This is a genomic window from Cellulomonas sp. ATA003, from assembly GCF_031582905.1.
In the GTDB taxonomy this organism is placed as follows: domain Bacteria; phylum Actinomycetota; class Actinomycetes; order Actinomycetales; family Cellulomonadaceae; genus Pengzhenrongella.
On record NZ_CP133990.1, the window covers coordinates 1,488,944 to 1,603,922 of the forward strand.

At 71.8% G+C, this 114,979-nt stretch carries 96 protein-coding genes, 1 tRNA gene, 13 pseudogenes and 1 riboswitch (2 of these 111 cut by a window edge); of the genes and pseudogenes, 57 read left to right on the plus strand and 53 right to left on the minus strand.

All coding sequences use genetic code 11. The features are described 5' to 3' along the window. The 3 genes and pseudogenes from REH70_RS07285 to REH70_RS07295 form a co-directional block, all read right to left on the minus strand. Positions 1 to 147 (minus strand): annotated as a pseudogene (locus REH70_RS07285) (ATP-binding cassette domain-containing protein) (it extends 734 nt beyond the left edge of the window). 14 nt (positions 148 to 161) lie between these two features. Continuing rightward, positions 162 to 1,202, minus strand: coding sequence for an ABC transporter permease (locus REH70_RS07290; RefSeq protein WP_310753458.1), 1,041 nt, complete (start codon positions 1,200 to 1,202; stop codon positions 162 to 164). A gap of 101 nt (positions 1,203 to 1,303) precedes the next feature. Continuing rightward, complete coding sequence (locus REH70_RS07295; RefSeq protein WP_310753459.1) at positions 1,304 to 2,374, minus strand: substrate-binding domain-containing protein; 1,071 nt, start codon at positions 2,372 to 2,374, stop codon at positions 1,304 to 1,306. 186 nt (positions 2,375 to 2,560) lie between these two features. Between REH70_RS07295 and REH70_RS07300 the strand changes: the two genes are divergently transcribed. Further along, positions 2,561 to 3,562: a LacI family DNA-binding transcriptional regulator gene (locus tag REH70_RS07300; protein ID WP_310753460.1), complete on the plus strand. Its 1,002-nt coding sequence runs from the start codon at positions 2,561 to 2,563 to the stop codon at positions 3,560 to 3,562. Between the two features lie 166 nt (positions 3,563 to 3,728). Then, positions 3,729 to 4,719 (plus strand): annotated as a pseudogene (glpX, locus tag REH70_RS07305) (class II fructose-bisphosphatase). Positions 4,720 to 4,735: 16 nt separating this feature from the next. Here glpX and REH70_RS07310 read toward each other — a convergent pair. The 3 genes and pseudogenes from REH70_RS07310 to REH70_RS07320 all read right to left on the minus strand — a co-directional run bounded on the left by REH70_RS07310 (position 4,736) and on the right by REH70_RS07320 (position 6,046). Beyond that, a complete protein-coding gene (locus REH70_RS07310; RefSeq protein ID WP_310753461.1) occupies positions 4,736 to 5,095 on the minus strand; it encodes a prolyl oligopeptidase family serine peptidase in 360 nt (119 codons plus the stop codon). Positions 5,096 to 5,189: 94 nt separating this feature from the next. After that, positions 5,190 to 5,510 (minus strand): annotated as a pseudogene (locus tag REH70_RS07315) (alpha/beta hydrolase); the annotation flags it as partial. A gap of 89 nt (positions 5,511 to 5,599) precedes the next feature. Continuing rightward, positions 5,600 to 6,046 carry a DUF3267 domain-containing protein gene (locus REH70_RS07320; RefSeq protein WP_310753462.1) on the minus strand — a complete coding sequence of 149 codons (447 nt, stop codon included), beginning with the start codon at positions 6,044 to 6,046 and terminating at the stop codon, positions 5,600 to 5,602. Between the two features lie 465 nt (positions 6,047 to 6,511). Here REH70_RS07320 and REH70_RS07325 point away from each other — a divergent pair, with 465 nt between their 5' ends. Continuing rightward, on the plus strand, positions 6,512 to 6,730 hold the full coding sequence (locus REH70_RS07325) for a hypothetical protein (protein ID WP_310753464.1): 219 nt from the start codon (positions 6,512 to 6,514) through the stop codon (positions 6,728 to 6,730). A 344-nt stretch (positions 6,731 to 7,074) separates the two neighbouring features. Here the strand turns inward: REH70_RS07325 and REH70_RS07330 are convergent, their stop codons facing one another. From REH70_RS07330 to REH70_RS07340, 3 genes and pseudogenes are all read right to left on the minus strand, one after another. Continuing rightward, entirely contained in the window at positions 7,075 to 8,013 is a 939-nt protein-coding gene (locus REH70_RS07330) for a universal stress protein (RefSeq protein WP_310753465.1), read from the minus strand. After that, entirely contained in the window at positions 7,997 to 9,208 is a 1,212-nt protein-coding gene (locus REH70_RS07335) for a DUF4389 domain-containing protein (RefSeq protein WP_310753467.1), read from the minus strand. The genes REH70_RS07330 and REH70_RS07335 overlap by 17 nt, the downstream gene beginning before the upstream one ends. A 34-nt stretch (positions 9,209 to 9,242) precedes the next feature. Continuing rightward, positions 9,243 to 9,488, minus strand: a pseudogene (locus REH70_RS07340) (DUF4389 domain-containing protein); the annotation flags it as partial. Positions 9,489 to 9,724: 236 nt separating this feature from the next. Here REH70_RS07340 and REH70_RS07345 point away from each other — a divergent pair. Further along, positions 9,725 to 10,228, plus strand: a complete 504-nt coding sequence (locus REH70_RS07345) for a GyrI-like domain-containing protein (protein WP_310753469.1) — start codon at positions 9,725 to 9,727, stop codon at positions 10,226 to 10,228. Positions 10,229 to 10,744: 516 nt separating this feature from the next. Here the strand turns inward: REH70_RS07345 and REH70_RS07350 are convergent. From REH70_RS07350 to REH70_RS07360, 3 genes are all read right to left on the minus strand, one after another. Next, positions 10,745 to 10,972: a universal stress protein gene (locus tag REH70_RS07350; protein WP_310753470.1), complete on the minus strand. Its 228-nt coding sequence runs from the start codon at positions 10,970 to 10,972 to the stop codon at positions 10,745 to 10,747. Positions 10,973 to 10,992: 20 nt separating this feature from the next. Continuing rightward, positions 10,993 to 11,619, minus strand: a complete 627-nt coding sequence (locus REH70_RS07355; protein WP_310753471.1) for a universal stress protein — start codon at positions 11,617 to 11,619, stop codon at positions 10,993 to 10,995. A gap of 103 nt (positions 11,620 to 11,722) precedes the next feature. Continuing rightward, entirely contained in the window at positions 11,723 to 12,694 is a 972-nt protein-coding gene (locus REH70_RS07360; protein ID WP_310753472.1) for a magnesium transporter CorA family protein, read from the minus strand. Between the two features lie 254 nt (positions 12,695 to 12,948). Here REH70_RS07360 and REH70_RS07365 point away from each other — a divergent pair, with 254 nt between their 5' ends. Next, positions 12,949 to 13,722, plus strand: coding sequence for an SDR family oxidoreductase (locus REH70_RS07365; protein WP_310753473.1), 774 nt, complete (start codon positions 12,949 to 12,951; stop codon positions 13,720 to 13,722). 189 nt (positions 13,723 to 13,911) lie between these two features. On the opposite strand, the gene REH70_RS07370 is transcribed toward REH70_RS07365, so the two are convergent. Further along, on the minus strand, positions 13,912 to 14,559 hold the full coding sequence (locus REH70_RS07370) for a response regulator transcription factor (protein ID WP_310753474.1): 648 nt from the start codon (positions 14,557 to 14,559) through the stop codon (positions 13,912 to 13,914). A 258-nt stretch (positions 14,560 to 14,817) separates the two neighbouring features. Here REH70_RS07370 and REH70_RS07375 point away from each other — a divergent pair, with 258 nt between their 5' ends. Together REH70_RS07375 and REH70_RS07380 are read left to right on the plus strand one after the other, a co-directional pair. Further along, the gene (locus REH70_RS07375; protein WP_310753475.1) at positions 14,818 to 15,009 is read left to right on the plus strand and encodes a hypothetical protein; all 192 of its coding nucleotides are present in this window, start codon (positions 14,818 to 14,820) and stop codon (positions 15,007 to 15,009) included. Positions 15,010 to 15,175: 166 nt separating this feature from the next. After that, the gene (locus tag REH70_RS07380) at positions 15,176 to 15,562 is read left to right on the plus strand and encodes a hypothetical protein (RefSeq protein WP_310753476.1); all 387 of its coding nucleotides are present in this window, start codon (positions 15,176 to 15,178) and stop codon (positions 15,560 to 15,562) included. Here the strand turns inward: REH70_RS07380 and REH70_RS07385 are convergent. The 6 genes from REH70_RS07385 to REH70_RS07410 all read right to left on the minus strand — a co-directional run bounded on the left by REH70_RS07385 (position 15,465) and on the right by REH70_RS07410 (position 21,240). After that, positions 15,465 to 17,744, minus strand: a complete 2,280-nt coding sequence (locus REH70_RS07385; protein WP_310753477.1) for an ABC transporter permease — start codon at positions 17,742 to 17,744, stop codon at positions 15,465 to 15,467. The genes REH70_RS07380 and REH70_RS07385 overlap by 98 nt on opposite strands. A gap of 9 nt (positions 17,745 to 17,753) precedes the next feature. Next, on the minus strand, positions 17,754 to 17,966 hold the full coding sequence (locus REH70_RS07390; protein ID WP_310753479.1) for a hypothetical protein: 213 nt from the start codon (positions 17,964 to 17,966) through the stop codon (positions 17,754 to 17,756). Then, complete coding sequence (locus tag REH70_RS07395) at positions 17,936 to 18,184, minus strand: hypothetical protein (RefSeq protein WP_310753480.1); 249 nt, start codon at positions 18,182 to 18,184, stop codon at positions 17,936 to 17,938. The genes REH70_RS07390 and REH70_RS07395 overlap by 31 nt, the downstream gene beginning before the upstream one ends. Continuing rightward, complete coding sequence (locus tag REH70_RS07400) at positions 18,181 to 18,696, minus strand: ABC transporter ATP-binding protein (RefSeq protein ID WP_310753481.1); 516 nt, start codon at positions 18,694 to 18,696, stop codon at positions 18,181 to 18,183. Before REH70_RS07400 ends, REH70_RS07395 begins: the two co-directional genes overlap by 4 nt. Before the next feature lie 92 nt (positions 18,697 to 18,788). Continuing rightward, on the minus strand, positions 18,789 to 19,730 hold the full coding sequence (locus REH70_RS07405) for a universal stress protein (RefSeq protein WP_310753482.1): 942 nt from the start codon (positions 19,728 to 19,730) through the stop codon (positions 18,789 to 18,791). A gap of 967 nt (positions 19,731 to 20,697) precedes the next feature. Further along, positions 20,698 to 21,240, minus strand: a complete 543-nt coding sequence (locus REH70_RS07410; RefSeq protein WP_310753483.1) for a hypothetical protein — start codon at positions 21,238 to 21,240, stop codon at positions 20,698 to 20,700. Between the two features lie 286 nt (positions 21,241 to 21,526). On the opposite strand from REH70_RS07410, the gene REH70_RS20545 reads away from it, so the two are divergent. Together REH70_RS20545 and REH70_RS20550 are read left to right on the plus strand one after the other, a co-directional pair. Continuing rightward, positions 21,527 to 22,078, plus strand: coding sequence for an alcohol dehydrogenase catalytic domain-containing protein (locus tag REH70_RS20545; RefSeq protein ID WP_396134693.1), 552 nt, complete (start codon positions 21,527 to 21,529; stop codon positions 22,076 to 22,078). Between the two features lie 11 nt (positions 22,079 to 22,089). Next, positions 22,090 to 22,581 (plus strand): zinc-binding dehydrogenase, encoded by a 492-nt coding sequence (locus REH70_RS20550; RefSeq protein WP_396134736.1) that lies wholly within the window; start codon positions 22,090 to 22,092, stop codon positions 22,579 to 22,581. Positions 22,582 to 22,899: 318 nt separating this feature from the next. Here REH70_RS20550 and REH70_RS07425 read toward each other — a convergent pair whose 3' ends face one another. After that, complete coding sequence (locus tag REH70_RS07425; RefSeq protein ID WP_310754504.1) at positions 22,900 to 23,397, minus strand: hypothetical protein; 498 nt, start codon at positions 23,395 to 23,397, stop codon at positions 22,900 to 22,902. Between the two features lie 211 nt (positions 23,398 to 23,608). Continuing rightward, a pseudogene (locus REH70_RS07430) lies at positions 23,609 to 23,889 on the minus strand (dsRBD fold-containing protein). A gap of 1,111 nt (positions 23,890 to 25,000) precedes the next feature. Here REH70_RS07430 and REH70_RS07440 point away from each other — a divergent pair. Next, on the plus strand, positions 25,001 to 25,555 hold the full coding sequence (locus REH70_RS07440) for a DoxX family protein (protein ID WP_310753486.1): 555 nt from the start codon (positions 25,001 to 25,003) through the stop codon (positions 25,553 to 25,555). Positions 25,556 to 26,525: 970 nt separating this feature from the next. Further along, positions 26,526 to 27,854, plus strand: coding sequence for an alpha/beta fold hydrolase (locus tag REH70_RS07445; RefSeq protein WP_310753487.1), 1,329 nt, complete (start codon positions 26,526 to 26,528; stop codon positions 27,852 to 27,854). A gap of 159 nt (positions 27,855 to 28,013) precedes the next feature. Here the strand turns inward: REH70_RS07445 and REH70_RS07450 are convergent, their stop codons facing one another. Both REH70_RS07450 and REH70_RS07455 read right to left on the minus strand, forming a co-directional pair. Continuing rightward, entirely contained in the window at positions 28,014 to 29,951 is a 1,938-nt protein-coding gene (locus REH70_RS07450; RefSeq protein WP_310753489.1) for a vWA domain-containing protein, read from the minus strand. After that, positions 29,867 to 31,042, minus strand: a complete 1,176-nt coding sequence (locus REH70_RS07455; RefSeq protein WP_310753490.1) for a tyrosinase family protein — start codon at positions 31,040 to 31,042, stop codon at positions 29,867 to 29,869. The genes REH70_RS07450 and REH70_RS07455 overlap by 85 nt, the downstream gene beginning before the upstream one ends. Positions 31,043 to 31,297: 255 nt before the next feature. Between REH70_RS07455 and REH70_RS07460 the strand changes: the two genes are divergently transcribed. Further along, the gene (locus tag REH70_RS07460; protein ID WP_310747126.1) at positions 31,298 to 32,368 is read left to right on the plus strand and encodes an IS110 family transposase; all 1,071 of its coding nucleotides are present in this window, start codon (positions 31,298 to 31,300) and stop codon (positions 32,366 to 32,368) included. A 79-nt stretch (positions 32,369 to 32,447) separates the two neighbouring features. Beyond that, the gene (locus REH70_RS07465) at positions 32,448 to 33,764 is read left to right on the plus strand and encodes an ISL3 family transposase (RefSeq protein WP_310753491.1); all 1,317 of its coding nucleotides are present in this window, start codon (positions 32,448 to 32,450) and stop codon (positions 33,762 to 33,764) included. Between the two features lie 148 nt (positions 33,765 to 33,912). On the opposite strand, the gene REH70_RS07470 is transcribed toward REH70_RS07465, so the two are convergent. From REH70_RS07470 to ccsB, 7 genes are all read right to left on the minus strand, one after another. Continuing rightward, entirely contained in the window at positions 33,913 to 34,155 is a 243-nt protein-coding gene (locus tag REH70_RS07470) for a hypothetical protein (protein ID WP_310753492.1), read from the minus strand. A 23-nt stretch (positions 34,156 to 34,178) separates the two neighbouring features. Further along, on the minus strand, positions 34,179 to 35,030 hold the full coding sequence (locus REH70_RS07475) for a hypothetical protein (protein ID WP_310753494.1): 852 nt from the start codon (positions 35,028 to 35,030) through the stop codon (positions 34,179 to 34,181). A gap of 400 nt (positions 35,031 to 35,430) precedes the next feature. Then, positions 35,431 to 37,239, minus strand: a complete 1,809-nt coding sequence (locus REH70_RS07480) for a cytochrome c biogenesis protein ResB (RefSeq protein WP_310753495.1) — start codon at positions 37,237 to 37,239, stop codon at positions 35,431 to 35,433. Continuing rightward, positions 37,239 to 38,021, minus strand: coding sequence for a cytochrome c biogenesis CcdA family protein (locus REH70_RS07485; RefSeq protein ID WP_396134737.1), 783 nt, complete (start codon positions 38,019 to 38,021; stop codon positions 37,239 to 37,241). The genes REH70_RS07480 and REH70_RS07485 overlap by 1 nt, the downstream gene beginning before the upstream one ends. A gap of 77 nt (positions 38,022 to 38,098) precedes the next feature. Then, the gene (locus tag REH70_RS07490) at positions 38,099 to 38,695 is read right to left on the minus strand and encodes a TlpA disulfide reductase family protein (RefSeq protein ID WP_310753497.1); all 597 of its coding nucleotides are present in this window, start codon (positions 38,693 to 38,695) and stop codon (positions 38,099 to 38,101) included. A 133-nt stretch (positions 38,696 to 38,828) separates the two neighbouring features. Further along, complete coding sequence (locus tag REH70_RS07495) at positions 38,829 to 39,782, minus strand: M23 family metallopeptidase (protein WP_310753499.1); 954 nt, start codon at positions 39,780 to 39,782, stop codon at positions 38,829 to 38,831. Between the two features lie 759 nt (positions 39,783 to 40,541). Further along, positions 40,542 to 41,519, minus strand: coding sequence for a c-type cytochrome biogenesis protein CcsB (ccsB, locus tag REH70_RS07500; protein WP_310753501.1), 978 nt, complete (start codon positions 41,517 to 41,519; stop codon positions 40,542 to 40,544). A 205-nt stretch (positions 41,520 to 41,724) separates the two neighbouring features. Between ccsB and REH70_RS07505 the strand changes: the two genes are divergently transcribed. Together REH70_RS07505 and REH70_RS07510 are read left to right on the plus strand one after the other, a co-directional pair. Further along, positions 41,725 to 42,444, plus strand: coding sequence for a response regulator transcription factor (locus tag REH70_RS07505; protein WP_310754186.1), 720 nt, complete (start codon positions 41,725 to 41,727; stop codon positions 42,442 to 42,444). A gap of 68 nt (positions 42,445 to 42,512) precedes the next feature. Further along, on the plus strand, positions 42,513 to 43,568 hold the full coding sequence (locus REH70_RS07510) for a HAMP domain-containing sensor histidine kinase (RefSeq protein ID WP_310753503.1): 1,056 nt from the start codon (positions 42,513 to 42,515) through the stop codon (positions 43,566 to 43,568). Here REH70_RS07510 and REH70_RS07515 read toward each other — a convergent pair. Then, on the minus strand, positions 43,565 to 43,801 hold the full coding sequence (locus REH70_RS07515; RefSeq protein WP_310753505.1) for a hypothetical protein: 237 nt from the start codon (positions 43,799 to 43,801) through the stop codon (positions 43,565 to 43,567). The genes REH70_RS07510 and REH70_RS07515 overlap by 4 nt on opposite strands. Continuing rightward, complete coding sequence (locus tag REH70_RS07520; protein WP_396134694.1) at positions 43,798 to 43,995, minus strand: hypothetical protein; 198 nt, start codon at positions 43,993 to 43,995, stop codon at positions 43,798 to 43,800. The genes REH70_RS07515 and REH70_RS07520 overlap by 4 nt, the downstream gene beginning before the upstream one ends. A 245-nt stretch (positions 43,996 to 44,240) precedes the next feature. After that, a riboswitch (cyclic di-AMP (ydaO/yuaA leader) is annotated at positions 44,241 to 44,427 on the plus strand. Position 44,428: 1 nt separating this feature from the next. On the opposite strand from REH70_RS07520, the gene REH70_RS07525 reads away from it, so the two are divergent. Beyond that, entirely contained in the window at positions 44,429 to 45,232 is an 804-nt protein-coding gene (locus tag REH70_RS07525; RefSeq protein WP_310753507.1) for a C40 family peptidase, read from the plus strand. Positions 45,233 to 45,431: 199 nt separating this feature from the next. Here the strand turns inward: REH70_RS07525 and REH70_RS07530 are convergent, their stop codons facing one another. Beyond that, positions 45,432 to 46,223 carry a prolipoprotein diacylglyceryl transferase family protein gene (locus REH70_RS07530; RefSeq protein ID WP_310753509.1) on the minus strand — a complete coding sequence of 264 codons (792 nt, stop codon included), beginning with the start codon at positions 46,221 to 46,223 and terminating at the stop codon, positions 45,432 to 45,434. A gap of 369 nt (positions 46,224 to 46,592) precedes the next feature. Between REH70_RS07530 and REH70_RS07535 the strand changes: the two genes are divergently transcribed. From REH70_RS07535 to REH70_RS07610, 15 genes and pseudogenes are all read left to right on the plus strand, one after another. Beyond that, entirely contained in the window at positions 46,593 to 46,928 is a 336-nt protein-coding gene (locus tag REH70_RS07535) for a heavy metal-associated domain-containing protein (RefSeq protein ID WP_310753511.1), read from the plus strand. Then, the gene (locus tag REH70_RS07540) at positions 46,925 to 49,705 is read left to right on the plus strand and encodes a heavy metal translocating P-type ATPase (protein ID WP_310753514.1); all 2,781 of its coding nucleotides are present in this window, start codon (positions 46,925 to 46,927) and stop codon (positions 49,703 to 49,705) included. The genes REH70_RS07535 and REH70_RS07540 overlap by 4 nt, the downstream gene beginning before the upstream one ends. Before the next feature lie 60 nt (positions 49,706 to 49,765). Next, positions 49,766 to 50,065, plus strand: a complete 300-nt coding sequence (locus REH70_RS07545; RefSeq protein WP_310753515.1) for a metal-sensitive transcriptional regulator — start codon at positions 49,766 to 49,768, stop codon at positions 50,063 to 50,065. A 25-nt stretch (positions 50,066 to 50,090) separates the two neighbouring features. Beyond that, the gene (locus REH70_RS07550) at positions 50,091 to 51,149 is read left to right on the plus strand and encodes a type II glyceraldehyde-3-phosphate dehydrogenase (protein WP_310753517.1); all 1,059 of its coding nucleotides are present in this window, start codon (positions 50,091 to 50,093) and stop codon (positions 51,147 to 51,149) included. 81 nt (positions 51,150 to 51,230) lie between these two features. Beyond that, positions 51,231 to 53,699, plus strand: coding sequence for a heavy metal translocating P-type ATPase (locus tag REH70_RS07555; protein ID WP_310753518.1), 2,469 nt, complete (start codon positions 51,231 to 51,233; stop codon positions 53,697 to 53,699). Positions 53,700 to 53,785: 86 nt separating this feature from the next. After that, positions 53,786 to 54,673, plus strand: coding sequence for a DMT family transporter (locus REH70_RS07560; protein WP_310753520.1), 888 nt, complete (start codon positions 53,786 to 53,788; stop codon positions 54,671 to 54,673). Positions 54,674 to 55,000: 327 nt separating this feature from the next. Further along, positions 55,001 to 57,532 (plus strand): annotated as a pseudogene (locus REH70_RS07565) (HAD-IA family hydrolase); the annotation flags it as partial. Continuing rightward, a pseudogene (gene nhaA, locus REH70_RS07570) lies at positions 57,516 to 59,810 on the plus strand (Na+/H+ antiporter NhaA); the annotation flags it as partial. The pseudogenes REH70_RS07565 and nhaA, both read left to right, overlap by 17 nt. A 191-nt stretch (positions 59,811 to 60,001) precedes the next feature. Further along, a complete protein-coding gene (locus tag REH70_RS07580; RefSeq protein ID WP_310753522.1) occupies positions 60,002 to 61,051 on the plus strand; it encodes a hypothetical protein in 1,050 nt (349 codons plus the stop codon). A gap of 213 nt (positions 61,052 to 61,264) precedes the next feature. Next, positions 61,265 to 62,659 carry an apolipoprotein N-acyltransferase gene (gene lnt, locus REH70_RS07585; protein WP_310753523.1) on the plus strand — a complete coding sequence of 465 codons (1,395 nt, stop codon included), beginning with the start codon at positions 61,265 to 61,267 and terminating at the stop codon, positions 62,657 to 62,659. Positions 62,660 to 62,832: 173 nt separating this feature from the next. After that, entirely contained in the window at positions 62,833 to 63,105 is a 273-nt protein-coding gene (locus REH70_RS07590) for a hypothetical protein (RefSeq protein WP_310753524.1), read from the plus strand. Between the two features lie 177 nt (positions 63,106 to 63,282). Beyond that, entirely contained in the window at positions 63,283 to 63,507 is a 225-nt protein-coding gene (locus REH70_RS07595) for a cation transporter (protein ID WP_310753525.1), read from the plus strand. Positions 63,508 to 63,729: 222 nt separating this feature from the next. Beyond that, on the plus strand, positions 63,730 to 66,009 hold the full coding sequence (locus REH70_RS07600; protein ID WP_310754190.1) for a heavy metal translocating P-type ATPase: 2,280 nt from the start codon (positions 63,730 to 63,732) through the stop codon (positions 66,007 to 66,009). Between the two features lie 216 nt (positions 66,010 to 66,225). Continuing rightward, positions 66,226 to 66,627, plus strand: a complete 402-nt coding sequence (locus REH70_RS07605) for a four-helix bundle copper-binding protein (protein WP_310753526.1) — start codon at positions 66,226 to 66,228, stop codon at positions 66,625 to 66,627. Between the two features lie 265 nt (positions 66,628 to 66,892). Further along, entirely contained in the window at positions 66,893 to 67,369 is a 477-nt protein-coding gene (locus REH70_RS07610) for a DUF305 domain-containing protein (protein ID WP_310753528.1), read from the plus strand. 78 nt (positions 67,370 to 67,447) lie between these two features. On the opposite strand, the gene REH70_RS07615 is transcribed toward REH70_RS07610, so the two are convergent. Further along, positions 67,448 to 67,861, minus strand: coding sequence for a hypothetical protein (locus REH70_RS07615; RefSeq protein WP_310753529.1), 414 nt, complete (start codon positions 67,859 to 67,861; stop codon positions 67,448 to 67,450). Between the two features lie 720 nt (positions 67,862 to 68,581). Here REH70_RS07615 and REH70_RS07620 point away from each other — a divergent pair. From REH70_RS07620 to fliF, 4 genes are all read left to right on the plus strand, one after another. Beyond that, entirely contained in the window at positions 68,582 to 69,208 is a 627-nt protein-coding gene (locus tag REH70_RS07620; RefSeq protein WP_310753531.1) for a DUF305 domain-containing protein, read from the plus strand. A 424-nt stretch (positions 69,209 to 69,632) separates the two neighbouring features. Then, on the plus strand, positions 69,633 to 70,196 hold the full coding sequence (locus REH70_RS07625) for a hypothetical protein (RefSeq protein WP_310753533.1): 564 nt from the start codon (positions 69,633 to 69,635) through the stop codon (positions 70,194 to 70,196). An 87-nt stretch (positions 70,197 to 70,283) separates the two neighbouring features. Next, positions 70,284 to 70,565, plus strand: coding sequence for a metal-sensitive transcriptional regulator (locus REH70_RS07630; RefSeq protein ID WP_310753534.1), 282 nt, complete (start codon positions 70,284 to 70,286; stop codon positions 70,563 to 70,565). Between the two features lie 237 nt (positions 70,566 to 70,802). Next, positions 70,803 to 72,326: a flagellar basal-body MS-ring/collar protein FliF gene (gene fliF, locus REH70_RS07635; RefSeq protein ID WP_310753536.1), complete on the plus strand. Its 1,524-nt coding sequence runs from the start codon at positions 70,803 to 70,805 to the stop codon at positions 72,324 to 72,326. A 48-nt stretch (positions 72,327 to 72,374) separates the two neighbouring features. Here the strand turns inward: fliF and REH70_RS07640 are convergent, their stop codons facing one another. Continuing rightward, positions 72,375 to 72,980 carry a TetR/AcrR family transcriptional regulator gene (locus tag REH70_RS07640; protein WP_310753537.1) on the minus strand — a complete coding sequence of 202 codons (606 nt, stop codon included), beginning with the start codon at positions 72,978 to 72,980 and terminating at the stop codon, positions 72,375 to 72,377. A 459-nt stretch (positions 72,981 to 73,439) separates the two neighbouring features. Continuing rightward, a protein-coding gene (locus REH70_RS07645) for an IS3 family transposase (protein ID WP_310753538.1) occupies positions 73,440 to 74,601 on the minus strand; the annotation gives its coding sequence in 2 pieces (ribosomal slippage) (positions 73,440 to 74,322 and positions 74,321 to 74,601; 1,164 coding nt in all). Between the two features lie 39 nt (positions 74,602 to 74,640). Here REH70_RS07645 and REH70_RS07650 point away from each other — a divergent pair. Continuing rightward, positions 74,641 to 75,120 (plus strand): DUF2269 domain-containing protein, encoded by a 480-nt coding sequence (locus REH70_RS07650; protein ID WP_310753540.1) that lies wholly within the window; start codon positions 74,641 to 74,643, stop codon positions 75,118 to 75,120. Positions 75,121 to 75,507: 387 nt separating this feature from the next. On the opposite strand, the gene REH70_RS07655 is transcribed toward REH70_RS07650, so the two are convergent. Then, positions 75,508 to 76,203 carry a hypothetical protein gene (locus REH70_RS07655; protein WP_310753541.1) on the minus strand — a complete coding sequence of 232 codons (696 nt, stop codon included), beginning with the start codon at positions 76,201 to 76,203 and terminating at the stop codon, positions 75,508 to 75,510. An 88-nt stretch (positions 76,204 to 76,291) separates the two neighbouring features. Next, positions 76,292 to 76,365: transfer RNA gene (locus tag REH70_RS07660), tRNA-Leu, on the minus strand. A gap of 230 nt (positions 76,366 to 76,595) precedes the next feature. On the opposite strand from REH70_RS07660, the gene REH70_RS07665 reads away from it, so the two are divergent. Continuing rightward, on the plus strand, positions 76,596 to 77,219 hold the full coding sequence (locus tag REH70_RS07665; protein ID WP_310754192.1) for a response regulator: 624 nt from the start codon (positions 76,596 to 76,598) through the stop codon (positions 77,217 to 77,219). A gap of 224 nt (positions 77,220 to 77,443) precedes the next feature. After that, positions 77,444 to 78,721 carry an ABC transporter substrate-binding protein gene (locus REH70_RS07670; protein WP_310753543.1) on the plus strand — a complete coding sequence of 426 codons (1,278 nt, stop codon included), beginning with the start codon at positions 77,444 to 77,446 and terminating at the stop codon, positions 78,719 to 78,721. Positions 78,722 to 78,855: 134 nt separating this feature from the next. On the opposite strand, the gene REH70_RS07675 is transcribed toward REH70_RS07670, so the two are convergent. Genes REH70_RS07675 through REH70_RS07690 form a run of 4 tightly spaced genes read right to left on the minus strand, consistent with a single transcriptional unit; the run spans position 78,856 to position 83,053 of the window. After that, positions 78,856 to 79,650 (minus strand): ABC transporter ATP-binding protein, encoded by a 795-nt coding sequence (locus tag REH70_RS07675; RefSeq protein ID WP_310753544.1) that lies wholly within the window; start codon positions 79,648 to 79,650, stop codon positions 78,856 to 78,858. Further along, entirely contained in the window at positions 79,647 to 80,636 is a 990-nt protein-coding gene (locus REH70_RS07680) for an ABC transporter ATP-binding protein (RefSeq protein WP_310753545.1), read from the minus strand. The genes REH70_RS07675 and REH70_RS07680 overlap by 4 nt, the downstream gene beginning before the upstream one ends. Continuing rightward, positions 80,626 to 81,612, minus strand: coding sequence for a branched-chain amino acid ABC transporter permease (locus REH70_RS07685; RefSeq protein ID WP_310753547.1), 987 nt, complete (start codon positions 81,610 to 81,612; stop codon positions 80,626 to 80,628). Before REH70_RS07685 ends, REH70_RS07680 begins: the two co-directional genes overlap by 11 nt. A 13-nt stretch (positions 81,613 to 81,625) precedes the next feature. Continuing rightward, positions 81,626 to 83,053, minus strand: coding sequence for an ABC transporter permease subunit (locus REH70_RS07690; protein ID WP_310753548.1), 1,428 nt, complete (start codon positions 83,051 to 83,053; stop codon positions 81,626 to 81,628). A gap of 503 nt (positions 83,054 to 83,556) precedes the next feature. Here REH70_RS07690 and REH70_RS07695 point away from each other — a divergent pair. Then, a pseudogene (locus tag REH70_RS07695) lies at positions 83,557 to 83,751 on the plus strand (GNAT family N-acetyltransferase); the annotation flags it as partial. A gap of 319 nt (positions 83,752 to 84,070) precedes the next feature. On the opposite strand, the gene REH70_RS07700 reads toward REH70_RS07695, so the two are convergent. Further along, positions 84,071 to 84,490, minus strand: a complete 420-nt coding sequence (locus REH70_RS07700) for a hotdog fold thioesterase (RefSeq protein WP_310753549.1) — start codon at positions 84,488 to 84,490, stop codon at positions 84,071 to 84,073. Between REH70_RS07700 and polA the strand changes: the two genes are divergently transcribed. The 3 genes from polA to REH70_RS07715 all read left to right on the plus strand — a co-directional run bounded on the left by polA (position 84,489) and on the right by REH70_RS07715 (position 89,478). After that, positions 84,489 to 87,281, plus strand: coding sequence for a DNA polymerase I (gene polA / locus REH70_RS07705; RefSeq protein ID WP_396134695.1), 2,793 nt, complete (start codon positions 84,489 to 84,491; stop codon positions 87,279 to 87,281). The genes REH70_RS07700 and polA overlap by 2 nt on opposite strands. Before the next feature lie 151 nt (positions 87,282 to 87,432). Continuing rightward, complete coding sequence (locus tag REH70_RS07710) at positions 87,433 to 87,771, plus strand: DUF485 domain-containing protein (RefSeq protein WP_310753552.1); 339 nt, start codon at positions 87,433 to 87,435, stop codon at positions 87,769 to 87,771. A 57-nt stretch (positions 87,772 to 87,828) separates the two neighbouring features. Continuing rightward, complete coding sequence (locus tag REH70_RS07715; RefSeq protein ID WP_310753554.1) at positions 87,829 to 89,478, plus strand: cation acetate symporter; 1,650 nt, start codon at positions 87,829 to 87,831, stop codon at positions 89,476 to 89,478. Positions 89,479 to 89,559: 81 nt separating this feature from the next. Here the strand turns inward: REH70_RS07715 and REH70_RS07720 are convergent, their stop codons facing one another. Then, positions 89,560 to 90,381, minus strand: a complete 822-nt coding sequence (locus REH70_RS07720; RefSeq protein ID WP_310753555.1) for a class I SAM-dependent methyltransferase — start codon at positions 90,379 to 90,381, stop codon at positions 89,560 to 89,562. Positions 90,382 to 90,523: 142 nt separating this feature from the next. Between REH70_RS07720 and REH70_RS07725 the strand changes: the two genes are divergently transcribed. The 8 genes and pseudogenes from REH70_RS07725 to uvrB all read left to right on the plus strand — a co-directional run bounded on the left by REH70_RS07725 (position 90,524) and on the right by uvrB (position 101,718). Then, positions 90,524 to 92,143, plus strand: a complete 1,620-nt coding sequence (locus tag REH70_RS07725) for an ABC transporter substrate-binding protein (protein ID WP_310754193.1) — start codon at positions 90,524 to 90,526, stop codon at positions 92,141 to 92,143. A gap of 12 nt (positions 92,144 to 92,155) precedes the next feature. Beyond that, positions 92,156 to 93,159, plus strand: a pseudogene (locus tag REH70_RS07730) (ABC transporter permease). Next, positions 93,156 to 94,100 carry an ABC transporter permease gene (locus REH70_RS07735; RefSeq protein ID WP_310753556.1) on the plus strand — a complete coding sequence of 315 codons (945 nt, stop codon included), beginning with the start codon at positions 93,156 to 93,158 and terminating at the stop codon, positions 94,098 to 94,100. Before REH70_RS07730 ends, REH70_RS07735 begins: the two are co-directional and overlap by 4 nt. After that, the gene (locus REH70_RS07740; RefSeq protein ID WP_310753558.1) at positions 94,097 to 95,890 is read left to right on the plus strand and encodes an ABC transporter ATP-binding protein; all 1,794 of its coding nucleotides are present in this window, start codon (positions 94,097 to 94,099) and stop codon (positions 95,888 to 95,890) included. The genes REH70_RS07735 and REH70_RS07740 overlap by 4 nt, the downstream gene beginning before the upstream one ends. 179 nt (positions 95,891 to 96,069) lie before the next feature. After that, positions 96,070 to 97,031: pseudogene (locus REH70_RS07745) on the plus strand (6-phosphofructokinase). A 192-nt stretch (positions 97,032 to 97,223) separates the two neighbouring features. Further along, positions 97,224 to 98,711: a 30S ribosomal protein S1 gene (gene rpsA, locus REH70_RS07750; protein WP_310753559.1), complete on the plus strand. Its 1,488-nt coding sequence runs from the start codon at positions 97,224 to 97,226 to the stop codon at positions 98,709 to 98,711. 206 nt (positions 98,712 to 98,917) lie between these two features. Further along, positions 98,918 to 99,544 carry a dephospho-CoA kinase gene (coaE, locus tag REH70_RS07755; RefSeq protein ID WP_310753560.1) on the plus strand — a complete coding sequence of 209 codons (627 nt, stop codon included), beginning with the start codon at positions 98,918 to 98,920 and terminating at the stop codon, positions 99,542 to 99,544. 78 nt (positions 99,545 to 99,622) lie between these two features. Then, positions 99,623 to 101,718: pseudogene (uvrB, locus tag REH70_RS07760) on the plus strand (excinuclease ABC subunit UvrB). Positions 101,719 to 101,797: 79 nt separating this feature from the next. Here the strand turns inward: uvrB and REH70_RS07765 are convergent. Next, positions 101,798 to 102,082: a YciI family protein gene (locus tag REH70_RS07765; RefSeq protein ID WP_310753561.1), complete on the minus strand. Its 285-nt coding sequence runs from the start codon at positions 102,080 to 102,082 to the stop codon at positions 101,798 to 101,800. Positions 102,083 to 102,143: 61 nt separating this feature from the next. Between REH70_RS07765 and REH70_RS07770 the strand changes: the two genes are divergently transcribed. The 3 genes and pseudogenes from REH70_RS07770 to REH70_RS07780 all read left to right on the plus strand — a co-directional run bounded on the left by REH70_RS07770 (position 102,144) and on the right by REH70_RS07780 (position 105,128). After that, positions 102,144 to 102,989: an aldo/keto reductase gene (locus tag REH70_RS07770; RefSeq protein ID WP_310753562.1), complete on the plus strand. Its 846-nt coding sequence runs from the start codon at positions 102,144 to 102,146 to the stop codon at positions 102,987 to 102,989. Positions 102,990 to 103,053: 64 nt separating this feature from the next. Then, positions 103,054 to 104,198, plus strand: a pseudogene (locus REH70_RS07775) (acyl-CoA dehydrogenase family protein). 411 nt (positions 104,199 to 104,609) lie between these two features. Beyond that, the gene (locus REH70_RS07780; RefSeq protein ID WP_396134696.1) at positions 104,610 to 105,128 is read left to right on the plus strand and encodes a GNAT family N-acetyltransferase; all 519 of its coding nucleotides are present in this window, start codon (positions 104,610 to 104,612) and stop codon (positions 105,126 to 105,128) included. On the opposite strand, the gene REH70_RS07785 is transcribed toward REH70_RS07780, so the two are convergent. After that, on the minus strand, positions 105,107 to 105,358 hold the full coding sequence (locus tag REH70_RS07785) for a hypothetical protein (RefSeq protein ID WP_310753564.1): 252 nt from the start codon (positions 105,356 to 105,358) through the stop codon (positions 105,107 to 105,109). The genes REH70_RS07780 and REH70_RS07785 overlap by 22 nt on opposite strands. A gap of 242 nt (positions 105,359 to 105,600) precedes the next feature. Between REH70_RS07785 and REH70_RS07790 the strand changes: the two genes are divergently transcribed. Next, the gene (locus tag REH70_RS07790; RefSeq protein WP_310753566.1) at positions 105,601 to 105,792 is read left to right on the plus strand and encodes a ferredoxin; all 192 of its coding nucleotides are present in this window, start codon (positions 105,601 to 105,603) and stop codon (positions 105,790 to 105,792) included. Next, the gene (locus REH70_RS07795) at positions 105,789 to 107,000 is read left to right on the plus strand and encodes an FAD-dependent oxidoreductase (protein ID WP_310753567.1); all 1,212 of its coding nucleotides are present in this window, start codon (positions 105,789 to 105,791) and stop codon (positions 106,998 to 107,000) included. The genes REH70_RS07790 and REH70_RS07795 overlap by 4 nt, the downstream gene beginning before the upstream one ends. Positions 107,001 to 107,103: 103 nt before the next feature. Here the strand turns inward: REH70_RS07795 and REH70_RS07800 are convergent, their stop codons facing one another. Continuing rightward, a complete protein-coding gene (locus tag REH70_RS07800; RefSeq protein ID WP_310753569.1) occupies positions 107,104 to 107,391 on the minus strand; it encodes a hypothetical protein in 288 nt (95 codons plus the stop codon). 274 nt (positions 107,392 to 107,665) lie between these two features. Between REH70_RS07800 and REH70_RS07805 the strand changes: the two genes are divergently transcribed. Then, positions 107,666 to 108,073, plus strand: coding sequence for a hypothetical protein (locus REH70_RS07805; RefSeq protein ID WP_310753571.1), 408 nt, complete (start codon positions 107,666 to 107,668; stop codon positions 108,071 to 108,073). 202 nt (positions 108,074 to 108,275) lie between these two features. Here REH70_RS07805 and REH70_RS07810 read toward each other — a convergent pair whose 3' ends face one another. The 6 genes from REH70_RS07810 to REH70_RS07835 form a co-directional block, all read right to left on the minus strand. Further along, positions 108,276 to 108,635, minus strand: coding sequence for an HNH endonuclease signature motif containing protein (locus tag REH70_RS07810; RefSeq protein WP_310753572.1), 360 nt, complete (start codon positions 108,633 to 108,635; stop codon positions 108,276 to 108,278). Between the two features lie 221 nt (positions 108,636 to 108,856). Next, positions 108,857 to 109,147: a DUF1905 domain-containing protein gene (locus REH70_RS07815; RefSeq protein ID WP_310753573.1), complete on the minus strand. Its 291-nt coding sequence runs from the start codon at positions 109,145 to 109,147 to the stop codon at positions 108,857 to 108,859. Positions 109,148 to 109,263: 116 nt separating this feature from the next. Continuing rightward, positions 109,264 to 109,548: a hypothetical protein gene (locus REH70_RS07820; RefSeq protein ID WP_310753574.1), complete on the minus strand. Its 285-nt coding sequence runs from the start codon at positions 109,546 to 109,548 to the stop codon at positions 109,264 to 109,266. Between the two features lie 36 nt (positions 109,549 to 109,584). Next, the gene (locus REH70_RS07825; RefSeq protein ID WP_310753575.1) at positions 109,585 to 110,082 is read right to left on the minus strand and encodes a hypothetical protein; all 498 of its coding nucleotides are present in this window, start codon (positions 110,080 to 110,082) and stop codon (positions 109,585 to 109,587) included. 213 nt (positions 110,083 to 110,295) lie between these two features. After that, entirely contained in the window at positions 110,296 to 111,015 is a 720-nt protein-coding gene (locus REH70_RS07830) for an MBL fold metallo-hydrolase (RefSeq protein ID WP_310753576.1), read from the minus strand. Continuing rightward, positions 110,999 to 113,032: a glycoside hydrolase family 15 protein gene (locus tag REH70_RS07835; RefSeq protein ID WP_310753577.1), complete on the minus strand. Its 2,034-nt coding sequence runs from the start codon at positions 113,030 to 113,032 to the stop codon at positions 110,999 to 111,001. Before REH70_RS07835 ends, REH70_RS07830 begins: the two co-directional genes overlap by 17 nt. A gap of 117 nt (positions 113,033 to 113,149) precedes the next feature. Here REH70_RS07835 and uvrA point away from each other — a divergent pair. Then, a pseudogene (uvrA, locus tag REH70_RS07840) lies at positions 113,150 to 114,979 on the plus strand (excinuclease ABC subunit UvrA); it runs 1,151 nt beyond the window's last position.

The window sequence follows — 114,979 nt, forward strand, 5'->3', positions numbered from 1 at the left end:
GTTGTCCCCGACGACGGCGAGGACCTCGCCGGGGAGCAGGTCGAAGTCGGCGTCGACCATCGCCTGGACGTGCCCGTAGGACTTGGTCAGGCCGCGGGCCTGCAGGACGGGGACGGGTCCGGCGTCGGCCGCGCTTCCGGGGGACATCGGGCTCACGGTGCTCATCGGGCCGCCCTCCGGCGTGAGGCCTGGTCCAGGGACACCGCGACGATCACGAGGATGCCGGTGGCGAGGTCCTGGTAGAGGTTGTCGATGCCGGCCTGGGTGAGCCCCGAGCGCAGCACCCCGACGATGAGGGCGCCGATGAGCGTGCCCACGACGCTGCCCCGGCCGCCGAAGAGGCTCGTGCCGCCGATGACGACGGCGGTGATGCTGTCCAGGTTCGCCGTCTGGTACGCGTTCGGGTCGGCGTTGGGGATGCGCCCCAGGGCCTGCCAGGCGGCGAGCCCGTACAGCGCCCCGGCGACGACGTAGACGGACAGGATGGTGCGGTTCGTCTTGATGCCGGTCAGCCGGGCCGCCTCCGGCGCGTTGCCGACGGCGTAGACGTGCCGGCCCCAGGACGTCCGGGTCAGGGCGAACCACAGGGCCGCGAAGACCGCGAGGAGCAGGAACGTCCCCCACGTCACCCGGACGTCGCCAATCGTCGTCCCCTCACCCCAGAACCGCAGCAGCCGGTCGCTGACCGGGTAGCTGCGCGACTCGGCGTACAGGCGGGCGAGGGCGAAGACGACCGTGAGCATGCCCAGGGTGACGATGAACGGCGGCAGCCCCATCCGGGTCACCAGCAGGCCGCTCACCGTGCCGAGGGCGACGGTGACGACGATCCCGAGGAGCAGGGCGGTCAGCGGGCTGCCACCACCGACGACGTGCTTGGCCATGACGAGCGTGCCGAGCACGGCGATCGCGCCGTTCGCGAGGTCGATGCCGGCGGTCAGGATGATGAGGGTCTGACCGAGCGCCAGCGTCCCGATGACGATGGACTGCTGCAGCACGAGCGAGGCGTTCCCCGCCGTCGCGAACGTGTCCGTGGTGACGGTGAAGATCACGACCGCGAGGACGAGTGCGCCCAGCGGGCCGAGCACCGGGGTCCTCAGCGCGCGGCCGAGAGCCTCGCGCCGGGCGACGCCGCGCGGGACGTCGGCATCGGTCTGAGGGTTCGCCGGCGGGGGTGGGTCGGCGGCGGTGGTGCTCGTGGACATCGGTTCCTCCGGGTCGGGGCGGCGGACTGGGGTGCCGGCGAGCCGACGCCTCGGTGGCCGACCCGGGGTCGGCCACCGAGGGAGCAGGCTCGTTGGGTGACTCAGCCCCAGCAGTTCTCCAGGCCCCAGGCCGTGTCCTGGGACTCGATGCCGTCGACGGGCTCGTCGGTGATGACGATGCTGCCGGTGTCCACGAACCCGGACGGCGCCTCACCGCCCTCGGCGGCCTGGATGATCGCGTCCATCCCCTGCCGGACCATCTCCGCGGGGAACTGCATGACGGTGGCGGCGTAGCGGCCGTCGGCGACGTCCTGGACCCCCTGGCAGCCGCCGTCGATGGACCCGATCGTCACCCCGTCGGTCAGTCCGGCAGCCTCGATGGCGGCGTAGGCGCCACGCGCCGCGGGCTCGTTGATCGTGTAGACGGCGTTGACGTCGGGGTTGCGCTGGAGGAGGTTCTCCATCGCGGTCTGGGCGGTGTTCTGGTCGCCCTGGGTGTTCTCCATGCCGACGATCGCGGGGTCGCCCTCCTCGATCCCGAAGCCGTCGAGGAACCCGTCGTGGCGGAAGGTGTCGACCGTCCCGCCGGCCGTGCCGTCGAGCATGATGAGCCGCGGCTCGGTGTCGCCCAGGACGGCGCGGACGTACGCACCCTGCAGGCGCCCCGCCTCGAGGTTGTCGGTGGCGAACGTCGCGTCGACGGCGTCCTCCGGGTCGGTCGCCGTGTCGAGCGCGATCACGACGATGCCCTGAGCACGTGCCTGCTCGATCGCGCCGAGCACGCCGGTGGAGTTGTTGGGCGTGACCATGATCCCGTCCACGCCCTGCGCGATGAGGTTCTCCATCGCCTGGACCTGACCCTCGTTGTCGCCGTCGAACTCCCCGGCCAGCGCGGTCAGCTCGACGCCCTGCTCCTCGGCGTACTCGCTCGCGACCTCGCGCATGGTCACGAAGAAGGGGTTGGTCTCGGTCTTGGTGATCAGGCCGATGCTGACGTCCTCGGCCGTCGACGTCCCCCCGGTGTCGCCGGTCGCGTCGCCGGCGGGCTCCTCGTCGCCCCCGCCGCTGCAGGCGCTGACGCCCAGGGTGAGGGCCGCGAGCGCTGCGGCCGCTGCCGTCCGGCGGCGGACGGTGCGGCGGGTCGGGTTGCTGCTGCGCCAGTTCGAGCTCATGGGTACGCCCCTTTGCGTCCACTGTGTGCTGCGTCACACCGGTTGGTGGTGCACCCGAGTCAAGCAGCGTAGATTCACCGCGCGCAAGCGTTTGCGCATGCGTTTGCGCAATCGTTGTCCTGGGTCGCGCGGACGCCGCGTGCGCCTCGGGGTGTGCGCGCCGGCACACCGAGCGGAAGGCCGGGCATGGTCACGATCACCGACGTCGCGCGCACCGCGGGCGTCTCCGCGTCGACCGTCTCCCACGTGCTCAACAACACCCGGGTCGTCGCGGACGACACCCGGCGGCGCGTCCTGGAGGCGGTCGACGCGCTGGACTACGTGCCCAACCACCAGGCCCGTGCGCTGGTGCGGTCGCGCACCCAGCAGATCGGGGTGGCGATCTCGGCGTTGACGAACCTCTACTTCGGCGAGGTCGTGCACGCCATGGAGGACGCGGCGAGCGAGGCGGGCTTCACGCTCCTGCTCGCCGACACGCACGAGGACCCGGAGACCGAGCGCCGGGTGATCGCCGCGCTGCGCGGTCGTCAGCTCGACGGGCTGCTCCTGGCGCCGTCGGCCGGTGCGTCCCCGGCGCTGGACCGGCTGGCCCGCAGCGGGCTGCCGACGGTCCTGGTGGACCGCTCCCCGGATCCGCGGTTCGACGCGGTCTGCACCGAGAACGCCGCGCCGATGGCCGAGCTCGTCCAGCACCTCGCGGACCGTGGTCACCGGCGGATCGCGATGGTCTGCGGCATGCACGGCCTGACGACGACCGCCGAGCGCCTGGACGGCTACCGGCTGGGCCTGGAGCGTGCCGGCCTCGCCGTGCAGCCCGAGCTCGTGGTCGCGGGAGGCTCGGACGCCGCGACCACCTACGCGGCGGTGGGCTCGCTGCTGGGCCTCCCGGACCCGCCGACCGCCGTGGTGGCGGCGCAGAACACGATGGTCATCGCCACGATGCGGCTGCTGCGGGACCGCGGGGCACGGGTGCCCGACGACGTCGCCCTCGTCGGCTTCGACGACTTCGAGTGGGCGGACGTGTTCTCGCCCCGGCTGACGACCGTCGCGCAGGACGCGGCCGGGATCGGTCGGCTGGCCGTCGAGCTGCTGCTGCGGCGCATCGCGGGCACCGCGGGCGAGCCGAGGTCGTTCCGGGTCCCGGCGCGGGTCATGCACCGCGACTCCTGCGGGTGCCGACCGGCCTGAGCCCGCGGCGGTGCGACGGCCGGTCTCGCGGCCGGCGAATCGGCGGTCGGACGGCCGTCATCGCGGCCGGCGAACCGGCGCAGGGCGCCGACGCGCTGAGCCACGCGCGCCGATGCGGCATGCTCGCTGCACCGGACGACCGAGCATCGCCGACGAGGAGGACTCCATGACCGGAACGACGTCGCCCACCTACCAGCTCCCCGAGCGCAACCTCGGCCTGGACCTCATGCGCGTGACCGAGGCCGCCGCCATGGCGGCGGGGCGCTGGGTGGGCCGGGGAGAAGGAGCAGGGCGACGGCGCCGCCGTCGACCAGATGCGGCTGCTGCTGGGCACCGTCCCGTTCCGCGGGGTCGTCGTCATCGGCGAGGGTGAGAAGGACGAGGCACCCATGCTGCACAACGGCGAGGAGGTGGGCAGCGGCGTCGGCGCGGAGTACGACGTCGCGGTCGACCCGGTCGACGGGACCACGCTCCTGGCCAAGGGCATGCCCAACGCGCTGGCGATGATCGCCATCGCCGAGCGGGGGTCGATGTTCGACCCCAAGGACGTGTTCTACATGGACAAGATCGTCGTGGGCGCCGAGGCGGCCGACGTCATCGACATCACCGCGCCGGTCGAGACGAATCTCCGGGCGGTGGCGACCGCGCTGCGCAAGGACCCCGAGGACGTGACCGCGTGCATCCTCGACCGGCCGCGGCACGCCGAGCTGGTGGAGCGGGTGCGGTCGACCGGTGCCCGGATCAAGTTCATCAGCGACGGCGACGTCGCCGGCGGCATCATGGCCGCGACCGCGGACACCGGGGTGGACATCGCCCTGGGCGTCGGCGGCACCCCCGAGGGCGTGCTCACCGCCTGCGCACTGCGGGCGCTCGGCGGCGCGATCCAGGCGAAGCTGTGGTTCGCCGACGACGTCCAGCGGCAGCGCGCGCTCGACGCCGGCCACGACCTCGACCGCATCCTCACCACGACCGACCTCGTGCGCTCCGACAACGCCTTCTTCGTGTGCACCGGCATCACCGACGGCGAGCTCCTCCACGGCGTCCGGTACACCCCCGACGGGGCGACCACCGAGTCGCTCGTCATGCGGGCCAGGAGCGGCACCATCCGCTCGGTCCACAGCCGGCACGCCCTGTCCAAGCTCCGCAGCCGCGGCTGACCGAGCGGCGCGGGGCTCAGGTCCCCGGGATGACCGCGTCGTCGGCCAGCCACCCGAGCGACCGCAGCCACGCCTCGCACAGCGAGGTCCACTGCGCGACGCGGGGCACCTCGGTGCCCAAGCCGACACCGTGGCGCCCGCTCGGGAAGACGTGCAGCTCGAACGGGACCGCCTGCGCCGCGAGGGCGGCGCAGTACCGCAGGGAGTGACCGACCGGCACCGCGGCGTCGTCGGCGGTGTGCCACACGAACGCCGGGGGAGTGCGCGGGGTGACGTGACGGTCGACGGAGTGCTCGGCCCGTCCCCGGGCGTCGGCGTCCGGCCCGAGGAGCGCCTCGACCGAGCCCTCGTGGGGTTCGTCGAGGAACGAGATCACCGGGTACGCCAGGACCGACAGGTCCGGGGTCGGGCTGCTGCGCGAGGGAGGCGGCGAGGTGGCCCCCGGCGCTGAACCCGAGGACCCCGACGCGGCCGGGGTCCACGTCGAGCCCGTCCGTGCCGGCGCGGATCCGGTCCAGCGCGCGGCGGGCGGCCCTCAGCGGCGCGGGGTGGCGCGAGGGTGCGACGGGATACCGCAGCACGACGGCGTGGATCCCGAGGCCGGCCAGCCAGTGGCCGACCGGCTCGGACTCGTGGTCGGCGTGGTGGTGGTAGCCCCCGCCGGGCAGGACCAGCACCGCCGGTCGCGCCCCGGGGTGCCGGGAGGGGATGACGCTCAGGCCCAGGCGGTCGGGCGGATCGGTGGTCGCGTGGGGGGCAGTGTGGGGGTCACGCCGGTGACGGTGGCACATCCCACGCACCGGTGCCGCGCGGCACGAGGGCGGCGGTGCACCCGGCTGCGGACGGCCCGCGTGCGCCCGGCCGGGGCACGCACGACCGGTCACGCCACGGGGAGGTACACGGACGTCCTCTCGCCGTCGTCGCGGACGAGGGCCGCGCGCGGGAGGGTCACGAACGCCTGCGCCTGGAGCGCGTCCCCGGCCGAGCCCGCGACGTTGAGCGCGAGCACCACGTACACCGTGAGGAAGAAGTCGGGCGGGAGGGCGCGGAGCAGCCCCAGCAGGACCGGTGTGAGCACGACGAGGGGAGCGAGGGCGACGACGACAGCCTGGCCCCGGGTCAGGAACGCCTCGCTCCCGGTGGTGAGGTAGGGGAGCCGGACCGCGACCGTGGGGCGATCTCCCGTCAGCCACCGCAGCAGGACGGCATGGGTGAGCTCGTGCACCACCATGGTCGCCACGCAGGCGGCCACCGTGATCGCGACGCCGGTGCCGGTGCTCCAGCTGCTCACCACGGGCAGGTCCAGGACGAGCGCCGCCACGACCATGGCGGCAACGGTCGATCCGAACAACAGGGCGATGGCCGTGGCCGCCCGCTGGTTCGCCCTGAGGTCGGTCGTGGAGTCGAGCCGGTAGCCGTCGGGAACGCGAGTCCCGCGCGGCCTGACGCTGTGGTGAGCCATGGTTCGCCCGATCGGCCGTCCCCGCCCTCGCTGGTCAGACCGGCATGCCACGGGTCCGGGGGACCGCTGGGTGACGGCACGGGCCAGCTGAGCACCCCACGCGCGGGCCCGGGCCACCTCCTCCGGCAGCAACGGTCCGCGGGTGCCGTCCACCCAGAACGACTCCGGCGGCGCGACGAGGTTGAACCCCAGGCGGCGCATCCGGCGGTGGACCGCCCTGGCCGCCGACCCGGGGACCCGGGGCTCGAGACGCGCGTGTCGAAGGCAGCGGCGGCGAGCCCGGCGGCCGTGGGCTCGAGTCGCTCGAGCCACTCCCGTACGCCGTCGCCGGTGGACACGATCTCGTGCGGGGCCTGCCGCGCGGCGTCGTCGCGCGTGGTCGGCCGGCTCAACCCGAACGCGTGGGTCGGGGCGCCCACCACGAGCAGCTCGGTGTCGGCACGAGAGGTGGCGGTGCCGACCTCGACCAGGTCGACGTCCATGAACGGAACCATCCCGTCGCCGACGGCGCGCGCGACGTCGCGCGTGCTGCCGAACATCGACTCGTAGACCACCAGTGCCTGCATGGCGTCCACCCCACCTCTCGTCCGTGCGTCTATCCGTCACCTCCAGGTTGACGAGCGGCCATGCCGACGGCCAGGGACCAAGTGCCCTGCCGAATCGGCCCGCATCGTCCGGGGGCCGAAGGTCCCTGGCCCTCCGGAGGGGGCTCCGGACCACGGTGGTGGGAGGTCACGACGGCGCGGCTGCCGCCGACGTGGACCACAGCACCCACCCCAGTGCAGCCCCCGTGGGAGGGCGTCGTGACCAGGTACATCGACGACGCTCCGGGAGCGACACCCGCTGAGCGCGGTCCCGTGGCCGACGGAGCCCGAGGTGGTCACCACGCCGCGTCAGTCCCGGACGCTCGACGTGGGATCGGGCGACGCGACGTGCGTCGGCAGGGGTGGCGGGACGACGACCACCGGGCACGCGGCGTGACGCAGGACCGCCTGGCTGACCGAGCCCAGCAGCATCCCGGTGAAGCCCCCACGGCCGCGCGAGCCGACCACGAGCAGACCGGCGTGCTGGCTGGCGTCGATGAGGGCTTGCCGCGGGTCACCCACGACCACGACGGGCTCGACCGGGACGTCCGGGTGCGACGCGCGCCGGTGCGACACCCACGCCGCCACGCGACGTCCGACCGCAGCCGTGTCGTCCGCGGTCCCGGTGTCTGCGCCACCGACCTCGGGGTCCGCGGCCGCCGTCGAAGCGCGGCGCGCGTACAGCACGTGCAACGGCACCTCACGGGCGGCCGCGGCGGCGAGCGCGTGGTCGACGGCCGGGAGGTTCGCCGGTGAGCCGTCGACGCCGACGACGACGGGGCCCTGCGCCTGCGCGTCGCCGCGGACGACCAGCACCGGGCACCGGCCGTGCGCGGCCAGCCCGACCGCGACCGAGCCGACCACCAGACCCGACACGGGGCCGAGCCCTCGATCGGCGATGACCACCAGGCCGGCGTGGGAGGACCGGTTGACCAGGACGTCGAGGGTGCGCCCCGGGATGACGTGCCCGGTGACGAGCACGTCCGGGGCGACCTGGTGGGCCCGGTCGACGGCGTGCTGCACGACGCCGTCGGCCGCGTTCCGCAGGCCCGCGTCGGGGGGCGCGCCCGGCGGCGGCTCCAGGTCGACGCGGTACAGCGGCCACACGAACGCGTGCACGACCTCGAGGGCGCAGTTCCGGCGGCGCGCCTCGTCGGCTGCCACCTCCACGGCCACGAGGCTCGGCTCCGAGTCGTCCACCCCGACGACGACCGGTCGGTCGCGGCGCGTCTCATGCTCGGTCGACATGATCCCTCCCCACCAGCCACGCGCCGGCGCCGATCAGGGCGAGGCCCAGGACGAGCCCGGTGACCGCAGCCCCGGGGAGCCACGGGACGGTGGCGCCGACGTCGACCTCGGCGCGCTGACCGGTTCCCACGTCGGCGGGCATGACGACGGCGACCCACGTCCCGTTGCGGGGCGTGATCTCGACCTCCTGCGTTCCACGGCCCACCGATCGGGCGATCCAGATGTCCGTCTCCTCCGGCGCCATCGACGGGGCTCCGCCGGGGAGTTCGACCGACCGACCGCGTTCACCGACGACGCGGGTGTGGGCGACCCCGTCGAGGTACGCGGCGACGTCGTCGGCGGTGCCGACACCGAGGAAGAGCGGGCCGTCGTCGTCCGCGGTGGCGCGGACCCGGACGTCCCCGAGGACGCCCTCGAGGAAGCGCAGCCCGGCGTCGGGGGCGTGGATCTCCACGTCACCGAGCTCGATGGCGTAGCCCGGTGTCGACACGGGCCACGACCGGCTGGTCAGGTACTCGCCGTCGCGGATGCCGAGCTCGGCCACCGCGGCGGACGCACCGCCCATGAAGGCCCCCGAACCCACGACGAGCAGGACCATCCCACCGATCAGTCGAGCAGTCGTCGACGGCTTGTTGCCGGACGGGCCCGCCCGGGTGGCCCCAGGCCCCGTGCCCTCCGGCTGCACCAGCGCCGGCTGCACCGCCGCCGGCTGCACGGTCACGGGAGTCGTCGCCGGCGGGTTCCCGGTCACCGTTGCCGCGGTGGTCCCACGGTCGGTCGTCCGGCGGTCCGAGGTCTCGTGCTCGCCGAGATCGAGGCGGAACGGCGGGTACACGTCGGTCATCAGGGCCGCGTAGGCCGTCACGCGCAGCACCCACCGGTGCAGCCCGAGCAGGAGGTCGAACAGCGGGCGCGGGTAGGCGCCCCGGACGGCGAGCACGACGGCGGCGACGAGCGCCAGGAGGCCGATCAGCCCGCCCTCCCAGCGCCAGCCGACGCTGGACGTGACCCGGGCGGTCTGCCAGCCCGCGCCTACAAGGATGCCCACCACGAGGTAGTGCGGCAGGGCGAGCAGCCACCACTTGACCAGCACCAGACCGCGCGAGAGGTGCTCGGGGTAGTCGACGTGCAGGTGCGCGGGGTACTCCTCGACCTCCCGGAGCGTGAAGGGGGTACTGGTCCGTCGCGAGCGCACCGTAGGAGTACAGGGCGACCCGCCAGGACCACCGCAGGATGCCGACGTTGACGTCGAAGATGCCGCGCGGGTAGCGGCCGGTGGCGAGGATCGCGACGAACGCGACGACGCTGAGCGCGACGAAGGCGACCCACAGGAACGCCAGCACGACGACGTGCGGCAGGACGAGGAGCCACTTGACCAGCCACAGCCACCGCGACAGCGCGAAGGGCGCCTGGGCGTCCACCCGGACGGGATGACGCCAAGCACCCGGTGACAGGACCGGAGCTGCAGTCGCCATCGCCGATCACCTTCCTCCGCTGAGGTCTCACTCCAGGTGTGCCACTCCACGGCGGCGCGCACCAGGGACGAACGGCCCTGGCCGGGCGTGACGTTCGGCCCTTCACCACAGCGCTCCTGCGTCCTACGGTCGGACCGCGGGTGGTCGCCGTCAGCCGCGGCCGGTACCGCCCGCCCGGGCCCGCCACCCGCGGGCACGCCGGCAGATCGCGTCCGCGGGCACGGAGGCACGGAGGCATGGACGAGATCAGGCTCATCGAACGGCTCGAGCAGCCGACCCTGGGTGTTCGCCAGGTGGTGCGGTGGGACGAGATCGGCGACGTGTTCGGGCGGGTGATCCCTGCCGTGGCGCAGGCCCTGCAGCACCTCGGCGCCGTACCGGCCGGGGCTCCCTACGCGCGGTACCGCGGCCACTTCGACGACAGCGTCGACCTCGAGGTCGGGTTCCCCGTGGTGGAGCCGGTCGACGTCGGCGCCGTGGTCGTCGACCTGTCGCCTGGTGAGGTGGTGGCCGACCCGCTGCCCGCGGTGCGCGCCGCCGAGAGCGTGCACACCGGGGCGTACGACGGGCTGCGCGAGACCTACACGCGCATGGAGGCATGGGTGGCCGAGCACCACCTGGACACGCTGGACCAGTCCTGGGAGATCTACGAGTCGGGTCCGGAGTCGGACCCCGACCCGGCGACGTGGCGTACCCGGGTCCTCCTGCCCGTCACGGGGCCGGCGGTCGGGGCCCGTTGAGGCGTGCACCCTTCCCGCGGCGGGATCCCCGGCGGAACAGCGGCGGGACGGGGCCGGGCGCGAGCTCCGCGGGGAGGGTCCCGGTACCGGACGGCCCCGGCACGACTGCGGTCACGGCACGGGGTGGACGTGCGAAGTGCAGCGCCCACGGCTGTGGTCCGCGGCCGCACGGTTCCCATCCGTCGCGCTGGATGTCCCGACGCAGGAGGTGCAGGCACCGGTTCTTCCCCGGTGCCACCTGCTCGGACGGGTCCGGGTCCGCCGCCAGGTGGGGACCGAGGAAGGGCGGGCTCCGGTAGAGGACGGCGCCCCCTGGCGAGCGACGAAGGTGAGGACCGCCGTGGTGGCGGCGTCCACCCCCGGTGCGCCGTGCGGTGCCGATCCGGGGAGTCGAGCTCCGCCAGGTCGATCACCAACGAGTCGAGGATGCCGTCCATGGTTCGACGATGGCGCAGGCACGCACGCCAGGGCAGGGCATGAGGTCCCGTCCTCCCGCGCCGTCCGGCTCGGCTGCGGTCAGCCCGTCACGTCGTGCACGACGAGGACGGTGCCGGGGGCGCTGCGCACCACCTCGTTGCTCACCGAGCCCAGCAGCATCCCCCGGAAGGCACCCAGCCCGCGCGACCCCACCACGAGCAGCACGGCGCCGTGCGACATCTGGGTCAGGGCGTGCGCCGGGTCGTCGTCCACGAGCTCGAGGCGCACATCGAGTCGTGGATGCTCCGCGCGCAGCGCGCTCGCCACCTGCTCGGCGGCGCGGTGCGTCAGGTCGTTCTCGTCCGACGTGGCCAGGGGGTGAGCAGCCCGATCCCCTCGGTCCCGTAGGGGGCGGGCAGCGGCGGCCGGGCGTGCACCACGACCAGCGGGACCTCACGCAGCGTCGCCTCCTGCGCGGCCACGTCCGCGGCGGCGAGGGACGACGGCGAGCCGTCGACCCCGACGACCACGGGGCCGGCCTCGTCGGTCACGTCTCGGACGACAGCCACGGGGCAGCGGGCGTGAGCCGCGAGGTGCGCAGCGACCCGGCCGATGCGGCTGCGTCCCGCGTGGCCGCGGGCACCGACGACGAGCAGCTGCGCGTCGTCGGTCAGGTCGCGCAGCAGGGGCACCTCCGGGCCGTGCAGCAGGCGCGTGGTGATCCGCAGCCGGGGGTGGCGGGACGTCGCGTGGTCCACGGTGTCGGCGAGGTACTGCTTGGCCTCGGTGTCGAAGCGCAGGTCGTCGAGGATCGGGTACCAGCTCCACTGCGTCATCTCTCGGGGTTCCTGGTACGCACGTGCGAGCACGACGTCCGCCTCCCGGAGCTCCGCCGCTGTCAGGCCCCACTCGAGGGTCTGCGCGCTGTGCGGTGATCCGTCCATCGCGATGACCACGGGACCGTCGGCACGCATGGCACCCTCCTCAGGTTCGCAGGTCGTCGCACGACCCGGTGGGCCCAGCGTGCCCGGCCGCCGGCCAGCCGCGTCAGGGACTTCGGTCCCGACGTTCCCTGCCCTACAACCAGCGTCGCGCGCGGAACGCGACGATCAGGGCGAGGGACGTCACGACGAGCAGCACGCTCGCCGTGACGGCCCCCGCCCGGCTCTCGATCTGGGGGTAGAGCACGTTCATCCCGTAGAAGCCCGTGATGGCGGTGGACGCGGCGAAGATCGCCGCCCAGGCGCTCAGCCTGCGCATCACCTCGTTGATCCGGTTGTTCTGGATCTGCAGCGTCGAGTCCTGGATGGTGGTGACCAGGTCGCGCAGGGTCTCGGTCCACTCCGTGACCCTCAGCACCTGCTCGTAGACGTCGGCGAAGTACGGCACCATCGCCTCGTCGGGGACGTGCACGTCACGCCGGGTGGACGCCAGCAGGACCTCCCGCATCGGCAGCGCGACCCGGCGCAGGCCGACCAGCGCCTTGCGCACGGCGTACGAGCGCAGGTGCACGTCGTCGTCCCGCGCGGCGCCCCCGAACAGGTCCGCCTCGACGAGGTCGATCGCGTCGTCCAGGCGCTGCACCGCGTCGAAGTGAGTGTCCACGATCTGCTCGAGCAGACCGTGGACCAGGAACGCGACACCGTGGACGGCGAGGTCGGAGCTCCCGTCCCACTCCCGCCGCAGATCGTCCACGTCGAGGTCGCCGGTCTTGCGCAGCGTGACCATCCAGCGCTCGGAGGCGATGACACCGATCTCGCTGGTCGTCAGCTCGGCGGTCGCGGGATCGATGCGGGTCCCGTACACCGTCATCAGCAGGTCGTGGTCGTGCCGGGTCACCTTGGCGCGCTGCCTGGTCCGCAGGAACTCCTCGGCGCGCGGGCGCGAGACCCCGAGCTCCTCGGTGAGCATCGTCAGGTCGGCGTCGTCGGGTGCGTCGAGGTGGAGCCAGACGACGGTGCCGGGCTCCGCCAGCAGCTCGTCGATCCGGGCGCAGTCGAAGTCCTCGAGCTCCAGCTCGCCGTCGCGGTACAGCCGGTTGCGGCGCATGGACATCCCCTCGGCACGGGTCCGGTCGGCCGCGCGGCGGTCGCCCGGCGGTGCGCGTCGCGCCGGGCGACCACACCCAGCGTCGCGCCCTTCGTCCCGCGGCGGAAGGGTCGTTGGTCTCATGCCGAGGAGGTCGACCGGAGACCCTCGTCCGCCGGAGCACGGGACGAAGGTCCGACGACACCAGGGCGTGCACCCGTAGCGTCGGGTGAGCCAGGCGAGCGGTCGGGCCTGCGGACGGAGCAGGAGGGGCCATGCGCACCACGGTGGTCACGGGCTCGGCGTCGGGGATCGGCCGGGCGACCCGTACGGTGCTGGAGTCCCGCGGTGAGCGGGTGATCGGCGTCGACCTCCACGACGCCGAGGTGCTCGCGCACCTGGCGACCGCCGCCGGGCGTGCGCTCGTGGTGGAGCGGGTGGCCGCGCTGTCGGCGGGGCGCGTCGACGCCGTGGTCGCCAACGCCGGCTCGGCCGGCCGGACACCGTCCGACGTCGCCGTCAACTACTTCGGCTCGGTCGCGACGCTCGAGGGGCTGCGGCCGCTGCTCGACGCCTCGACCGCACCGCGGGCCGCCGCGACCGCGTCGGTCGCCGCCCTCATGCCGTGCGACGCCGAGCTGGTCGACCTGTGCCTGGCCGGTGACGAGGCCGGTGCGCTCGGCCGGGCCGAGAAGCTCGTGGAGGCGGGGGACGCGGACCTCATCTACGCCAGCAGCAAGGCGGCGTTGTGCCGGTGGGTGCGCCGCATGGCGCCCTGGCGGCACTGGGCCGGTCACGGGATCCCCCTGAACGCCATCGCGCCGGGCGTCGTCGAGACCCCGATGGTGGCCGACCTCATCGGCACGGATGTGCAGCGTGCTGCGGTCGCCGCCGCCCTGCCGATGCCCCTCGGCGGTTTCATGGCGCCCGACGTGCCGGCGCACCTGCTGGCCTGGCTGGTGAGCGAGGCCAACACCCACCTATGCGGACAGGTCGTGTTCCTCGACGGTGGTGCCGACGCGGTGATCCGTGGCGACTCCACCTGGTGAGGACATGCCGATACCCGAACCCGACCAGCACGCCCGTCGAGTCGGCCCGGGGCACGGCCGGAGACCGGTCTCCGACGGGCGTCCAGGGGACCAAGGCCCCTGCCGGCTCGCCCGGTTCAGCGACACCGTGGTGCCAGGGTCGGCCCAGGCCCGCGGGCCGCGCGCGTGACGGCGCCCGTCGCGCGGGGTTCACGCCCGCTGGTCGTGGCGCGCGTGCTGGTCGGCGATGAACAGCGCCGCCTGGGTGCGGCTGTGCACCTCGATCTTCGCCAGCAGGCTGGACACGTAGTTCTTGACCGTCTTCTCCGCCAGGTACATCCGGGTGGCGATCTGCCGGTTGGTCAGGCCCTGACCGATGAGCTCGAGGATCGCCCTCTCCTGGGCGCTGAGGAGCTCCAGCCGGGTGTCGTGGTGCCGCACCCGGTTCATGCGCTGGACGACCCGACGTGAGGCCTCCGGGCTCACCAGCGAGGCGCCAGTGGCCACCGTGCGGATCGCCTGCAGGAGCTCCAGACCACGAACGTCCTTGATGACGTACCCGGCCGCGCCGGCGGTCACCGCGGCGAGCAGCGCTTCGTCGTCGGCGAAGGAGGTGAGCATGAGGCACGCGAGTTCGGGGCGTTGCGAGCGCAGGTGTCGGCACACCTCGACCCCGCTGCCGTCGGGCAGCCGGACGTCCAGGACCGCGACGTCGAGGTCGAGCCGGGACGCTCGGGTGACGGCCTCCGCGGCGGTCCTCGCCTCGCCGACGACGCGCATGTCGTCCTGGGAGTCGATGAGATGGATGAGGCCTTGCCGGACGATCTCGTGGTCGTCGAGCACGAACACGTCGATCATGGGGCCCTCCCGGGACGCTGGTGACGGGATGCCGGCGTGGCCCGCCGGCCGGGCACCCGGTCGCGCGGGTGGCATGGACGACTGGTCGGTGCCCACGACCATCGTGGACCCGTCCAGGGGCCGCACGACACCCCCTGAGGCGGCCTCTCCGGCGCTCGGGGCGTCACGGTCGACGACGCGGCGCGGGTGGCGCGCGGAGAGACCTGGTGAGACCTCGAGCTCACGCCTCGACGGCCGTCCACCCACCCGGCGGGCCGCGTGTCCATCAGCCTCGTCACACTCCTCATCCCGCTGCTCACCGACGACGTCGGGTCGACGAGGTCAGCATCACCCGGGGGCTGGCACGACGTCGGCTTCCTCCTCGGGCACTCGGTCGTCTTCTGCGGATCGGCGCGTGCGGGCTCCGTCGGGGGCGAACCGCTCCGAAGCGCGAGGAGCCCGCAGGTCTGACCGCCCGGCGTGGCTCCGGCGGCTCGCCCGTGCCCAGCCGCCACACCGGGTCCGCTCGGCTCGAGTCGAGCGGGCTCCCTGAACAGCCGGGGCGGGACGTAGTGCTCTCGTGCGTCCCGCATGCGGTGGCGGACGCTGGACGCGGAGCGGGGAGGAGGTGAGAGAGATGAGGCTGAAGACGAAGGACTTCGTCGCGATCCTGCTCACGGCGGCCATCGCCGTCCCCTACGTCGGCTGGTTGATCGACGGCGACATGCCGTTCGTCAAGGACCCACGGGGGATGTCCGCGGTCGGCCTGATCCTCGGCGTCGCGGCGTTCCTGGTGCTCAGGCGCGGTGACCCGGTCGACCGGGTCGGCAAGGCGGAGATCGCCCTGGCGGTCGCGGCGCTCGTGGTGGGTGTCACGGCGCTGGTGCTGGCCGAGACGGCCGCCGCCGCGGTGTGGCTGGCGGTCTTCATGGGGCTGATCGCCGTGGTCGTCGTGGTCGAGCTGGTCGACCACGCCGGTGCCGTCCCCGGTCACGACCGGCAGGTGGCCACGCTGCACGCGTGACGGTGGGGTGGAGGTACGGAGCCCGGTGAGCTCCCGCAACGGGACGCTCGCCGGGTGACCGCGCGCTCGGCGGGGATCGCCACCCCGCAGGTCGATGAGCCCGTACCCCTGCCGGCGCACCTCGTCGGCGAGGCGCAGCGCCCGCAGCAGCGCGGTGAGCAAGAACCCACGGAACAACAGCTCCTCGGTGACCGGCACGGCGACCCACACGCCTCCCACCCGGTCCACGGGACGGCGCGGGAGCCGGCCGGTCCTCGCGGGCACGCAACGTCCCCGTGACCCGGACGCGGACCGGCACCCCGTCCACCACGGCGGGCACCGCGTCGCGCGCGGCCGTACGGGTGACGGCGACGTGCAGCTCGTAGCCCTGCGCTCCCCGGGCGAGGCCGACGCCGCAGATGCCGTGCCGCCCGTCGAGTCGCTCCCTCAGGTGCGCCTTGGCCGCTCGGGCCGTCGTCAGATCGGCCATGGTCCTCACCTCCCCGGTCGTGGCCGCCGCGGTGGGTCGAGCCGCGCCATCGGTCCCGGCCTCCCACCGGAACCGGCGCAGGGCGACCAGACCGGCGCCGACCGTCCACAGGACCAGCACCCCGACGTGGTCCCACCCGATCGAGGCGCCGGACGCACCCCAGGCATCCGCGAGGGCGTTCTGGAGGTGCTTCAACGGGAAGACTGCCCCGACGCGTCCCATCCACGTCGGGACGTCGTTGACGAAGACGTCGGAGAAGAACGCCAGCGGGAGCAGCACGACCAGAGCGACCGAGCCGACGGCACGCGCGTCCGGGATGATCGCCGCGACGGCGAAACCGCACGCGGCCAGGCTGACCACGCCCAGGGCGAGCACCCCGAGCCCGATCACGAGCCCCGTCCCGGTGGGCCGGACGCCGTACGCGAGCCGACCCAGGAGCAGGACGGTCGCCGTGACCAGCAGAACCAGTGCGAGACCGCCCGTCGTGCGTCCGACGAGGTAGTGCCAGGGCCGCAACGGGGTGCCCCGCAACCGCTTGAGCACCCGCCGGTCGCGCGCTACGGCGACGGACTCGGGGAGGTTCATGAACGCTGTGACGGCGGTGCCCCAGGTCACCATGCTCGCCGCGAAGAAGTCGGCGAAGCGCACCCCAGGTCGCGGCTCGGCCCCGGGGCCCTGCATGGTGACCATCAGCGCGTACAGCCCGACCGGCATGACGACGACGAAGAACACCGTCCCTGCGTCCCGCCGCAGCGACCGCACGGCCGCCGACACCTGACCCGTCACCAGGACGACCGTGCCGTGCCGCGGTGCGACCACCGGCGTGAGGGCGCCGGCGTCCGTGGGGTCCCAGCGCGCCGGTCCCGCCGGACCAGCGGCCGTCGGACGCGGCGCACCACCCCGGGCAGCGGGCGTCCGCCCGAACCACCGGACCGCCACCAGGCCGGCGAGCGCCGTCCACACGGCGATGACGGCGAGCGCGCCCGGATCCCACCCGGCGCCCGGGTGGACGGGGTCGAACTGCTGCTGCAACGCGCGGGTGAACGGCTTGAGCGGGAGCACCTCACCGACCCTGTCGAGCCACGTCGGCATCGTGCCGCCGATGGTGAACATGCCGGAGACGAACGTCAGCACGACGGCGGCAGCGATCGAGCCGGCCTGCGCGACGGCGGCCGACGGCGACAGCACGGAGAACGCGACTCCGATCGCGGCGAAGCAGACGGTCCCCACGACGAGCGTCGCGGCGGTCGCGGGAACGGTGCGCCACACCACCTCGACGTCGTACGCGAGGACGGCGAGCGCGAGGACGACCGCGACCGCCGCGAGCGCGAAGACCGCTGCACCACCGACCCTTCCCGCGACGTACACCCACACCGGCATCGGGGTGCCGCGGACCCGCTTCAGCGTGCCCAGCTCCCGCGCCTGGGCCAGCGAGGTCGCCACCGTCGGGAACGCGGCGTAGAGCACGCCCATGGCGACGGCGACCGGCGTGACGAACTGCATGAGACGCACGCCGCTGCCGCCGTCCACCGTGGCGTTGCCGGCGAGGATCCCGATCACGACGAGCCAGACGACCGGCAGCACGAGGGTGAAGATCATGACGACCCGCGCGCGCCACAGCTCGACGCCCGTGTGCACGAGCTGTCGGCGCAGGAGTCGACCGGTGCCCGGTCGCCCCGTGGCGGGTGGTGTGCTGAGCGCGGCGCCGGGCATCCGTCGGCCCTACCTCACCGGCGCGGCCGGCGCAGCGGCACCGGCGGGCTCGCGTGGGGCCGCCCGCTCGACCAGCTCGAGGTAGACGTCCTCGAGCGAGGGCCGGTGGACGGCGAGGTCCGACAGCTCGACGCCGTGGTCCAGCGCCCAGCCGGTCAGCACGTGCAACGCGCGGGTGGGGTCGGCCGTGGTCAGCTGCCGGACCGGACCGTCGACGACCACTGTCCCGTCGAGTCGGGGAGCGGCCCGGCGCCCGTGTCGGCCGGCAGCCGGAACGTCACCACGGCGGCACGCTGACCGCTGGTCAGCTCGCCGGGCGCCCCCAGGGCGACCAGCCGGCCCCCGACCACGACCGCGACCCGGTCGGCGAGGTGCTCGGCCTCGTCCATGTAGTGCGTGGTGAGCAGCACCGTGGTCCCCAGGTCGCGCAGTCCCCTCACCAGCTCCCAGGCGCGGTGGCGGGCCGAGGGGTCGAAACCGGTCGTGGGCTCGTCAAGGAAGAGCAGCTCGGGGTCGCCGACGAGGCCGAGCGCGAGGTCGAGGCGGCGCCGCTGTCCCCGGACAAGGTCGTGACCCGCGCGTCCTGCTTGTCGGCCAGCCCGACGCGCGCGATGACGCCGTCCACGGGGAGGTGGCGCGGATACATGCCGGCGTAGAGCCGGACCAGCTCGCGGACCGTGAAGTCCTCCTCGAACCCGGCTTCCTGCAGCACGATCCCGATGCGTGCGAGCAGCTCGGGATCCCGGCTCTGCGGGTCCCGCCCCAGCACCCTGACCGTGCCGCCGCTGCGGGTCCGGTGCCCCTCGAGGATCTCCACGGTGGTCGTCTTCCCGGCACCGTTCGGCCCCAGGAGCGCGAACACCTCGCCGTCATCGATCGTGAAGGACAGGTCGTCGACGGCGACCAGGTCGCCGTAGACCTTCCGCAGCCCGGCCACCTCCACCGCAGCCATGGGACACCACCTCACGTCGGACCGCCGCCGTCGACCACCACGGGTCACGACCACGCTAGGGACCACGGGCGTCGGTCCGACAGGGACCTCGGTCACGTCCGCGGCGGACGGGCGTGGCCCGGGCCGACGACGTCGGCGCCGTGCTCCGTGCCCGTCGCGCAGCGCTGGTGGACGACGAGCACCGTGCAGTCCGCCTCCCGCAGCACCTCGCTGCTCACCGAGCCGACCAGAGCCCCCCGCAGGCCACCCAGACCTCGCGACCCGACGACCACGAGCTGGGCGCGCCGCCCCGCCCCGACCACGGCCCGGGCCGGGTCGTCGTCGACGAGCTCCAGGGAGACCGGCAGAGCCGGGTGATCCCGTCGCAGCAGCGCGACGGCGCGTTGCGCGGGCTCCGGCGTCGCGTCCAGCTCGCGGGCCGGCGGCAGCACGGGCGGGGCCGCTCGTCCCGGCGCGTACGGGCTCGAGGCGACCGCGCGGGCGTGCACGACGACGAGCGGCGCCCGCCTCAGAGCGGCCTCGCGCGCCGCCACGCGCGCGGCCACCAGCGCGCAGTCCGACCCGTCCACCCCCACGACCACCGGTGCCCGCGAGCTCGCGCCGGGGTGCGGGTCGTGGACCACCGCGACGGGGCACGGCGCGCGGGCCACCAGGCGCATGCCGACGGTCCCCGGACGCGAGAGGTCGCTGGACCCACCTGCGCCGACCACGACGAGCTGGGCGCCCTGCGCGAGCGCCACCAGCGCCGCGACGGTCGGACCGCGCAGGAGCCGGGACTCGATCGCCAGCCCGGGTGCCCGGTCGCGCGCCGTCCGCAGGACGTCGCTCCGGTACCGCTGACCCTCGAGGTCGGCGTCGACGTCCTCGCCCAGCGGGTACCACCCGATCCGGATGGCGTCCGCGGGATCGGGGACGACGTGCGCGAGCACGACGTCAGCGCCCCGGAGCCGCGCCTCCGAGAGCCCCCACGCCAGGGTGCGGGTGCTGTGCACGGATCCGTCCAACCCGATGACGACCGGCTGTCCGGCAGACATGGCACGCCTCCTCGTCGCGGGCACTCCTTGCGGTGCCGACGACCCCACTGTCGTCCCGCCGGGTCACCCCGGGACGGGCCGTACGTCCCGACATCGCCGCCCGCACACGACGTCGCGGATCGGTCGAACCGGTCGGCAGGAGGCGGCGCCCGAGGGAACCCGGCGCCGTGTCCCGTCCCCTTGCCCGCGTCATCGACGATGCGGGGGAGCCGTCGACGGACCGGTGCTCTCGGCCACCAGTCCGCGGAGGCGACGCCAGACCAGGACGGAGAAGACCGACCACGGCACGAGGGACGCGAGCGCGAACGCGAGTCCCACCACACCGGCGTTCGAGGGCACGGCCATGAGCACGGCGGCGGCCACCCCCACCAGGCGGTGACCCGGGTGAAGACGGTCGACCGCAGCATGAGGACCGTGAGCAGCACGAGCGTCACCAGGTTGAGCAGGTAGTAGAGGTCGAAGGCCGTCCCCATCCACGTCGCCAGCATCCCCTCACCGGTCGCCAGCAGGGCGACCTGCTCGGCCGGCGCCGCCTCGTCGTACGCCCTCGCCAGGATGAGCATCTCGACCGGCCGCGGGGAGGCCAGGTAGGCGGCCATGCCGAGCACGCCGAAGGCGAGCGCCACCGCGGCCCCGGACCGGCTGACGCGCCACAGCACGACGGCGAGGGCTCCGTAGAGCAGGTACGCGAGGAGGTTGCTCACCACGTACAGCGCGTCCAGCGCGACCGCACCGCGCACGGGATCCGCGAGCAGCAGGTCGAAGTACTCCTCGACCGTGGCCGGCGGGGGCCAGACGACGTAGAGGCCCATCTGGACCACGATCATGGCGACGCCGGCGAGCGCGGCCCATGCACCGCACCGGACCAGGCCCTGCCAGCGGGCGACGTCGCACCGGACGTCTTCCGGCGTCGCGGTGCCAGACGGGCCGCGCTGCCTCGTCACGTCGCCAGCCACGCCGCTCGCCATCAGACGTCACCGCCCGTGGGGTTGGGCGCGTCCGGTTCCCTTCCCCTGCAACTGGCGGCGGACGCACGGCGTGTGGCCGCGGCGGTGACGGCGGTCGCCGGCACCACGACCGCGAGCACGGGCAGCGCCCAGGCCCACAGGCCCATCCCGAGCAGGCCGAGGTGGAACGCGGACACGCCGGCCAGGCCCGCCGCACGACGACGCGGGTCCCCCGACAGCGCGAGCGCCCCGACGGCGGCCTCGAGACCGACCCCGACGACGACGCCCCACACCCTGGGGTGCGCGGCGAAGGTCGCCGACCAGAGCCGCATCTGGGGCGCCAGGCTCCAGGGCGAGACCTCCACGAACCAGGCACCGAGGGCGCGGTAGACGTCGGGACGGACGGTCACGAGCACCGTGTTGACCCCTGCTCCGGCCGCCATCATGACCCCGGCGCCCGCGCCCACCCGGTGCGCCCACCGCGCCACCGCAGCGCGGTCGGCGGGCCCCGGGTCGCCCCTCACCCCGGGCTGGCACCCGACGACCTCGTGCAGCGCAGTCATGGTCGTCCTCCTTCGTCGTCCTGCGGTCGACGCCCCGGGGCGATCCCGGTCCGCCTCGTCCCCAGGCTGCGCGCCGACCCGGCGGCCGGGAAGGGACGTACGTCACGGCTGCTCGCGGGCGCAGGTGGGCGCAGGCGAGCGCAGGCGAGCGCAGGGAGCACGGCGGCCTCCGGGATCTCCCGGATCGAGGGACCTCGTGCCCTGGCCGGCGGGACGGGACCGGGTCGAGTCTGGTGGTCCGGGGCGCCGCCGTCCGGCCGCTCCGCAACCGGAACGGGAGGACGTCATGAAGGCGCTGGTGTACCACGGACCTGGCCGGACCGGCTGGGAGGAGGTGCCGGATCCCGTCGTCATCGAGCCCACGGACGCGGTCGTCCGCATCGACACGACGACGATCTGCGGCACCGATCTGCACATCCTCAAAGGTGACGTCCCCGCGGTGACCGCGGGCCGGATCCTCGGGCACGAGGGCGTCGGGACCGTGCTCGAGGTGGGTGACTCGGTGCACAACGTCGCCGCAGGAGATCGCGTCATCATCAGCTGTATCAGTGCGTGCGGCCGCTGCACGTACTGCCGGGCGGGCATCCCGTCGCACTGCCTGGCCGGCGAGGGGCAGCGGGGATCGGGTGGATCCTCGGCCACCTCATCGACGGCACCCAGGCCGAGATGGTCCGCGTGCCGTTCGCGGACACCTCCCTGTACCGGCTGCCCGACGGCGTGCCGGACGCGTCGGCCGTGCTGCTGTCGGACATCTTCCCGACCGGCTTCGAGATCGGTGTCCAGTACGGCCGGGTCAAGCCGGGCGACACGGTCGCGGTCGTGGGAGCCGGACCGGTAGGGCTCGCCGTCATGGCCACCGCAGGGCTGCACGGCGCGGCGCAGGTCGTCGCGATCGACCTCGACGAGAACCGCCTGGAGCTCGCCCGGCAGGTGGGGGCGACCGCGGCGGTCAACTCCGGTCACGAGGGGTGGGCGGACCGGGTCCGCGACCTCACCGACGGGCACGGGGTCGACGTGGCGGTCGAGGCGGTCGGGATCCCGGTCACGTTCGGCATGTGCACGGCCATGGTGCGTCCCGGCGGCTCGGTGGCGAACGTCGGCGTCCACGGCGCTCCGGTGCAGCTGGATCTGCAGGACCTGTGGATCCAGAACATCTCCATCAGCATGGGGCTGGTGAACACCACGTCCCTGGGGATGCTGCTCAAGCTCGTCGCTGCCGGACGACTGCCCGCCGAGGCGTTCGTCACCCACCGGTTCGCCCTGGACGACATCGGTTCGGCGTACGAGACGTTCGGTGACGCCGCGCGGACGCACGCCGTCAAGGTGCTCCTCAGCCGCTGAGCTCTCTTCCCGGGGCCGGCCCTGCACTGTCGAGGGTTGGCCCCGTCGAGGGCGGGCGTCGTCGTCGTGCGACGCACTGCCCCCGCCCGACCGCGGTCAGCGTGCGCCGTCGGTCCTCCCGATGGAGCCGCGCAATGGTGGTGCTGGACCACGTGAGTGGGTCCAGGCGGAGTCGCATGCGGCTCACCACCATGGTCCCTGCCGGCTCGGCGCCCGGCGCCGCCAGGCGCTCGGTCGTCGCGAGCTCCTCACCGGGTGTGCGGACTGGGGCTGCGCACGCCAGGGAGGCCCACGCCAGGGGAGGCCGCGCGGGACCGGTCAGAGCCCAAGGTCCAGGCGTGCTGCGGTCCGTTGCGAGGCGTCGACGGGCGCCGGGCACGAGGGTCGGCCGGCACCCGGCTCGACACCCGTGCGGCGGAGGCCTTCGACGTGAGCGAGACTCGCCCGGGAGCGAGGGCGCGTCACCGGAGCGGCCGGAGGGCGCGGACGACGGGTCAGCCGCAGCGTCACGAAGACGCTGGACCCGGCACGGCGCATGATCACCGCATCCACCTCGCCACCGATCAGGTCCCGCAACGATTCCAGCACGATGCCGCACGTCGGCGACGTCCCGTCCAGGACGGTGTCGACCTCACGGGCGCCCCAGGTGGCGGCAGCCACGACCGCGTCGCGGGCGAGACGGGCACCCACCCGGGCGGCGCCCTCCCAGGTTGCCGTCCGCACGCTCATCAACACCCGGTCGGAGCCGGGGTCACGAAGCTGGATCTGCGCGCCCGGTTGCTGGAGCACCCACCGGTCGCCGTGCATGACTGGCATGGCTGCCCTCCTCACGACACGTGTCCATCCGAACACGTACCCGGGGCGGCAGGGAGGAGCAAAGGTCCCGACCGGTGTGCGTCCCGGTGGGCCCGCCTGGTGACCGGGGTGGTCGTGCTGACGGGCGTCACCCGGGGCGGGGGCGTCGTCAGGCACCCGGCCGCAGCGGTCTGGCCACGGGGCGCGCCGCGACGACGCTGCCCACCAGCGATCAGGCACGCAGGCGGACCTCGCGGTGCTCGATGTCAGTGATGTCGTCCGACGTCGCACGCAGCAGCCGGTCCGCCAGGTCGCGCAGGGCCCGCGCGGCGGCCAGCTCCTCACCGATCTCCCTGATGTCCGGGTCTCGGGGTTGCGTCGCGCACGGCCGTAGCCGTCCAGGGTCGTCCCGCTCGACGTGGTCAGCCGAGCATGGGCCGATGTCACGCTGCCGTGCGGGTCGATGTCGTCGGCGTCGAAGAGATGGACGGCGACGTGCCAGGTGTGGCTCATGGCACTGCTCCCTCGATGTGCGGTCGGAGCGTCCGTACGCGCGGCGTGCGCACGGCGGCGGGCAGGACCATGGTGCGCCGCAGGTGCGGTCGCGCAGGAGGGCACAACGTCCCGCGGCCCTTGGTCCCTGGTGGGGACGACGGCCGGGTGATCCTCTGCTGCCTGTCACGACGTGCCGGCCGGGAGGAGAGCGCACCATGGGCGCACCTGACGGGCAACGAGCCACCGGTGCGTGGCTCCGCGCATGGTTCCCCATCGCGGGGGTGGCCATCCTCAACGGCGGCCTCCGCGACCGGGTCGTGGCCCCGCGGCTCGGTGAGCAGCGTGCGCACCAGGTGGCCACGGCCGTGCTCGTGACGAGCATCTGGGGCGGCGCCGCCGCCCTGAGCCGCGTGCGGCCGCTGGCGGACCGGGTGAGGGCGCGGCGCGTGGGACTGGCCTGGGTCGGCGCCACGCTGGCGTTCGAGACGGCCCTGGGGCTCGCGCGGGGCTTCCCTCTCCGAGGTCCTCACCGACTACGACCTTCGCGCCGGTCGGGTGTGGTCACTCGTGCCGGCGAGCATGGCGCTCTCGCCGGTCGTGCTGCGTCGTCTGGTGCCGCCTCGCCGCCGCGCGTGAGTCCTCGGTCCCCGCGGATTCCCGGTCCGCAGTTCGGCGGTTCCCGGCGCCCGGACCAGCGGTCCTCGCTCGAGCGCGGTCACGCGTCGGGGTGGGCGTGCGCCCGCCCGCGCGACCGGGCGAGCGCACGCCGGAGCGCCCGAACCGTTCGGTCCGGCTCCGCCTGGGATCGCACCCGGTCCCCGGTGGGCGCCCGCACGCATCCCTGCGTGCCTCGGTGCGGTCCGGCGCCCTCGCCGCCGACGAGGTCACCGCCGAGGAGCGCGGCCGCATCACCATCCTCCCCGCCACCGAAGGGCGCGTGCATGGGCCCTTGGTCCACGGCGCAGGCGCTGGCGCCCCGGAACGGGGAGCGTCGGCCGGCCGTGAGTTGGGGACCTTGGGCCCCTGTGAGGCGGCACCGCACGGATGGACCCTGGTGTCAGAGCCCGGAGGTCGGGTTCGGCGGGACGATCACGCCACACGTCCCGGTGCACCCTGGGAGGTACGCGTCATGTCCAGCACCACGAAGTCCGTCGCCCCGACCAGGGGTTCGGGCGCCGTTCGTCACCAGGAGCAGGTCGTCACCAGCGGCGGAGCACGCAGGGTGCTCGCGGTCGCTCGCATCACGATCGGCTTCACGTTCTTGTGGGCTTTCGTCGACAAGACGTTCGGGCTCGGGTTCGCCACCCCGGCCGAGCGGGCCTGGGTCAACGGCGGCACACCCGCGCAGGGCTTCATCGGCGGGATCGAGGGCCCGTTCGCCGGGTTCTTCCAGATGTTCGCCAACCCGTTCGGGGACGTCCTGTTCATGGTCGGCCTGCTCGGCATCGGGGTCGCGCTGATCGCCGGCGCGGGCCTGAAGATCGCCGCGGTCACCGGCACGCTGCTCCTGGCGTTCATGTACCTGGCGGAGATCCCCTGGATCCTCGGCGGCAACAACCCGGTCGTCGACTCGCACTGGCACGAGGCGCTGCTGCTCATCATCGCCGCCGTCACGCTCTCCGGTGACACCTGGGGGGTCGGCAAGATCTGGGCTCGCATCGTCGGCAACAGCTGGCTCCGCTGACGGTCGGCCGTCGCTCGCGCGGCGGCTGCGGAGGAGGGGCAGGACCCGCACGGGGACTGCCCCTCCTCCATGGCCGCGGTCGGGTACGTGCGCCGGTCGGTCCCTCGCGCGCCGCCGCGCCGGCCGCCCGCCGCGGCACCGGCGGGCGCGGGTGCGGTCAGCCGCTCGACGTGGCTCTCCTGGCGGTGGCGAGCTCGTCGGCCTTCTGGATGCGTGTGTCGGGTCCAGGGAACAGCCGGGACTCCGGTCTGCTCGCATTCCGCCGGCGCGACCTGGCCCGGTGACGACCTCCGGTGCACCGCTGCGTCGCGTCCGCCGATCTTCTCCTCTGCCCTTCGGCCAGGTGTGCGCCGACGTCTGCCGGGTCTTCCCGTAGCGCCTGGTCCCAGCTCGGTGCGCTCGCCCCGGCGGCAGAACGCGAGGGGCTTGCGGTGCGCGCCCGTCGGTGACGAAGATCACAAGCGACCGGACGTCGGTGAGCAGCGTCGCTCCGGGCGCGGGCCCTTCGGCTGGCGACCCAACCTCTCGCTGTGGGAGTCGTGTCCGGGAGCACCGGGCGCAACCTCGGCGGCAGCGCCGTCGGGACGGACTCTGCGCATCGACGCGGGACCAAGGGACCTGCTCTTCGCGCTCGAGGCAGGGCAGGCTGAAACGGATCGGGCACCGGTGCCGACGTCGGGTGCCGCTGTCGTCGTCGCCGGCTTCGACCCAGGAGTGGTCATGAACAGCAGCACCGTCCACTGGAGCACGTCGGCCCAGCCCGCCGGGGCGCCCTCGTCGATCCCCCGGCGGCGCGGGTCGCCTGGAGCGACGTCCACGGCGGCGCGTGCTGCGGCTGACCGGTGTCGGACTGATCGCGGCAGCGGCCGGCGTGGTGGCAGGCCTGGCGTGGCCGTCAGGCCCGGTGACGACCCCGTCAGCGCTCGCAACCATGGCCGCGGGAGGGCTGCTCGGTGTCCTTGCCGGGCGCGTGGTCCGTTCGGCATGGGTGGTCGTCCCGGTCGCCGTCGTCTACCTCGGCGCGGTCGAGATCGCACGGACTCCGAGCGTCTTGCCGTCCGTCCACGACGTTCGACTCGACTCGACCTACGGAGTGCTCGCGCTGGTGCTCGGCCGAGGCGTGCCTGCCCTGCTGCTCCTGCTGCCCATGGTGCTCGCTGCGCGCACCGCGACCGCGTCCATGCGAAGTGGAGGCCTGAGGTCGCGGCGCTCCCGCACCGCTCAGCTGACCACGGTCGGCGTCGGTGTGCTGACCGCGGCGCTCACCGTCGTTCTCGTCCTGCCCGCCTCCACGCCGCCCGTCCTCGGTGCCGACGGCGACGTCGTCCCGGGCAGCATCGCGACGCTCGACAGCGTCCAGCTCGGCGGTGACGACCACGCGGTGATGATCCGGGCGGCCGATCCCGCCAACCCCGTCCTGCTGTACCTGTCCGGCGGCCCCGGGCAGTCCGACCTCGCGTTCGCCCGGGTGCTGTCCGAGCCGTGGATCGACGACGTCGTCTTCGCGACCCTGGACCAACGCGGCAACGGCAAGTCCTACGAAGCGCTCCTGCCGACGGACGAGGCGACACTCGCGCGGGCCGTGGCGGACGTGGCCGAGCTGACCGAGTACCTCAGGACCCGATTCGACGAGCAGAAGGTCATCCTCATGGGGGAGTCCTGGGGGACGTTGCTCGGTGTGCTGGCAGTCCAGCAGCGCCCGGATCTGTTCCACGCCTGGATCGGCAGCGGCCAGATGGTCGACGTCCTCGAGACCGACCGCCGGATCTACCGAGACCTGCAGGCGTACGCAGAGCGGACCGGCGACGCGGCTGTCGCACAGCTGACGCGCGAGATCGGGGAGCCACCGTACGCCGACCTCCCGTGGGCGAACGCCCGGGTCCTGGCCGCTTACGACCACCTGTACGACCCGTACCGGCCGTCCGACGGCTACCTCGATCGCGGGACCGCCGCCCGGGTCGGACCGTGGGGTGTGCTGGGGGTCGAGTACACCCTCATGGAGAAGCTCGCCGTGCTGCGCGGCGTGCTGGACACCTTCACGGTGATGTACCCGCAGATCCAGGGCATTGACCTGCGCCGCGACGCGAGCCGCCTCGACGTCCCCGTGTTCGTGCTCGACGGCGCCGCCGAGCTCGACGGCCGTCGGGAGCTGGCGTTGGAGTGGTACGCAGGCCTGCAGGCACCGAGCAAGCGACTCATCACGTTCGACGGCGCGGCCCACGCCGTGGCCTTCGAGCAGGCGGACGCGGTCGACCGCCTCCTGACCGAGGAGGTCATTCCGCTGGTCATCGGTCGATAGGTGCGAGGAGAGGTGCCCCGAGTGGGATTCGAACCCGCCTGAACGGACATTTCCGGCGTGGACGGGCGGCTGTTCGGGGCTGTGACCTGCGAATTCATCGCGTCCGCCCGGGACCACTCGGTTCGTGTGGGGTTCCGGTGTCCCCGCGGGGGACAGTCGTTACTCGCGACTGGTCCTCGCGGCCGGCCTGCCCGGCTTCCGGCGGCTGTGCCCGGTCAATACGCTACGGCGGTTGGTCGGGCCGGTGAGCTCTCCGCGGCGCACGCGGTCCAGGAAGTCACTGCAGCTCCATAGAACGGTCCAGGAAGTCACTGCGGCTCCATAGAACGATCCTGTCAGCCCGCGATGCCGCTCGGCGCGCGCACTCCTGAACGAAACACGGACCGCAGCCACCAACCCCCGCACCGCACGACGAATCGTCGTCCGCTCCGCCGGTGCCGACCGGGTGGTTGCCCGACGGGACGGCGACCCCGGACGTGCACAGGCTCGAGAAGCCCTACCTCTCGCTGGAGTACGGACCATCGACACCCGACTGTCTCTTGCGTGAATGTCGTACCGACAGGACCTCTTGATGCAGGCGGCGACGACGTCGACATCGACTTTGTTCCTCTCCAGGAACTCGCGTACGCCCTGATCCCGCAGGAGGCACAGCAGCAGCGAGCAGGTGTCGACGCCGGTCGTGCCGGGGTGTACGGGGTCGATGACCAGGGGCGGGGCGTCGTCTCCACGCGCCCATACCGTGATGGTGCGCAGCTCCTCGCGTGTGAATGGTGTACCGCGAAGATCCCCGCCGACCGCGCGGATGAGCACGCGGTAGACGCCGGCCACCGAGGTCACCACCGAGACGGTGTACGCCGCGCCGGCCGACGCGGGCGCCAGAGGCACGATGGTGACGACCCCCGTCGGGTCTGTCACCTGCGCCTCGAGGCGAGCGGAACCGGACAGCGGCACGCCGCTGTCTGTGAGGACGGCGCGGATCTGAGCGGTCGTGCCCGGCAGGCGGCTCGTTTGTGTGATCGCGACGCTCATGTGCAGGGCGCTCCGTGCTTGGACGCTGAGCGTGAAGGGCACGCCGTGGGTCTTGAGTGCGCTCACGGCTCGTTCGAACAGCTGACCTCCACGGTTGTCAGCGATCCCGGCGAGCCGTTCGCGCAGGTTGGCGAGCCACTTCTCGACCCCGCCGTCGTCGACGGTGAGCACCGCGTGCCAGCGTCCCGCGCCCACGCCCGGTGGCAGAGCGGCAGAAGGGACCACCCGCAGGACGCGGTAGCTGTCATGGACGACCTCCTCCGCCCCTGCCCCGGGGGTGATGGACGTGCCGTCGGGGCCGATGAGCTCGACTCGCAGGGCGCCGACGGCGTCGCTGAGCACCAGGACGTCGGCGCGGATGTCCGCCGCGGTCAGGTCGAACGGCACGACCGCCTTGCCGCCGACGGGAACGAAGCCGTCCGGGTCGACGACGATCGCTGCGTTGGTCGCGCCGGCCAGCACCTGGGCGAAGTACTTCTGCAGGAGGAGCTGGTCGTCCACGCCGGGGTTCCCGGTCAGGAGCAGGTACCCCCCGGTGCCATTGGCGATGTCGGACAGGGCACCCGGGTTCAGCTGGTCCGGCGTGCCGAGCCCGATGGCGAAGACGCGCGAACCGACGGACGAGGATGCGGCCGCGATGGTCTTGTCGGCGGTCTCGTGCCCGTCGGTGAAGACGATCGTCGCGGTGCCTTCGTACAGACCAGTCGTCGGGGTGAGCTGGGCGGCGGCGGCCTCGAGTCCGTCGCCGATGGCGGTCAGGCCGAGCGGGTTGGTTACGGTTCCGGAGATCGCTCCGAGCGCGGCGCCGCGCCCGAGCCCCCCGATCATCGGGCCGGCGTCCACGACCGGGGTGACGGGCGCGGCGTCAGTGTCGAAACGGACGACGCCCACACCATCGGTGGTGTCGAGTAGGTGGACGAAGAGTGGGGCGGAGCTGAGGAGCACGGCCATCCGGTCCTTGCCCGGAACACCGGACGGGGCGCTCATCGAACCGGACGTGTCGAGGACCAGGGAGGTTCCGACGGTGGGGTTGGGCACGACCGTCGCGGCGATCGGCACCGTGAACACGTCCCCGGTCTCGTTGACCGTGACAGTGAGCGTCCCGTTCGCGGAGGTCCCGGCAGCGCCGGGGAGAGCAGGACCCACACCAGGAGGTCGCGCTGGGCGAAGCCGTCGGGGTGCGGTGAGGTCACCGACGTCGAGAGGACGGTGAAGGGTGCGGTGACGGACGCGGTCGCGGTCACCTCGTGGCATCCGCGAACCCGCAGTCGAATGGCGCGTGCGGTCGGGAGGTTCTCCACGACGTCGAGGAACGAGATCGGGTCGCCGGGCAGCGGCGCCACCTGCTCCACCGTCAGCGGCAGCGTGTCGTAGCACGGTGGTCGCACGACCGACGGGTGCCGACAGTTCTTGTGCTCGATGAGCGGCGACGTGCCGACCCACGGCTCGATGGGAGCGCCGAACTCGACGGTGCCGTCCCACGGCTGGAGGGTCGCGAGAATGCTCTCGGGGCCGGTCGTGTTCGACTGATCGCCGTAGACCTGACCGGGGTCCAGGCGCCAATCCTGTCCCGGTTGGGTCTGCCACATGGCGAAGAGCCGGTCGACGTTGCTGTGCAGCAAGAAGACGAACGGGTCTTCGAAGGCGCTGTGCGCGTCGCGAATCGTGCTACCGGGCCCGAAGTAGCCGTGGGCGGAACCGTGCCAGCTCTCGAGCGCCTGCCGGAACTGCTGCCACTGCTGCGCCTGCGGGAAACCGTCCGAGCTGGTCAAGATCGAGGCGTCCGACGCGATGCCTGGCGCGCCTGCCCCGAGCGCCCGCGTGATGTCCTGCGGCGGGTCCGACGGGTCGCTGGTCTGGTCCCGGCTGCCCGCCAGCACTCCGCCGTTGTGCAGCGCCGCCCACGGACCGTCGACCAGGCCGGAGGCCGTGCCCAGCAGCGCGGAGGTGAGGATGTTCACCGTGCCGCCCCGACCGTCCGACGCCTGTCGCGGGTCCTCGGTCCAGTCCCAGTAGTGCGCCGCTACGTCAGGATTCGACTGCCGCAGGAGCGCCTCGTACCGGTTGACCAGCTCACGGTGCGGGTGAGTCCCCTGGAGTGGTGTAGTTCGGGCTCCTGGCGTCGGTGACCGTGTCGGTCCCGGACGTTGAGGGGCCACCGCGTGAGGCTCCGTGAGAAGCGACAGTGAGTATGGACCCAGCGCTCCCGGCGGGGTCTGACTCGGGTTAGCGACTGGCGCCCTCGTTGGACGGGGACTGCCTGGGCTTGGATATGTCGACCCCGCTGGTGGCGCGCCACCGGACCGAGAGCGTGACCTTATAGGAGCTTGTCTTTCGCCTCTTCACTGTCCTGTCCGCTCCCGATCTCGGTGGCTGTTGCTTGTCATCGATGTGTCGAAGAACGGGAGTGCAGCGTGACCGAAGTGGTTCAGAGCGCCAGCGTGTACGTCGGGGTGGACACGCACGCCGACATCCACCACCTTGCCGTCGTCGATCCGCTCGGGCGCAGCCTGGCCGACCGCACGTTCCCCACGACGACGGCCGGGTATGAGCAGATGGTCCGCTGGTGTGCTCAGTTCGGCGACGTCGTCGCCGTCGGTGTCGAGGGAACGTCGTCCTACGGGGCCGCGCTGACGCGTCGTCTTCGCGACGCCGGGATGAGCGTCGTCGAGGTCGATCGTCCGGACCGCAAGAGTCGCCGACTGCACGGCAAGACCGACGCCTTGGACGCGTACTCCGCCGCCCGAGCGGTCGCGGCTGGACGCGCCACCGCGGTGCCCAAGGGCAAGGACGGGCTGGTGGAGTCGATCCGGTGTCTGCATGTCGCGCGCCGCTCCGCCGTGAAGGCACGCACGCAGGCCATCAACCAGATCCGCGGCATGCTCACCACCGGACCGGTGGAACTGCGCGAGCAACTGCGTGGCCTGGGTACCAAGGCACTGATCAAGACCGTGGCACGGCTGCGGCCGGCGGCCGATGCCAGCGACCCGGCGGTCGCGGTGAAGATCGCAATCAGGGGCCTGGCTCGTCGCTGTCAGGAGCTCAACGAGGAGATCGAGGTGCTCGACGGGCACCTGACCCGGCTGACCGCGCGGGCCGCTCCGGCCCTGCTCGAGCGACCCGGGGTCGGCGTTGACACCGTCGCGCAGCTGCTCATCACCGCTGGCGACAACCCCGAGCGAGTGCGCTCTGAAGCGGCGTTCGCGCGGTTGACCGGCGTCGCGCCGATCCCGGCGTCCTCCGGCCGCACCGACCGGCACAGGCTCAGCCGCGGCGGGGACCGCCAAGCCAACAGAGCGCTGCACACGATCGTCCTGGTCCGAATGTATCGCGACGAGAAAACCCAAGAATACGTCCAGCGGCGAACCCAGCAAGGCTTGGGGAAGAAAGACATCATCCGGTGCCTCAAGCGGGCCGTGGCCCGCGAGATCTACCACCACCTGCGGGCGGCGACGCCGGAAAGAGAACGCTCACGGCCGCTCTGAGGTCGCAGATCGGGTGCTCCGACGCCCTTGACGCGTCATAGGAGCATCCAAGCAAGCCGTTCCACCGGAAGACCCCGACGTGTCCGACTGTAGATCCGGACCGAGTGCACTGTGGTGTGCCCGTGCCGACGCCCTGTTCAACGTTCCCGGGCTGCACGTGCTCGAGGTCGACCACGACGACGGCCGTGTCGTGGTGACCGTCGAGTCCGACCAGACCCTGACCGGGTGCCCCTCCTGCGGGGTCGTCGCGGTCGCCCACGGCCGGCGGCTCCATCGCGTCCATGACGCACCGGTCTTCGCGACCTCGGTGCTGCTGGTGTGGCGCAAGCGGATCTGGCGGTGCCCGGACGACGGCTGCCCGGTGAGGACCTTCTCCGAACGCCACGACCTGATCGCGCCGCGGGCCAAGCTCACGACCCGGGCGATCACCTGGGCTACCGACGCCCTGACCCACGACGACACCACCGTGTCCGCCCTCGCCCGGCACCTGGGAGTGGACTGGCACACCTGCTGGGACGCGATCGAAGCCGAGGCCGCCCGCCGGGTAGCCGACCCGAGCCGGCTGGCCGGTGTGGTGACCCTTGGGGTCGACGAGCACATCTGGAAGCCGTCCCACCACGGCGCCGCCCGAGCGGTCACCGCGATGGTCGACCTCACCCGTGACCAGCACGGACACGTCCACGCCCGGTTGCTCGACGTGGTCCCGGGCCGTTCAGGAACGGCGTACGCGACCTGGCTGAAGGCGGCACCAGACGGGTTCACCGCGACGGTCGAGCACGCCGCGCTGGACCCGTTCCGCGGGTACGCCAACGCGATCCGCGACGAGTTGCCCGACGCGGTCGCGGTCCTGGACGCCTTCCACGTGGTCAAGCTCGGCACCCAGGTCGTCGACGAGGTCCGCCGCCGCACCCAGCAAGCCACCCTCGGCCACCGCGGCCACAAGGACGACCCGCTCTACCGGATCCGCGGGCTGCTGCGCCACGGCATCGAGCACCTCACCCCTCGGCAGGCCGCGCGCTTGGACGCCGGCCTCGAGGCGGGCGACCCGGACTGGGCGGTCACCGTTGCGTGGGGCTGCTACCAGCAGCTGCGCGCCGCGTACCACGCACCCACCGCGGCGGTCGGGCGCCGGCGCGCCGAGCGGGTGATCGACACTTTCCACACCTGCCCGATCCCTGAGGTCGCCCGCCTAGGACGGACCCTGAGGGCGTGGCGGGCGCAGGTGCTGGCGTACTTCGACACCGACGGAGTCAGCAACGGCGGCACTGAAGCGATCAACCTCCTCATCGAGAAGACCCGCCGCCTGGCACACGGCTTCCGCACCTTCAGTCACTACCGCCTACGCATCCTCCTCGCAGCATCCGGCACCCGCCGACGAAGGCCCCACCACGCCTAAATCCGAAGAGCCGGTTAACCGGGGGCGTGGAGCGTAGAGGTCGAGTCGCGTTGACGTGGGCCAGGCTGCCCGCATGGGGGACCGCAGGAGGGAGCCCGACCGGTCGCCTGGTCAGCCTCAGCGGCTTGTCAGGTGACCAGCTTGCGAATCAGGGGGTCTTGCCGAGCGGTGTTCGCGGGATTCGGTCCACACGTTCCATGCGGAGTGGAGGTAGGTAGGCACCTGCTTCGTCCAGCGCGTGGCCGAGCCGTTGCTGCACGCGTGCCATGGGGGAGTCGCCGCCTCGTGTGATGAGGAGGACGCGCACCCCGTCGGCCTCTTGGATGATCTGCCACTGCACGACGTCGGCGTCGTCGAGGGCCGCGCTGAAGACGTTGGGATGAACGGTCACGGGCCCGTGGGAGCCCGGGAGTGTCAGGACGTCCTCCTCACGGCCTTCGACTCGTTCCAGGACGCCGAATGGACGACCGCAGGGGCAGGGGAGGTGCTCAGGGTGACGCGGTCGGACAGCTCGTAGCGGATGAGCGGGAGGGTCCTGGAGAAGAGAACTGTCACCAGGACCCTGGCTCCGGGGCTGCCGGCCGGAACCGGGTCACCGGCGTGGTCGACCGGTTCCACGATGACCAGGTCGTCGTACAGGTGCCGGGTGCCAAAGCTGCAGGTGGACGCTATGCCTGCGGTTTCAGTGGCTGCGTATACGTCGAAGGGACGGGTTCGCCACGCGTGGGCCATCTCGTGTGCGGCGCGGTCGGTGAGGATCTCGGATGCGGACATGACGGCACGCGGTGCGATCCTCAGACGCCCTTCTTGCTGGGCGGTGGCCAGTGGTCGGAGTATTGACGCGTACCCGACGAGTACGTCGGGGCGGAAGGTGTTGAGCGACGCGATCGTTTCGGTGAGGTCGCCTCGGGCGTCGAGCCGCAGGGTGGGGATCATGCGCGAGGTGATCGAGGCGCCCACGACAGCGCTCTGGTGGGTCGGGACTGTGGAGCTGACGACTGCGGTGCGCACATGGTGCCGAGGGCCGGCGTGTACACCGGCCCAGACGAGGGCCCGCGAGTAGGACGCGAGCACGGTGGCCCACTCGGAGCGGTTCCAGGCGAACACGCCTCGACGTCCCGTGGTGCCGGCGGTGGCGGCCGCCCACCAGCGTTCTCGGAACGGTTGCCCTGGGTCACCGTCGGTGTCGGTGAGGTGCCGCAGGTGACGCTCGAGGTCCGCCAGGCTCAGGCTTCGGGTGGTCAGGACGGTGTCGAAGTGCGACATGAGCTGCTCTTTGGTTACCGCCGGCAGCTCAGACAACGGCGCCGCACGGAGGGCAGCGTGCTCTCGCCGATAGAAGGGCGACCGTGCGGAGGCGAAGCGCCGTAGCTGCTCGAGCGCGGCTGCTTGCTGAGTGACCAGGTGGGCACGGGTCCAGTGGTCGTGTCGCGTCAGCTCGGCACGCTGGGCCAGAACTCGCGTCAGGAGCTGCATGTCCATGGTGACCTCCCCGTACGCGAGGATGGCGGTGGCAGATGTATAACAGCCGTGGGGCGGGTCATCGTTCGGTGAAGCCGCGCGATCCGCTCCCCGGGCCTGTCACTAGCGGCAGGACCGCGTCGGAGCAGCCTCGGGCCTGCACCCAATGGACCTCAAGCCCATCGGGGGTCGCGGCTCGGCGGGGTCAGTGCTCGGCGACGGGCGCGCCTCGCGGGACGTCCTCCTCAGCGGGCGCAGGTTCCTCCGCTGCTTGAGGCGCGTTGCCCGTGTCGCTGAGCGCCGACAGCAACCGGTCGAGCTCTCCCTGGAGGCCCAGATCGTCGCCGCGCGCCAGTGCCGCGACCTCCACGGTGGTGTGGCCGGGCCGGTCCGGGGCTGGTGACGCTCGCACCCAGACGCGCCGGCGCGGCGTGAACAGCGAGGTCGCGAGGCCCGCGAGGGCGGTGAGGGCGAACACCAGGACGAAGACCAGCGTGGGGTCGTGCCGTAGGTCGAGGGCGACGAACCGTGTCATGCCGTCGATCGAGATGGTGCCCAGCTCATTCGGCAGGTCGACGGTTTCACCGGGTCGGACATAGAGCGTGACGGGCGCCCCTGTGTCGTCGACGACCTGGGTCATGCGGCTCTCGTCGAGCTGGTAGACGTTCTGCGGCACGCCCTCGTCGAGGCCCAGGTCACCCGTCCACACGGACAGCACGAGGAGCGGATCGTTGGGCTGGGGGTTGACGGACCGCCACAGCCCCGGTCCGGACTCGACCGCGGACGGGAGCAGGAAGCCGACGAGCCCAATCTGCTCGCCGGTCGAGACGTCCGGCACCTTGATGACGCCGCGGGAGGTGTAGACCGTGTCCTCGGGCAGGAAGGGCACCGGGCCGGCGAAGGCAAGTTCGCCGGCTGAGTCGCGGATCGTGACCTCGGGCGCGTAGCCGTTGCCCATGAGATAGATCTTGGCGCCGCCCGCGGTCAGGGGGTGGTTGACCTGGATGGATTCGGTGCGGGTGGTCCCGTCGGGCTCGCGGACGGTGACGTCGGCGCGGAAGTAGCGCGACAGGAGCGTCTCGGGGTCGAAGCGCGCGGTGAACTTGTCAAGGGTGAGGGCGAAGGGGACGAGGCTCTCGGGGTCGAAACCGGCGCCGCTCTCAAAGGTGTCGTAGCCGACCTCCGCGTTGGCGAAGCCTTGCCCTTCGAGCACGATCGCCTGTCCGCGGTAGTGCAGGAACTGCCCGGCCCCCATGGCGACGAGCAGCCCCACGAGGGACAGGTGGAACACGAGGTTCCCCGTCTCACGCAGGTAGCCGCGCTCGGCGGACAGCACCCACGTCGCCGGTCGCCTGTCACCGGCCGGCACTTCCTGGCGCACGTCGACCCTGAAGCGCGGCAGCCACCGGTGCGGCCCGCGCAAGGCTCCCGCCGCCGCGTGCACGACCGCCTGCGGGTCCACGCTCGTCGTGAGCGAGCCCTGGGCGGGGAACCGGGCGAACCGCCGCGGAGTACGCGGCGGGCGGGCACGCATCGCGGCCAGGTGCGCTCGGGTGCGCGGCAGGATGCACCCGATCAGCGAGGTGAACAGCAGCAGGTAGATCGCCGAGAACCAGACCGAGGCGTAGACGTCGAAGGCACCCAGGCGGTCGAGCCACTCGCCCGTGCCGGCGTTGTCCTTGAGGTACTGCGCGACGCCGGCCGGGTCCTGCGGGCGCTGCGGGAGCACCGACCCCGGCACGGCAGCGACCGCGAGCAGCATGAGCAGCAACAGCGCGACGCGCATGCTGGTGATCTGCCGCCAGGTCCAGCGCAGCCAACCGACGACGCCGAGCTGCGGCAGCACCGGACCGTCACCGGAGCCGGAGCCGGGCGTCCCGCCGGCCGCTCCCCGCGCACCCGGCGCCGAGCCGATGCGCGCGTCGGTCGCCGTCCCGGTGCCGCGCTTGGCGGCTTCGCCACGATCGGGTGCGCTGAACGTGTCGTCGATGCCCTCGGGGCGGTAGCCGCTCATCACACCACCGGCTGGAAGCCGGCGATCAGGCCCTGGAGCGACTGCGTCCAGGTGCCCCACAGGCCGGTGACGAGCGCGAGGCCGACGAGGACCAGGAGCCCGCCGCCGCTCCGCATGATCACCAGCCGGTGCCGGCGTAGGAACCCGAGTGCGGCCGTGCTGCGTCCGAGCCCGAGCGCGATGAGCAGGAACGGCACACCCAGTCCCAGCGCGTACGCGCTGGACAGCGCGGCACCCCGGCCGGCCGACCCTCCGTCGAGTGACAGCGCGATGACCGCCGCCAGCGTGGGGCCGATGCACGGGGCCCAGCCGAGTCCGAAGGTGAACCCGAGCATCGGCGCGCCCCACAGGCCCGCTCGGGCCCGCACCTGCAGGCGCCGTTCGCGCTGCAGGGCGGGGATCAAGCCCAGGAAGGAGAGACCCATCGCGATGACGACCACGCCGAGAACCCGGGTGATGGGCTCCTGCCAGCGCATGAGTTCGGCGCCGAGGGTGCCTGCCAGCGTCCCCAGCGCGACGAAGACCACGGCGAAGCCGGAGACGAACAAGGCCACACCCAGCAGCAGCCGTCCGCGGCCGGCCCCCGATCGGCGCCGGCCACCGAGAGCCGACCGGTCCTCAGCTGCTGACAGTTGGCGCGTTCCCGGCGCGCCCTCGTCGGGAGCTCCGGTTCCGGTCATGCCGCCGAGGTAGCCGAGGTAGCCGGGCACCAGTGGCAGCACGCACGGCGAGGCGAACGACACCAGGCCCGCGATGAGCGCCACGGGCACGGCGAGGAGCAGGGACCCGGAGAACGCCGTCGTGGCAAAGGTGGAGCCCAGGTCGCTCCAGACGCTGGCCCCCAGTCCGCCGGCGGCCGTCACGCGGCCGCCCCGGTGCCGGGCTCCGCGAGCGCGTCGTCGACGAGCGCGCGCAGGGTCGACCCCTCGGCGAGCCCCAGGATCCGCGCCGCCACCCGACCCTCGCGGTCGAGCACGATCGTTGTCGGCACCGCCTGGACCGGGACGGCTCCCTGCAGGTCGGCGATGGCGCTGCCGTCGGTGTCCGCGATCGAGGGGTACGGCACGGAGAACGTGCGCTCGTACGCCTGGGCGGCGCCGGCGTCGTCGGTGCCGTTGATGCCCAGGAGGTGCACGCCGTCGTCGGCGTAGTCGTTCGCGAGGTCGACGAGGTCGGGGGCCTCGGCGCGGCACGGCGGGCAGGCGGCGTACCAGGTGTTGAGCACGACGACGTCGCCGCGCCACTCCTCGATGTCCACGGCCCCGCCGGCGAAGTCGGTCCCGGACAGCGTGACCGGCTGTCCCCGGTCAGCGACCGGCCAGGTGCGGGTGCTGCCGTCGCCGGACTGGTAGCCCTGGCCGATGACGTCGGGGGCTGTCGCCCGGGCCGTCGCTCGGGCTGGCGCAGGCTGCGAGCAGTGTGGCGACGGCGACCGCCATCGCCAGGGATCGCCCACGCGCTAGCACCGCGGACTCGGGTGGTTCGTTCCTTCTCACGTGCACCCGGTCAGTGTCTCAAACCGCGACGCGTTCCCCAATTCGGCATGAGGCCGTGTCGAGGCGGTCTGCGTCCTTTGACCAGTTCGGGGTTCAGAGCCCTAGCAGCGGGCGCGGGTTCACCGTGTTCCCGTTCACGTAGACCTCGAAGTGCAGGTGGCAGGCGCCCGAGAGCCCCGTGTTTCCGGCGTATCCGATCAGCTGGCCGCGGGAGACCGCCTGACCGTTTCGCACCACGGCGCTGGTCAGGTGGTTCGAGCTAGACATGAGCGAGTTCCCGTTCACGGAGCCGTAGTCGATCATGACCTGGTTACCGAAGCCGTTTCGCCATTCCGCCCACCGCACCGTCCCGTCGCGTGGCGCGTACAGCGGTGTTCCGCAGTACGCGCGCAGGTCGATCCCGGCGTGCAGGCGCGTGTAGCCGAGGATCGGGTGCAGGCGCATCCCGTACTCGGACGTCACGTACATGGGGTTGGTCGCTGTCGGGTTGCCGAACAGCGCCCCTGAGACCTTGCCCGACGGCGGTTGGACCGGTGGGGGTGGCTTCTGGCCGGCTGCGGCTGCTGCCGCGGCGGCAGCCGCACGTGCCGCCTCGGCGGCGGCACGCTCGGCGGCGATGATGCCGGCGAGCTCAGCGGCGATCGCGTTGCGGTTGGCGTCGACCTGCGCCTGTTCGGCCTCCGCCTGCGCCTTCATGCCCGTGATGACCTGCTGCCGTGCGGACTGCTCGGCGATCAGCCGTTCGATCTCCGCCTGCCGGGCCTCCGCCTCAGCCTGTGCGGCGTCGGCTTCGGCAACCTTATCATCGGCTTCAACCTTGAGGGCCGCGACCTTGTCCTTCACCGCGGTCAGCCGGGCGCGGCTGTTCCGGTTGGCTGCATCGAGCTGCTCCAGCTCGGCCAACGCGCGGGTCTGGGTCCGCAGCGCGGTCGACACCATGCCGTACTGATCGACGAAGTCCTCCGCGCTGCCGGCGTCCATGACCATGCTCAGACCTGTGGCGGCTGACTGGCCCTTGTACGCTTGCCGGGCCACCTGGCCGATCACGGTGCGCAGGTCCTCGCCGCGCGCCTCGTCGGTGGCGATGGTCGCGGTGATGCCCTCTTCCTGAGTCTGCGCGTCCTCCAGCCGCGCGGCGATGAGGGCCGCCTCGCGCTGGGATCGCTCGAGCGTCTCCTGAGCCGCCGCCAGCTCCCCTGCGCGGCCGGCAAGCGTGACTGCGTCTCCTGCAGCGCGAGAACGGCGGCGGCGAGCTCAGCACTCAGGTCTTCAACCGACTCCTCGAGCTCGGCGGCGCGCCGCTCCTGCTCGGCGGCCCGGCGCTCGGCGTCGCGACGCTGATCGTCGTAGCCGTCACCCGCGGCCGGTGCGACCACTCCGACCAGCCCCACCAGCACCGCGACAAGCGCTCCGGCGCACAGCGACCACACACTTCGGCGACCGTGCCGCAAGGGAGCGCTCGACGGCCAGGGGCTGACCGGTGTTCCACGGGGCGGTGGAGCAATTTCACAGGTCCAGTTCCGTAACGGCGGGGAAAGGGGATGTGCGCCACGGAGACGCTAGAGCCGCGCGTGTCCCTGTGGAGAGTCCGACACGCCTCTAGCGGTGATGTTTCAACCTGCGTTCGCCAAGATGCTCGGGACGAATGCCGCAAACCGCGCTAAAGTGCCGTGTCCTGCGCCAGGGCGGCCTTAGCTTCGTGTGATGTCGCCGATCGCCGAGCTCGTCGGGCTCTGATGCCGAGCGCTACCCGCGGTGTTCGCGGTCCGTGGCCTTCTTGCTTGCAGGGTGCTGTCGCAGGCTGAATCACAGGCCGGAGTAGGAATGCTTGCCGCTGAAGAACAGGTTCACGATGCCGAAGTTGGCCAGGACACACCCGTAGCCGACGAGGACGAACCATGCGGCACGTCGTCCAGCCCAGCCGCGTGTGGTGCGGGCGTGTAGGTAGGCGGCATAGACCACCCACACCACGAACGTCCACACCTCCTTGGGGTCCCAGCCCCAGTACCGACCCCAGGCGTGCTCGGCCCAGATCGCACCCGCGATGAGCGTGAACGTCCATAGCACGAACCCGACCGCGTTGAGCCGGAAGGACAGGGCCTCGAGCTCGGCCGCTCGGGGCGCGGCCTCGAGCCAGCGCCACCCGCGGCGAGCCAGCGACGCCGAGCCGTTCTCGCGCGAGTCGCGCAGCAGCTGCAGCACGCTGGCGGCGAACGCGACCGTGAACACGCCGGTCGCGGTGATCGCGACGCCGACGTGGATGACGAGCCAGTAGCTCTGGAGGGCCGGCTGGACGCCGTCGGCCTGGACGTAGAAGACGAGCAGCGCGAGTGCGAGGGCGAGAACCGTCAGCCCGGTGACAAGCAGCCCGAGGAATGGCAGGTCGCGACGGCGCAGGAGGTAGACCAGGACGACGACGGCGACCATGGTGCCGACCAGGGAGTACTCGTACATGTTCGCCCACGGCACTCGGCCGGCCGCTACTGCGCGGAGGATCACGGCGGCGATGTGCAGGGCAAGCCCGAGGACCGTCGTCGTCCGGGCGATGCCCCGGGCCTTGGACCGGCGACGGTCCGCGGGGGCCGGTACGTCGGGTGTCGGCACGGCGGTGGGGTGTCCCGCGCGTAGACCTGCGGCGAGCGCGAGCTCTTCAGCTCGCATGGTGGCCGTTCGCTCGGACAGGCGCGCAAGGTCCGCCGTGTAGGCGACCAGTGCGACCGTGTAGACGGTCACCGCGCCCCAGACAAGCCCCGTGCTGATGTCACCCAGGTCTACTGGGGTCATGGTGCTGCCTCCAATGGTCGCGCTGAGGTGATCGCCACGACTCCCCGCAGAGGTCCGTCGCCATGACGCTGTGGGTCGTGGGCTCTGGGATAAAGGTACCTACGGAGCGGTCCCGGTCTCTCCACGCCTCATCTCCACGGCAACCTGGCTGGGGCCGACGCCGGGACGCGGTCCGGTGGTCGGTGCGGACCGGCACAATGGCGTGGTGACTGCAGCTTCCATCCCCTCGGCGCCCCGCGCACTGGTCGTGGACGACGAACGGGCTCTGGCAACCCTGGTCGGCACCTACCTCGAGCGTGACGGGTTCGAGGTCCACCTCGCCTTCGACGGGGAGGAAGGCGTTCGGACCGCCCGCGCTGTGGACCCTGACGTCGTCATCCTGGACCTGGGGCTGCCCGCACTCGACGGTGTCGAGGTCTGCCGGCAGATTCGCACGTTCTCCGACTGCTACGTGGTGATGCTGACAGCCCGCGCAGACGAGGTGGACACGCTGATCGGGTTGTCTGTGGGCGCCGATGACTACATGACCAAGCCGTTCAGCCCCCGCGAGCTCATGGCTCGGGTTCGGGTGATGCTCCGGCGCCCGCGCCGCAAGGACTCCGAAGACGGGCACGGCGTCGCGCCGCTCGTGTTCGGCCCGTTGCGGATCGACACGGTCGGGCGGGAGGTTCACCTGGACGGGGAGCTGGTCCCGTTGACTCGCACCGAGTTCGACGTCCTGGCGGCGCTGGCCGGCCGGCCGAACGCCGTGTTCAGCAGGCGGGCGCTGATCGAGAAGGTCTGGGGTGACAACTGGGTGGGTGACGAGCACCTGGTGGACGTCCACATCCTCCACGTGCGCCAGAAGCTGGGCGACACCGCGGAGGCGCAGCGCTTCGTCCGCACGGTCCGAGGTGTCGGGTACCGCATGGGGCAGGTCACGTGAGTCGTGGGCGCCGACGCCGAGCGGTTTCCAGCCTCGCGGGTCGTCTCCTTGCCGCGCTGACGCTCGTGGTGGTCACCGGCGGCGTGACCGCGTGGCTGGTGGCCGGGGCAGTAGGCCCGAGCGTCTTTCACGCGCACATGGCGCAGGCCGGGTCACCGGACGGGGTCGGCTCCGTGGTGCATGCCGAGGAGGCGTTCCGGTCGGCCAGCGTGTTCTCCCTGGCCGTGGCGCTCGGTGCGGCCCTGCTGGCCTCGCTGGCGGTGAGCATCTTCCTGACACGGCGCATCGGGCGCTCGCTCGGCACACTCGCGGCGGCGGCGGCCGACGTGGCGGGCGGGCGCCTGGACTCCCGCGTGCCTGCAGATGGTATGGGATCGGAGTTCGACGAACTGGCGGCGGCGTTCAACCAGATGGCCGGGCGCCTGGAGGCCAGTGACGGCCTGCGCCGGAGGCTCATGGCCGACGTCGCCCACGAGCTGCGCACACCAGTGGCGACGCTCAGCGCGTACGTGGAGGGGATCGAGGATGGCGTGCTCACGCTGAGCCCGGAGACGATGGCGGTGCTTCGCGGTCAGACGTCACGGCTAGCCCGCCTCGCGCAGGATCTGGCGGCCGTGACGCAGGCGGAGAGCTCGGAGCTCGAGCTTCGACCGCGGCGGATGGACCCGGGAGAGTTGGTCGTCGTCGCTTCGGATTCCGCGCGGGAGGCTTACATCGCCAAGGGTGTCCGGCTCGAGGAGCAGGTAGCAGCGCGGCTGCCGTCGGTGGCGGTGGACCCCGATCGGATGGCGCAGGTCCTGGGCAACCTGCTTGACAACGCGTTGCGTCATACCCCGCAGGACGGGGTCGTGCGCATCCGCGCCGGTGCGCACCAGGCCGGGGTCGTTCTCAGCGTCGAGGACAGCGGTGAGGGCATATCCGCGGATCACCTGCCTCATGTCTTCGAACGGTTCTACCGCGCCGACACCGCGCGTGATCGCGTGCACGGTGGTTCGGGCATCGGGCTGGCGATCACCAAGGCCTTGGTCGAGGCGCACGGCGGTTCGGTCAGCGTTCACAGTGCGGGCAGCGGGCAGGGCACCACGTTCCGGGTGTTCCTGCCCGCCGCCGGCGGATCTGGCTAGATCCGGTCGTGCATGGGAGGTTCCTGCCGCACGTTCGATGCGGGGCGGTGGTCGTGCCCTGACTCAGCGTTGCCGTGCCCGCGTCCCATCATGAACATCATGCCGGCCATCATCAGCGGGCATGCCAGCAGTGCAGCCCACAGCAGCGCATCCGCGAGCGGTACTCCCGCGACCAGCAGTCCGACAAGCAGGACGGCGCCCCCGATGAGCATGTGCTTGAGGTGGTTCTTCATGGCGTTCCCTTCATGGTGACGGCATCTGGGTCGGACAGCTCGCTTCGCAACAAGCGATAGGTCTCGAGGTCGATCTGCCCGGCGGCGAGCCGTGCGTCAAGCACTCGACCCGGATCTGCCCGGTCGGGGAAGAGCCGGTTCAGCCCCCAGAGCACCAGAGCGATGAGGCCGATCCAGAAGGCCAGCATCACCACCCAGCCAGCGGGACCCATCTGCGTGCACCACAGGCCCATCGCGCTTCCCTTCCCCGGGCGAACGGCGCACCTCGTGCCGTCTGCCGTCCACGCTCGCGCGGTCAGGTTGAGAACGCACCAGGTGCACCATCAAGAGTCGGTGAAGGCGACGGCCAGGCCGCGACACGCCGCCGACGCCGTTACCCCTCCGTGACAATCGCCGGGAGACGTGGTTTCATCGACCCGCCCGGATGAACCGGGCGACCCGAGGTGGACCGCCGAGTCCTGCCACCACCGAGGGCACATCGATGCTTCATGGCAGGAGCGGGGGACCCAGGTCTTCCGGGCACCGGTCACGGTGCCCTTGGGGTGAAGCCGGTCGTACGTGACCGGCCGGGCACAGCTCTCCGTCCGAACCCGACAGCTCACCTCGTAGGCGACCGGAGAGGTTCGCATGCCCGAAAGCTCGATCGCCGCCCGCCACCGCGCGGCCGGCAGGCCCACGACGCCTCTGAACGACCTGGCCGCGACGGCCACCGGAAGCCTCGCCGTCGTCGGCCGCCGCTCCGCGGTCGCCGCCGCCTCGTCCGGCCTGGTCGTCTCGATGCTGGCGGCGCCTGCGTCGGCGGCGCAGTCCACCGACGGCTCCGCCGCGCTGCCGGCTGTGGACACGTCCGCCCTCACCGCCTCGGCACGGGCGGTGCTCGACACAGCCCCCGCGGTCACCGTGGCCGCGGACGCCACCTGGACCTTCGACGTCCCTGCGGTGACGGTGATCGCCGACCCGCCACCGCCACCGCCGCCGCCCGCCCCCGTTCGCGCAGCGCCGGCGGCATCGCGCAGCCAGGCGCGGGCCGCGGTCCCGGCCGAGGCGGCTCCTGCGGAGGAGGCCGAGACCCGCGGTGCGCCGGCTCCGGCGAGCGCGAACGGCAACGCCATCGTGGAGATCGCCTCGCGGTACGTCGGCGTGCCGTACCTGTGGGGAGGCACCACGCCCAACGGGTTCGACTGCTCAGGCTTCACCTCGTACGTGTACGCGCAAGTCGGCATCACGTTGCCCCGCACCTCGTCAGCGCAGCGCAACGCCGGGACCGTGGTCTCCCGCGCGGACGCCCAGCCCGGCGACCTGATCTGGTCACCCGGCCACATCTCCATCTACGCCGGCGGCAACATGCAGGTGGACGCCCCGACCCCCGGGAAGACCATCCAGATCCGCGAGATCTGGCAGTCCAACCCCACCTTCATCCGGGTCACCTAAACTCGTGGCAGGGTCGCGCACACGGAGGGTGTGCGCGACCCCGCCACGTTCCCGTCACGGTCGGGCGAGGTGGACGCGCCAGTGCCTCTCCGCAGCCGACGCGCCCACGGCGACGTTGGGGATCAGGGAACGGCTGGCGCTCAGGGAACGGCTCCGAGCGACGCTCGCGGACGCGCGGGTCAGGAGCGCCGGCAGCGCATCATCCGAGCGGGACCCGCTCGGGCGACGGGCGTGGGCTCGTCGACGTGATGTGGGCCCGGGCTGCGAACCGCGTGCTTGCCCGGAGGATGATGGCGGTACCGGCGGCAACTGACAGGATCGACCAGAGCTGCGGCTGGGTAAGCCCCAGCAGCACGGGATCGTTGATGCGCAGCACCTCGACGACCAGGCGCACCAGACCGCTGAGCACGAGGTACCAGCCGAAGAGCGCGGGTCCCATCAGCCGTCGGCCCAACCGCCAAAGGATGGCGGCGATGGCGAGTGCTGCCAACGCCTCGTACAGCGGGGTCGGATGGACCGGGACGTCGGTCGCAACCACTCCGTTGGGGAAGGCCATCGCCCAGGGCAGCGAAGAGGGCCTCCCGTAGGTGCCGTCGCCGGACAGGAGGCAACCGAGCCGGCCCACGCCGTAGGCGAGCGTGAGTGGAACGGCGGTCGCGCCGGCGACCACGCCCAGGGGCAGCTTGTGCCGCCGGATCACCACCAGACCGGCGACGACGCCGCCGATCAAGCCCCCGTACCAGGTGAAGCCCATGCCGCCGAAGTCGTGCATGGTCAGGTTCCCGCCCTGCTCCAGCAGGTAGTAGATCTTCGCGCCGACGAACCCCCACACGGTGGCCCACAGGACAAGGGAGTGCGCGGACTCCCGCCGCAGCCCGACCCGTTCGAAAGCTCGTCCCAGCAGGTACGCGCCCAGCAACGCCGCGAGCGCCTTGCTGACCCCGTACGTCTGCACGTCGACTCCGAAGATCGAGAACAGCACCGGTCGCATGAGGACTCCGTCCCTGTGTGGCGGCGGCGCCCTGTGGTCGCACGGTCCCGCGCCGCCACTGTTCCGCAGCTACGGCGAAGAACACCGAGGGATTCGATCAACCTTCGGTGAAGATGGCCGGTTCCGCTGGGGCCCCAGACTGGGCGAGGCACCAGGGCACTCCGACGCTGTCGCGAAGAGACCGGAGTCCGCTCGCCGGATTCTCGTGTCGACGCCGTCAAGCACCTACTACGGCAGGCCGTCCGTTCGCGTCCGTCGAACCCGGATTCACCGAATCTTCATCGCCACTGGCTCGCGCGGCGGTCCGACAGGGCTACGGTGAGAATACCCCCCAGGGGTAACCGCGCTGTACATGGGAGGAGCGAGACGATGGTGGCCACGAGGTTCTCGGTCGAGGGATTGACCTGCGGCAGGTGCCTCGGGGAACTGCTGGATCAGCTGCGCTCCCTGCCGGAGGTCACCGGGGCCGCCGCTGATCTTGTGGTCGGCGGATCCACCATCGTGGCTGTCATCGGCGACGCCGAGGTGGTGGCGGACCGTGTTCGGTGGGCCGTGCAGCAGGCCGGCTTCCTTCTTGAGCCACGTGGCAAGCCGGTGGCACGGCACGTGGGGTCGCGCCATCTTCTGGCTGCGCACGCCCTTGCGGTGCGGGGCGAGGACGAGATTCACAGCGGCTACTTCCTCATTGGAGGCGTTCGGTCATGACAGCTCCCGAAATTCTCACGATCCTCGGCGCTCTCGTGCTGACTGGATTTCTCGCCTGGTTCTTCTTCGGCCCCAAGAGGGCGCACCAGGCTGAGATGGACGAAGGGGTCCAGGTCGTCCGGGTCAAGGTTCAGGGCGGGTACAGCCCGGACGTGGTCGAAGTGGCCCGTGGTGTGCCGGTGCGGATGGAGTTCGACCGTCAGGAGGCCGGCGACTGCACGTCCCGCGTGGTCATGCCGGACTTCAAGGTCAACCAAGTGCTGCCGGCGTGGGAGACGACGATCGTGGAGTTCACTCCGCAGGCGGCCGGCGTCTTCGAGTTCGCGTGCGGCATGAACATGGTCCGGGGCAGGGTGCAGGTTCTCGAGCGGGCAACGACCGCCCAGTCCCCGGGACCCAGCCCTGTTGCGACCGTTTCCCCAGCCGCTGGCGGGGCAGGTCCGGTCCCCGGGCACAACGGGCCCGACAGGTCCGGCACGGTTCTGGCTGCTCCCTCCGAGCCTGCGCTCGCCTCCGACCCCGGCGACCAGGAGCGACGGGAGCGCGACGCGGAGATCGCGGACCTGAAGCGGCGGGTGACTGTCGGGTCAGTGCTCACCGCACCGGTGCTCTTCGCGGTCATGCTCGTGGAGTTCTTCGGTGCCGCGTGGATGCCCGAGCTGTTGATGAACCACTGGTTCCAGCTGGCCCTGATCACCCCCGTGATGTTCTACACAGGCTGGCCGATCCACCGAACCGGGTGGTTGGCGCTGTCCCACCGCACGGCTGACATGAACTCTCTGATCACGCTGGGCACCATCGCGGCCTTCGGTTACAGCCTGCTCGTGACGCTCGCCCCGGGGGCGCTGCCGGACAACGTCCAGGCGGTGTACTACGAGGCGGTCGGGGTCATCATCACCCTCATCCTGTTGGGCCGGTTGCTCGAGACGAAGGCGAAGGCCGGGACGGGTGAGGCGATCCGCACCCTGATCGGGCTCCAGCCCCGCACCGCGCGGGTCGTGCGCGGGGGCGAAGAGATGGAGATCCCGATCGACGACGTCGTGACAGGCGACACGGTTCTCGTCCGCCCCGGGGAGAAGCTCCCCGTGGACGGCGAGGTCACCGTGGGCTCGTCCGCGGTGGACGAGTCGATGGTGACCGGGGAACCGATCCCGGTGACGAAGCAGGTCGGAGACACGGTCATCGGCGCCACCATCAACCAGACCGGGGCGTTCCGGTACACCGCGACCAAGGTCGGCGCGGAGACGATGCTGGCGCAGATCATCAAGCTCGTGCGCGAGGCTCAAGGTTCGAAGGCCCCGATCCAGCGCCTGGTCGACAAGGTCTCGAGCTACTTCGTCCCGGCGGTGATCGCGATTGCGATCTGGACCCTGGTCGTGTGGGCGCTGGTGGGCCCACCACCCGCGTTCATCTTCGCCCTGGTCGCAGCGGTCTCCGTGCTGATCATCGCCTGCCCGTGCGCGCTCGGGCTCGCGACACCGATGTCGATCACGGTCGGCACAGGCAAGGGCGCCACGCACGGCATCCTGATTCGCTCCGCGGAGGCGCTGGAGACAGCGCACAAGCTCGACACTGTCGTGCTGGACAAGACCGGCACCATCACCAAGGGCGCCCCGGCGCTGACCGACGTCCTGCCGGCCACCGGGTTCACCCCCGACGAACTGCTTCGACTGGTGGCCGCGGTGGAGGCGCTGTCCGAGCACCCGCTCGCGACCGCGATCGTGATCGGCGCCCAGGAGCGCGGTCTCGAGGTGGCCGGGGCCACGGCATTCGACTCCATCACCGGGCAGGGCGTCCGCGCGCTTGTCGGAGGCCGGGAGGTCCTCGTGGGCAACAGGCGTCTGCTGGCGGGCGCCGGGATCGATCCGACCCCGCTGACCGCTGATCTCGAGCTCCTCGCGACTGACGGAAAGACTCCCATGCTGGTCGCCGTGGACGGCCGCCCTGCCGGCGTGGTGGGCGTGGCGGACACCCTGAAGGAGAGCTCAGTCGCTGCGGTCGCCGCCCTGCAGGCCCGCGGCATCGAGGTCGTCATGATGACCGGTGACAACCGCGACACCGCGGCCGCCATCGCGCGGCAGGTCGGCATCAGTCGTGTGGTGGCGGAGGTCATGCCCAGGCACAAGGCCGCGGAGATCAGGCGGCTCCAGGCAGGGGGCAAGGTCGTCGGCATGGTGGGGGACGGCATCAACGACGCCCCGGCGCTGGCCCAGGCGGACGTCGGCTCTGCGATCGGCACCGGCACCGACGTGGCCATCGAGTCCTCGGACATCACCTTGATCTCCGGGTCGCTGGTCGGCCTGGTGACGGCGATCGACCTGTCCCGCGCCACGATGCGCAACATCAAGGAGAACCTGGTGTTCGCCTTCATCTACAACGGCATCGGTATCCCGATCGCCGCCGGGGTGCTCTACCCCGCCCTCGGCATCACCCTGAGCCCGATGATCGCGGCGGCCGCCATGGCCCTGTCCTCGCTGTCCGTGGTGGCCAACGCGAACCGACTGCGCCGCTTCACGCCGCGCGCCATCCCCGACGTCGTCCGTGCTCCCACCACCCACCCGGTGGTGGAGGTCGGGCGCGACCAAGAAGAAGCACCACTACCCCTGGAGGAAACCATGTTCGCGAAGGTCACCGATCCCGTGTGCGGGATGAGCATCGATCCCGCATCCGCCGCCGCGAGTGCGGAGCACGACGGCACGACGTACTACTTCTGCTCCACCCACTGCGAGGCCAGCTTCAAGAGCGACCCGGCCAAGTACGCCGCCGCCAACGCCTGAACCTGCGCTTGCCGGGGCATCGCCCCGGCAAGCGCACCGACAGCCAGGAGGGTGAGAGACGTGGAGGGATGGGAGCCGGCCGTCGTCGAGCGTGACACCAGCCGTGACCTGACGAACCGGCTGCGGCGGATCGAGGGCCAAGTGCGCGGCCTCGCGAGGATGGTCGAGCAGGACGCGTACTGCATCGACATCCTTACCCAGGTCGCCGCGGCCACACGCGCCCTGCAGGGCGTCGGCCTCACCCTGCTGGACGACCACATGCACCACTGTCTCGCCGATGCGGCACGCACCGGCGGCACGGTGCAGGACAGCAAGATCAAGGAGGCTTCGGACGCCATCGCACGTCTCGTCCGCAGCTGAGCAGTCAACCGAGAGAGGAAGAGCGGTGCACAACATACGAGTAGCTGTCAACGGCTACGGAGTGATCGGCAAGCGGGTGGCGGACGCGGTCCGCGCCATGCCGGACATGGACCTGGTCGGAGTGGCGGACGTCGCCACCGACTGGCGGATCCGTACCGCGGTGGGACTGGGCATCGAGGTTTTCGCCGCCACCCCGGACGCGGGCACCGCGATGCGGACGGGCGGGGTGCCCGTGGCGGGCACGTTGGAGGACCTGCTCGACCGGGTGGACGTGGTGGTGGACACCACCCCGAAGAAGGTCGCCGCGCGCAACCTCGAGGTGTATGAGGCCGCCGGGGTCAAGGCCGTCTTCCAGGGCGGGGAGTCCCACGCCACCACCGGACACTCCTTCGTCGCCCAGGCCAACTACGCCACCGCGCTGGGCCGGGACACCACGCGGGTGGTCTCGTGCAACACCACCAGCATCGTCCGCGTGCTCGGGGCCCTGCAGGACGTGGGCCTGCTTGCCCGCGCCCGCGGTGTCCTGATCCGGCGGGCCACGGACCCGGGCGAGTCCCACCAGGGCGGGATCATGAACACCGTGGTGCCCGAAGCCTCCATCCCGTCCCACCAGGGCCCGGATGCTCGCACGGTCCTGCCGGACCTGGACGTGGTGACCATGGCGGCCAAGGCCGCGCACACGCAGACCCACAACCACTACTGGACGCTGCAGCTGACCCGGCCGTCCAGCCGCGAGGAGGTCCTGGACGCCCTGCGTGCAGCGCCGCGGATCGCGTTCATCCGCATGGCCGATGGCCTGACGGCGCTGAACACCACCGTCGAGCTCATGCGCGACCTGGGCCGGCCCCGCGGGGACATGTGGGAGGTCGGAGTGTGGGAGGACGTCCTGACCGTCGAGGGGGATGAGGCCTTCCTGACCTACCAGGTCTACAACGAGGCGATCGTCGTGCCCGAGACCGTCGACGCCATCCGGGCGCTGGCCGGGACGGTGACCGACGGCGCGACCTCCATCGCGATGACGGATGAGGTCCTGGGTATGCGCCGCGAGTTCCTCCCGGACCCGGTCGGGGCGTTGCGGGTCTGAGGCTCGACGAACGGGTCGGCATCCGGCCGAGCCCGTCGGAGCACCACCTGTCGGCCACCGGCCGGGAAGGAAGTGGCGATCATGAAGAACCAGACCACGGTCTTGGAGGTCGGTGGCCTGCACTGGGCCACCTCCGAACCGGTGATCGAGAAGACCCTGCTGGACCGTCCAGGCGTGCTCGCCGTCGAGGCCAGCGCCGTCTCGCAGACCGCGACGGTCACCTACGACGCGGGAAAGACATCCTTGGCCGAGCTCGTCGGCTGGGTCAACGAGTGCGGCTACCACTGCGCCGGGCAGTCGGTGCCCGACCACATGTGCCACCCGATGACCGAGTCGGCTGCGACCGGCGCCGCCGAGGGCCACGACGCGCACGCCGGGCACGACGCGCACGCCGGGCACGCCGCGCACGCCGGGCACGCCGCGCACGCCGGGAATGCGGGCCACGGTGGTGAGGAGGAGACGGACCACTCCGCGCAGGCGGCGATGGGCCACGGCGGTCATGGCGGGTCGATGGAGGACATGGCCCGGGACATGCGCAACCGGTTCCTGGTGGCCTTGATCCTGGCGATCCCCATCACGATCTGGTCCCCGCTCGGGCGCGATGTCCTGGGGCTGGACCCGCCGCTGGCGTTCGGGCTGCGCGACGACGTCTTCACGCTGATCCTGTCGCTGCCCGTGGTGTTCTACTCGGCGTGGATCTTCTTCGACGGCGCCTACCGGGCGCTGCGGGCCAAGACGCTGGACATGATGGTCCTGGTGGCGGTCGCCGTGGGAGCCGGTTGGCTCTACAGCCTCGTGGTCACCCTCACCGGCGGTGGTGAGGTCTTCTACGAGGCGGTCGTCGTGCTGACCACCTTCGTGCTGCTGGGGCACTGGCAGGAGATGCGAGCCCGAGGCGGCGCGAACGACGCGGTGCGCACGCTCCTGCAGCTAGCCCCCGCCCAGGCGGTCGTGCTGCGTGACGGCCAACCCGTGGAGGTACCCACCTCGGAGGTCGTCGTCGGTGATCTGCTGCTCATACGGCCCGGGTCGAAGATCCCCACCGACGCGGTCGTGGAGGAGGGGGAGTCCGAGGTCGACGAGTCGATGGTCACCGGAGAGTCCATGCCGGTGGAGAAGGCGCCCGGTGCGGAGGTGATCGGCGCCTCGATCAACACCACCGGCACTTTGCGGGCCCGGGCCACGAAGGTCGGCGCGGACACCGCGCTGGCGCAGATCGTCAAGATGGTCCAGGAGGCCCAGAATTCCAAAGCCCCCGGGCAGCGCCTGGCCGACCGGGCCGCGTTCTGGCTGGTGTTCGTCGCCCTGATCGGTGGCACCGTGACCTTCGCCGTGTGGATGCTCGCCGGCGCGGGTGTGCCTCTGGCGATGCTGTTCGCGATCACCGTGGTGGTCGTCACCTGCCCCGATGCCCTGGGCCTGGCCACCCCGATGGCGATCATGGTCGGCACCGGGCTCGGTGCGCAGCGGGGGGTGCTGTTCAAGAACGCGACCGCCCTGGAGGGCACGGCGAAGATCGACACGGTGGTGATGGACAAGACCGGCACCCTGACCAAGGGCGAGCCGGAGGTCACCGACGTCATCACGGCCGGCATGAGCGAGGAGGAGATGCTGGCCCTGGTCGCTGCCGTCGAACGCGAGTCCGAGCACCCCCTGGCCCGCGCCATCGACACCTACGCGGCCGAACGGGGTCTGCCCGCGCTGAGCGCGAGCGAGTTCCTGAACGTCCCCGGGCACGGCGCGACCGCGACCGTCGACGGACGTCGTGTGCTGGTGGGCAACCGCCGGCTGATGGCCAGCGAGAACGTCGAGCTCGGCGACCTGGCCGCGCGCCGGGACGAGCTGGCCGCGTCCGGGCGCACCGCGGTGCTCGCCGCGGTGGACGGACGTGCCGTGGGCGTCATCGCGCTCGCCGACGCCGCCCGGGACACGGCCGCCGCGGCCGTGGCGGCCCTGCACGAGTCCGGGATCGAGGTGGTCATGCTCACGGGCGACAACGAGGCCACCGCCCTGCGCATCGCGGAGCAGCTGGGCATCGACACCGTCATCGCGGAGGTCCTGCCCGGCGACAAGGCGGACAAGGTCTCCGAGCTGCAGCGCGCTGGGAAGACGGTGGCGATGGTCGGGGACGGCGTCAACGATGCCCCGGCACTGGCCAAGGCCGATATCGGCATCGCGATCGGCGCTGGGACGGACGTGGCGATCGAGACCGCGGACATCGTCCTGATGCGCTCCGACCCGTTGGACGTGTCCGTCGCACTGCGCATCGGCAGAGGCACGTTCCGTAAGGAGCGCCAGAACCTGGCCTGGGCGATCGGGTACAACGCCATCGCACTGCCCATCGCTGCGGGGGTCTTCTACCCCGCCTTCGGGCTGATGCTCCGTCCGGAGATCGCGGCTCTGACGATGTCTGGTTCGACGGTGATCGTCACCGTCAATGCCCTGCTGCTCAAGCGGCTCCGGCTGCCCGCACAGCAGGCCCCGGCCGCTCCGCACGGGGTCCGGGAGAGCGAGCCGGAACCGGCTCCGGCCCCCGTCGGCGTCCGCTGAGAAGGTCCGTGACCATGCGGGCGACGACCGCAACGGGTTCCCCGGCCACGGCCGTAACCGGGGAACGCCGACCGAAGCCGTTGCGGATGCTGTGGATCACCGCGGCATGGGGTGCGTGCTTCCTGGCGATCGAGTGGGGCCTGCGTGATGCGCCGCTGCTGTGGTACGCCGCCCTGCGGGCGCTGGTGGCCGGCGCGGCGCTGCTGGCGTTGGCCGGCGTTCAGCACCGGCCGGCTCCGAGCAGCGGGCGTGGGTGGGCGCTGATCACGGTCCTGGGCCTGGTCAACGTCACGGTCGCGTTCGCGGCGATGTTCGGCGGCGTCGCGGGGCTCGCCACCGGCACGGCCGCCGTGCTGGCCAACGCCCAGCCGTTGCTGATCCTTCTGCCGGCCTGGTGGCTGTACGGCGAGAGGCTCTCCATGCGGACGGTGGCCGCCCTGGTCGTCGGCTTCGCCGGGCTGGTCCTCGTCGCGGTGCCGGGTGGCGGCGGCAGCGGGGCGGCGCTGTCGTTGCTGGCGGCGGCCGCCGTCACGGGGGGCACGCTGCTGTCCCGGCGCCTGGGCGGGCTCGACATCGTCGTGGCCACCGCGTGGCATCTGCTGATCGGCGGGGCGGGGCTGGTGGTGCTGGCCGCTGCTGTCGAGGGCGCCCCGGTGATCGCGTGGACGCCGCGCTTCGTCTTCTCGCTGGCGTTCCTGGCCCTGGTGGGCACCGCGGCGACGACCGTGGCCTGGTTCGTCGAGGCCCGCCGCAGCCGGCTCGACACCTTGACCACCTGGACGTTCCTGACCCCCGTCTTCGGGATCACCCTGGCCGCCGTCGTCCTGGGGGAGCGCCCGGCGGGGTGGACCGCTGCAGGCATGACCGCGGTGCTCGTGGCCATGTGGATCGCCCTGCGGTTACCCCGCCGGGCGCCCGCCCCCGTGGCCGACGGCGCTGTCGACAGCGACTCACCGACCGAAGGAGCGCCGTGACACATCCGAGGACGCAGCCCAGACCGTCCACCGCGGCGCCTGCCCCGACCGGGGCGGTGCCTCCCAGGAGGCGGTGATCTTCGACCTGGACGGGGTGGTGACGGACACCGCCGCGCTGCATGCTGAGGCGTGGCGGCGGCTCTTCGAGACGGTGCTCGCCGATCCTCGGGCGGGCGGAACCGGCGCCCACGCCCCGTTCGACGCCGTGGCGGACTACCGCCGCTACGTCGACGGACGCTCCCGCGAGGACGGTGCGGACGCCTTCCTCGCTGCCCGCGGCATCGACGTTGTCGCGGGGACACCGCAGGACCCCCGGGGGCCTGGACGGTGCACGGGTTGGCCGCGCGGAAGAACGAGATCTACCTCGACCTGCTCGCCGAGCGTGGTGCCCCCGCCTTCCCCGGCACGGTCGACCTGCTCGAGCGGCTGCGGGCCGGTGGGGTCCCGGTGGCTCTGGTCACGGCCAGCAGCAACGCGGGCGCGCTGCTGGCGGCCGCGGGCCTGACCGGGCTCTTCGACGTGGTCGTGGACGGCGCGCGTGCTGTCGAGCTCGGCCTGGCGGGCAAACCAGACCCCGCCATGTTCATCACGGCGGCGGCTGAGCTGGGAGTGGACCCCGCACGGGTCGGGGTGGTGGAGGACGCCGTCGCCGGTGTCGAGGCGGCCCAGCGCGGCGGATTCGGCCTGGTGGTCGGTGTGGCGCGGGCGGGGCAGCGCGCAGCCCTGGAGGCGGCCGGCGCCCACGTGGTGGTCGAGGACGTCGGCCAGCTCGACCTCGGGGCGCTGCGCGCGGACCCCTGGACGCTCGTCTACGAGGGGTTCGACCCCGCCCACGAGGGCCACCGGGAGGCGCTCACCACCCTGGGAAACGGCTATCTCGGCACCCGCGGTGCCGCCCCCGAGCGCGCCGCGGACGGCGTGCACTACCCCGGCACGTATCTGGCCGGGGTCTACAACCGGCTCGTCTCGTCGGTCCACGGCCGGCAGATGGAGGACGAGCACCTGGTCAACGCGCCCAACTGGTTGCCCCTCGACGTGCGCACGGAGGGAGGCCGGTGGTGGTCCGCGGGCGGCCTGACCACCTCCCGCGAGCGCCGCGAGCTCGACCTGCGCCGGGCAGTCCTGACTCGCACCGCCGTGCTCACCGACCATGCCGGGCGCCGGTTGCGCCTGACCCAACGGCGCCTGGTCTCGATGGCTCGACCACACCTGGCAGGCCTTCAGACCACCGTGGTCGCCGAAGGGTGGGACGGCCGGGTGCAGGTGCGGTCGGGGATCGATGCCGGGGTGGTCAACGCCAACGTCCCCGAGTACGCCGCCCTCGCCAACCGCCACCTGCGCACCACAGGCGCCGAGGAGACCGGGCCGGGCACCCTGGTGGTGGAGGTCGAGACCACGCAGAGCCAGATCCGCATCGCCGTCGCTGCGCTGACCACCGTCGACGGAGTCGCACCGGACGCAGCCCTCGAGCACGACGGGAACCTGCACTCCCACGTCCTCGAGCTGCCGGTGCGGGACGGTGAACCCGTGACCATCGACAAGACGGTGACGATCTTCACCTCTCGGGACAGGGCCATCGCCTCTCCCCGGTTGGCGGCCCTGAGCGCGTTGGATGCCGCACCGCCACGCTTCGACGACCTCCTCCGGCCGCACGCGGCAGCGTGGGAGCGCTTGTGGGCACGTTTCGGGATCGATCTCCAGGCCGATACCCAGACACGCACCGTGATCAACCTGCACGTCTTCCACCTGCTGGAGTCCCTGTCGAGCCACACCGCCGAGCTGGACGCGGGTGTGCCGGCCCGAGGGTTGCACGGGGAGGGTTACCGCGGACACGTGTTCTGGGACGAGCTGTTCGTCCTGCCGGTGCTCTCCGCCCACCTGCCTCGGGTCAGCCACGGCCTGCTGGAGTACCGCTGGCGGCGCCTGGACGCCGCCCGCCGAGCCGCCGCCGAGGCCGGCCTGACGGGAGCGATGTACCCCTGGCAGTCCGGCAGCGACGGCCGCGAGGAGACCCCCGAGGCGCTGTTCAACACCCGCTCCGGCCGGTGGATGCCGGACAACTCCGACCGGCAGCGCCATGTCGGCCTCGCCGTCGCGGTCAACGCCTGGCAGTACTACCAGGCGACCGGCGACGTCACGTGGCTCGCCGAGCGCGGTGCCGACCTCATCATCGAGGTCGCCCGCGTCTTCACCGCCCTGGCCACCTATGACGCCGCGACGGACCGCTTCCACGTCAGCGGCGTGATGGGCCCGGACGAGTACCACGACGGCGACCCCGACGCCCCCGGTCGGGGCCTGACCGACAACGCCTACACCAACATCATGACCGCGTGGGTGTGCCGACAAGCCCTGGGCGTCCTCCGCGAGGTGGCCGGGCACGAGTGCGATGACGTCCACGCGAGACTGGACATCGGCCCGGAGGAGCCGGCCGAGTGGGAGCACCTCAGCCGGCGACTGGCCGTGCCCTTCCTGCCCGACGGCGTCATCGCGCAGTTCGCCGGCTACGAGGACCTGGCCGAGCTGGACTGGGACCGCTACCGGCGCACCTACGGCAACATCGGCCGCCTGGATCTCATCCTGGAGGCGGAGGGGGACACGACCAACCGGTACAAGCTGGCCAAGCAGGCCGACGTCCTCATGCTCGCCTACCTCCTCGGGCCGGACGACCTGCTCGGCATGCTCGACCGGCTCGGCTACCCCACCACCCGTCAGGCGTTCGGGCGGACCGTGGACTACTACCTGGCCCGCACCGCACACGGGTCCACCCTCAGCCGGGTCGTGCACGCCTCCGTCCTGGCCCGCATGGACCCCGATCGCGGGTGGGCCACCTTCCGGGACGCCCTTGCCGCGGACCTGGACGACACCCAGGGCGGCACCACGAAGGAGGGCATCCACCTCGGCGCCATGGCCGGCACCCTGGACATCGTCACCCGGGCATTCGCCGGCCTGCGCGCCGAGGGCCACGCCATCGTCCTCGACCCTCTCTGCCTACGGGGCTGCACTCGTTGGGGTTCGGCCTCCAGCACCGCGGCCAACGACTCCTCGTCGCGATCGACGACAACACCCTGGTCATCACTGCCGAGCCGTGCGCGGCCAACCCGCGCGTCCGCCTCCGGGTCGGCGGGCACGAGGCCGCGCTGGCCGCGGGCACGAGCCGGCGCTTCCGCCGCGAGGCCGACGCGTGGCATCACGAGGAGGCGGACCAGCCCGGGCAGCCGGCCCACCACCTCGGGGGTGACGCCGTGACCGCACCCCAGACTCCCCGGCGCCAGCCCCGGCTGGGCGGGGTACGCCGGTTCGCGGCCACGGAGAACACGGGTGCTCTCGCACTCCTCGTCGCCACCGCTACTGCCCTGGTCTGGGCGAACTCGCCGTGGGCCGGTACCTACGAGGCGCTGTGGACGGCCGAGACGGGCATCCATGTCGGCGCGATCGACCTGACGCTGCAGAACCGGGAGTGGGTCAACGAGGGCCTGATGGCCATCTTCTTCTTCGTCGCCGGCCTGGAGGTGCGGCGCGAGCTCGACATGGGGGAGCTGCGGGAGCGGCGGCGGGTGGCCCCCGTGGTCCTCGCGGCGCTGGGCGGGATGATCGTCCCGATCGTGCTCTACCTCGCCCTCAACGCCGGCGAGCCCTCGGCTCGCGGGTGGGGCATCGTCATGGGCACCGACACGGCCTTCGCCCTCGGCGTCCTGACCCTCGTGCGCGGCGCCTCCCCACCGGTGCGCAGCTTCCTGCTCACCGTGGTGATCATCGACGACGTCGTCGCGCTGACCGTCATCGGCGTGGCCTACACGAGCGACCTGTCGGTGCCCTGGCTCCTGGTGGCCCTGGCGCTCTTCGGGGTCGTCCTGGTCCTCAAGGCCCTGAAGGTCCGCCACGGCGCGCCCTACCTCCTGGCCGGGGCTGCGGTATGGGCGGCGACCGTGGCCTCCGGGGTGGAGGCCACCGTGGCCGGGGTGATGCTCGGCGTCGTCTTCACCGCCTACCCGCCTGCCCGGGCCGGGCTGCGTCGTGCCGGCACGGTATGGCACCGGTTCCGCATGGACCCCTCGCCGCCTCTCGCCCGTCAGGCAGGCCGCGCCATGGTCCGCGCGGTCTCCCCGAACGAGCGGTACCAGCACCTCTTCCACCCGTGGGCCAGCTACCTCGTCGTCCCGCTCTTCGCCCTGGCCAACGCCGGCATCCCCCTGGCCGCGGACACCCTCGCTCGGGCCGCCACCTCCCCAATCACGATCGGGATCGTGGTCGGGCTCGTGGTCGGCAAGCTGGTGGGCATCACCGCCACCAGCTGGCTGGTCACCCGCCGGTGGGCCGGGGCCTTCCCCTACCGCTGCCGTGGCCGGCGCTGGTGGGGGCCTCGAGCGTGGCCGGCATCGGCTTCACCGTCTCCCTGCTCATCGCCGACATCTCCTTCACCGGGGCCGACCTGCAGGACGCCAAGGCCGGCATCCTCGCCGCCTCCGGGCTCGCCACCGCCCTCGCCTGGGTCACCTTCCGGATCGTCGCGCACCTGCCCCACCGGCTGCGCTCGGCGGGTTCCGGGCGTCTCGCCCCGCCGCTGAGCGACCTCGCCGAACCGGTCGACGCCGATCTCGACCACCTGCTGGGCCCGTCCGACGCCCCCGTCACCCTGGTGTGGTACGGGGACCTCGAGTGTCACCACTGCGCCGCGGCGAGCACCGTCGTCGACCGCCTGCGGGAAACCTTCGCGGCCGAGCTCGCCGTGGTCTTCCGCCACCTGCCCATCACCGAGATCCACCCCCACGCCCAGCTCGCAGCCGAGGCCGCCGAGGCGGCCGCGCGGCAGGGGAAGTTCTGGAACATGTACGCCACCCTCCTCGACCACCAGGACGCCCTGACCCCACCCGACCTCGCCGGCTACGCCACCACGCTCGGGCTCGACACCCGCCGGTTCGTCGCCGACCTGGAAGCACGACGACACGCCCTGCGCGTCGAACGCGACGTCGCCAGCGCCGACGACAGCGGCGCCGCCGGCACACCTACGTTCTTCATCAACGGCCGTCGGTACGCCGGCTCCCAGGACCACGAGGCGCTCGCGGCGTCGATCCGCCATGCGCGCCGCGAGCGGCACATGTTCTCGCCCGCCGGCACCACCCACATCTCGGAGCCGGTGTGAGAACTGCCGCGTCTGTGTCCCGTCAACGGCCCGGATCTCCGCGCAGCACCCGCCGCGACGGCGCGCAAGCGGGCCGATGCGTGCCCGGACCTGCGGTCGGAACCGCGCACGGGGCCGGGTCTGGCGCTGGCTATAGTTCAAGCCGGTCTTCACGAGGCTTCATCTTCGACCTTCCGCCGGGAGTGCACGTGACCGTTAATCTGCGCGTCCGAGCGGGTGCCATGGGCCTCGTGACGGCGCTGACCCTGACCTGGACAGCCGGTCCGGCCGCCGCCCACCAGGAGTGGTTCGTGACCGACCCGGACGCGTACCCGCTCGACTTCGGCGCGCTCCTGCGGCCCGCTGTCCTGGTCGGCGTGATCCTGGTCGTCGTGGCCGCCTTGGTGTGGCGCGCGGTGGCAGCGCGCCTGCCGGTCCCTGAGCTCGGGGCGATCAAGCCGGCCCGTCGGCTCGGCGCGCTGGTCCCGTGGGTGCCTCGGCTCCTCGCCGCGCACCTCGGTATCAGCCTGCTGGTTCTGGCGTTCGATCGCGCCGTTCTCGACCCGGGTATCCATGTGCCGGACGGCCTGGGCGGCACGCTCCTTCTCCTGCCCCAGGCCGTGGTCGGCGCTCTGCTCATCGCCGGGGTACTCGTGCGCATGGCCGCCGTCGCCGTCATCCTCTCGGGGCCGGTCGCGGTCGTGCTGCACGGTCCGCAGGTGCTGGCCACCCTCGCCGTGCTCGTGGGCATCGCCGGGTTCCTCCTGGTCCTGCCGCCACGGCTGAAGGACGGGGGCCGAACGCAGATCGATCTGGCAGCGCTGCGCCGGGCGACGCTCGCCCTCAAGCTCGGGGCCGGGATCACCCTGATCTCCCTGGCCGTGGTGGAAAAGCTCGCGAACCCCGACATGGCCCGCGCGATGCTCGACCAGGTGCCGGTCCTGAACCTCCTGACCCCCTTCGGGGTCAACGCCGACGCCTTCGCTGTGTTCGCCGGGTCCGTGGAGCTCCTATTCGGGCTCCTGGTCATATCAAGCGCCCTGCCGCAGGTCGTCGCGCTCGTCGCTGCCGTTCCGTTCACCGCAACCCTCGCGCTCTTCGGCGGGACCGAGCTCCTCGGGCATCTTCCGGTCTACGGCGTCCTTCTCGCGCTCCTCGTGCTCGGCAGCCGGGAGGACACCTCTCGAGTCCTGTCGGGACTGCGCCCACCAGACGGCGCGGGACGCGAGCGGGTCGGCAAGACCATGACCCCGGCGTGAGCGCCATGGCGACCGCAACCTCGAACGTGCGATGAACTCCCTGAGCGTCTCGTCCTCGCCCCGCCGCAACGCGCCGGTGGCCATCCCGGCGGACCCAAAGACGCCCGCGGGGTCGGCCGCTGATCGGCTGACCGGTCCCGGCTGGAGCCTGTTGCTGGCCGCGCTCGGGGGCTGGCGACGGAGACCGCGTTCCCGTCCAAATCGTGGTGGCCGATGGCCTTCGTCGGGGTCGCACTCCTGCTGCTGGCGCTGCGCTCGGGCTCCGCGCGCCGGGCCCTGCTGGCTGGGTCGGCTTTCGGGCTCGGGTTCTACCTGCCGCACCTGTGGTGGGCGAACGAGGCGGTGGGCCAGCCGATCGGTTGGATCGCGTTGTCTCTGCTGCAGGCGAGCGCCGTCGCGATCTTCGGTGTGGCGTGGGTCTGGGCGCGCCACATCCCGGCGGTCCAGGACCGGGCCTGGCTCCAAGTGCTCGTGTGCGCGGTGCTCTGGGTCGCGGTCGAGCAGGTGCGCGGTCAGTGGCCCTTCGGCGGCTTCCCGTGGGGTCTGTTGGCCTTCTCGCAGACCGAGGGACCGTTGCTCCCGCTCGCCTCCGTCGGGGGCACGACCTTGGTCAGCGGCACGGTTGTCGTCGTGGGTGCACTGATGGCGCTCGCGATGGACCGCCTGCGCTGGCGTCAGGGCCGCCGCGCCACGGTGCTGCTGGGGCTGGCCGCCGTCCCGCTCCTTGCGCCCGTGGTGATCGACCTCGACGGTCAGGCGGAGGTCGGCAGCATGCGGGTCGGGGTAGTGCAGGGCGATGTCCCCACCCGGGGGGCCGAGGCGATGTCGCAGGCCCGCGCCGTGCTGGCCAACCATGTCGCCGGCACGCGGCGACTGCTCGATGACGTGGCGCCGGGAGAGCTCGACCTGGTGCTGTGGCCGGAGAGCGCCTCGGACATCGATCCGCGCAGCGACGCCCGCGCCGGTGAGGCCGTCGACGGCGCAGCGCGGGCGGTCGGGGCGCCCATCCTGCTGGGCACGCAGCGGTTCCTCCCGGACATCCGGTACAACGACTACATCCTCTGGCAGCCGGGCCGGGGCAGCGACGTCAGCTACACCAAGCAGCATCCCGTCCCGTTCGGCGAGTACATCCCCTACCGCGACGTGTTCCGCCGATTCACCTCCGCCGTTGACCTCGTGACCACGGACATGGGAGCCGGCACGGAGATGGGACTGCTGCCGGTCGACGTCGCCCGACTCGGCCGGGTGGTCCCCGTCGCCGCCGCGATCTGCTTCGAGGTCGCGTACGACGACCTCATCCGTGAGTCGGTCCGTGCCGGGGGTGAGCTGATCGTCATCCCCACGAACAACGCCTCGTTCGGCCTGACCCAGGAGTCGACACAACAGCTGGCCATGTCCCGGTTCCGCGCCGTCGAGCATGGCCGGGCGGTGGTACAGGTTTCCACCGTCGGGGTCAGCGGGATCATCAGCCCTTCGGGCGAGATCTGGCAGGGCACGGAACTGTTCACCAGCGCCGGCATGGTGCAAGAGCTCCCCTGCGAACCACCCTCACGCCGGCCGACCGGCTCGGTGGCTGGCCGGCAGCCGTGGTGCAAGTCGCCGCCATGACGGTGCTCGCGGCTGCGGCGCTCGCGTCCGCCCGAGCACGGCGGCGCAGCGCACGCTCGAGGGCCGGCCGCCGGACCGATGGCGCTCGCCCGTGACGAGCGGGGAGCGGGTGACCCCGGACCGCACGACGACTGGTTGGCGGGCGGGGGACCCTCGCCGCGCGCCTGGAACAGGTGTGCTCCGGCTGCGACGGCACGGGCACGCTGGCCAGTGAGGCGTGGGAACGCTGGTACGCCGAGAGCACCCGCCTTGTCGCGCTGGTATCGGACGCCGATCGAGAACCGGTGCTCCGCACGCTGGTGAACCAGTTGTTGCAGCGGCACGAGCAGGAGAGGCCGACCGAGGCCCGTGAACGGCGGTGCGACGACTGCGGCGGCGCCGGGACGGTGCCGACCGAGGAGGGCCATGAGTTGTTGGCATTCCTGCGCCGACACCGGGAGCGCTGAGGATGCGGCGTCGGCGCCACTGAGCCGACCACGGGTGTGCTGCTGAGGTCGCACGGCCTGAACAGCCGGACGCGCGCCGCCGACGATACCCTCCCGGGTTTGCAAGGGGTACCCGTAGGGGGTATAAAGACGGTGGACTTCGACGGAGTCCTGTCCGATCGAGCGAGGAGCGTCGCCATGACCACCACCACCTACAACGTCGCCGGCATGACCTGCGGGCACTGCGTGTCCTCCGTGACCGAAGAGGTCGGCAAGCTTCCCGGCGTGCAGAACGTTGAGGTCGACCTTGTGGCAGGCGGCCGGTCCAAGGTGACCGTCAGCAGCGACGTCGAGCTGACCACCGACCAGGTCCGCGCCGCCGTGGACGAGGCGGGGTACGAGCTCACCGAGGCGACTGCGTGAGTGATGCGGGCAGGCTCGGTGGGTTCGCGTTCGTCCTCTCTCTGGCGCTCGTGGCCGGGCTCGGGATAGGGGCGTTGGTCGGCCCGGTCGACGGCTCGCCGCAGGACAGTGGGGTCGTCGAACCGGGGACGATGCCGGCCGACCACGGATGATTCCCCACGCGACAACGACCTCGAACGGAGACGTCCGGTGACCCAACCCATCGAGCTCGAGATCGGCGGCATGACATGTTCGTCGTGCGCTGCGCGGATCGAGAAGAAGCTCAACCGGATGCCTGGGGTTGAGGCGACTGTCAACTACGCCACCGAACGCGCCACGGTGGCGCTGCCGGTCGGGGTCAGTGCGGACGACGCGATCGCGACGGTCGAGGCGACCGGGTACACGGCCACGGTGCGGCAGACCCGCGTGGCAGGAGCATCCACCGCGCCAGCACAGGAGCCGGTGGAGGCTGACCCGGCGGCATCGCTCCGGCGACGCCTGCTCATCTCGGCGGTGCTCGCCGCACCGGTCGTCGCGCTGTCGATGATCGAACCCCTTCAGTTCGACAACTGGCAGTGGCTCTCTCTGACGCTGGCGGCACCCGTGGTCGTCTGGGGTGCCTGGCCGTTCCACCGCGCCGCGTGGGTCAACGCCAAGCACGCGGCCGCGACGATGGACACGCTGATCAGTGTGGGTGTGCTGGCCGCCTTCGTCTGGTCGCTGTACGCGCTGTTCTTCGGAGCCGCCGGCACGCCCGGGATGCGGATGGCGTTCGACCTGGTTCCTGAGCGCGGCGGGGGTGCGCATGAGATCTACCTCGAGGTCGCCGCTGCGGTCACCGTGTTCATCCTCCTCGGCCGCTATCTCGAGGCCCGGGCCAAGAAGCAGTCGGGCGCGGCCCTGCGCGCGCTCCTGGAGATGGGGGCCAAGGACGTCGCGGTGATCCGGGACGGTGCAGAGGTCCGCGTCCCGGTCGACGAGCTCGCGGTTGGCGACCAGTTCGTGGTCCGCCCGGGCGAGAAGGTCGCCACCGATGGCGTCGTCGTCGACGGCGCCTCCGCTATCGACGCGTCGATGCTCACCGGCGAACCCGTGCCCGTCGAGGTGGGTCCGGGTGACCTCGTCGTCGGGGCGACGGTCAACGCCGGCGGCCGGCTGCTGATTCGTGCCACCCGGGTCGGGGCGGACACTCAGCTCGCCCAGATGGCGCGGCTGGTCGAGGAGGCCCAGACCGGGAAGTCGCCGGTGCAGCGACTGGCGGACCGGGTCTCGGCTGTGTTCATTCCGGTCGTCATCACGCTCGCGGTGGGAACACTCGGGTTCTGGCTCGGCGCTGGGGCGGGAGCCGAGATGGCCTTCACTGCGGCGGTGGCCGTGCTGATCATCGCGTGCCCGTGCGCGCTCGGACTGGCCACCCCGACGGCCCTCATGGTGGGCACGGGCAAGGGAGCCCAGCTCGGGATCCTGATCAAGGGTCCCCAGGTGCTGGAGTCGACACGCACCGTGGACACGATCGTCCTGGACAAGACCGGCACGGTCACCACGGGGCAGATGCGACTGGTCGACGTCGTGCCCGCGGACGGGGTGAACCCCGAGCAGGTGCTCCGACTGGCCGGCGCGCTCGAGGATGCCTCCGAGCACCCGATCGCCACCGCGATCGCCATGGGCGCTCGCGAACGGGTGGGGCAGCTGCCCGTCGTTGAATCGTTCGCGAGCACCCAGGGACTGGGCGTCGCAGGCGTGGTGGAGGGGCACGCGGTCGCGGCTGGACGCGTCACTTGGATGGCCGAGCAATGGGCCCAGCGCCTTGACGACGTCCTTGCCGCCGCGCTCGACGAGGCGGAGTCCGCCGGGCAGACCGCGGTCGCCGTCGGCTGGGACGGGACCGTCCGAGGTTTGCTCGTGGTCGCCGACACCCTGAAGCCCACCTCGGCGCAGGCCGTGGCCGAGCTGCGACAGCTCGGGCTGCGGCCCGTGCTGCTCACCGGAGACAACGCCCGTGCAGCGCACGCCATCGCCGGGCAGGTCGGGGTCAGCGAGGTGATCGCCGAGGTCCTGCCGGAAGACAAGGTGCGCGTCGTGCGCGACCTGCAGGCCGCCGGCCGGGTGGTGGCGATGGTGGGCGACGGCGTGAACGACGCGGCCGCGCTGGCCCAGTCCGACCTGGGCATCGCGATGGGCACCGGCACCGATGTGGCGATCGAGGCGAGCGACCTCACGCTGGTGCGTGGCGACCTGCGCACTGCCGTCGATGCTGTGCGGCTCTCCCGACGGACACTCTCGACGATCAAGGGCAACCTTTTCTGGGCCTTTGCCTACAACGTCGCGGCGATCCCGCTCGCGGTGGCCGGGCTGCTCAACCCCTTGATCGCGGGCGCGGCGATGGCGTTCTCCTCGGTGTTCGTGGTGACGAACAGCCTGCGTCTTCGCAGGTTCCGCGCCATCTCCGTCAGCCCGACGACCGCCGGGGAGGGGCTGCGGTCACGGACAGAGCCAAAGGTGCGCGTGTCCAGCTTGTCCTGAGGGGCGTGACCGGTTTCGGAAGCTCAGGGACCCTTGCCATTCGTAGAGGGCGCCTGGTGGTCCGTGCGCTCTGATGCGTCGCCATAGTCCGGCGAGAGCCACCGCCTCCGAGTGGCGTCGATACGGTGCCCGGGTACGGTCATTCATGTCAGGGGACGGCGCGAGCCGACACCGCTGAGGCGTCGTCCGTCAACCAGTGAGGCCCTGGAGGTACGCATGCATACCGCCGCGATGATGGAGAGCTACCCGGCCGAGATCAAGCTCGACCGGCAGCTGCTGGCACAAGCTGTCGACGCCCTGTTGCAGTGTGCCCAGGCGTGTACCGCCTGCGCCGACGCGTGCCTGAGCGAGGAGATGGTGGCGGACCTGCGCAAGTGCATCCGCACCGACCTGGACTGTGCCGACATCTGCGTTGCCGCCGCCAACGTGCTGTCCCGGCACACCGGGTATGACGCGAACATCACCCGCGCGGTGGTGCAGGCATGTGTCACGGCATGCAAGTCCTGCGGTGACGAGTGTGAGGCGCACGCAGGGATGCACGAGCACTGCCGCATCTGCGCCGAGGCGTGCCGAGCGTGCGAGGCGGCCTGCTCCGAGCTGCTGGCCGCTATCGGCTGACCCTTCGCTGGGCGGTCGGCACTTGTGAGCGAGGACGCCCTGGTCCTACCGGGCTAGAGCGCGCCGACGCCCGCCGTATGAAGGCCCCTCCCTCGCTCTCAGGCCAACCCAGAGGCACCACTGGAGGGATCATGAACCACGAACAGGCTCAGCACGTGCGTCGTCCCCTGGCGGTCGTCGCGGCTGCGGTGCTCGCGACAGGCTCGCTCCTGACCGGAGCCAGCGCGGCCGCCGCCCTCTCGTCACCGACGCACCCGCGTCGACCGTGCAGACAGCACGGTTCGAGGTCGACTTTCTGCAGGACATGATCGATCACCACACCATGGCGGTGATGATGGCCGAGACGTGCGTGGCGAAGGCCACCCACACCGAGCTGCGCGACATGTGCGAGTCGATCATCGAGTCTCAGTCTGCGCAGGTCGACCTGATGCAGGGCTGGCTCGACGAGTGGTACGGCATCAGCTACGAACCGCAGATGAGCCGGGGCGACATGCGTGCGATGCACCGGCTCGAGTCTCTGTACGGCGCCGAGTACGAGATCGCGTTCATGCGGTCGATGGTCCGGCACCACTGGGCCGCGCTCAGGGAAGCCAGGGTCTGCCTCGACCGCGCGGAGCACCCTGACCTGCTCGCGCTGTGCGAAAACATCCGGACTGAGCAGGCCCGCGAGATCGCCCAGCTGCAGACGTGGCTCGAGCAGTGGTACGACCGCCCTGGCGGTCGCCCGGCGCACACGGCATAGCTGCGTGGCCATGGCCGGCGGCGCACCCGCGGCGCCGCCGGCCGTCGGGGGCCGCCCTCACGGGGGTGCCCGGCGCGTTCACGCGGGATGGTGCTCGCCGTGCTCGACGTCGGTGATCTCGGGGTTGACGGGGTTGTCCACACCACTGATACGTGGCCCGATCACGAGCGTCGAGACAAGGAACATCGCTGCGAACACGACCAGTGCGAGCGCGGGTGCCCGCCAGCTCCCGAAACGGCGTCTGAGCCTGAGCAGCATCGGCACCGAGGCGACGAGGCCGAGCAGGCCGAAGAGTGCAGTACCGCCCGCACCGGCGACGAGTGCGGTGCCCACGAGCGGGCCCACATGATGCAGCACGTGAGGTGCTACACCCATCATCGCGCCCAGCGCGCCCGTCAGCACGGTCCAGGCCGATCGGCGCGGCGGTGCGGCGCCGCGGGGATCCGCCGCGTCGGCATCAGTTGCGCGGCGTCGCGCCACTTCAGTGCTCATGTACCGATCCTCCAGAGGCCAGATGGTCGCGGGCCTTCACGGTTGGTCAAGAACCGATGAAGGCGCCTCGGCGGCTGGACCGCCGAGTCGGTGGAGGTGCGCAACCGTTGTTAACCTCGGTGAGGCACCAACGATCAGGACTCCGAACGGGTGAGCTCAAGGGGGCACGGCGAGAACATGCGCAGATTCACCGCGCTCGCCCTCGCCTCAGCGGTCCTCGTGGGCCTGGCGCTGATGCACGGTGCGTCCGGAGCCGTGGCGCAAGCCGGAGCCCACAGCCTCCTGCCTGCGGTGGCCGCGACCGCTGAGCACACCGCCGGGTCCATGCGTTCGGCGGGTATCGACGCCGCATCGGCACCACAGGTCACCACCACCGTCGTCGGCTCATCCCACCCCGGCGACCATGCCGTCCACGGGCTGGTGATGACCGGCTGCGTTCTCGCGCTGGCCGGAGGGATCGGTCTCGTACTCTTCCGCCTTGCCGAGCGCTGGAGGCGGCGCATACCGAGCGAAGCGGGACCGCGAGGCAGCGTCCCGACAGCGGCTGCACGCCGGTCCGCCAGAACCCGACGAGCGGTGCCGATACCCGAGTTCTCCCTGTGCGTCATGCGGGTGTAGAGGTCGCCGCGGCGCGTCCGCGAGAGCCGAGACGCGCACCGAACCGGCATGCCCAGACAGGAACGTCGCCCCGTCTGTGGGCGACCGACGATGGAGACTTTGATGACCCTGAAGACCCGTATCGCCGCTGCAGGCGGCACCCTGGCCCTTGCCGTGACCCTCGCCGCCTGTGGCGGCAGCTCGGAGGGCACCGACCCGACCGTCGCCCCGGAGGCAACGACTGGAACGTCCGAGGAGACAGCCGCCGTCGACGCGGCTCACAACGACGCCGACGTCGAGTTCGCCCAGATGATGATCATCCACCACGAGGGGGCCATCGAGATGGCCGACCTCGCGGTGTCCAACGCTTCCACTGGAGAAGTCCGCGCGCTCGCAGAGAACATCTCCGCCGCCCAGGGACCGGAGATCGACGAGATGAACTCGTGGCTCGAGGCGTGGGGTGAAGAGCCGGCGGCCGAGGGCGACATGGGAGGTATGGACCACGGCGGGATGGACATGGGCGGCATGGACCAGGAGGCCGCGATGGACGAGCTCGCCGCCCTGTCGGGCGCGGACTTCGACCAGCGGTTCCTCGAGCTGATGATCGAGCACCACCGTGGCGCTGTGGACATGGCCGAGGCGGAGCTCGCAGACGGGGAGAACCCGCAGGCGCTCGAGCTCGCGCAGACGATCATCGACGCCCAGACGACCGAGATCGCCGAGATGGAGCAGATGCTCCAGACCATCTGACCCACCTGATCATCGCGCGGTGGGGGTCGGTTGCCCCGGCCCCCACCGCCGCGTCTGCTCCACGCTGAAGGAACTTCCATGCGACCCGCTCTCTTCGCCGTGCGTGCCGCCGTGTCACTCGCCGGCCTCGTCACGCTCGCTGCATGCACCTCCACCGGAACCGAGGGTCCACCACCCGCAACGGGCGCAGACGTGCCCGGCGACATCGGTCACGTCCACGGACTCGAGGTGAACCCGGCAGACGGGGTCCTTTACGCCGCGACGCACAGCGGTCTCTTTGCCCTGGAAGGTTCGAGCATCAGTCCCGTAGGCGACGCACGCCGGGACACGATGGGGTTCACGATCACGGCCCCCGACGTGTTTCTCGCCAGCGGTCACCCTGGTGTCGGGGAGTCAGGCCCGGCCAATCTCGGGCTGCTGCGCAGTGACGACGGGGGAGACGTGGCACGAGCTCAGCCTCGGCGGGCAGAGTGACTTCCACGCGCTGACCGCCGAGGACTCACGCGTCTACGGATGGGACTCGACGAGCGGGACGGTGCGTCGCAGCGACGACGGCGGCCGAACCTGGCGCGACGGCGCCCGGCTGGCAGCGCGGGACCTCGAGGCCGTTCCCGGGGGCGACGGACGGCTGATCGCCACGACTGCCGAGGGTCTTCTGCTCAGCACCGATGGCGGCGACACGTTCGGCGTCTTCCCGAGCCCACCGCCGACACCTCTGGTCGTCATCGACCACGTCCCCTCGACCAGTGAGCCGGGAAGTGACGGGGCAGGTGAGGTCAATTCTTCCCCTGTGCTCTCGGGGCTGGACATCGACGGCGCGCTCTGGACGTTCGACGGCGAGCGGTGGTCGGGCCCGGGATCTCCGATGGGACCACCTGAGGAGCTCGTGGCCGTGGGAGGTGGCGGCTTTGTGGCCGCCTTCGATACCCGCATCCACCGCACGGACGACAGCGGTCGCACCTGGCGGGAGATCACCAACTCCGAGTGAACAGCGTGGCGCTGCCGCGGCTTTGGTATTACCCCGGGGGTAAACTGCACTCTAGTGAAGGTTTCCTCTGAGCGACGGGCGACGGCCATGGTGGGATACAGCAGCACGAAGGACGACCATCTCACGCGGTTGCGTCGGATCGAGGGTCAGGTCCGCGGCATCGCCCGCATGGTCGACGAGGACAAGTACTGCATCGACATCTTGACGCAGGTGTCGGCGGTCAACAGAGCGCTACAGTCTGTCGCACTCGGACTTCTTGACGAACACATGAGCCACTGCCTCGTGGATGCGGCCCGCACCGGCGGCGAGGAGCAGGACGCGAAGCTGAAGGAAGCCTCCGAGGCGATCGCAAGGCTCGTGCGCAGCTGACGCCGGTCGTTTCGCAGGAATCGGCCGGCTGACGCCACGGGCGTCCTGACGCGTCCTGCGTCATGGCCCCCGTTGACGCGGTCGGTGCTCGAGTGGCTGCGGTGTAGACCTCAATCGACGGCACATGCCGTCGATGAGGTGCTCAGTCACCGGCCGTGTCTGGCTGCGCTGCCAACCACGTTGGCATGCCAGCAGAGGCGTCGTGCCGTCCGCCACGACCATGAGGATGTCGGCCTGATGACCACCGGGACCGTAGCCACCGCTCGCCCAGGCGGAGCCGCCGCAACCCGATCATCGTTACGGCGTCGGTTGTTCCTTCTGATCGGTGTCGCCGGGCTGGTGCTCGGCCTCGTCGCGCTGTCCGCGTTCCTCACCAGGCCGACGATGAGCCCGCTGTTCGCGGACGTCTCGGCCGCGGACGCGAGCGCGATCGTCGACCAGCTCGACGGCGAGGGCGTGCCGTACGAGCTCACCGACGGCGGCCGCACGATCCTCGTGCCGGCCGACCGGCTGTACGCGACCCGTCTCAAGGTCGCCGCCGCGGGCCTGCCGGCGTCGTCCGACGGCGCGGGCTACTCGCTGCTCGACGACATGGGCATGACGGCGTCGGAGTTCCAGCAGCAGACGACGTACCAGCGCGCGATGGAGGGCGAGCTCGCCAAGACGATCGGCGCGATCAACGGCGTCGAGGCCGCGACGGTCAAGCTCGCGCTGCCCGAGGAGAGCGTCTTCGTCTCCCAGACCGCCGACCCCACCGCCTCGGTGTTCGTCAAGACCGCGCGCGGCACGACCCTCGAGCCGGCGCAGGTCCAGTCGATCGTCCACCTGGTCTCGGCGGGCGTGCAGAACATGAAGCCGACCGACGTCGCGGTGATCGACTCCGAGGGCCGGGTGCTCTCGGCGGTCGGCGGCGCGCCGGCGGGCGGACTCTCCGACCAGAAGACCGCCGAGTACGAGCGGCGCGTGACCTCGTCGGTGCAGGCGATGCTCGACCGGGTGGTCGGCCCCGGCAAGGCGGTCGTCACCGTGAACGCCGAGCTGAACCTCGACAACACCGACCGCACCAGCGAGAGCTTCACGGCCACGGATGGGGTGCCGCCGCTTGCCTCCTCGACCACCCGTGAGGAGTACGTCGGTACTGGAGGCTGGGTGGGGGAGAGCACCTACGCCAAGTCGAGCGAGACGCTGAACCCCGCGGTCGACAAGACAACCGAGCTGACGATCATGGCGCCGGGCACGGTCCGCCGGCAGTCGGTCTCGGTGGTGGTCGACCAGCAGGCGGGCGCTGCGCTGAACATGGAAGAGGTGTCCGCGCTGGTCAGCGTCGCGGCGGGCATCGACCCGGTCCGGGGCGACACCATCGAGGTCGCCGCCATGCAGTTCGACATGCTGACCGCGGAGGCGGCGCAGGCCGAGCTGGCCGCGGCGGCCGCGGAATCCAGGGCGGCCGAGCAAGCGGAGCTCATCCGCACGGGCGTCATCGCCGGCGCGGTGCTGCTCGCGCTCGTGATCGCGTTCCTCGTAGTCACGAGCCGCTCGCGCAAGTCCTCAATCGGTGTGCCTGACATCAGCGAGCTGACGAAGGTCGAGGAGAGCCCGATCTTGCCCTTCCACGACGGTGACACGATCGCCATCTCCGCGCCGCGCCGCGCGGTGAACGAGACAGCGGTCAAGCGCGCGGAGATCGGCGCGCTCGCGGACGAGCAGCCCGGTGAGGTTGCCGACCTCCTGCGCAGCTGGCGGGGTAGCGGGCGCGCGTAGGCGGCAGTCCGCCGTGGTGCACGAGCTCGGTGCCACGAGCTCTTGCGGTCAGTCGCCGGCCGCTCGGGAGTGCAGATCTGGGGTCTGGGCCTCGCGGGGGCTGGGCCGTAGGGCGGTCAGGACCAGCTGCACGAGGCGGTCGAGCACGTCCGGGCTCGCGACGTCGCCGGCAGCGCCCAGCGCGTGCACGCAGTAGCGGACCAGCTCGTCGGTGGGGACATCGGCCCGGACCGCGCCGCTCGACACGGCCGCCAGCATCACATCGCTCAAGAAGGTGCGGAGCTCGTCGACTGCCTCCGCCGCGTGACTCCCACGGTGCAGCGCCGCCGCCAGCTCGCCGACGGGCTGCGCCGAGGAGAGGCCGGCATACGACGCCAGCACCAGCCGCAGTGCCTGGCCCGGGTCGGAGGCTTGGTTGCGGACCTCGACCAGGCGGTCCAGGTGGCGGTGCAGTTGATCCGAATGCCAGGCGAGCAACACCGACGCCGCGTCGGGGAAGTACTTGTAAATGGTCGCCCGTCCGATGCCCGCACGGTCGGCCAGGTTCGACATCGTGACCGCACCGGGGCCGGCTTCACGCACAAGTGAGCCTGCCGCGTCCACCACGGCCTTCCGGACAGCGAGCCGGTGCGCATCGACGGTGTCACGCCACAACCTCGGCACCATGCGAACGCTACAGGTCGACGCGACCGAAGACGGGCCGCCGGGCACGTGACAGACTGTCTCGCAAAGTGCGGCGCAAGAGCAGCAGAAGGAGAGTGGAACTATGGCCGGGTCATCGGAAGGGCATCCCACGTCCAGCGGTGGCACGCCGGCGCCTGCTCAGCACTCTTCGGCAGGTCCGCCGCCCGCGCCCAGGTGGGTGAAGCGGATCGGACTGGTCGTACTTCTCGTCGTGGCGACTCTGGGTTTGGTGGCACTGCTCACGGGTGGTGAGCACGGGCCGGGTCGGCACTCCGTCGGCTCGGGCGCTGCAAGCGCCTTCCTCAGCCCGCGATGATGCAGCCGGGGGTGCGCAAGGCCACCCTGGTTGCCCACATCAGCGCCTCGGTCGGCTGGCTGGGTGCGGTCGTGGGACTGCTGCAGCTCCGGTTGACACGGGGTGAGTGGTGATCATGCCGCAAGGGCGGCGTTCTGGGCGGTGAAGGCGAGCTCGTACTCGACCGGGGTGAGCTTGCCGAGGGCGCGCTGGCGTCGACGGCGGTTGTAGGTGCGTTCGATCCAGAACACGATCGCGTCGTGCAGCTCGTCACGGGTGGACCAGCGGTGACGGTTCAGGAGGTTCTTCTGCAGCAGCGCGTGCCAGGACTCCATGGCGGCGTTGTCGCCGGCGGAGGCGACCCGTCCCATTGAGCCCTGCAGTCCGGCGGCGGTCAGGACGGCCCGGAAGCTTCGCGCTCGAAACTGGGCTCCTCGGTCCGAGTGCACCACCACGACACCGGTTGGCTGACGGCGGGCGACGGCGGTGCGCAGGGCGGTGACGGCGAGCTGGGCGGTCATCCGCTCGTCCAGGGCGTAGCCGACGATCCGGTTGCTGAACAGGTCCTTGATCGCGCAGCAGTACAGCCGGCCTTCGGCGGTGGGGTGCTCGGTGATGTCGGTGACCCACACCTGGTCCGGCTCCTGGGCGGTGAAGTTGCGCTGGACGTGGTCGTCGTGGACCGCCGGTCCCGGCGACTTGCCGGTCCCGCGCCTGCCCTTGCGCACGGTCGCCGACCACAGCCGCTGCTGGGAGCACAGCCGCCAGACGCGCCGTTCGCCGACCACGTGGCCTGCTCGCTCGAGCTCGTCGGCCAGGAACCGGTAGCCGAACTCCGGGTCGTCGCCGTGGGCGTCGATCAACGCGTTGGTCAGATAGGCATCTTCCAGCTCCCGATCGCTGATCGGGTCGGCCAGCCAGGCGTAGTACGCCTGCCTGGAGTGGCCCAGCACCCCGCAGGTCAACCGCACCGGGATGCCCTCGGCGGCCAGGTCACGGACCAGCGGGTAGCTCATTTGGGAGCGAGCCGGCGGCGAAGTAGGCCGCCGCGCGGCGCAGGATCTCGTTCTCCTGCTCCGGCCGGCGCTTGTCCCGGCGCAGCTGGACCAGCTCGTTCTGCTCGCTGGTGGTCTTGCCATCCACGACCCCGTCGTCGATGTCGGCCTGGCGCACCCAGCGCCGCACCGACTCCACGGAGACGTCGAAGTCGGCGGCGACCTCGGCGTGACTCAGATCGCCGCGGCGGGCGACCCGCACGACGTCACGCTTGAACTCGGGCGGGAACTTCTTAGGCACAGCGACATCCTTCCAGCGGGACCTCGTCCCACAGATGGAGTGTCAACCAGCCCTGCAGCAGTCCCCGTCGCGTTCGGTGCTGTTGCCGTTGCGGCGATCGCGACGGACGAGCTGTCAGCAGCGCGCACGCTTTACCAGACGATGGATCTCCTCGCGTGGACGGTGCTGGTGCCGCTGTGCTTGGCGTCCCTGCTCACCGGAGTTGTTGGTGCGCTGGGAACGGCGTGGGGGCTTCTTCGGCACTACTGGGTGGTGATCAAGCTCGCTATCACCGTGACCGCCACCGTCGTCCTCCTTCTCTACACCCGCAGCCTGCACACCCCGACGTTTACTGGGACTCCAATTGCAGACGAGGCGGCCTACCCGCTGTGGTCACCGCTGCTGCACGCCGGCTCGGCCGCCATCCTGCTGCTCGCAGCGGTCGTGTTGTCGGTCTTCAAGCCCCGAGGACTGACGCCACACGGGTGGAAGAAGGCCCAAGAGGTGCGGTCCGATGCCCGCCAGGGCGAAAAGGGCTAAGCCGCTCGGTTCCCGCGGCCGCCGACCAGTGTGATCAGCGAGCGGTCTCGGTAATCCACAGTGCCTGTCAAGGCCGACTCCGCTGACAGCGTGCGGCAGATGTTCCGATTGGCGGTCAGCTCACAGGCTCCCAGCGGTCACCTACCCTTTCCTCGATCGCCATCGTGTCGCCCAGTCCCTGACTCACCAGGAGCACGAGGACCCACCCATCGTGGCCGCCGCTGGCGTGGTGCCAGGGCGCCGTTCCGGTGCGAGCGCGGAAGCGAGGGTCCTCGCCGGGTCGACGGAGGGTGGCGTAGTGGTACACCGGCCCCCGGTCGGCGTGCACTCGGGCTGCGCCGATCTCGGTGACCGCGCGCGGGAGTGTGGAGACCATCGACGTCAGGTTCATGTGGCGACGCTCACCCTGGGAGGTGAAGAACAGGTGGATGACCGCCCATTGCGGTGCGGACGGCACCACAACCAGCAGGAGCGTCGCGTCGCCGAATCCGGCGCGAGCGAGCACGCCGGGGCGGCGAGCTGATCGAGGATGAGGTCGAGCTCGGACGGCTCGAGCACGACCATCTCGTCGCCGCCTCGCTGCGTGCGGGGGAGTCGGATGGCGCTGCACGGGTTGTCCTTGCGGTACTCCAGCCTGACCGCGGTGTTCATCGCCGCTGAGAGCAGACCGTGGACGTTGGCGATGGTCTTGGTCGACAACCCTTTGTCCTGGAGCAGCTGCACCCACCGCGTCACCTGCTGCCAGGTGAGCGATGCGACGCGCAGTTGGCCGATGTGGGGGCTGATGTGGTCGCGGGCCCGCAGCCTGTACCCGGCACGTGTGTCGTCCCCGACCCGCATGAGCAGCGTGATGTGCTCCTCGACGACGTCGTCGACGGTGGGACCGTCTTGCCTGATGGCCTTCGCGACGTCGATGGCGAGGCTGAGGTGCTGGCCGTTGGCGTTCAGCAGCGTGGCCGCCCGCTCGGCCTCGCCCTTGTCGTCGAATGTCATGCTCCGCCGGGAGCCGTCGTTGGGGTCGCGCCAGAACACGCGGTACGCCGTGGAGCCGTCCCGCCTCGCTCTGGTCTCGACAGCCGCCACGGGGCCAATTTTCGCACCCGTGGGGGCAGAAACGGACCTCTGCGGGGGCAGGAGGGTTATCCACAGCCTCTGACCTGCGCAAATACTGTGCCCCGAGTGGGATTCGAACCCACACTGGATCGGGTTTGAGCCGAACGCCTCTGCCGGTTGGGCTATCGGGGCACGTGCCGCGCGGGCGCGGCACGCCGGAAAGGCTACCCGGTGACGAACCACGGTCGAGGCAGAAGGGGTCACCCTGGGACCCGGAGAGCCGGGACGCGGCGCCGGCGCCTGTGGCACACACGACGCAGCTCTTCACGTGCCGAGCCGGTACGCGCCGATAGTGTGTGCCCGTGACCACCAGCGACCCGGACCAGAGCGCGACGACCTCCGTCCCGCTCGACCTCCCGCCCCTGCTCGACCAGCCGGCCGACGCCGCCCCGGCCAAGGCCGAGCGTCCCGCCCGCCGCGCCGTCGTCGCCGAGGACGAGGCGCTCATCCGCATGGACGTCGTCGAGACCCTGCGCGAGGCGGGCTTCGACGTCGTCGGGGAGGCAGGCGACGGCGAGACCGCGGTCCAGCTGGCGACCGACCTGCGCCCGGACGTCGTCGTCATGGACGTCAAGATGCCCGTCCTGGACGGCATCTCCGCCGCGGAGCGCATCGGCAAGGCGCACCTGGCACCGGTCGTCCTGCTCACGGCGTTCTCCCAGACCGAGCTCGTCGAGCGCGCTCGGGACGCCGGCGCCATGGCGTACGTCGTCAAGCCGTTCAGCCCCGCCGACCTGCTGCCGGCGCTCGAGATCGCGATCTCGCGCTACGCGCAGATCTCGGCGCTCGAGTCCGAGGTGGCCGACCTCGCCGAGCGGTTCGAGACCCGCAAGCGCGTGGACCGCGCCAAGGGTCTGCTCATGACCAAGATGGGGCTGTCCGAGCCCGAGTCGTTCCGGTGGATCCAGAAGACGTCGATGGACCGTCGCCTCACCATGCGCGAGGTGGCCGACGCCGTCATCGAGCAGGTCGGCGGCGGGAGCTGACGCACCGAGCGACCGGCGTCGGCCCGGCGCCGACGCACCCGGCGGAGCCCGGTTCCCCGAACGGGGGACCGGGCTCGCCCCTTTGGTCACAACTCGGCAACGACGCGGCGTGAGATGAGCAGCGTCACATCGTGGACACATCGAGCAGGTACGTTTCCGCCCAACAGTCCGGGCGGGTCGAGCACGTCCCCCGAGCCGAGCAGTACTCAGCAGAGGAGTACCCCATGAAGCGATCCACCCACGCCGTGCGCGCCGCGGCCCTGGCGGGCACCGTCGCCCTCGTCCTGACCGCGTGCTCCGGCACCGATGACGCCGGGACGGACACCGACACCGGGACCGGCGGTGGAGAGACCTCCGCGAGCGGCCAGCCGCTGACCATCGGCACGCTGCTGCCGGTCACGGGTTCGCTCGCCTTCCTCGGCCCGCCCGAGATCGCGGGCGTCGACCTCGCCGAGCAGGAGATCAACGAGGCCGGCGGCGTGCTGGGCGCGGACGTCGAGATCATCCACGCCGACTCCTCCGACGCCGAGAACGCGGAGGTCGCGACGCAGTCCGTCACCGACCTCCTCAGCCAGGACGTCGCGGTGGTCATCGGCGCGGCGGCGTCCTCGGTGACGCTCAACGTCGTCGACGACATCACGGGCGCCGAGGTCGTGCAGATCTCGCCCGCGAACACCTCCACGCAGCTGTCCGGCTACGACCCGTACTACTTCCGGACCGCACCGTCGGACGTGCTGCAGGGCCGGGCGCTGGGCAACCTGCTCGCCCAGGACGGCCATGCCACCGTGGGCTTCCTCGTGTTCAACGACGACTACGGCATCACGCTCCGCGACCAGGCCAAGGAGGCGTACGAGGCGGCCGGTGGCACCGTCGTCTACGGCAACGCGGGCCAGGAGTTCGACCCGGCCTCCGACGACGTCATCGCGTCGGTGGTGACGGCGGCGCTGGCCACGAACCCGGACGCGCTCGTCGTGATCTCCTTCGACCAGACCAAGCTGCTGGTCCCGGCGCTCGCCGCGGCCGGCTTCGACACGTCGAAGCTCTACTTCGTCGACGGGAACCTCGCCGACTACAGCGCCGACTTCGAGGCCGGGCTGCTCGAGGGGTCCAAGGGCACGCTGCCCGGTGCCAACGCGGCCGGGGAGTTCCGCGAGCGTCTGCTCGAGGTCGACCCCGACCTGACGGACTTCGCCTACTCGGCCGAGTCCTACGACGCCGTCATCCTGTCGGCCCTCGCAGCGGTCCGCGGCGGCGCCACCGACGGTCCCACGATCCAGCAGAACCTCGCCGCCGTCTCCGGCGCCGAGGGCGGTACCGAGTGCGCCGGCTTCGCCGAGTGCGCCGACCTGCTGGAGAGCGGTGAGGAGATCGACTACGAGGCGGTCTCCGGGGCCGGCCCGTTCAACGAGGACAACGACCCCTCGGCGGCGCTGATCGGGATCTACCAGTTCGGCCCGGACAACAAGTACACCTGGGTGTCCGAGGTCCCCGGCGAGCTGTAGGCCGCCAGGACGTCACGAACGGGGCCCGGTCAGGTGAACCTGACCGGGCCCCGGTGCGTCCGGCCCCAGGCTCCGAGCGGAGGCCTAGGTGAACGGGACCGGGGCGCACCGCGGTGCGCCCCCGTCCGTGACGCTCAGCCCTGGGACTGCTCCGCCGCCTCGACGTCGGTCGCGAGCGTGCCGAGGTACAGCTCGATGACCTTGGGGTCGTGCATGAGTTCGCGCCCGGGCCCCGAGTAGGCGTTGCGGCCCTGGTCGAGCACGTAGGCGCGGTCGCAGATCTGCAGGCAGCGCCGGGCGTTCTGCTCGACGATGACGATCGACACGCCGGCGCGGTTGATCTTGCGGGTCCGGATGAAGGTCTCGTCCTGGCGCACGGGGGACAGGCCCGCGGACGGCTCGTCGAGGAGGAGCACCGACGGGTCCATCATGAGCGCCCGAGCCATCGCCACCATCTGCCGCTCGCCCCCGGAGAGGGAGCCGGCGCGCTGCTTGCGCCGGTCCCCGAGGGTGGGGAAGAGGTCGACGATGAAGTCGAACCGTTCGGCGAACCGCTTGGGGGCCTGGAACAGCCCCATCTGGAGGTTCTCCTCGATGGTCAGCGAGGGGAAGACGTTGTTGTTCTGCGGGACGAAGCCGACGCCGCGCCGCACGAGGGAGTCGGCGCGGTGGTTGGTGATGTCCTCGCCCTGGAGCACCACGGACCCGGACCGGACGCTGACCAGGCCGAACAGCGCCTTGAGCAGGGTGGACTTCCCGGCGCCGTTGGGCCCGATGATCCCGACGAGCTCGCCGGGGTGCACCACGAGGTTGCAGCCGCCCAGGATGTCGACGCCCGGCAGGTAGCCGGCGACGAGGTCGGTGGCCGCGAGCAGCGGCTCGCCGGCGGGGGCGCCGCGGTGGGTGTCGGTCTGCGTCTCGGTCGTCACGGCTTGCCCTCCTGGGCGGTGGTGGTCGCGTCCGCGGCGGACGCGGTGTCGGCGGGCTCGTCGAGGAGCGAGTCGTCACCGAGGTCGGTGTCGTGGTGCGCCCCCAGGTACGCGTCGATCACGGCCTGGTCGTTCATGACCGACTGCGGCGGGCCCTCGGCGACGATGCGCCCCTCGGCCATGACGACCACCCAGTCCGAGATGTGGCGGACCATGTGCATGTCGTGCTCGACGAAGAGCACGGTGGTGCCCTCGTCGCGCAGGGCCTGGATGTGCCCCAGCAGGGACTGGGTGAGCGCGGGGTTCACGCCGGCCATCGGCTCGTCGAGCATGACCATCGTCGGCCTGCTCATCAGCGCCCGCGCCATCTCCAGGAGCTTGCGCTGGCCACCGGACAGGCTGCCGGCGAAGTCGTCCCGCTTCGTGTCGAGCTTGAACCGGGCGAGGAGCTCCTCGGCCTGCTCCGTGATCTCCCGCTCCCGTGACCGCCACAGCCCCGGGATGAGCGCGGCGCCGAGGTTCTCGCCGGGCTGGCCGGTCGCCCCGAGCCGCATGTTCTCGATGACCGTCATCCGGCTCAGCGCCTTGGTGAGCTGGAAGGTCCGGACCATGCCCGTGCGAGCGACCTTCGCCGCCGGCGTACCGGACAGCGAGCGACCCTCGAACGTCCAGGTGCCCGTGCTCGGCTTGTCGAAGCCCGTCAGCAGGTTGAACAGGGTCGTCTTGCCGGCACCGTTGGGGCCGATGAGCGCGGTGATGGCGCCCCGCTCGACCTCGAGGTGGTCGACGTCGACGGCGGTCATCCCGCCGAAGTGCCGCGTGACGTGGTCGGCGACGACGATCGGGTCGGGCTTGGGGACGCCCGGCACGCGGTCGAGTCCGGCGAAGTGGGTGCGCAGCTCCTGCGCCCGGCTGGGGACCGCGACGGCCGTCGCGCCGTGCGTCACCGGGGCGTCGGGCTGCGGGCGGGTGCGGTCAGTGGGCATTGATCGCCAGCTCCTTCTTGTCTCCGAGCATCCCTTGTGGTCGGAAGATCACCAGCACCATGAGCGTGACACCGACGATGATCCAGCCGAACTGCTCGATCTGCTGGGTCCCCATGACCTCGGGCGGGATGGTCGAGCGCATGACCGACTTGATGAGGAGCAGCGCGGCCCAGAAGATCATCGACCCGAGCACGGGCCCGAACACGGTGGCCGCGCCGCCGAGGAGCAGGATGGTCCAGACGAAGAAGGTCATCGGTCGGCCCATCGAGTCGGGCTGCACCGCGCGTGGCAGGACGTAGATGATCCCCGCGACCGCGCCGATCACGCCGCCGAGGACGAGCGCCTGCATCTTGTAGGCGTACACGTTCTTGCCCAGCGACCGGACGGCGTCCTCGTCCTCGCGGATTCCCTTGAGGACGCGGCCCCACGGGCTGTTCTTCAGGCGCCACACCAGCAGGCAGGCGAGGGCGACGAGCGCCCACCCGACGATCCGGATCCACCAGCTGTTGGACGCGTTGTTGGAGTAGGACAGCGGCCCGATGTCGGTCGTCCCGTCGGGGAACGGCGACAGCGCCTGGAACGTCTCCTTGTAGCTGTTCCCCCGCAGGCCCGACGACGCCCCGGTGAGGTCGGTCAGCGCCGTCGAGCGCCCGATGATCCGGACGATCTCCGCGGCGGCGATGGTGACGATCGCGAGGTAGTCACCACGGAGCTTGAGGGTGGGGATGCCCAGGATGAGGCCGAACACGACGGCGCAGCCGATCGCGACGAGCAGCGCCAGCCAGATGGGGAAGCCCGCGATCGTGGAGATGGCGAAGCCGTAGGCCCCCAGCAGCATGAAGCCCGCCTGGCCGAAGTTGAGCAGGCCGGTGAGGCCGAAGTGCACGTTGAGACCGATCGCCGCGAGGGCGTAGGCCGCGGTGGTGGGGGCGATGAGCTCGCCGGCGACGTTGGTGAGGATCCGGGTCCAGTCCATGGGTGAGACCTCGCTATCCGATGCGCTCGGCGCGGCCGAGGATGCCTTGTGGACGGAACAGAAGGATGAGGATGAGGATGACGAGCGCCCCGGCGTACCTCATGTCGGACGGGATGACGAGGTTCGACATCTCGACCACCAGCCCGATGACGAGCGAGCCGACGAGAGCGCCGAACGCCGTCCCGAGGCCGCCGAGGGTCACCGCGGCGAACATGAGGAGCAGCAGCGTCCCGCCCATGTTCCAGGCGGTCGCGTTCAGGTAGAGGCCCATGAGGACTCCTCCCAGCCCGGCCAGGGCCGCACCGAACGTCCAGACGATGCGGATGATCCGCTCGACCGAGATGCCGGACGCGGCGGCCAGGGCGGGGTTGTCCGAGACGGCGCGCGTGGCGCGGCCGGTACGGGTCGCGACGAGGAAGTACGCGACGCCGGCCAGGACGACCGCCGCGATGATCACCGAGATCAGGGACTGCTGGGTGATGAACACCCCGCCGAACCGGATCGACTGCGGGGTCGCGGTCACGATGCGCAGCGAGCTGGCCCCGAAGAAGAACTGGAACGTGTACTGGAGGGCGATGGCCAGCCCGATGGTGACGATGAGCTGTTGCGTCATGCCGACGCGCCGCTTGCGCAGCGGGTGCCACATGAACTTGTCCTGCAGCCACCCGGACGCTCCGGCCACCACGACGGCGAGCGCGCCGGCCGCCACGAGCGGCAGACCGAGGGTCTGCACCCCGAGGTAGGCGACCACACCTCCGATCGTGACCTGCTCCCCGTGGGCGAAGTTGCTCAGGCCGGTCGTGCCGAAGATGAGCGACAGGCCGATGGAGGCCAGGGCCAGCAGGGTGCCGAACACGATCCCGGCCAGGGCCTGCTGGGCGACCCGGTCCCAGGTGATGCCGCCGCCGCTCGTCGTCCCCGTGGGCACGGTGTCGACCCCGGGCTCGCCGCCCGTGCCGGCGTCCACCGACTCGTCCCCCGGGTCGGGGGCGGGGGCGTCGCCCTCGGTGGCGGGTGGTGCCGTGGGCGCACCGAGCGGGAAGAGCGCTCCCACGGCGGCGCCGAGTTGGGCCGTCACCGTGCGCGGGTTGCCGGCGGGGTCGCGCAGCGTCTCACCCGCCGGGAGCGTCGACGGGTCCAGGGTGACGGTGTACTCGCCGGCCTCGTCGACGGGGGCCGACCAGCGTCCGTCCGGGCCGGACGTCGCGGTGACCTCGCCGCCGGGGCCCTCGACGGTCAGCGTGACCCCGACGGCGGGGTCGCCCGCCGCGGTGCGCAGCGTGCCGGTGACGCACCCGGTCGACGCGTCGGGCACGCACTCGGCGACCGCGGCACGGGCCGTGCCGGCGGGCCCGAGCAGCGTCCCGAGCAGAGCGAGTGCGCCGACGAGCAGTGCGAGCAGCCGGCTGCAGGCCGCGCGGGTGGTGGGGGAACGGTCCATGGTCGCGGCTGGGCGCACCTGGGACCTCCGTCCGGTCGGGGGCGATCGGTGGGCAGGGGTGTGGGGCGACCTCGACGTCCGCGTGCGGCGACCGGCGAGGACCAGAACAATAAGGGCGGATTGTGTCGCGTACGTCACGCGCCGCGCTGGGGCCTGCCCGACGGCGCCCCGTCGTCACCCCGTGGAGTGATTCACTGCTGCCCCCGGGGCCTAGGCTCGGCTCAGCCCGACGCGCAGGATCGTGATGCTTTTGTCATCATCGACGCGTGCGCCGGATGCGCCCGGGGAGCGCGGCCGTGCTGACCGAACGATGAGGAGGGCGGTTCCCCGTGCGTCCAGGTGTGCAGGTGCGTGAGGCGGTGCCCGAGGACCTCGACGGTCTCGTCGGTCTGTGCCTCGAGGCACGGGCCGAGGCGGCCGTCGGTGCCCAGCTCTGCAGCAACGACGCCGAGCGGCTGCGCCACCAGCTCGGCACGCTGCTCGCCGCGCCGGGCGGGCACGCGATGGTGGGCCATGTCGACGGCGACGTCGCGGGGCTCCTGCTGACCCGTGTGGTCGGCCCCAGCCCCTTCACCGACGACGTCAGCCTGCACGTCGAGGCGCTCTACGTCAGCCAGGGCCACCGCCGTCGCGGGCTCGGCCACGCCCTGCTCGCCGGTGCCCTCACGATCGCCGAGGAGGTGGGCGCGGGTCAGGTGTTCGCGGTCCCGCTGCCCGGCTCGCGCGGGGTGCAGCGATTCCTCGCACGTCTGGGGTTCGCGCCCGCCGCGGCCCACCGGGTCGTCACCACCGAGGCGCTGCAGCGTCGGCTCGCGAGCGATGCGGTCGGCGCCGCCCGCCGCGGGTCGGGTCGTGGGCTCGAGGACCTCATCGCCCGCCGACGCCAGGTGCGGTCGGCGACGAGCGGACCGCTGGACCTGCGCGACCTGCCCGAGCGGCTCGCGGAGCGTGAGCGGCTGGTCGACGCGCAGCGCGCGGGCCAGGGGCGGCGGCACCCGTCGGTCCGGTCGCCGAGGATCAGTCGGTGCGTCGCTCGTCGATCAGCAAGCACGTCAGGCGCGCCGTGGCCAACCGGCGCGAGTCCGAGCCGACCACCACGATCTCGTAGGAGGCCGTCGTCCGGCCCAGGTGCAGGGCCGTGGCGGTGCCCGTCACCAGGCCGCTGCGCGCGGACCGGTGGTGCGTCGCGCTCACCTCGATGCCCACCGCGGCCCGGCCCGGTCCGGCGTGCAGGACGGCCGCGTAGGAGCCCAGGGTCTCGGCGAGCACCACCGACGCGCCGCCGTGCAGGAGCCCGAACGGCTGGGTGTTGCCCTCGACCGGCATGGTGGCGACGGCGCGCTCGGGGCTCACCTCGAGCAGCTCGATGCCCATCCGCTCGAGCAGCGAGCCGGGGGTGCGTGCGCGCAGCAGGGCCAGGGCGTCCGTGTGGGTCATGGCGGATAGGTTGGCACCCGTGAGTGAGAACCAGCCAGACGCCGCCACCGCGACCACCACCACCACCACCACCGCGGCCGCGGCCGAGATCGACCTCGTCGGCGGTGCGCCCGGGCCCCGCCCCCGCCTGCTCCTCGTCGACGGGCACTCGATGGCGTTCCGGGCGTTCTTCGCCCTCCCGGTCGACAAGTTCTCCACGGTCAACGGCGACCCGACGAACGCGGTGTACGGGTTCACGTCGATGCTCGCCAACCTCCTGCGCGACGAGGCGCCCACGCACGTCGCGGTCGCCTTCGACGCCGGCCGGTCCACCTTCCGGACCGAGCAGTACGCGGAGTACAAGGGAACGCGCGACGCGACGCCGGAGCCCTTCCGGGGGCAGGTCGCCCTCATCCGCCGAGTCCTGGACGCCATGCGCATCCCGGTGCTGGAGAAGCCGAACTTCGAGGCGGACGACATCCTCGCCACCCTCTCCGTGCAGGCGCAGGGCGCCGGCATGGACGTGCTGATCAGCTCGGGTGACCGGGACATGTTCCAGCTCGTCAACGACCACGTCACGGTGCTGTACCCGGTGCGCGGCGTGAGCGACCTGTGGCGCATGACGCCCGAGGCGGTGACCGAGCGCTACGGCGTCGGGCCCGAGCGCTACTCCGACCTCGCCGCGCTCGTGGGGGAGTCCAGCGACAACCTCCCGGGGATCCCCGGGGTGGGCCCGAAGACGGCGGCGAAGTGGATCACGACGTACGGCGGGCTCGAGGGCGTCGTCGCGCACGTCGACAAGATCACCGGCAAGGCCGGTGCGTCGCTGCGGGAGAACCTCGACCAGGTGCTGCTCAACCGCCGGCTCAACCGCCTGCTGACCGACGTCGAGCTGCCGCTGAGCCCGGTGGAGCTCGCGGTCCAGCCGTGGGACCGGGACGCGATGCTCACGGTCTTCGACGAGCTCGAGTTCCGCGTGCTGCGCGAGCGGATGTTCGCGATGGTCATGGCCGAGCAGGCGCCGCCGGAGCCCGTCGAGGCCGCCGAGCTGACCCTCGTCACGCCGGCCGCGGGGGAGCTGGCCGCCTGGCTGCGGGCGCGCGCGGGCCACCGCCTCGCGATCGACGTCCAGGGCAAGGGCACCCCGGTGGGCGGGGACGCCTGGAGCGTCGCGGTCGTCGACGCGACCGGGGAGGCCGTCGTCGTCGACCTCGCCGACGTCGACCCCGCGGACGAGCGGGCCCTCGCCGCGTGGCTCGCCGACCCGGACGCCGCGGTGACCGTCCACGGCGCGAAGGCGGCGTCCCACGCGCTCGCCGCCCGCGGCCTGCCGCTCGCCGGCGTGACGTTCGACGTCGAGCTCGCCGCCTACCTGTGCGAGCCGGACCGGCGCGCCTACGGACTGGCCGAGCTCACGTTCTCCTACCTGCGCCGCGAGCTCACCACCGACGGCGCCGGGGCCGGCGACCAGGGCGCGCTCGACCTGGGGCTGGACGGCAACGACGACGCCCGGCGGGCGGCCGTGCGCGCCGCGGCCGTCGCCGACCTCACCGACGTCCTCGCCGCCGAGCTCGACACCCGCGGCGCGGCGCGGCTGCTCGCGGACCTGGAGCTGCCGCTCGTCGACGTGCTGGGTCGCATGGAGCGCACCGGCATCGCCGCGGACCGCGAGCACCTCGCCGAGCTCGAGCGGTACTTCGACGGCATCGTCACGAGCGAGGCGGCCGACGCGTACGCGGCGATCGGGCGCGAGGTGAACCTCGGGTCCCCGAAGCAGCTCCAGGAGGTCCTCTTCGACCAGCTGGGCATGCCGAAGACGAAGAAGATCAAGTCCGGGTGGACGACGGACGCGGCCGCGCTGACCGACCTCTACGCGCGCACCGAGCACCCGTTCCTGCAGCACCTGCTCGCGCACCGCGACGCCATCCGGCTGCGGCAGACGGTCGAGGGCCTGCTGCGGTCGGTCGCCGACGACGGCCGCATCCACACCACGTTCATGCAGACCATCGCCGCCACCGGGCGATTGTCGTCCACCGACCCGAACCTGCAGAACATCCCGATCCGCACCGAGGACGGTCGCCGGATCCGTCGGGTCTTCGTCGTGGGCCCCGGGTACGAGACGCTGCTGACCGCCGACTACAGCCAGATCGAGATGCGGATCATGGCGCACCTGTCCGGCGACGAGGGGCTCATCGAGGCGTTCCGGTCGGGCGAGGACCTGCACCGGTATGTGGGCTCGCGCGTGTTCGGCGTCGCCACGCAGGACGTCACGAGCGAGATGCGCTCGAAGATCAAGGCGATGTCCTACGGGCTCGCGTACGGGTTGTCGTCGTTCGGGCTGTCCAAGCAGCTCGACATCGCCGTCGGCGAGGCGGCGGGCCTCATGGAGGACTACTTCTCCCGGTTCGGTGGCGTCCGGGACTACCTCACCGGGGTCGTCGACGAGGCTCGAGCGACCGGGTACACCGCGACCATCCTCGGCCGGCGGCGCTACCTGCCGGACCTCACGAGCGACAACCGGCAGCGCCGCGACGTCGCCGAGCGGATGGCGCTCAACGCACCGATCCAGGGCAGCGCGGCGGACCTCATCAAGGTCGCGATGCTCGGCGTGGACCGTGAGCTCGCCCGCCGCGGGCTCCGGTCCCGGCTGCTTCTGCAGGTCCACGACGAGCTGGTGCTCGAGGTCGCGGCGGGGGAGCGGGACGAGGTCGAGGCCCTCGTACGGGAGCAGATGGGGTCGGCGGCGGACCTGTCGGTGCCGCTCGACGTGTCGGTGGGAGCCGGCCGGAGCTGGCACGAAGCCGGTCACTGAGGACCGGTTTGCCCGGCGGCGCCGGCTGATGCCGGCGTCGCCGGGCGGGTCTGCGCGAATCTGTGCGGCGTTTCGCCGACGCGCGATCGGTGACGTGCGCCACAGTGTGCGCGGTGGCAACGCGGCCACACCCTGGTGACACGGAGGCTCAATGTCCGAGCTGGCGCACCCGCCTGACGCGGAAACCGATTACGAGCGCGTCCAGCGCTCGCCGGAGTTCCAAGCGCTCAGACGTCGGTTCCGGAAGTTCGTCTTCCCGATGACCGGCCTTTTCCTCGCCTGGTATCTCGTCTACGTGCTCCTCGCGGCCTACGCGCCGGACTTCATGAGCATCCGGGTGACCGGGAACATCACCGTGGGCCTGCTGTTCGGCCTCGGTCAGTTCGTGTCGACGTTCGCCATCACCATGATCTACGCCCGCTGGGCCAATACGCACCAGGACCCGATCGCGGACGAGCTCCGCCAGCGCATCGAAGGGCGGGACCTGTGAGCCGGGGAGGCGCTGGGAGCGCAGCGAGCAGGGCACCGTCGGCGAGATGGAGGCATCGTGAACGGCATCATCGTCGCCGGGGCCGAGGCGACCGAGGTCGGCAACCCGGCCGTCAACATCGCGATCTTCGGGCTCTTCGTCGCGGTGACAATGGTCATCGTGTTCCGCGCCTCGCGCACCAACAAGACCGCCGCGGACTACTACGCGGGCGGTCGGTCCTTCACCGGGCCGCAGAACGGCACCGCGATCGCGGGCGACTACCTCTCGGCGGCCAGCTTCCTCGGCATCGCCGGGGCCATCGCGGTCAACGGGTACGACGGATTCATGTACTCCATCGGCTTCCTCGTGGCGTGGCTGGTCGCGCTGCTGCTGGTGGCGGAGCTGCTGCGCAACACCGGCAAGTTCACGATGGCCGACGTCCTGTCGTTCCGGCTCAGGCAGCGCCCGGTCCGGATGGCCGCGGCGATCGCCACCCTGGCCGTCATCTTCTTCTACCTGCTGGCGCAGATGGCCGGTGCCGGCGGACTCGTCGCCCTGCTGCTGGGCATCTCGTCCTCGGCCGGGCAGAGCCTCGTCGTCGTCGTGGTCGGCGCGCTCATGATCCTGTACGTCCTGGTCGGTGGCATGAAGGGCACCACCTGGGTGCAGATCATCAAGGCCGTCCTGCTGATCGCCGGCGCCGCGGTGATGACGATCTGGGTGCTGGCCAAGTTCGGATTCAACCTGTCGGAGGTCATCCAGGGCGCCGTCGACCAGTTCGGCGAGGGCGGGGAGGCCCTCGTCGAGCCCGGCAAGCAGTACGGCGCGACCGCGATGAGCAAGCTCAACTTCCTCTCGCTCGGGCTCGCGCTCGTGCTCGGGACGGCGGGTCTGCCGCACGTGCTCATGCGCTTCTACACGGTCCCGACCGCCAAGGAGGCCCGTCGTTCCGTCGTGTGGGCCATCTGGCTCATCGGCATCTTCTACCTGTTCACGCTCGTGCTCGGCTACGGCGCCGGTGCTCTGGTCGGCACGGACGAGATCCTCGCTGCCCCCGGTGGCGTGAACTCCGCGGCGCCGCTGCTCGCGTTCGCGCTCGGTGGGGAGATCCTGCTCGGGATCATCGCGGCGGTGGCGTTCGCGACGATCCTCGCGGTGGTCGCCGGGCTGACGATCACCGCCGCCGCGACCTTCGCGCACGACATCTACGCGTCGGTCATCAAGCACGGGCAGGTCAACCCCGACGGCGAGGTGCGGGTCGCGCGCATCACCGTCGTGGTCATCGGTGTCCTCGCGATCATCGGCGGCATCTTCGCCCAGGGGCAGAACATCGCCTTCCTGGTCGCGCTCGCCTTCGCGGTGGCCGCCAGCGCCAACCTGCCGACGATCCTCTACTCGCTCTTCTGGAAGCGGTTCAACACGACCGGGGCGCTGTGGAGCATCTACGGCGGGCTGATCTCCTGCATCGTGCTCATCGCGTTCTCGCCGGTGGTGTCGGGCAAGGTGGATGCGGACGGCAACAGCCTGTCGATGATCAAGAACGCCGCCGTGGACTTCGCGATCTTCCCGCTCGAGAACCCCGGCATCGTGTCGATCCCGCTCGGCTTCCTGCTGGGCTGGATCGGCACGCAGGTGGGCAAGAAGGACGCGTCCCCGGAGAAGTTCGCCGAGATGGAGGTCCGGTCGCTGACCGGGGCCGGCTCGGAGAAGGCCGTGGTCAACCACTGACCCTTCCGGCGCCCGGCCCGCGGTGCCCGCGTCCACCACCCGGTGGGCGCGGGCACCGCGTCGTCCGGCCGGATCAGCGGGTCAGCTGCTGGGGCCGGCGGGGCGGCGGGTGCAGAAGATCGCCGTCCCGGGCAGGCGCGCGCCGCGCACCGGCCCCCAGCCGCCCCACGTCCGGTCGTGGCCGGCCGGCCACGGCGGCTCCACCAGGCGCTCGAGCACGAGGCCGGCCGCGACGACGTCGGCGACGTGGTCCCCGAGGGTGCGGTGGTACTCGGCGTAGACCACGGCCCCGGCCGTGTCGGTCTCCACGTAGGGCCGCCGGTCGAAGTAGGACCGGGTGGCCGTGAGGCCGCGCTCGGAGGGGTCGTCGGGGAACGCCCAGCGCAGCGGGTGCGTCACCGCGAACACCCACCGGCCCCCGGGCCGCAGCACGCGGGCGACCTCGGCGTGCACCCGCGCGGTGTCAGGCACGAACGGCAGCGCGCCGAACGCGGTGAAGACGACGTCGAAGCACGCGTCGGCGAACGGCAGCGCACGCGCGTCCGCCTGGACCGCCGGGGCGACGACGCCGGTGCGCTCGTCCAGCGCGCGACCCGCCCGCAGCATGCCGCCCGACACGTCCGTGGCGACCGCCCGGGCACCGGCCGTGCGCAGCCACCGCGTGCACTGCGCCGCGCCCGCGCCCACCTCGAGCACGTCCCGCCCGACGACGTCGCCGAGCAGCCGCGCGTCCTGCTCGCGCAGGCCCTCCGGGCACCAGAGGAAGTCCGCCGGCCCGAGGAAGTCGCCGTGCTCGTCGAGGTACTCCGCGGCGTTCGCGTCCCACCAGGGGCGGCCCGCGGCGCCACCGGCGTCGTCGGGCACGTCGCGGTAGCCGGCAGAACCCAGGCTGTGCTGCGTCATGCGACCAGTCTGTCGTGTGACAGGGGCGTGATCGCGATGGTCTAGCCTTCGGGGCGTCCTGCCGCAGGTCGGCGGTCCCGGCGTGTTACGGAGAGTGATCGATGTGAAGAAGTGGCTGAAGGTGGGTGGCGCGGGCGTCGCGATGGCGTTGGCGCTCACCGCGTGCGCCGAGAGCGACCGCGACGCGGCGCAGGACCCGGACGCCTCGGCGACCAGCGACGGTGGACGTGACACGTTCATCTTCGCGGCGTCGGCCGACCCGGCGTCGCTGGACCCGGCGTTCGCGAACGACGGCGAGTCCTTCCGCGTGGCCCGGCAGATCTTCGAGGGCCTCGTCGGCACGGTCCCCGGCACGGCCGACCCGGCCCCGCTGCTCGCGGAGTCGTGGGAGGTCAGCGACGACGGCCTGACCTACACGTTCGACCTCAAGGAGGGCGTGACCTTCCACGACGGGACGCCGTTCGACGCCGAGGCCGTCTGCTTCAACTTCGAGCGGTGGAACAACTTCACCGGGATCCTGCAGTCCGAGAGCCTGTCCTACTACTGGGGCAAGGTGAACGGCGGCTTCGCGAACACCGAGAACGGCAAGTACGAGTCCTGCGAGGCGCAGGACGAGAGCACGGCCGTCATCTCGATGAAGAGCCCGCTGCCGGAGTTCATCTCCGCGCTGTCGCTGCCGTCCTTCTCCATGCAGTCCCCGACGGCGCTGCAGGAGTACGCCGCCGACGAGGTGGGCGGCGACGAGGCGGCGCCCGTGCTGCCCGAGTACGCCACCGCGCACCCGACCGGCACCGGCCCGTTCCAGTTCGGCTCGTGGACGCGCGACCAGCAGGTCGAGCTCACCGCCTACCCGGACTACTGGGGTGAGCAGGGGCAGGTCCAGCGGATCGTGTTCCCGATCATCTCGGACCCCACCGCCCGCCGGCAGGCGCTGCAGGCCGGTGACATCGACGGCTACGACCTCGTCGGGCCGGCCGACGTCCAGGCGCTCGAGGACGAGGGCTTCCAGATCGTCAACCGCGACCCGTTCAACGTCCTGTACCTGGGCATGAACCAGGCGAACCCCGAGCTCGCGGACATCCGCGTCCGGCAGGCCATCGCGCACGCCATCAACAAGGAGTCGATGGTCGCCCAGACGCTGCCCGAGGGCACCGAGGTCGCCACGAACTTCGTGCCCCCGGCGGTGGAGGGCTGGAGCGACGCGGTGGAGACGTACGACTACGACCCGGACCTGGCGCGCCAGCTCCTGGCCGAGGCCGGCAAGTCGGACCTGACGATCGACTTCAACTACCCGACCAACGTCTCGCGGCCGTACATGCCGTCCCCGGAGCAGACGTTCCAGTCGGTCGCCGCGGACCTCGAGGAGGTCGGCATCACCGTGAACCCGGTCCCCGAGGCGTGGTCGCCGGACTACCTCGACCGCATCCAGGGCAACCCGGACCACGGCCTGCACCTGCTCGGCTGGACCGGTGACTACAACGACACCTACAACTTCATCGGCGTGTTCTTCGGCGCACCGTCGAACGAGTGGGGCTTCACCGACCCCGAGCTGCACGACGCCATCAACGCGGCGCGCTACCAGGCGAGCAAGGACGAGCAGATCGCCGCGTACGAGGCCGCCAACGAGGCCATCCTCGCCAAGCTCCCCGGCGTGCCGCTGGCCCACCCGGTGCCCTCGCTGGCGTTCAAGCCGGAGATCCAGGGCTACCCGGCCTCGCCCGTGCAGGACGAGGTCTACAACGTCATCACGATCGACGGCTGAGCGCACGGATCGATGGCCCGTCTCGTCCTGCAGCGCCTCGCGCTGCTGATCCCGACCCTGCTCGGGTTGTCGATCCTGCTGTTCCTGTGGGTGCGCGCTCTCCCGGGCGGGCCGGCAACGGCCCTCCTGGGGGAGCGCGCGACCCCGGAGGCGGTCGCGAACATCAACCGCCTCTACGGCTTCGACAAGCCCCTGGTCGAGCAGTACGCGACCTGGCTCGGTCAGCTCCTCCAGGGCAACTTCGGGGCGTCCACCCGGACCGGGACGCCCGTCCTCGAGGCGTTCCTCAGCCGCTTCCCCGCGACGATCGAGCTCACGATCGTGGCGCTCGTCCTCGCGATCGGCGTCGGCATCCCGCTCGGCTACATCGCCGCTCGGCACCAGGGCCGGTTCCTCGACCACACGACGGTCGTCGCCTCCCTGCTCGGCGTCACGATCCCGGTGTTCTTCCTCGCGTTCCTGCTCAAGTACGTGTTCGCGGTCGAGCTCGGCTGGTTCCCGTCCGCCGGGCGCCTCGACCCGACGATCCTGGCGACCCACCCGACCGGCTTCTACGTCCTCGACGGGCTCATGACCCGGGAGTGGGACGCCGCCTGGGACGCGCTCAAGCACCTCATCCTCCCGGGGATCGCGCTGGGCTCCATCCCGCTGGCGATCATCGCCCGCATCACCCGCGCCTCGGTCATCGAGGTCCAGAGCGCCGACTTCGTGCGGACCGCCCGCGCGAAGGGCTTCGGCCGCCGCGCCTGCGCCGCCGCGTGGTCATCCGCAACGCGATGCTGCCCGTCGCCACGACGATCGGCCTCCAGGTCGGCCTGCTGCTGTCCGGGGCGGTCCTCACCGAGACGGTGTTCGCGTTCAACGGCATCGGCAGCTTCCTGGCGCAGGCGATCTTCAACCTCGACTACGCCGTGCTGCAGGGCTTCATCCTCTTCGTCGCGGTGATCTACGCCCTGGCGAACCTCGCCGTGGACGTGTCCTACGGCCTCATCGACCCCAGGATGCGTGTGCGATGACCACCGAACCCGCCGCCCAGGACGTCGTCCGGCAGACCGCGGTGCCGGGCACCCCGCCGGACGGGCCCGACGACGCCGGTGCCAACCTCTGGGTCGTCGCGGCGCGCCGGATGCGCCGCAACCCCGGGGCGATCATCGGCGCCGCGATCGTGCTCGTGTTCCTGCTCGTCGCGCTGCTCGCGCCGCTGCTCGCGCCGTACGGCGCCGAGGCCCTCCCCGGCCGCTCCGAGATCCGGCCCACGTTCATCCCCGGGCCCTCCGAGGACTACCTGCTCGGTCTGGACCGCTACGGCGGCGACCTGCTGAGCAAGCTCATCTGGGGTGCGCGCGCGTCGCTGCTCATCGGCGTGCTGTCCACGCTGCTCGGGCTCGCGGGCGGTGCGCTGCTCGGCCTGCTCGCCGGCGCGTTCGGCGGCTGGGTCGACGCGGTGACGATGCGACTGGTCGACCTCATGCTGTCCGTGCCGTCGCTGCTGCTCGCGGTGTCGATCGCCGCGGTCATCGGGCAGACGCCGCGTGCGGTGATCATCGCGATCGGCGTCGTGCAGGTGCCGATCTTCGCCCGGCTGCTGCGGGGCTCGATGCTCGCCCAGCGCGGGCAGGACTACGTCCTCGCGGCGACCTCGCTGGGGCTGAGGCGGCGCACCGTGGTGATGAGCCACGTGCTGCCCAACAGCGTCAGCCCGGTCATCGTGCAGGCCACCCTCATGCTCGCGACCGCGGTCATCGAGGCCGCGGCGCTGTCCTTCCTCGGCCTCGGTGGCGGGTCGCCGACCACCGCGGAGTGGGGGCGCATGCTCACCGCGGCGCAGAACGAGCTCGAGGTCGCGCCGCGCCTGGCGCTGTGGCCGGGTGCCTGCATCGCGGTCACCGCACTGGGCTTCACCCTGTTCGGCGAGGCGCTGCGCGAGGCGCTGGACCCCAAGACGAGGAAGAGGTGAGTCCCGTCGCCACCGAACCGCTGCTCAGCCTGCGCGACGTCGAGGTCACGTTCACGACGGAGGCGGGGCCGACCGTCGCGGCCCGTGGAGTCAGCTTCGACGTCCTACCGGGGGAGACCGTCGCCATCGTCGGCGAGTCCGGGTCCGGCAAGTCCACGACCGCCGCGGCCGTCATCGGCCTCCTCGCCCAGAACGGTCGCGTCACCGGGGGCACCATCCGCTTCGACGGGCAGGACCTCACCACCCAGGGCGGGGCGGCGACGGCCCGGCTGCGCGGCAGCGACATCGGGCTCGTCCCGCAGGACCCCATGTCGAACCTCAACCCGGTGATGCGGGTGGGGGCGCAGATCGTCGAGGCCCTCGAGGACAACGGGGTCGCGAAGGGGCAGGCGGCGCGCACCCGGGCGGTCGAGCTGCTCGAGGAGGCCGGCCTGCCCGACGCCGCCCGGCGCGCGCAGCAGTACCCGCACGAGTTCTCCGGCGGCATGCGCCAGCGCGCGCTCATCGCGATGGGCCTCGCGTGCCGCCCACGGCTGCTCATCGCCGACGAGCCGACGTCGGCCCTCGACGTCACCGTGCAGCGCACGATCCTCGACCGGCTCGACGAGCTGACCGACGAGCTCGGCACCGCGGTCCTGCTCATCACGCACGACCTCGGCCTGGCCGCGGAGCGCGCCGACCGCATCGTCGTCATGTACCGCGGCGAGGTCGTCGAGACCGGGCCGGCGCTCGAGCTGCTGCGCTCCCCGCAGCACGAGTACACGAAGCGGCTGCTCGCGGCGGCGCCGTCGCTCGCGTCGCGTCGCATCCAGCTCGCGAAGCAGCACGGGGCCGACGACGAGGCGGCGGACGACCTCGTCGCGATGACGGCCGGGCACGACGCCGGCCCGTCCCCCGCCACGAGCACCGGCGCCACGGTCGCCGAGACCACGGTTGCCGGGGCTCCGGGTACCGCAGCCGCCGTGGGTGGGCCGGCGCCGGCCCTCGACCACATCGTCGAGGTCGAGCACGTCAGCAAGGTCTTCTCGCTGCGCGGCAAGGGGCTGTTCTCCCGCGGGACCGACTTCACCGCGGTCGACGACGTCTCGTTCACCATCCCGCGCGGCACGACGGTCGCGATCGTGGGGGAGTCCGGCTCGGGCAAGTCCACCGTGGCGCGCATGATGCTCGACCTGCTCGAGCCGACGTCGGGGAGATCCGGTTCAACGGCCGACCGGTCGGGGGCGGACCGGAGCGCGGAGGTCGAGTTCCGCCGCAAGGTGCAGCCGATCTTCCAGGACCCGTACGCCTCGCTCGACCCGCTCTACACGATCTACCGGACGATCGAGGAGCCGCTCAAGGCCCACGGCACCGGGTCGGCGCAGGAGCGGCGGCGACGCGTCCACGAGCTCATGGACGACGTCGCGCTGCCGGTGGGGCTGCTGCGCCGGTACCCCGCCGAGCTCTCCGGCGGCCAGCGGCAGCGCGTCGCGATCGCCCGGGCGCTCGCGCTGGACCCGGACCTCGTGGTGTGCGACGAGGCGGTGTCGGCGCTCGACGTCATCGTGCAGTCGCAGATCCTGCACCTGCTCGCCGACCTGCAGCACCGCCGTGGCCTGAGCTACCTGTTCATCAGCCACGACCTCGCCGTCGTCCGGCAGATCGCCGACCACGTGTGCGTCATGGAGAGCGGACGCATCGTCGAGCAGGGCTCGGCCGACGACGTCTTCGACCACCCGCAGCAGGACTACACGCGGATGCTCATCGACGCCATCCCCGGGGCCGGCCTGGAGCTCGGGCTCGCCGGCTGACCACCCCGCGCCGGCGAGCCTCCGGGGTCGGGCCGGCGTCGTCGTGTCCCCTAGGGTGGGACGCGACGGCGCCGCAGCGGGCGTCGTCGTCCCCCACCCGATGAAGGAGTGTGCTCGTGCGCGTCGGTCTGCTCACCGGAGGCGGGGACGTCCCCGGCCTGAACGCCTGCATCCGCGCCGTGGTCAAGCGGGGCGAGGGCGAGTACGGGCACTCCATCGTGGGCTTCCGCAACGGGTGGCGCGGGGTCGTCGACGGCGACGTCATGCCGCTGACCCGCCAGCACATCCGCAACGTGCTGCCCGTCGGCGGGACGCTGCTCGGCACCGCCCGCTTCCACCCGCACGCCGGTGAGGGCGGGATGGACGCCGTGCTGGCGACCCTCGAGGCCGAGCGGATCGGCGCGCTCATCTGCATCGGCGGGGACGGGACGCTGCACGCGGCCAGCAAGGTCGCCGAGGCCGGGGTCAAGATCGTCGCCATCCCCAAGACCATCGACAACGACGTGTGGGGCACCGACCGCTCGATCGGCTTCGACACCGCGGTCGAGATCGCGACCGAGGCGATCGACCGCGTGCACACCACCGCGGAGAGCCACAACCGGGTGATGGTGGTCGAGGTGATGGGCCGCCACGCCGGCTGGATCGCCGTGACGTCCGCGATCGCCGGGGAGCGGAGGTGGTCCTCGCACCCGAGGAGCCCTTCGACATCGAGAAGGTCGTCCGGTACCTCAAGCACCGCCACCGCGCGCACGCGAGCTTCTCGATCGTCGTCGTCGCCGAGGGCGCCGAGCCCGCACCGGGCACCGCGATGTCCTACGAGGCGCCGGTCGGGAAGTTCGGCGAGATCGTCGCCGGCGCGATCGGGGAGCGCGTCAAGGCCGAGATCGAGGCACGCACGGGCTTCGACACCCGCGTCACCGTGCTCGGTCACGTCCAGCGCGGCGGCACGCCCAGCCCGGCCGACCGCATCCTGGGCAGTCGGTTCGGCGTCGCGGCGATCGACGCGATCGCACGGGGCGAGTCGGGGGTCATGACAGCGCTGCGCGGGGAGGACGTCCGGCTCGTCCCGCTGGCCGAGATCGCCGGGAAGGTCAAGCACGTCCCGACCGGCCTGCTCGACGTCGCCCGCGCGCTCGCCTAGGCGGCCGCCCGGGGTGGCGCCGCGCCCGCTCGGGGGCCTACCCGCGGACGGGTTGGTCCTGTGGGGTGGTGCAGGTACGATCGATGCCGGTGTCGCGCGCCCTGACGGGCGAACGGCACGTCGGTCGCCACGTCGACCCACTGCACGTACCCATCCGAACTACTCCTTGTCCGCATCGGAGCACATCACTCAATGACCATCTCCACCCCCGCGAAGCCGGCTACCCCGCAGGTCGCGATCAACGACATCGGGTCGGCCGAGGACTTCATGGCCGCCATCGACGCCACCATCAAGTACTTCAACGATGGCGACATCGTCGAGGGGATCATCGTCAAGGTCGACCGCGACGAGGTCCTGCTCGACATCGGTTACAAGACCGAGGGCGTCATCCCCTCCCGTGAGCTGTCCATCAAGCACGACGTGGACCCCGGTGAGGTCGTCAAGGTCGGCGACGAGGTCGAGGCCCTGGTCCTCCAGAAGGAGGACAAGGAAGGCCGGCTGATCCTGTCCAAGAAGCGGGCGCAGTACGAGCGCGCGTGGGGCACGATCGAGAAGATCAAGGAGGAGGACGGCGTCGTCACCGGCACCGTCATCGAGGTCGTCAAGGGCGGCCTCATCCTCGACATCGGCCTGCGCGGCTTCCTGCCCGCGTCGCTGGTGGAGATGCGTCGCGTCCGCGACCTCCAGCCGTACGTCGGCAAGGAGATCGAGGCCAAGATCATCGAGCTCGACAAGAACCGCAACAACGTCGTCCTGTCGCGCCGTGCCTGGCTCGAGCAGACGCAGTCCGAGGTGCGCTCGACCTTCCTGCAGACCCTGCAGAAGGGCCAGGTCCGCCCCGGTGTCGTCTCCTCGATCGTCAACTTCGGTGCGTTCGTGGACCTCGGCGGCGTCGACGGGCTCGTCCACGTCTCCGAGCTGTCCTGGAAGCACATCGACCACCCGTCCGAGGTCGTCGAGGTCGGCCAGGAGGTCACCGTCGAGGTGCTCGACGTCGACTTCGACCGCGAGCGTGTCTCCCTGTCGCTGAAGGCGACGCAGGAGGACCCGTGGCAGGCCTTCGCCCGGACGCACGCCATCGGCCAGGTCGTCCCCGGCAAGGTCACCAAGCTCGTCCCGTTCGGTGCGTTCGTGCGCGTCGAGGATGGCATCGAGGGCCTCGTGCACATCTCGGAACTGGCCGTGCGCCACGTCGAGATCCCGGAGCAGGTCGTCCAGGTGGGCGACGACGTCTTCGTCAAGGTCATCGACATCGACCTCGAGCGTCGCCGCATCTCGCTGTCGCTCAAGCAGGCCAACGAGGGCGTCGACCCGACCAGCGACGACTTCGACCCGGCGCTGTACGGCATGGCGGCCGAGTACGACGAGCAGGGCAACTACAAGTACCCCGAGGGCTTCGACCCGACCACGAACGAGTGGCTCGAGGGCTTCGAGGCGCAGCGCGAGGTGTGGGAGGCGCAGTACGCCAAGGCCCACGAGCGCTGGGAGGCGCACCGCAAGCAGGTCGCCGAGGCCGCGCGCGCGGACCTCGAGGCCGCGAACGGTGGCGGCGAGACCGGTGGGGCGGGTGCCGCCCCGGCCTCGACCTACTCCTCGACGCCGGCCGCCGAGGAGGCCGCGGGCACGCTCGCGTCCGACGAGGCGCTCGCCGCTCTGCGGGAGAAGCTCACCGGCGCCTGATCGCCCCGCACCCGGTCCGGGTGCAGCGAGCGACGCACGGCCACGGGCCGGTCACCTTCGGGTGGCCGGCCCGTGGCCGTCGGTGCATCCGGAGGTGCCTGGTGCCGGGCGCGTCCGGGGGTCCGTGGTGCCGGGCTCCCCGGCTGCCGGGCGTCCGGGCCGGGACGCGGTCGCGGGCCGGTGCTCCGGTGGGGCAGAGTGGCGCGATGCAGCGCATCGGACTGACCGGCGGGATCGCATCAGGCAAGTCCGTCGTGGCCGGCCGGCTGGCCGAGCACGGCGCGGCGGTGATCGACCACGACGCGCTCGCCCGGGAGGCGGTCCGGCCCGGGTCGGCGGGACTGGACTCCGTCGTGGAGGCGTTCGGCGACGGCGTGCTCACCGCGGACGGCGAGCTGGACCGGGCCGCGCTCGGTCGGGTGGTGTTCGCCGACCCGGCGGCGCGCGAGCGGCTCGACGGACTGCTGCACCCCGTCATCCGTCGGCTCGCCGCCGAGCGGGAGGCGGCGGTCGCCGCGGCGGGGACCGGCGCCGTCGTCGTGCACGACATCCCGCTGCTGGTCGAGACGGGCCAGGCGGAGGCGTTCCACCTCCTCGTCGTCGTGGACGCACCGGCGGACCTGCGGGTGCGCCGGCTCGTCGAGACCCGCGGGCTGACACGCGAGGACGCCGAGCGGCGCATCGCCGCGCAGGCCCCGGACGCCGACCGGCTCGCGGTGGCGGACCGGGTGCTGGACGGCAGCGGCACCGTCGAGGCGCTGCGCGAGCAGGTGGACGCGCTGTGGGCGCGGATCGAGGAGGAGCGTCTGGCGGAGGTCGACGCCGGCCTGTGACCGGTGCGGCGGTTCGCCCGCCGCGATACCGGCGGTCCGCGGACCCGGCGTGTGGGTGGCGGGTCGTACCGTTGAGCCATGCGTCCAGTCACCGACCTGCAGCGGACCGTCGCCCCGTTCGAGGTCATCTCGGAGTACACCCCGTCCGGTGACCAGCCCACCGCCATCGCCGAGCTCGCCACCCGCGTCACCGCCGGTGAGAAGGACGTCGTCCTGCTCGGCGCGACCGGGACCGGCAAGTCCGCGACCACGGCCTGGCTGATCGAGAAGCTGCAGCGCCCGACGCTGGTCATGGCGCCGAACAAGACGCTCGCGGCGCAGCTCGCCACCGAGTTCCGCGAGCTGCTGCCCAACAACGCCGTCGAGTACTTCGTCTCGTACTACGACTACTACCAGCCCGAGGCGTACATCGCGCAGACGGACACCTTCATCGAGAAGGACTCGTCCATCAACGACGAGGTCGAGCGCCTGCGCCACTCCGCGACGAGCTCCCTGCTGACCCGCCGGGACGTCGTCGTGGTGGCGTCCGTGTCCTGCATCTACGGCCTGGGCACGCCGCAGGAGTACGTGGACCGCATGGTCCGGCTCGCCGTGGGCGACCAGGTGGAGCGGGACGCCCTGCTCCGGCAGTTCGTCGCGATGCAGTACACCCGTAACGACCTCGCGTTCACACGCGGCACGTTCCGGGTGCGCGGGGACACCGTCGAGATCATCCCGGTGTACGAGGAGCTCGCGATCCGGATCGAGTTCTTCGGCGACGAGATCGAGGCGATCGCGACGCTGCACCCGCTGACGGGTGACGTGATCCGCAGCGAGCAGGACGTTCACGTCTTCCCCGCCACCCACTACGTGGCCGGTCCGGAGCGCATGGAGCGCGCGATCGCGTCGATCGAGGCCGAGCTCGAGGCGCGGCTGGCGGACCTGGAGAGGCAGAGCAAGCTGCTCGAGGCCCAGCGGCTGCGGATGCGCACCACCTACGACATCGAGATGATGCGCCAGATCGGCTCGTGCTCCGGGATCGAGAACTACTCGCGCCACATCGACGGCCGCGCGGCGGGCAGCGCACCGAACACGCTGCTCGACTACTTCCCGGAGGACTTCCTCCTCGTCATCGACGAGTCGCACGTGACGGTCCCGCAGATCGGCGCGATGTTCGAGGGCGACATGTCCCGCAAGCGCAGCCTCGTCGACCACGGGTTCCGGCTGCCGAGCGCGATGGACAACCGGCCGCTGCGCTGGGAGGAGTTCGCCGAGCGCATCGGGCAGACCGTGTACCTGTCCGCGACGCCCGGCACCTACGAGCTGTCGATGGGCGACGGCGTCGTCGAGCAGATCATCCGGCCGACCGGCCTCGTCGACCCCGAGGTCGTCGTGAAGCCGACCACCGGGCAGATCGACGACCTGCTCGAGGAGATCCGGGTGCGCGTCGAGCGTGACGAGCGCGTGCTCGTCACGACGCTGACCAAGAAGATGTCCGAGGACCTCACCGACTACCTGCTGGAGAAGGACGTCCGCGTCCGCTACCTGCACTCCGAGGTCGACACCCTGCGTCGCGTCGAGCTCCTGCGCGAGCTGCGGCTGGGCCAGTTCGACGTGCTGGTCGGGATCAACCTGCTGCGCGAGGGCCTCGACCTGCCCGAGGTGTCGCTCGTTGCGATCCTCGACGCGGACAAGGAGGGGTTCCTGCGCTCGGGGACCTCGCTCATCCAGACGATCGGCCGCGCCGCCCGCAACGTCTCCGGTCAGGTCCACATGTACGCGGACCGGATCACCCCGGCGATGGCGCAGGCGATCGACGAGACGGCGCGGCGCCGCGAGAAGCAGGTCGCCTACAACCTCGAGCACGGCATCGACCCGACACCGCTGCGCAAGAAGATCGGCGACATCACCGACATGCTCGCCCGCGAGGACGTCGACACCGCTGAGCTGCTCGCCGGCGGCTATCGGAAGTCGTCGCGGGGAAGGCCCCGACGCCGGGCGGCACGGGCGCGACCTCCGGCCGGACGGCGCTCGTGGGGGCGGCGTCCAGCGAGCTCGCCGACCTCATCCAGGAGCTCAGCGACCAGATGCACGCGGCCGCCGCCGAGCTGCAGTTCGAGCTGGCCGCGCGGCTGCGGGACGAGATCTCCGGGTTGAAGAAGGAGCTCCGGCAGATGCACGCCGCCACGGCCTGACGACCGTCAGCCTGACGACCGTCAGCTTGACGACCGTGAGGCTGACGACCGTGAGCTGGTGCGCGGGTGGTCCTGGTGGTCAGGAGCTCCAGACCCCGAGGACCGGCGTCCACTCCCGGATCGAGCGCTCCGCGACGACGCCCTCCCGCGCGAACGGGTCTGCGTCGAGCAGCCGCTCGACCTCGGCGGTGGACGGCGCGCTGAGCACGAGCAGCGCCCCGGGGGCGCCGTCGGCCCACGGCCCGGACGAGAGCAGCTCCCCGCTCTCGACGAGGCCCCCGAGGTACGCCCGGTGCTCGGGGCGGAACCGGTCGCGGACGTCGGTGCGGTCGTCGTAGGTGTACTGGACGGCGTAGACGGTCATGGCGTCATCCTGGCAGCCGGACGCGGGTCGCGGCGCACCGGCCGCCGGGGAGGCTGGTGCCATGACTGACGAGCTCACCACCACCGTGCCGCGCACCACCCTCATCGACGGCACCACGATCCCGCAGCTCGGCTTCGGCGTGTTCAAGGTGGACGACGACGGCGCCGAGCGCGCCGTCACCACCGCGCTGGAGACTGGGTACCGGCTGATCGACACCGCCAAGCTTTACGGCAACGAGGCGGGCGTCGGCCGCGCCGTGCGCGCCTCCGGGCTGCCCCGCGACGAGGTCTACGTGACCTCCAAGGTCTGGAACGACGACCAGGGCTACGACGCCACCATGCGTGCCTTCGAGGGATCGGCCGAGCGGCTCGACCTCGGCGTGGTCGACCTCTTCCTCATCCACTGGCCCGTCCCGAGCCAGGACCTGTACCTCGACTCCTGGCGCGCGCTGCTGCACCTGAAGGAGCAGGGAGCGATCCGGTCGGTCGGGGTGTCGAACTTCCTGCCCGCGCACCTCGAGCGGATCATCGCCGAGCAGGGCGTGGTCCCGGTGCTCAACCAGGTCGAGCTGCACCCGCGCCTGCAGCAGCGCGAGCTGCGCGCCTTCCACGACGCCAACGGGATCGCGACCGAGGCGTGGTCGCCGCTCGGACGTGACTCCGGCTTGCTGGACGACCCGGTCGTCCAGGGCATCGCCGCGGCGCGCGGGGTCACGCCGGCGCAGGTCGTCCTGCGCTGGCACCTCGACCAGGGCACGATCGTCATCCCCAAGTCGGTGACCCCGGCGCGGATCGCGGAGAACTTCGACGTCTTCGGCTTCAGCCTGGGTGAGGACGACCACCGCGCGCTGGACGGCATGGAGCGCGGGTCGCGGATCGGGCCGGACCCCGAGGTCTTCGGTGCCTGAGGAGGCGACCGCACCCACCACCCGGAACGGCCCGCCCGCCGCCGCCCCGGGCGGGGACGGCACCCTGCTGACGGACGAGCTCCTCGCCACGATCCGCTCCCGCGCCGCGGCGCTCGACCGGGAGAACGGGTTCCCGCACGAGGACCTCGCCGACCTGGCGGCGGCCGGGTACCTGCGGGCCTTCGTACCGACCGTGCTCGGCGGCGCCGGCCTGAGCCTGCGCCAGGTGGCCGCCGAGCAGGTCCGGTTGGGCGCGGCCGCCCCGGCGACCGCTCTGGCCGTCAACATGCACCTCGTCGTGACCGGGATCGCGCAGGTGCTCGCGGAGCGCGGCGACGACGGCATGCGGTTCGTCCTGGAGGAGGCCGCGCGCGGGGAGATCTTCGCGTTCGGCAACTCCGAGCCGGGCAACGACCTCGTCATGTTCGCCTCGCGCACGCGGGCCGAGCCCGTGGATGGCGGGGGTACCGGTACACCGGGACGAAGATCTTCACGTCGCTGTCCCCGGTGTGGACGCGGCTCGCCACCTTCGGCCTCGACGACTCCGACCCCGACGCACCGGTGCTCGTCCACGGGGTCGTCCCGCGGGACGCGTCGGGCATCGAGGTCCGCGACGACTGGGACACCCTCGGCATGCGCGCCACGCAGAGCCGCACGACCGTGCTCGACGGCGCCGAGGCACCGGCCACGTGGGTGCACCGACGGCTGCCCGTCGGGCCGAGCCGGGACCCGTTCATCTTCGCGCTGTTCGCGGTGTTCGAGGTGCTGCTGGCCGCGGTCTACACCGGGATCGGCCGACGGGCGGTCGAGCTCGCGGTCGAGGCCGCGCACCGGCGCACCTCGATGAAGAACGGCGGCCGGACCCTTGCGCAGGACCCGGACATCCGCTGGCGCGTCGCCGAGGCGGCCCTCGCGCAGGACGGCATCGAGCCGCAGGTCGACGCGCTCGCGCGGGACGTCGACGAGCAGGTCGACCACGGCGCGCAGTGGTTCGCCAAGGTCGTCGGGCTCAAGCACCGGGCGACCGAGAACGCGCGGTTCGTGGTCGACCAGGCGATCCGCGTCTCCGGTGGGTCGTCCTACTTCAACGGCAGCGAGCTCGGCCGCCTGTACCGGGACGTCCTCGCCGGCCTGTTCCACCCGTCGGATCCGGAGTCGGCGCACGCGACGGTGGCGACCGCCTGGCTCGGTCCGGTCGACGCGGGCTGACGGCGGGTCGGTCGGCGCTCAGGTCCGCGCCCGCGTCTGCCCACGGCAGGCGGAGGGCGCGGGCCTCGCGCGCTGCAGATCCGGGTGCGGCGACAGCCGTGGATCCGGGGTGGGTCCCCGGCGGCTGACGTCGGCCTGTGCCGAGTCGTCTGCTGGTCGCTCCGCTGGCGTCCACGCCGCCGGCCTCGATCGTGCCGGCCGGTCACCGGCTGGCGCCGGTGCGCCGGTCCGACGCGGAGGCATTGGGACGCACGTACTCCGGAGGCCCACGGGGGACCGGAGGGCGAGACCACGCTCGACGAGGCGGTCGACGACGTCGTCCGCGCCCTCGACGGCGGGCACGGTGCCCTACTGCCTGCCGCGAGCCTCGTGGCGTGGGACGGCGCCGTCGTCGTCGGCGCCGTCCTCACCGTGCTCGACGCGCCGTGGCCCGATGTGCCGCGCGGCGCGTTTGTCATCGACCTGTTCGTCGCCGGGCCGCACCGGCGCCGCGGTACCGGGGCGGCGCTCATGCGCGCTGCCATGGCCGCCGCGCCCGGGGACCGGATCGGCCTGCGCGTGGAGGACGACGCCGTCGCGGCTCGCGCGCTCTACGCGCGACTCGGCTTCGTGGAGCCTCCTGGCCTCCTGGCCTCCTGGCCTCCTGGTCTACGGGCCGAACCTGTACGCGGGCGTCATCGGCGCCGCGGGCGCCAACGCCGAGATCGGCCTGCACGTCCTGACCGTCGCACTGACGCTCGTCGGGTCCGTGGCCTTCCCGTTGGGTGCCGCGCTCATCGGAGCGGCGGTCGTGATCGAGACCGTCGCGCCCCAGCTGGCTCCCCGGCCCGGCGGCTCGCATGCGGATGCCGAGGAGCCCGACGTCGGCGCCAGCTGACCGCACCCCGCTCCCATGCCGTTCGGCCGCGCTACTTCTGGGTGGTCTTGTAGGGCTTGCCCTCGGCGTCGTACGTGGTCCAGGACCCCACCGGCTCGCCGGCGACGAACGTGCCCGACCGTTTGAGCGTTCCGTCGATGCGGTACCACTCCCAGTAACCCTCGGGTTGACCGTTCTCGACCCGACCCCTGGACCAGACCGTCTGCCCGTTGGCGTGGTACTTGACCGTCACCCCGTCCACGATCTCGGTGTGCTTGTCCGCGCCCGAGCGTCTCGACGTCATCACGCGATCCTAGGCCCGGCCCTGCGGCGATGACCCGCCCCAGCCGCCCTCGACGGGATGGCTGCGATGTCCGGCAGATCCCGACCTGCGCGGTGCTCGGGGCTTGGTGAGCAGCGCCTCTCCTGGAGCGACCTTTCGGTTATCGTGCAGGGCCGTCGCCGTGCGTGCGGCGCCCGTCGTCCCGCCTGCCGGGACCTCGGCTCGACCAGCGTGCCGCACGGCTCGCCATGAAGGAGGTTCCCATGGAGGTGCGCATCGACACCGCCGCCTGCGCCGGGCACGGGGTGTGCGAGGCCCTCGCTCCGCACATCTTCGAGGTCGATGACGACGACAAGGCGCGCCTCGTCGTCGAGACGATCGACGAATCCGACCGGGGGGACGTCGAGAACGCCGTCCGCCAGTGCCCGGAGCAAGCCCTGCGCCTGATCGGATGAGCACGGCCGGGCTCGTGGTCGTCGGGGCCGGCCTGGCCGGGGTGCGCGCCGTCGAGGGCGCTCGAGGCAGCGGCTTCACCGGGCCGGTGACTCTCCTGGGAGCCGAGACCGACGCGCCGTACGACCGTCCGCCGCTGTCCAAGGCGTTCCTGACCGAGAGTGCCGCGCTCAGGTACCTGCGCACCGCGGAGAGCCTGCGCGGCGAGCTCGACGTCGACCTCCGGCTCGGCGAGACGGCCACCGCGGTCCACACGGGCACGAGGACCGTGACCGTCGGTGCGGAGGAGCTTCCCTACGCCGGGCTGGTGATCGCCACCGGCTCGACCGCCCGGCAGCTGCCAGGGATGCACGGACCTGCTGGTGTGCACACGCTGCGCAGCCATGCCGACGCCGTCGCGCTGCGTTCGGCGGTCCGTCCGGGGAGCCGCGTCGTCGTCATCGGCGCCGGCTTCATCGGCTCCGAGTTCGCCTGCTCCGCCTTGCACCTCGGCGCGCAGGTCACCGTGCTCGAGGCTGCTGCCGTGCCCCTCGTGCGGGCGGTCGGTCCCGCGATGGGCGAGGCGCTCGGTGGTCTGCACGCCAGGCACGGCATCGACGTCCGGTGCGGGGCCGTGGTCGAGGCCGTGATCGGCTCCGACACCGTCGAGGGGGTACGGCTGGCCGACGGCCAGGTGCTGCCGGCGGACGTCGTGCTCGTCGGGGTGGGCGCTGCGCCCGTGACGGAGTGGCTCCGCGGCTCAGGCCTGACGATCGAGGACGGCGTCGTCTGCGACTCGACGCTCAACGCCGGCGCGCCCGGCGTGTACGCGGCCGGGGACATCGCGCGGTGGCACAACCCGACGTTCGACCGATCGATGCGCCTGGAGCACTGGACCTCGGCGGCGGAGCAGGGTGTGGTCGCCGGCCGCAACGCCGTCGGAACGGGTGAGCCGGTGACCTGCGACGTCGTGCCGTACTTCTGGTCGGACTGGGTCACCGACCGCATCCAGTTCGTCGGGGTGCCGGAGAGTGACGACGTCGTCTCCGTCGTCGGCTCGGCCGAGACCGGCGACCTGCTGGCCCTCTACCGCACCGGTGACCGGGTGACCGGCGCTCTCGGCGTCAATCAGCGACGAGCCGTCCTTCGGCTGCGGCTCCTGATCGGTCAGCGCGCCGCCTGGCAGGAGGCCGTCGAGCTCGCCCGGTCGATCACCGCCCGCAGGAGCTGACCCGTCGGCTCGGCGCTCGGCGGTCGTCGCGCTCGACCTCACCTCACGTCGCCCCGGCGACGAGGAGGACCCGGACCAGCAGCGCCACGCGCGCGTCGGCAGGTCAGCCCGCGGAGGTCGCGCCCCCGGTGGTCAGGGCCGCCGGGGCGGACCACACGGCGTCCGTGCCGGACGCGTCGGTGGTTCGGCTGTCGACAGGCCCGGCCTCCGACGTGACGCTCCACGGAGTCATGTGCGGGTCGGTCGGGGTCGCGGGTGCCCCGAGAAGGGTGGCGCCCGTCGTCACGGTCAGCGCGAGGCCGGCGGCCAGGGCGAGCCAGGACAGCATGCGGCGCTCGGGGGTGTCCATCGCGGTGGTGGTCAGGGGCAGGGTGGCGGCGTCGGAGGTCATGCCGACGACGCTACGGAGCGACGCCCGCCGTCCGCGTCGGCCCCCGGACGGGCCGTGGTGCCCCGCACGGGATGACGACGCGGTCCCCGGCATCCTCCCGGGGACGGACGGCATCGTCCCGTCCGGCCACCACCGCTACTGATCCCGGCCGGGTCGTCGCCGCCGACGTCGCGGCGCCTGCGCGCACCGCCACGCACACATCGCTAGCGTCAGCTCACGTGTCGTCTGGCTCAACGGAACTCAAGGCGTCGGGAAGACGACGACAGGCGCGCTCGTGCAGCAGCTTCTCCCCGACTCACGGGTGTTCGACGCCGAGAACGTCGGCGCGATGCTCATGGCCATCACCCCGGGGCTACCGGCGACGGACTACTTCCAGCACTGGCCGCCGTGGCGTCCACTCGTCGTCGAGACGGCTCGCCGTGTCCTCGAGTACGCGAGCGGCACGTTGGTGGTGCCCATGACCGTCCTGGTCGAGCGGTACTGGCGCGAGATCAGCGCGGGCCTCGCGCACTACGACATCCCGGTACGGCACTTCGTCCTCCACGCTGACCAGCCGACTCTCCGCGCACGCATCTCAGCGGACACCGTGCTCGGCCCCGACTCCAGCACCTCGAGCCCTATGTCGAGGCGTCGCGCGACTGGCCTCACGATGAGGCCGAGGTCGTCGACACCACGGGGGTGACCCCGCTGAGGCCGCCCGGAAGATCGCGGACGCCGTCAACGACCGACGGTGACATTCCACGGCCTCGGGGCGTGTTCGTCACCGGAGGCGTCGCTCGGCACACGAGCGTGACAGCAGCAGATCCGGGCGAGCGCAGCCGCCCTCAACGCGGCCTGTGCGGACGCCCCCTGCGAGGCCGTGACCAGGCCAGCCTCTGATCCGGTCAGGATCGTCGCTCGACGGCGACGGCGTCATCTCGCTCCGGCTCGTGGTCAGCGACCAGTCCAGTGTTGAAACGACGTGCACATGCTTCTCGTACCTCCAGGTGCCGGCTCAGGAAGGCGCGCTCGTCAAGGCGCTTGCGCCGCAGCCAGCCAGTGACCTCGTCATTGCACTTGCTGGCGTTACACGAGCCACATGCCGGAACGATGTTGTCCAACGTGTAGCGGCCTCCACGCGAGAGCGCCAGAATGCAGTCGCGCTGCAGGGGCTTGTCGCTCACGCCGCAGTAGGCACATCCGCCCCACGCGGCCTTGAGCGCCGCCCACTGCTCTTGGGTCAGGTCGTGCGCGACCCGTTCCATGCGGCGCTTGCGCCTGCGGGTGGCCCTCGCCTTCAAGCTCCGACTGCCCGGCACCTTGTGAGCCTACGTCGCGCGAGCGCCCAGCCCGCGGAAGCCAACATGGGACGGCGCTCAGAGATATGGGCCACTCGGTACGAGCCCGGCGCGCTCAGCGGGGCATGACCGGATGCCGTGCTGATGCCGTGCTGCGTTCGCGCGGTCCGCCTCGGTCGGGCGCTGGGCTACCTCTTCGTGATGGCAACCGTGACGCTGTCACCGATGTCCTTGCGCAGGCTCTTCCGAACCTTCGCGCTGAGCGACACCATGTGCCCGCCACTCCCGGTCACCATGGCACCGACGTCCTCGAGCGTCACGTCGTCGACCCTCACGTTCACCCTGACGGTTCTCTTGGTGCCGAAGAACTCCGCGGAGTCCGGGATCTCGACGCAGCTCCAAGTGTCTCCCTTGACCTCGACGCCGATGGTCGTCTCAAAGTGCTTTTCCGCGGCCATGCCGACAACGTACAGCTCCACCCACCGCTCTCCCCGGGACGGTGCGGGTCGCGCTGGCTGCGGCATGACCACGCGGTCGGGTGATTCCCCCAGCACCGTCGTTCGTGCCGGCGTTCGACCTGAAGACTCCTGCCGGGTCACCGTCGAGCCCTTGGCGCCCCGCGCTCCCACCAATGGATGGGCAGTTGCTCGCGCACCGCGGTCGCGACGGACTCGACATCACCCACGTTGCAGAACTTCCAGAGCTCCTCCGCTGCCCGGGAGTACTGGAGCAGCACTTCGTCAACGTCGAGTGCATCGAGCTGGCCGTCGCGGAAGCCGTCGACTGCTGTACCGACACGCTCCACCAACACCGCGAGCTGAGCCTCGTGGTAGGTCGCCACGGCCTCGCGTGCACTCTTCCGATCGCCCTTGGAGGACACGCGTAGAGGTTAGGCCGGGACCGCCCGACGCCGAGATCAGCGCGGCAGGCGCGGGGCGGAGACACGCCCCCAACGTGGCAGATCCGGGCGAGCGCAGCCGCCCTCACCGCGGCAGGTGCGGATGATCGGATTGCTGCTCAAGTTCGCCAGCCGGAACCGGTCACGCACCCGAAGGGGCTCAGGGAAATCGTCGTTGGCTACTTCCTCTATCCAGTCGACAGCTGCGTCAGTCAGCGTCACGCCATCCGGGCCGGTCTCGCCCACCCACCACGCCTGCGCAGGCAAGGGGCCGCTCACCCGTTCGATGTCCCGCACGACGTGCTGGCTGAGCGCTTCTCCGTTGTGGGCGATCAACCAGTCGCGGGAGTCTTGCTGCAGTTGTGGCCACCATGTGTCCAGGGTCATGGTGCTGATGCTCCTCGCCGCGGAGCGAGGGAGCAACGGCTTCGTCCGGTGCTCATCGCATCGGAGCGCCGCGGTCATCGGCAGAATCGGCAGCCCGGCCGCGCGTCCGTCGATGTGATCGGCGGCCACGGCCGACGCGATGTACCACTCGCGTGTGTGTCCCCATTCGCGACGCGTCGCGGGCGCGATCTCCCCATCGCTGCAAGCCTCTGTTCGCGCTTTCGCTTTCGTGACAGGTCCGCCCGACGGTCGCAGGATGACCCGACACCTCGGCATGGGACGTCCCGGTGCTCGGTCGCCGCGCGGTCCGGTGTCGTCCCGTGGTGCCGGGAGCGGGGCCGCTCACCACCCCCGGCGGCGCCACTCCTCGAGGTGCGGGCGCTCGGCGCCGAGCGTCGTGTCCGCCCCGTGCCCCGGGTACACCCAGGTGCCGTCGTCGAAGCGGTCGAAGACCCGCTCCCGGACGTCGGTGAGCAGCTGCGCGAAGCGATCCGGATCGCGCTGCGTGTTCCCCACACCGCCCGGGAACAGGCTGTCCCCGGTGAACAGGTGCACCCGCCCCGGGACGGCGTCGGCGCCCCGGTACGCCCCGGACGCCCGCCCCGGGTCCCGGTCCGGCTCGCGGTAGGCGAGGGCGATCGACCCCAAGGTGTGACCGCGCAACGCGACCACCTCGAGCGTGAGGTGGCCGACCGTGAGGACGTCCCCGTGGCGCAGGGGGCGGCGCGTGGGGACGGGGATGCCGGCGACGTCGTCGGCCCCCGCCGCCGTCGTGGCGCCGGTGACGGCGACGACGGAGTCCAGCGCCCCGTGGTGGTCCGCGTGCCGGTGCGTCGTCACCACGACGGCGAGCCGCGCGGACCCGGACCCCTCCCGGACGAGCGCGAGGAGCCGGTCCGGGTCCGCGGCGGCGTCGACGAGCAGCTGCGACCCGCTCGCCCGGCAGGTGAGGAGGTAGGCGTTGTTGTCCATCGGCCCGACCGACGCCTTGCGGACGACCACCTCGTCGAGCTCCCGGACGGCGCTGGGCCCCCCAGGCGTCACCTCACCGCTGTAGGGCATGGGTGTCCTCCGGCTCCTCCGCAACGTCGGCACGCGGACCACTTCCGTCACGCTCCCGACGACGCCGGACCGCCTCGTCGTGGCTGTAGACGGCCCGCACGAGCGCGAGGTGCGAGAGCGCCTGCGGCAGGTTCCCCATCATCCGCCCGGCCTCGACGTCGTACTCCTCCGCGAGCAGACCGAGGTCGTTCCCCAGGCCGATGAGCCGGTCGAGCATCGGCCCCGACTCCTCGGTGCGTCCCATGCGCGCGAGCGCGTCGGCGAGCCAGAAGCTGCACGCCAGGAACGGGTGCTCGCCGCCCGCGAGGCCGTCGTCGGTGGTGTGCGTGCGGTACCGGTGCACGAGGCCGTCGCTCACCTCGAGCTCGGCACGGATCGCGTCGACGGTTCCGACGAAGCGGGGGTCGTCCGCGGGCAGGAAGCCCACCTGGGCGATCTGCAGCAGCGACGCGTCGACGTCCGAGTCGCCGTACGCCTGGACGAACGTGTTGCGCTCGGCGTCGAACCCGTGCGTCAGCACGTCGGCCCGGACCGCCTCTCGCTCGGCGCGCCAGTGGTCCACGTCGGGGCCGTCGAGCCCGTACACCTCCACCGCGCGCACCGCCCGGTCGAGCGCGGCCCACGCCATGACCTTGGAGTGGGTGAAGTGCTGGAGGTCGCCGCGGACCTCCCAGATCCCGCGGTCCGGCTCGCGCCACCGGTCGGCGAGGTGGTCGACGAGCGTGCGCTGCAGCTCCCAGCTCGGCGCCTGCTCGTCCAGCCCCGCCGCTCGCGCGAGGTCGAGCGCGCACATGACCTCGCCGAGCACGTCGTGCTGCACCTGGTCGACCGCCGCGTTGCCCACGCGGACCGGCCTCGAGCCGCCGTACCCAGGAAGGTGGTCGAGCGTGCGCTCGGGCAGCTCGCGGCGCCCGTCGATGCCGTACATGATCTGCAGGTCGGCGGGGTCACCGGCGACGGCGCGCAGCAGCCAGTTCCGCCACTCGGTCGCCTCCTCACGGTAGCCGTACTCGAGGAGCGCCTCGAGGGTCAGGGCGGCGTCGCGCAGCCAGCAGTAGCGGTAGTCCCAGTTGCGCTCGCCGCCCATGTCCTCCGGGAGCGAGGTGGTCGCTGCGGCCACGATGCCCCCCGTCACGTTGTCCGTCAGCAGGCGCAGCACGAGCAGGGAACGGTCGACCGCCTCGGCGTGGCTGCCGCGGTGCCGACGGCGGGCGGCCCAGTCGCTCCAGGCCGCCTCGGTCGCGTGGATGCGGTCGAGGATCGGCAGCCGGCGGGGGACCGGCGCCCACGACGGCGTCCACGTGATGACGAGCTCGAGCGTCTGCCCGGCGTCCATCCGGAACGTGTCCCGGTGCGCGTCGGCCACCGCCGTCGGCAGCCGGTCACCGCGCAGGAGCAGCGAGTCCGGGCCCGCGGTGGCCCGGATGCCCGGGGTGTCGTCGGGGTCTCGGACGCGGTGCACCCAGGGGCGGACCTTGCCGTACCCGAACCGCACGATCCACTCGTGCTCGACCATGACGTGCCCCTCGACGACCTCGACCCGGCGCACCATGTCCGCGCGGTCGTCCTCCATGGGCATGCACTCGGTGACGACGGCGCGTCCGGTCGGGGTCACGTAGGTGGTCTGGAGGACGAAGGAGTCGTCGAGGTAGCGGCGGGTCACCTCGGTCGCGTCGCTGACGGTCAACAGCCACCGGCCGTGCTCGGCCGTGCCGAGCAGTGCGGCGAAGCACGCCGAGGAGTCGAACGACGGCAGGCACAGCCAGTCCACCGAGCCGCTGCGTGAGACGAGGGCGGCGGTCTGCCGGTCGCCGAGCACGGCGTAGTCGCCGATCGGGGTGATCGGTCCGGGCCCGGCTGGGGCGTCGTCGGGCTCGGGCTGGGGGCCGCCGCCGCCGTCGGTGGTGTCCGCGACGACGTCCGACCCGACGACGGGGTCCTCGGCGGGGCTGGGGTGGGCGGAGTCAGCGGTGCCGTGCACCGGGGACGACGACGTCGTGGGCTCGGGGGGCGTCATCCGGTCAGTCTGCCGTCGGCCGCACGGGTCGGCAGGGCAGCGACGCGGGCCTGCCGGCCTGCCGGTGTGTGTTCGAACACACGTACACATGTCGGGGGCGGCCCGTAGACTGTCTGGGTGAATGATCGTCTGGTGGTCCAGGGGGCCCGCGAGCACAACCTCCGCAACGTCGACCTCGACCTCCCTCGGGACGCGCTCATCGTCTTCACCGGGCTGTCCGGCTCCGGGAAGTCGTCCCTCGCGTTCGACACGATCTTCGCCGAGGGGCAGCGCCGCTACGTCGAGTCGCTCTCCGCGTACGCCCGGCAGTTCCTCGGGCAGATGGACAAGCCCGACGTCGACTTCATCGAGGGGCTGTCGCCCGCGGTGTCGATCGACCAGAAGTCGACCAACCGCAACCCGCGGTCGACGGTCGGGACGATCACCGAGGTCTACGACTACCTGCGCCTGCTGTTCGCGCGCGCCGGCACGCAGCACTGCCCGGTGTGCGGCGAGCGCGTGACCGCGCAGACCCCGCAGCAGATCGTTGACCGCCTCCTCGAGCTCCCCGAGGGCACGCGCTACCAGGTCCTCGCACCGGTGATCCGCGGCCGCAAGGGCGAGTACGCCGACCTGTTCGCCGAGCTGCAGGCCAAGGGGTTCGCGCGGGCACGGGTGGACGGCGAGGTCGTGCAGCTGACGTCCCCACCGACGCTGGAGAAGAAGCTCAAGCACGACATCGAGGTCGTCATCGACCGGCTCGTGTCCCGCGAGGGCGTGCGCCGCCGGCTGACGGACTCGGTCGAGACCGCGCTCGGGCTGGCCGGCGGCCTGCTGACCGTCGAGCTCGTCGACGCCGACGCGGACGACCCCGAGCGCGAGCGCCGGTTCTCCGAGCACCGCGCGTGCCCCAACGACCACCAGCTCTCGCTCGAGGAGATCGAGCCGCGGACGTTCTCCTTCAACGCGCCGTACGGCGCGTGCCCGGAGTGCACCGGCCTGGGCAGCCGGCTCGAGGTGGACCCCGAGCTGGTCATCCCGGACGAGGACCTCTCCCTCGCCGAGGGCGCCGTCGCCCCGTGGGCGCAGACGTCGGCCGAGTACTTCCAGCGCGTGCTGTCGGCGCTCGCGAAGGATCTCGGCTTCTCGATGGACGTCCCGTGGCGCGCGCTCCCGCAGCGCGCCCAGGAGGCCGTGCTGTACGGCGAGAACCACGAGGTGAAGGTCAAGTACAAGAACCGGTGGGGCCGGGAGCGCCAGTACTCGACCGGCTTCGAGGGCGTGATGACGTTCATCACCCGTCGGCACGGCGAGACCGAGTCGGAGTGGAGCAAGGAGAAGTACGAGGCCTACATGCGTGAGGTCCCGTGCCCGGTCTGCCGCGGTGCGCGGCTCAAGCCCGAGGTCCTCGCGGTCCGCGTCGGCGGCCGTTCCATCGCGGACGTGTGCGCGCTGCCGATCCGGGAGGCACGCGACTTCCTCGACACCCTCGAGCTCGGCGAGCGCGAGCGGGCCATCGCCACCCAGGTGCTCAAGGAGATCCAGGCGCGGCTGGGCTTCCTGCTCGACGTCGGCCTGGACTACCTCTCGCTCATGCGTCCGGCCGGCACGCTGTCCGGCGGCGAGGCGCAGCGGATCCGCCTGGCGACCCAGATCGGCTCCGGGCTGGTCGGCGTCCTGTACGTCCTGGACGAGCCGAGCATCGGCCTGCACCAGCGCGACAACCGTCGCCTCATCGACACGCTGACCCGCCTCCGGGACCTGGGCAACACCCTGATCGTCGTCGAGCACGACGAGGACACCATCCGCACCGCGGACTGGATCGTCGACGTGGGCCCGGGCGCGGGTGAGCACGGGGGCGCATCGTGCACTCGGGCGACCTCGGGGGCCTGCTCGCGTCGCAGGAGTCGGTGACCGGTGCCTACCTGTCCGGTCGTCGCAGCATCCCCATGCCGGCCGAGCGTCGCG

Bases quoted from the DNA above. Each gene is read 5' to 3' on its own strand.
- REH70_RS07300 (WP_310753460.1), top strand. From the start codon at position 2,561: ATGGTCACGATCACCGACGTCGCGCGCACCGCGGGCGTCTCCGCGTCG.
- REH70_RS07530 (WP_310753509.1), bottom strand. From the start codon at position 46,223: ATGCGACCGGTGCTGTTCTCGATCTTCGGAGTCGACGTGCAGACGTAC.
- fliF (WP_310753536.1), top strand. From the start codon at position 70,803: ATGACCACCGGGACCGTAGCCACCGCTCGCCCAGGCGGAGCCGCCGCA.
- REH70_RS07355 (WP_310753471.1), bottom strand. From the start codon at position 11,619: ATGCGTGCCGACGGTCCCGTGGTCATCGCGATGGACGGATCACCGCAC.
- REH70_RS07440 (WP_310753486.1), top strand. From the start codon at position 25,001: ATGTCCAGCACCACGAAGTCCGTCGCCCCGACCAGGGGTTCGGGCGCC.
- REH70_RS20545 (WP_396134693.1), top strand. From the start codon at position 21,527: ATGAAGGCGCTGGTGTACCACGGACCTGGCCGGACCGGCTGGGAGGAG.
- REH70_RS07380 (WP_310753476.1), top strand. From the start codon at position 15,176: ATGAGGCTGAAGACGAAGGACTTCGTCGCGATCCTGCTCACGGCGGCC.
- REH70_RS07370 (WP_310753474.1), bottom strand. From the start codon at position 14,559: ATGATCGACGTGTTCGTGCTCGACGACCACGAGATCGTCCGGCAAGGC.
- rpsA (WP_310753559.1), top strand. From the start codon at position 97,224: ATGACCATCTCCACCCCCGCGAAGCCGGCTACCCCGCAGGTCGCGATC.
- REH70_RS07330 (WP_310753465.1), bottom strand. From the start codon at position 8,013: ATGTCGACCGAGCATGAGACGCGCCGCGACCGACCGGTCGTCGTCGGG.
- REH70_RS07295 (WP_310753459.1), bottom strand. From the start codon at position 2,374: ATGAGCTCGAACTGGCGCAGCAGCAACCCGACCCGCCGCACCGTCCGC.
- coaE (WP_310753560.1), top strand. From the start codon at position 98,918: ATGCAGCGCATCGGACTGACCGGCGGGATCGCATCAGGCAAGTCCGTC.
- REH70_RS07425 (WP_310754504.1), bottom strand. From the start codon at position 23,397: ATGCCAGTCATGCACGGCGACCGGTGGGTGCTCCAGCAACCGGGCGCG.
- lnt (WP_310753523.1), top strand. From the start codon at position 61,265: ATGGCCTTCGTCGGGGTCGCACTCCTGCTGCTGGCGCTGCGCTCGGGC.
- ccsB (WP_310753501.1), bottom strand. From the start codon at position 41,519: ATGACCCCAGTAGACCTGGGTGACATCAGCACGGGGCTTGTCTGGGGC.
- REH70_RS07615 (WP_310753529.1), bottom strand. From the start codon at position 67,861: ATGAGCACTGAAGTGGCGCGACGCCGCGCAACTGATGCCGACGCGGCG.
- REH70_RS07595 (WP_310753525.1), top strand. From the start codon at position 63,283: ATGACCACCACCACCTACAACGTCGCCGGCATGACCTGCGGGCACTGC.
- REH70_RS07400 (WP_310753481.1), bottom strand. From the start codon at position 18,696: ATGGCTGCGGTGGAGGTGGCCGGGCTGCGGAAGGTCTACGGCGACCTG.
- REH70_RS07720 (WP_310753555.1), bottom strand. From the start codon at position 90,381: ATGACGCAGCACAGCCTGGGTTCTGCCGGCTACCGCGACGTGCCCGAC.
- REH70_RS07770 (WP_310753562.1), top strand. From the start codon at position 102,144: ATGACTGACGAGCTCACCACCACCGTGCCGCGCACCACCCTCATCGAC.
- REH70_RS07540 (WP_310753514.1), top strand. From the start codon at position 46,925: ATGACAGCTCCCGAAATTCTCACGATCCTCGGCGCTCTCGTGCTGACT.
- REH70_RS07320 (WP_310753462.1), bottom strand. From the start codon at position 6,046: ATGGTCGTGGCGGCGCTCGTCCTGGACCTGCCCGTGGTGAGCAGCTGG.
- REH70_RS07790 (WP_310753566.1), top strand. From the start codon at position 105,601: ATGGAGGTGCGCATCGACACCGCCGCCTGCGCCGGGCACGGGGTGTGC.
- REH70_RS07680 (WP_310753545.1), bottom strand. From the start codon at position 80,636: ATGCCCACTGACCGCACCCGCCCGCAGCCCGACGCCCCGGTGACGCAC.
- REH70_RS07620 (WP_310753531.1), top strand. From the start codon at position 68,582: ATGACCCTGAAGACCCGTATCGCCGCTGCAGGCGGCACCCTGGCCCTT.
- REH70_RS07555 (WP_310753518.1), top strand. From the start codon at position 51,231: ATGAAGAACCAGACCACGGTCTTGGAGGTCGGTGGCCTGCACTGGGCC.
- REH70_RS07410 (WP_310753483.1), bottom strand. From the start codon at position 21,240: ATGACTGCGCTGCACGAGGTCGTCGGGTGCCAGCCCGGGGTGAGGGGC.
- REH70_RS07725 (WP_310754193.1), top strand. From the start codon at position 90,524: ATGGCGTTGGCGCTCACCGCGTGCGCCGAGAGCGACCGCGACGCGGCG.
- REH70_RS07560 (WP_310753520.1), top strand. From the start codon at position 53,786: ATGCTGTGGATCACCGCGGCATGGGGTGCGTGCTTCCTGGCGATCGAG.
- REH70_RS07600 (WP_310754190.1), top strand. From the start codon at position 63,730: ATGACATGTTCGTCGTGCGCTGCGCGGATCGAGAAGAAGCTCAACCGG.
- REH70_RS07515 (WP_310753505.1), bottom strand. From the start codon at position 43,801: ATGAAGAACCACCTCAAGCACATGCTCATCGGGGGCGCCGTCCTGCTT.
- REH70_RS07710 (WP_310753552.1), top strand. From the start codon at position 87,433: ATGTCCGAGCTGGCGCACCCGCCTGACGCGGAAACCGATTACGAGCGC.
- REH70_RS07830 (WP_310753576.1), bottom strand. From the start codon at position 111,015: ATGCCCTACAGCGGTGAGGTGACGCCTGGGGGGCCCAGCGCCGTCCGG.
- REH70_RS07835 (WP_310753577.1), bottom strand. From the start codon at position 113,032: ATGACGCCCCCCGAGCCCACGACGTCGTCGTCCCCGGTGCACGGCACC.
- REH70_RS07685 (WP_310753547.1), bottom strand. From the start codon at position 81,612: ATGGACTGGACCCGGATCCTCACCAACGTCGCCGGCGAGCTCATCGCC.
- REH70_RS07765 (WP_310753561.1), bottom strand. From the start codon at position 102,082: ATGACCGTCTACGCCGTCCAGTACACCTACGACGACCGCACCGACGTC.
- REH70_RS07480 (WP_310753495.1), bottom strand. From the start codon at position 37,239: ATGAGCGGCTACCGCCCCGAGGGCATCGACGACACGTTCAGCGCACCC.
- polA (WP_396134695.1), top strand. From the start codon at position 84,489: ATGGCGGATAGGTTGGCACCCGTGAGTGAGAACCAGCCAGACGCCGCC.
- REH70_RS07405 (WP_310753482.1), bottom strand. From the start codon at position 19,730: ATGTCTGCCGGACAGCCGGTCGTCATCGGGTTGGACGGATCCGTGCAC.
- REH70_RS07535 (WP_310753511.1), top strand. From the start codon at position 46,593: ATGGTGGCCACGAGGTTCTCGGTCGAGGGATTGACCTGCGGCAGGTGC.
- REH70_RS07475 (WP_310753494.1), bottom strand. From the start codon at position 35,030: ATGTCGCACTTCGACACCGTCCTGACCACCCGAAGCCTGAGCCTGGCG.
- REH70_RS07385 (WP_310753477.1), bottom strand. From the start codon at position 17,744: ATGCCCGGCGCCGCGCTCAGCACACCACCCGCCACGGGGCGACCGGGC.
- REH70_RS20550 (WP_396134736.1), top strand. From the start codon at position 22,090: ATGGCCACCGCAGGGCTGCACGGCGCGGCGCAGGTCGTCGCGATCGAC.
- REH70_RS07700 (WP_310753549.1), bottom strand. From the start codon at position 84,490: ATGACCCACACGGACGCCCTGGCCCTGCTGCGCGCACGCACCCCCGGC.
- REH70_RS07670 (WP_310753543.1), top strand. From the start codon at position 77,444: ATGAAGCGATCCACCCACGCCGTGCGCGCCGCGGCCCTGGCGGGCACC.
- REH70_RS07785 (WP_310753564.1), bottom strand. From the start codon at position 105,358: ATGACGTCGAGACGCTCGGGCGCGGACAAGCACACCGAGATCGTGGAC.
- REH70_RS07810 (WP_310753572.1), bottom strand. From the start codon at position 108,635: ATGGAACGGGTCGCGCACGACCTGACCCAAGAGCAGTGGGCGGCGCTC.
- REH70_RS07525 (WP_310753507.1), top strand. From the start codon at position 44,429: ATGCCCGAAAGCTCGATCGCCGCCCGCCACCGCGCGGCCGGCAGGCCC.
- REH70_RS07735 (WP_310753556.1), top strand. From the start codon at position 93,156: ATGACCACCGAACCCGCCGCCCAGGACGTCGTCCGGCAGACCGCGGTG.
- REH70_RS07365 (WP_310753473.1), top strand. From the start codon at position 12,949: ATGCGCACCACGGTGGTCACGGGCTCGGCGTCGGGGATCGGCCGGGCG.
- REH70_RS07800 (WP_310753569.1), bottom strand. From the start codon at position 107,391: ATGACCTCCGACGCCGCCACCCTGCCCCTGACCACCACCGCGATGGAC.
- REH70_RS07630 (WP_310753534.1), top strand. From the start codon at position 70,284: ATGGTGGGATACAGCAGCACGAAGGACGACCATCTCACGCGGTTGCGT.
- REH70_RS07795 (WP_310753567.1), top strand. From the start codon at position 105,789: ATGAGCACGGCCGGGCTCGTGGTCGTCGGGGCCGGCCTGGCCGGGGTG.
- REH70_RS07690 (WP_310753548.1), bottom strand. From the start codon at position 83,053: ATGGACCGTTCCCCCACCACCCGCGCGGCCTGCAGCCGGCTGCTCGCA.
- REH70_RS07605 (WP_310753526.1), top strand. From the start codon at position 66,226: ATGCATACCGCCGCGATGATGGAGAGCTACCCGGCCGAGATCAAGCTC.
- REH70_RS07290 (WP_310753458.1), bottom strand. From the start codon at position 1,202: ATGTCCACGAGCACCACCGCCGCCGACCCACCCCCGCCGGCGAACCCT.
- REH70_RS07360 (WP_310753472.1), bottom strand. From the start codon at position 12,694: ATGCGCCGCAACCGGCTGTACCGCGACGGCGAGCTGGAGCTCGAGGAC.
- REH70_RS07345 (WP_310753469.1), top strand. From the start codon at position 9,725: ATGGACGAGATCAGGCTCATCGAACGGCTCGAGCAGCCGACCCTGGGT.